Raw genomic sequence first — 112,568 nt, 5'->3', positions numbered from 1 at the left:
CGGACCGCGCGGGTGGTGAGCCGGCCGGCGTCGGAACCGGTGCCGGGCTCGGTCAGCCCGAAGCAGCCGACCAGCTCGCCGGAGGTCAGCCCCGGCAGCCAGCGGCGCTTCTGCTCCTCGTCGCCCCAGGCGGCGATCGTCTTGGCGACGAGGCCGAGGGAGACGGAGACGATGCCGCGCACCGACGAGTCGCCCCGGCCCAGTTCCTCGGTGACCAGGCAGTACGCGAGGTGGTCGCCGCCGCAGCCGCCGTACTCCTCGTCGATGGTGAGGCCGAGGAAGCCCACCTCGCCGAGCTTCCCGACCAGCGAGCGGTCGACCTCCTCGGCACGGTCCCAGGCGGCGGCGTGCGGGGTGACCTCGCGCGTCACGAAGTCCCGGGCCAGCCGCCGCAGGGCGGTCTGCTCCTCGCTTGGCTCCAGGTTCACGCCGAGTCACCCCACACCGGACGGTTCGCGGACCGGGCCCGCGAGACTTTAATTAGCGCTGCTAGTTTACGGTCGCGGCCCTACTATGTGCGCCATGGCCCGACCGCGCAAGCCCCTGCTCAGCACCGACCGGATCGTCGCGGCGGCCCGCGCGCTGGTGGACGCGGAGGGCCTCGCGGCCGTCTCCACCCGCCGGCTCGCCGCGGAACTGGGGGTCAGCGGGCCCTCCCTCTACAACCACTTCCGCACCAAGGACGAGATCCTGGAGGCGGTCGCCGACTCGGTGAGCGCCCAGGTCGACCTGTCGATGTTCGAGGGCGGCCGGGACTGGCGGACCGCGCTGCACGACTGGGCCGTCTCCTACCGGGCGGCGCTGCGCGACCATCCGCACATCGTCCCGGTCCTCGCGCACGGACCCGGCCGCCGCCCGGCCGCGCTGCGGCTGGCCGACGCGGTGTACGGGGCGATGGTGGGTGCGGGCTGGCCGCCGGCGCAGGCCACCTCCATCGGCGCGCTGATGCGGTACTTCATCATGGGTTCCGCGCTCGGCTCCTTCGCGCAGGGCTTCGTGGACGACGCGAGCGCCTACGACCCGGCGGACTATCCACACCTGGGCCAGGCCCACCTGCTCGCCGAGCAGCGCGAGAAGATCGACGAACGCGCCTTCGAGACCGGGCTGACGGCCCTGCTGGACGGACTGGCCCGGCAGTACGAGCGGCTGACGGCCGAGGAGGCGCGGACCACGGCGCGGCCGGCCGAGGAGGCGTAGACCGGCGTCCGGCCGGCCGAGGAGACGCGGACCGCGGTGCGGCCCGCCGAGGGACCGCCGCGCGCGGTACCGGGCCGGCGGAGCCGGTCCCCGGCCCGCTTACCGCCGCGACGACCGCCACGGCGTCCGCCGGAGGTCGACCGGATGTGCACTCGGATGTGCACCGGATGTCCGCGGAACCCCGGGGCCGTCCGCGCGAAACCCTGGATCTCCCCGGCACGGCCGCGAGAAGCTGACCCGTCACGGACCGCTCCACGACAGACGGAGGCCACAGGCTCATGACAGCACCGGGTACCCCTCCCACACCGCCACCGGGCACGTACGAGATCGACCAGGCGGCGTCGGAGATCCGCTTCGCCACCCGCGCGCTGTTCGGGCTGCTCCCGGTCGGCGGCACCTTCGGCATCGGGCGGGGCCGGATCACCGTGGCCGACCCGGTGGAGGAGTCGGCGGTGGACGTCGTCGTGGACGCCGGCAGCTTCGCGTCCGGCAACCGGCCCCGGGACGAGCACGTCAGGTCCGCCGACTACCTGGACGTGGCCCGGCACCCGGAGATCGGCTTCCGGAGCGGTCGGCTGGAACGCCATGGCGAGAACGCCACGCTGCACGGCGAGTTGACGGTGCGCGGGGTGACCCGGCCCCTCTCCGTCACGCTCGGCACGGTCGTCCGGGAGGGCGGGCGGATGACGGCGAGCGGCACCGCCACCGTCGACCGGTACGCCTTCGGCATCACCAAGGCCAAGGGCATGACCGGACGGCACCTCACGATCACGCTGGACGTCGTGGCGCACGGCTGAACGCGCGGCCCCGCCGCCCCGCGCCCCGGCGCCTCCCCGGCCCCCGCGTGCCCGGGGCGCGGCACGGGAATCGGCTGCCCGGGACTCGGGGCGCCGCGCCCCCCCCTCGGGCGCCCGGTGCCCGGCGCCCGCGCGGCGCGGCCGGGCCGCTCACCGAGCGGTACCGGGCGCCGAGCCGGTCGGCGCGGCGCCGACCGGCTCGGTGTCCGGCTCCGTGTCCGGAAACCGCCGGTGGCCCCACCGGCCCCGGACCTACAGTCGGAGCCCTGGAGCGGGCCCCGGGTCGACGGACCCGCCCCCTCTCCTCGCCCTCCCCCTGTTGAGTACCTGGAGCATGATGAGCACGCCGCGCCCCGCCCCGTCCCGCCGTCCCGGGCTGCTCGCGGCGGGCGCGGCCACGGTCACTGTCGTCCTGTGGGCCTCCGCCTTCGTCGCCATCCGCAGCGCGGGCGCGTCCTACTCGCCGGGCGCGCTGGCGCTCGGGCGGCTGCTCTCCGGCGCCCTCGCCCTCGGGGTGTTCTGCCTGCTGCGCCGGGAGGGGCTGCCGCCGCGGGCGGCCTGGCCGGGGATCGCCGTCTCGGGGCTGCTGTGGTTCGGCTTCTACATGGTGGCGCTGAACTGGGGCGAACAACTCGTCGACGCCGGGACCGCCGCCCTGGTGGTGAACGTCGGGCCCCTCCTGATCGCCCTGCTCGGCGCGCGGCTGCTCGGGGACCCGCTGCCGCCCCGGCTGCTGGCGGGGCTCGCGGTGTCCTTCGCCGGAGCGGTGACGGTGGGGCTGTCGATGTCCGGCGGGGGCGGCACCTCGCTCCTCGGGGTGGTGCTGTGCCTGTTGGCGGCCGTGGGCTACGCGGCCGGGGTCGTGGCCCAGAAGCCCGCCCTCGGCCGGGCGAGCGCCCTGCAGGTGACGACGTTCGGCTGCCTGATCGGCGCGGTGGTCTGCCTGCCGTTCGCGGGGCGACTGGTGCGGGAGGCGGCCGAGGCCCCCGTGTCGGCGACGGTGAACATGGTGTACCTGGGGCTCTTCCCCACCGCGCTGGCCTTCACCACGTGGGCGTACGCGCTGGCCCGCACGACGGCCGGCCGCATGGGCGCGACGACGTACGCCGTCCCGGCGCTGGTCGTGCTGATGTCCTGGCTGGCGCTCGGCGAGGTCCCGGGACCGCTCACCCTGGCGGGGGGCGCGCTCTGCCTGGCGGGTGTGGCGGTCTCCCGGTCCCGCCGCCGCACACCGGCGGTGCCCTCCGGGGAGACACCGCGGGCCCGGACGCGAAGCGCGCACCGGGTCTAGGGTCCGCCGTCCGGCGCGGGACGGTGGTCCTCGGCGTGTCAAGGGACGGCGCGGCGCCGGGGTGCGCGGTGCGGAGGCGTGGCGGCGAGTCGGGCGACACGCCCGTCACCTCACTCCGTACGCCCATACGCCCGCACTGTGCCGACACACCGTTCACCTCACTCCCGGCGTGTCGGCATTCTGCCGGGGGTCCGGCGTGTCGTGCCCTCCCCGGCGCCGCCGCCCGCCCGCTCCCGGTCCTCCTCCGGGCCGGTCGCCGACGCCCGGAGGGCGACCCCGGCGGAGAGGAGGAGCAGTCCGCCGAGCATCAGGAAGGGCGCGGCCACTCCCGCGACCCCGGCGATCAGGCCCGCGGCGGCGGGGGCGGCGACCTGGCCGAGGCGGTTGCCGGTCAGCCGCAGGGCGAGGGCCGTCGACCGGGCCCCGTCGGGAGCGGCCTGGACGACGGTCGTCATGGAGAGCGGCTGCCCGACCCCCAGACAGAAGCCGAGGAGGGCGAGCAGCAGCCCCAGCGCCCACACCGGCACCGGTACCGCGAGCCCCGCGCAGAGCAGGGCGGCCGACAGGCAGGTCACCGTGAGCAGCACCGTCCGGCCGAGCAGCCGCAGCAGCGGGGTCAGCACCAGCCGGCACGCGATGGTGGCCCCGGCCCGCAGGCTGAGCAGGAGGCCGATCACGGACGGGGCGATGCCCCGGTGCTCGCCGACCACGGGCAGGTAGGCGGTGAGGATGTCGGTGGCCGACAGCACGGAGAGGCTGATCAGGATGCCCGCGGGCACCCCCCGCGCCCGCAGGATGCCTCCGACGGGGACGCGGCCCCGGGGGTCCGGGGCGATGCGCGGCGCCACGGGGTGCTCGATGCGCCAGAGGGAGGTGAACGCCACCGACGCCCCCGCACCCGCGACGGCCAGGGCGAGGGCACTGCTGCCCGCCAGGTCCCGGCCGCCGATCAGGGCGCCCGCGGCGATGGGCCCGACGAGCTGGCCGAGCGAGGCGCCGATGGTGAAGTGGCCGAAGTCGCGGTCCTGCTCACGGGGCGCCGACTGGCGGGCCACCAAGGACTGGGCGCCGATGACGAAGCAGAGGTGGCCCATGCCGATCACGCCGCTCCACAGGGCCATCGCCCACAGCGAGCCGGCGACCCCGCTGAGCGCGCAGCCGCCGGCGATCAGCGCCACGCCGGCCGGCAGCAGCGGCGCGCAGCGGCCGTGGTCGGTGCGGCGGCCGAGGGGCACGGCCGCGAACAGCGGCAGCAGCGCGTAGACACCGGCGATCACCCCCACGGCCCGTTCGTCGGCGCCGAGCGCGAGGGCCCGGTAGGAGACGGCGGGCCGGGCCATCGACACCGCCCCCTGGGCGCAGCAGAAGGCGATGACGAGGCGGAGCAGCCAGCCGCGGTCCCCACCGGGCCTCATGGTCGTGTCCCTTCGGTCAGATGGTCCCGAACAGGATGCCCGCGCCCAGCACGACCAGGCTGGTGAGGACCGCCCACTTCACGACGAACCGCGTGTGGTCGCCGAACTCGACCCGGGCCATGCCGACCAGGACGTAGACGGCGGGGACGAGAGGGCTGGACATGTGCAGGGGCTGGCCGACGATGGAGGCGCGGGCGATCTCCAGCGTGGGCACGCCGTGCGCGGCGCCGGCCTCGGCGAGGACGGGCAGGACGCCGAAGTAGAAGCCGTCGTTCGACATGAAGTAGGTGAGCGGGAGGCTCAGCAGCCCGGTGACCAGTCCCATGTGCGGTCCCATGCCGCCGGGGATGGTGTCGACCAGCCAGCGGGCCATGTGGTCGACCATGCCGGTACCGGTGAGGACGCCGGTGAAGACGGCGGCGGCGAAGACCATGCCGGAGACGTTGAGGACGTTGTCGGCGTGGGCGGCGATGCGGGCCTTCTGGTCCGGTATGCGGGGGTAGTTGACGGTGAGGGCGAGCGCGGCGCCGATCAGGAACAGCACCGGGATCGGCAGCCACTCCATGATCATGGCGGTCAGCAGGACGACCGTGAGCAGCGCGTTGAACCAGTAGAGCCGGGGCCGCAGCGTCGGGCGGTTCGGGTCCAGTCCCTGGAGGCCGTCGTCGTCCCGGCCGCCGGAGCCGTCGCCGTGCCCGGGGCCGGCGGGAGTGGCGGGGTCCGCGGCGGCCTCGGCCCCGGGGCCGTCACCGCCGCCCGCCGCGTCGTCCCCGCCGGCGGCGGACCGCGCGCCGGAACCCGTACCCGCACCGGAGACCGTGCCGGCGCGGGCGCGGGCGCGGGAGGCCGTATCCGTCACCGGCCCCGCGCCGACCAGCACCGTCTCGCTCGCGGCGGCGCCCCCGGCACCCTGCTCGGTGTCCGGGACCCGGTCCAGGGTGAGCGTGCCGAGCCGGCGGCGCTCGCGCAGCCCGAGGACGTAGGACAGGCCGAGGACGGCGAGCAGGCCGACGGCGAGGGCCGGGATCATCGGCACGAAGATGTCGCTTGCGTCGACCTTCAGCGCGGTGGCGGCCCGTGCGGTGGGGCCGCCCCACGGGAGGGTGTTCATCACTCCGTTGGCCGTGGCGGCGACGCCGGTCATGACGACGAGGCTCATCTTGAGCCGCTTGTAGAGCGGGTACATCGCCGAGACGGTGATCATGAACGTGGTCGATCCGTCGCCGTCCAGGGAGACGATCGCGGCGAGCAGGGCCGTGCCGACGACGATGCGCAGGGGGTCGGCCTTGCAGAACCGCAGGATCGCCCGGACGATCGGGTCGAACAGCCCGACGTCGATCATCACCCCGAAGTAGACGATGGCGAACATGAGCATCGCCGCGGTGGGCGCGAGGCTGGAGACGCCGTCGATGACATAGTCACCGAGGTGGGCGCCCTTGCCGACGAAGACACAGAACAGCGCGGGGATCAGCACGAGCGCCGCGATCGGCGACATCTTTTTCATCATGATCAGGACAAGGAAAGTCGCGATCATGGCGAAGCCGAGGATGGTCAGCATGAGTGGATACCTAACGTTCGCCCTTGAACTCCCACCAGGGCCGGCGGTGCTGCGACGCTAGACGCCGAAGCGGAGCGCCAACAAGACGTCGGCACACGAGCAATAAGAGCGAAACTCCAGGTCACAGCGTTGCGGCGGAGAGGTGTGGGTCAGGCGAGGACGCGGTCGAGGTAGGCGCGCAACAGTTCCCTGGCCTCGCCGATGACGCCCTCGTCGCCCTCGGGATCGACACGGAAGGCGAGTTGCACGAGGGCGTCGGCGGTCTCCACCGCGACCAGGAGGGTGCGGCGCGGATCGGTGCCGGGGCGGTACACAAGGTGACCGGAGAGGAGTCCGGCGAGCCGGTCGGCGACGCGGTGGTTGGGCTCGGCGGGGCGTTCTCCGACGGGGATCTGGTGGCCGAAGTCGACCAGGGAGAAGCCGGGGGCGGAGCGCTTCATGGCGAGGTACTCGTCGAGCACCACGTCCAGCGCGCCGCGCCAGTCACCCTCCGGCGCCTCGGGCAGCCGTTCGGCGACGCGCTCGGCGTAGCGCTCCAGGTTGCGCTGGGCGAGGGCGTCGGCCATCTGCCGCTTGTCTGCGAAGAAGCGGTACACCGAGCCGATGGGCACGCCGGCGCGCTGGGCCACGGCCCGGGTGCTGAGCGCGTCGTATCCGGCCTCGTCGAGGAGGCCGGCGCAGGCGTCGAGGATCCTGGCCAGCCGTTCGGCACTGCGTCGTTGCACGGGGGTGCGGCGCAGCGGGGTCGCGTGGGACACGGCCCTCATGATGCTCGCACGCCCCCGGCGGGCGCACCGGGCCCCCCGCCTCCCACACGCCCGCCGGTCCGGCGTCCGCCGTACCGCTCGCGGTCCCCTCACCGCGCTTCCGGCCCGGGGGCGCCAGCCCCACCCGGCACGCGCCGCTCCCGCCGCGCCGCTCACGGCCGCCCCCTCACCACCCCCGGCCGCCCCTCTCACCCGGGGCACCCGCCCCGGCACCCGCCGCCGCGGCCCCGCCGGTCACCCGGGCCCCGCCGTCACTCGGCCCCCTCGACGACCTCCGCGGCCTCCGCGCCGCCGGCTCCCCCGTCGGCCCCCGCGCCGGCCGTCGCCTCCGCGTCCGAGGCGGTGACGTCGGCCGTGCTCTCCACCGGCTCGCCGCCCACGGTCCAGACGGTGCCGTCGTCGGCGTGGAGCCGGACGGTGACCTGGTGCGTGCCCCGGGAGATCCGGCCCGGCTCGAGGTGGTGGCGCGGGCCGCGCAGCACCGCCACGAGGTCGCCGTCGACGGAGAGGTGCGCGACACCCTGTCCGGCCACCGCCCGCTCCGGGGCGCCGGGCGCGGAGAAGCGGAAGTCGCGCACCGTCAGCCGTACGTCCCAGTCGCCGTCGGCACCCGGCTTGATCTCGATGCCGATCCGGGGCGGACGCCCCGGATCCGCCTCCCGGTAGCGCCGGCCCTCGTCGTCGGTGGCGGTCAGGAGCCGACCCGGCGCGGACGACTGTCCGGCCCCGGGTTCCGCCCGCTCACCGGAACCGCAGCCCGCGGTCAGCAACAGGCAGACCGCGAGCGCGACGCACACTCTCCGCGTACCCGTCATGACCGGAGCGTAGAACACCGGTCCGAGCGGCCGAATCCCCCCGAGGGCGGGTTCCGGTCATCCTCACGACGGAGGACGGGAAGAACGGGGCGCCCTCTTGCGCCCGCGAAAACGCAATCCTACGGTGCTCCATAGGATTCGGTGGCGAGGGAGCGAGCGATGAGCGGGGACACGCGCAAGGCGGCGGAGGGGCTTTCCTATCTGTCCGGTTTCGGCAACGAGCACAGCTCGGAGGCCGTACCGGGCGCCCTTCCGGAGGGCCGCAACTCACCCCAGCGGGCCCCGCTGGGGCTCTACGCAGAACAGCTCAGCGGCACGGCGTTCACCGAGCCGAGGGCGCACAACCGGCGCTCGTGGCTCTACCGCATCCACCCCTCGGCCGCACACCCCGCGTACACCCGCGTGGACAACGGCGCGCTGCGCACCGCCCCGTTCACCGAGTCCGTGCCGGACCCGAACCGGCTGCGCTGGAACCCGCTGCCCGCGCCCCCGGCCGGGACGGACTTCCTGGCGGGCCTGTGGACACTGGGCGGCAACGGCGACGCGACCCAGCGCACCGGCATGGCCGTGCACCTCTACCACGCCAACGCCTCCATGGAGCGGGTCTTCGGCGACTCCGACGGCGAACTGCTGATCGTCCCGGAGCGCGGCGGGCTGCTGCTTCGCACGGAGTTCGGCCTGCTGCGCGCCGTCCCGGGCCACGTCGCCCTGATCCCCCGCGGGGTGCGCTTCCGCGTCGAACTGCTGGACGAGGAGGCCCGCGGCTACGTCTGCGAGAACTACGGCACCCCCTTCCGCCTCCCCGACCTCGGCCCGATCGGCGCCAACGGCCTGGCCAACGCCCGCGACTTCCGGGCGCCGGTCGCCGCCTACGAGGACGTGGAGGGCGAGGTCGAGGTGGTGAACAAGTTCTGCGGCAACCTGTGGTCGGCCACCTGCGCCCACTCCCCGCTCGACGTGGTCGCCTGGCACGGCAACCACGTGCCGTACGTCTACGACCTGCGCCGTTTCAACGTCATCGGCACCATCTCGTACGACCACCCGGACCCGTCGATCTTCACGGTGCTCACCTCGCCGTCCGACACGCCGGGCCTGGCGGGCATCGACTTCGTGGTCTTCGCGCCGCGCTGGCTGGTGGGCGAGGACACCTTCCGTCCGCCGTACTTCCACCGGAACGTGATGAGCGAGTACATGGGGCTGATCGAGGGCGCGTACGACGCGAAGGCGGAGGGTTTCGTGCCCGGCGGCGGCTCGCTGCACAACATGATGTCGGCGCACGGTCCCGACCGGGAGACCTTCGACCGGGCGAGCGCGGCCGAACTGCGCCCGCAGAAGGTCGACGACGGGCTGGCGTTCATGTTCGAGACCCGCTGGCCGGTGACGCTCACGCCCCAGGCGGCCGGCGCGGAACACCTGCAACGGCGCTACGACGACGTGTGGCGGGGACTGGAGCGTCACTTCCGCCCGTTGCGCTGAGCACGGGTGACCGGTACGGATAATCCGTGACCTCCTTTGCCCCGGACTCCCTCGTCCTGAACCGCAAACTGCCACTCTGGTACCAGGTGTCGCAGTCGCTGCGCGCGTCGATACTGGGCCGTTCGCCCCGCGACCCGCTGCGCCTGCCGACGGAGGAGCAGTTGGCGGCCCACTACGGGGTGAGCGTGCTGACCATGCGGCAGGCGCTGAAGGAGTTGGAGGACGAGGGCCTGATCTCGCGCCACCGGCGGCGGGGCACCTTCATCGAGCCGCACGTGCGGCGGGGGGCGCCGGTGCGGCTGCTGGGCTCGGTGGACGCCATCGTGGCCCAGCAGTCCGGCATGGAGGCGACGCTGCTGGGCCACGGGGTGGGCCCGGTGCCGTCGGAACTCGCCGAGTACTTCCCGGACACGGCCGAGACGGCGACGTACCACAGGCTGCGCCGGGACGAGACGGGGGAACCGACCAACCACGCCCGCAACTACGTCCGTCCCGAACTGGCCGCCCGGATCGACCCGGACGATCTGGCGCGCTGGCCGATGACGAAGGTGCTGCGGGACGTGGTGGGCGTGGACATCAGCCGGATCACGGACACCGTCCAGGCGCGGCTCGCCGACCCGGAGACGGCGCGGCTGCTCGACGTGCCGCTGCTCAGCCCGATCCTGCACTACACGGGCGTCGCGTACGACACGGCCGGGCGGGTGGTGGACGTGGCCGTGATCCACTACCGGGGGGACCGCTTCTCCTTCACGGTGACCCTGGATGCCACCTGAGTCCGGCACCCGCCGTCGTACGATGCCCGGCGTGACGCACGACGACGCTCCGCCGCTGGCGGACCTCATGCCGTGGTCCGTCGCACCGCCGCGGCTCGGCCGGGGGTGGCCGGCGGGCCCCGACCCGCTCTCCCTCGCGCGCCGCTGGGAGGCCCTGCTCGCGGCGGAGGGCCCGGACCGCGCGGCCCTGTTCGAGCCCTCGCGCTCGCGCACGCTCGACACGCGGGTCGGGCGGCTGCCGGGCGGGGCGGGCGGCACGGGCCGGCTGGCGCGGGCCGCGGGCCGGTGCCCGGAGCCGGTACGGGTGCTGCGGGCGCCGTTCGACGAGCAGTGGCTGATCCCGGATCACCGGCTGATCGACGCGGCCCGGCCGGAGTTGTGGCGGGTGGCGGACGAACGGCAGGTCTTCCTGGTCGAGTTGCCGGACGGGCCGGGTCCCCGGATCCTCGCCACCCCGTTGCTGCCGCTGGCCGCGCCCGCCCGGGTCCGGCCGCTGTTCCGGCGTCCCGGCGGGTCCGAGCCGAACCTCGCGCCGGGACTGCTGGACCATCTGGGGGCCCGGCTCGGCCGGCGGCCCGACGCGCTGGACGTGCTGGCGTGGATCGTGGTGGCGGCCCGGCCGGACGGCGGGGTGCCGCTGACCCGCGATCCGGGGCTGTGGGAGCGCGGGGTGGCGCTGGGCCGCCGGGCGCTGTGGCTGATGTGCCGGGACGGGGAGCGGCCCAAGCTGCCGGGCGGGCGCCGCCCTTACGTCCGCGCCCCGCTGCCCGCGCGCCCCCCGGGCCTCGGGTACGACGCGGAGGCGGAGGCCCTGACGCTGGGCGAGGGCCGGGTCTCTCCGGTGCCGCGTGCGGCGTGGGAGTTCGAGGCGGGCGGCGGCCGGGTGCTGGAGCGCTGGTTCGCGGCCCGTACGGAGGCCGGGGAGCCGGGCACGCTGGCGGCGATCGGCCCGGCGTCCTGGCCGCAGGCGTGGACCTCGGAGCTGCTGGAGCTGATCACGGTCCTCGCGCTGCTCGCCGACGTGCGCGCGGCGTGGCCGGAGGTGACGGTGACGGAGCGGGTCACGGCGGGCGAACTGCGCGGGACGGGCGTGCTGCCGGTGCCCCCGGCTGCCCGACGGCCGTCCTCGGTGCTCGACGCACGGGAGGAAGGACCGGAGGGCCAGCTGACCCTGCTGTGAGGCGTGCTCCGTACGGACCGGGGGGGGCGCGCCTTGCCCGGGGGGGTGCGCGGGGTGTGCCGGGGGCCTGGGCGGAGGTGTCGGGCGTCGTGGGACGGACCGGCGCGGGGCCGGGCCGTCGGGTGTCGCTGGACGTGCCGGTCCCGGGTCGGCGTGGAGCCGACCGCCGTCACCGCGGTGACGCCGGAACCGTCGAGCCGTACGGGTCGTGCCGTGGGGCCGGATGTGCCGCCGGGCCGCGGGGCGGGGAGGCGGCGCGGTCGGGCCGCCCGCGCTGGGTGCGCCGGGATGGCCTGCCGCCGTGGGAGCGCCGGGACGGTGCGACCGCCGTGGCGCGGGCCTCAGTGGCTGCCGAACAGCGAGCGGCGCAGCCGTCGCAGGGGCGCGAAGAGCGAGACACGGCGCACCCTGGCCCGCCGTCCGCCGGGCTCGTGCACGGCGTCGCGGGCGATCAGCTCACGCATCAGGGACGTGGCCTCCACCGTCTCCCGCTGGGGGAGGGCGGGCCCTCCGAGCACCGCGAGGTGACGGTCGAGACGCGAACTGGTCGCCGCACCCCCGCAGGTGATGGCAGGGACCCTGGCCCTGCGTCGCACTGCTGTTATCTGTTCCATGTCACTCCCCACCCGTACACGTCCGCCCGGCCCCGGGCAGGGTAACCCTATCGCCCCGCCGGGGCGGACGTGTATCGCGCCCACAGGATTCACCTTCCCCGTAAGGGGGTTGACGATTACCCTCCGAATCCGACCGATTCCAGGGCGACTTGGACAAGCGGGGTGCCGGTGGGGCGAGCGGACCCCCCGCCGGGCTCGACGGTGACGGCAAGGGACGCGGGGCCTCGTTCCAGGCCCGATGCGAGCAGGGGCGTCCCGCCGTCGAGGAGCCCGAGGGAGCGTGGGGGTGCGCCGGGGCGCACGAGCCAGAGTTGGTGCACGCGGTCGCCCGTGGGGCGTCCGTAACCACCCAAGGTCACCACCGCGCGCCCCTCGGAGGCGGAGGCGACCACGCCGAGGACACCGCCCGCCTCGTCGGCTCCGCCGGCGGCCCGCGCGTCCGGGGCGGCGAGAACGTGGGCGATCTCACGTGCCCGGTCGCGGGCGGTGTCCAGTTCCTCCTGCGTCCGGTGGACCTGGACGGCGAAGAGGGCGGCGACGACGAGGGCCGCGGCGGCGGTGGTCGTGGCGAACGGCACGAGCGGGAACCGCGGCCCGGACGCCGGGCGCGGGCGGTCGCGCCGGTCCCGTGCGGCCCCCGCCCGGGACGGACGGCGTGCGCGCCGCCGCCGGGCGGCCCCTCCCCGTGAGCCCGCGGGCCCCCGGGGAGCGGCGGACTCCTGCGGGGTAGCGGGCTCCTGCGGGGTAGCGGGCTCCTGCGGGGTGGCGCGTACGGCGGTCAGCACCCGGGCGCGCAGCGCGGCCGGGGCGGGGACGGCCGTGGACCGGGCCAGCCGGACGGTGTCCTCGGCCAGCGTCCGCACCTCGGCGGAGCAGTCCGGGCAGGCGGCCAGGTGACGCTCGTACCGGTCGCGTTCGGCGTGGTCCAGGGCGTCGAGGGCGTAGGGGGCGGCGAGGGAGCACAGGTCGAGGTCGTCGCCGGGGCGGGGCGGACGGCGCGGGAGTCTCATACGGCGCCCACCAGGCAGGCGCGGAGCCGGCCGAGGCCGTCCCGCATCCGGGTCTTGACCGTGCCGAGCGGTACGCGGAGGCGTTCGGCGACCTCGCGGTAGGTGTAGCCGTCGTAGTAGGCGAGCGTGACGGACTGGTGTTGCAGCGCGGTGAGCCGGTCCAGGCAGCGGCGCACCTCCTCGCGTTCGAGGCCGGCCTCGACCTCCTCCACGACCTGGTCGAAGGCGGGGTGGTGGGAGCGGCGGGCCTCGCGGCGGTCGCGTTCGCCGGCGGCACGGGCGCTGCGGACCCGGTCGACGGCGCGGCGGTGGGCGAGGGTGAGGGTCCAGGCGAGCGCGCCGCCCCGGGCCGGGTCGAAGCGGGCGGCGAAGCTCCAGAGTTCGAGCAGGGCCTCCTGGGCGACCTCCTCGGCCTGGGCGGGATCGCGGACCACGCGCAGCGCGAGTCCGTACACCGGTCCGGAGACCAGTGCGTACAGCGCCTCGAAGGCGCCCCGGTCGCCCCGGGCCACGCGCGTCAGCAACGCGTCCGCGTCCACGCCACCCCTCCCACCCGTTCCGCCCGCTCGGCGGACCCGCTTCTCGGAGGGAGTACGGACGCGCGGGCCGAAAGCGTCAGCGGGACGGACCGGGAAACGATCCCGCCGTGGCGGAGCCGGACCGGAGGAGCGAGGGGGAGGTCCCAGCGCCGGCGGGACCTCCCCCTGTGTGCTCCGTGCCGCTCCTTCTCCTTCCGCTCGGCCGCGCCCGCGAGCGGGGCGGGACGCGGGGGCCGGTGTCCGGCCCGGGTCAGGCGCGGCTGTTGAGGACCGGCAGGTAGCCGCTGGACTGGCCGACCGCGGTCGGGTGGTACGACTCGCCGATGTTGAGCCAGTTCACGCTGTGCAGCCAGGCGCTGCCGGAGCAGATCTCGTGCCCGGTGAAGGGCGTGCGGACGTCGCCGAAGGCGAAGCCGTGGTTGGCGGCGCGCTTGGCGATCGTGTTGTTGAGGCGGTCGGAAGCGTCGTTGATCGCCTTCCGCTTGGTCTCGGAGAGGCCGATGCAGGAGGTGCCGAGCTGGTAGAAGCGCGGGTAGCCGATGACGACGACCCGGGCGTTCGGTGCCTTGGAGCGGATGGCGGAGTAGACGCCGTCGAGGTTGCCGGGCAGCGTCGAGTCGACGTACGAGGTGGCGGTGGCGATCCGGGACAGACAGACACTGTCGGACTGGAGCACACAGGTCGTCATGACATCGGCGAAACCGGCGTCGTTTCCGCCGATGCTGATCGAAACCAGTCCGGTGGAGGAGCTGAGGGGTCCGAGCTGACCCGCCAGGACATCACCCGTTCGGGCGCCCGAGCAGGCCGTGAAGTCGAAGGACGTGGGCGAGTTCGCCGCCGCCCACAGATACGGGTGGGCCTTCGTGCTGCGCTTGCAGTCGCCGCTGGAGGCGATGTACGAACCGGCTCCGACCCCCGAGGAGTAGGAGTCGCCCAGCGCCACATAGCCGCCGGATGCCGCGGTTCCGGCGGCGTTCGCGGCGGCGGCGCCGCCGAGGGCGGCGCCGGCCGCGAGGAGAAGGGAACTCAGGATGCCGACAAGTCGGTAACGTCTCATGGAACCTCCCTTTAGCAGGATCTCTGCGGTAACTGTGATAGCAGCTACGCGCGTTGACCGGAAGTGTCCATGCCAAAAGTGTGCCCGGCCAGGTTCGTTCAAACTCGGACCAGTTCCGGCCAGGGGCCCAGGGCCTTCTTGACGGCGCCTGCCGGACTGCGTCACATTTGGGCCCGGCATCCGGGGCTTCGGGGGGCAATTCGGCCATGCGCGCCGACGGAGTCCGGAGGGGATCGGGGGATCTTCGGCGCGAACTCGCCGTCCGCGGCAGGCGGATGACCGTCAAACCAGCCAAAGGGTGAGGCCCGTTCCAGGTCTTGTCATACGGCTTCCATCGTCAATACCGTCATACATCTCCCGCGTCGGAACGTCGGCACACGGCCCAGGGGAGGGCTCGGGGCCACGGCGGACCCGGCGCGGAGCGCGGCAGGGGGGTGCCGTGCTCGGCGACCGCACAGGTGGCCGGGCCGTGCCGCGCGGTCGGCTGCCGTTTCCTTCCGGCACCGGCGGGCTTTGCCAACTCGCCCGGCACGGGCGGAGAACCATCCCGCCGTGCCCTGGGCGAGAACCCCCCTTTCGAACCGGACACAGAGCCGGACCGCCCCTGGGGCGGGCGGTCCGCCGGACGAGAGGGACCACACTCATGAGCTCAGTTCTGCGGCCGGTGCCGCGTGCCGACGGCCCGTCACCGGCCGCTGCCTACCGGCCCGTCTCCTCGCACCTGGCCATCGCACCGCCCGTCAGCGTGGTCATCCCGGCCATGAACGAGGCGGAGAACCTTCCCTACGTCTTCAAGACGCTGCCCGACTGGATACACGAGGTCGTCCTCGTGGACGGCAACTCCACCGACGCCACCGTCGAGGTCGCCCGGGAGCTGTGGCCGCAGGTCAAGGTGGTCGAGCAGCGCGGCAAGGGCAAGGGTGACGCGCTGATCACCGGCTTCGGGGAGTGCACCGGGGACATCATCGTCATGGTCGACGCCGACGGTTCCGCCGACGGGCAGGAGATCGTCTCGTACGTCTCCGCCCTCGTCTCCGGCGCCGACTTCGCCAAGGGCTCCCGCTTCGCCAACGGCGGCGGCACCGACGACATGACCTTCATCCGCAAGCTGGGCAACCGCGCCCTGTGCGCGGTCGTCAACCGGAAGTTCGGCGCCCGCTACACCGACCTGTGCTACGGCTACAACGCGTTCTGGAGGCACTGCCTGGACAAGATCGACCTGGACTGCACCGGCTTCGAGGTCGAGACGCTGATGAACATCCGCGTCGTCAAGGCCGGACTGAAGGTGCAGGAGATCCCGAGCCACGAGTACCTGCGCATCCACGGCGTGAGCAATCTGCGGGCGGTGCGCGACGGGCTGCGGGTGCTCAGAGTGATCCTCGCCGAACGCTCCAACCGCCGTGCGCTGCGCAGCCGTGCCCACTCGCCGGTGCTCGGCACGGCCCGGGGGAAGGCGTCTTGAGCCGTCCCACCGTGTCCGTCGTGATCTGCGCCTACACCGAGGAGCGGTGGGAGGACGTCCTCGCCGCCGTCTCCTCGGTGCGGGCGCAGTCCCGGCCCCCGCGGGAGATCCTGCTGGTCGTCGACCACAACGAGGCCCTGCGGAGGCGGCTCGCCGCTCGGTACCCGGGGGGCGGGGCGGACGGCCCGGACGGGGGCGGGGAGGATGGCGGCCCGGTCGCGGGCGGCCGGGGCGGAGGCCCGGTCAGCGGCCCCGACGCGGGGGGCGGGCCGGGGCGCGCGCCGGTGCCGGTGCCGGTGCCACCGTCGTCGCCGTCGCCGTCGCCGCAAGGCCCGGTACCCGTACGGGTGTTGGCGAACGCCGGCCCGCGCGGGCTGTCCGCCGGCCGCAACACCGGGATCGCCGCCTCCCGCGCCGAGGTGATCGCCTTCCTCGACGACGACGCCGTGGCCGAACGCGACTGGCTGCACCACCTGACCGAGGCGTACGCCGACCCGCGGGTCATGGCCGTGGGCGGGCGCACCCTGCCCGTCTGGGCGTCGGGACGCCGGCCCGTCTGGTTCCCCGAGGAGTTCGACTGGGTGGTGGGCTGCACGTACCGCGGCCTGCCGCCCGGCCGGGTCCGGGTGCGCAACGTGCTCGGCGGCAACGCCTCCTTCCGGCGGGAGGCGTTCGACGCGGCGGGCGGCTTCGCCACCGGTATCGGACGCGACGGCGACCGGCGCCCGCTGGGCTGCGAGGAGACGGAACTGTGCATCCGGCTCAGCCGCGCCCGCCCCGACGCGGTGCTCCTCATCGACGACCGGGCGGTGATCCACCACCGGGTGCCCGGGGCACGGGAGCACTTCGGCTACTTCCGCTCCCGCACCTACGCCGAGGGCCTGTCCAAGGCCCTGGTCGCCCGCAGCGTCGGGGTGGCCAGGGGGCTGGAGTCGGAACGCCGGTACGCCACCCGCACCCTGCCGGCGGGGGTCGTCCGGGGGCTGCGGGACGCCGTGCTGGCCCGGCCGGGCGGCGCGGGCCGGGCGGGCGCGATCGTCGCCGGGGTGCTCACCGCGGCCGGCGGCTACCTGGTGGGCAGCGTCCGGGCCCGGCGGGGCGCCACCGCGTTCACCGTGGCGCCGCCGCGGGAGGGCGGCGCGCGTGACTGAGGCGACCGCGGCCGACCCCCGCGTACCGGTGCTCATGTACCACGCGGTGGCCACCGACCCGAACGACGCCACCCGGGCCCTGTCGGTGACGCCCGACGCGTTCGCCGCGCAGATGGCGCTGATCGCCGACCGGGGGCTGACCCCGGTCACCACGGCGGCGCTGGCCGCCGCCTGGCGCGGGGAGGGGCCCCTGCCACGGCGGCCGGTCCTGATCACCTTCGACGACGGCTACGAGGGCGTGCACCGGTACGCCCTTCCGGTGCTGGCCGCGCACGGCTTCCCGGCCACCGTCTTCGTCACGACCGGCTGGCTGCGCGGCCCGTACGACACCGGGGGCGCCCTCGACACCATGCTCGACTGGGACCAGGCACGGGAGCTGGCCGCCGCCGGCGTGGAGATCGGCGGCCACAGCCACACCCATCCGCAACTGGACCAACTCGGCGACGGGCGGCTGCGGTCCGAGCTGATCCACGGCAAGGAGATCATCGCGGACCAGGTGGGCACCGTACCCGTCTCGTTCGCCTACCCGTACGGCTACTCCGACCGGCGGGTGCGGCGGGCGGTGCGCGAGACGGGGTACGCGCAGGCGCTCGCCGTCGGCAACGCGCTGGCCCGCCGCCGCCAGGGACCGTACGCGCTGCGCCGGGTCACCGTGCGCCGCTCCACCGGGCCGGAGGCGTTCGCCCGGCTCGTCCAGGGGCACGCGGTCACCCGCGCGTACGCCCGGGACCGGGCCCTGACCAAGGGGTACGCCGTGGTCCGGGGGGCGCGCCGGCTGGGCGGCCGGCTCCGGCCCGCGCCGAGCGGGACGCGCGGAGCGGGGGTGGCGGACGACGGGCGGTGAGGGGGCCTCCGGCGGGGCGGATCACGCGGCCTCCGGCGCGCGGGGTACGGGGCCTCGGGCTGGGGCGGGTTACCGGGCCTCCGGCGGGGCGGGTCACGGGGCGAGGGCCCGCCGGAGCCGGGGCACGCCCGGGTGGCCGGGAAACCGGGTGCGTCCCGCCGCCCCCTGCCGGATCATGGGCCCCATGCCCGCGAACCCGCACGACGCCCTGCCGATCCGGCTCAACGTCGACGACAGCGATTCCCCCTCCGACGTGGTCGACGCGCTGTTCCTCGGCCGCTTCGCCACCGGCGAGCAGCCGTACGCCCACGCCACCACCGTCGACCGCGTCCGCTCCGGGGCGACCCTGCTGCCGCCCGGCGCGCGGGTGCTGCGCGCCGCCCGGGACGACGACCGCAGCGCCACGCTGGCCGAGGGCGACGGCTGGACGCTGCTGGTCTCCCGGTGGAGCCGGGGCGCCGACGTGACGGTGACCGCGACCAGCGCCGAACTGGCCCGCAGGGTGGTCGCCGAGGCCACCGACGGCGCCGCCGACGAGCCCGAACCGGCGCCGGAGAACGTCACCATGGGCTTCTGGTACGTCTCCCCCCGGCGCGGACCGCACCGCACCACCCGGCAGATCTCCGCGGGCACCTGGGAGGAGGTGCGGGGCAACTACACCGCGCCGGTGGCGGACGCGATGGACCGCCTGATGAAGACGACCCCGCAGGACATCGCGGGCCGCCTGCTGCTCCTGCACGGGCCGCCCGGCACCGGCAAGACGTCGGCGCTGCGGACGCTGGCCCGGTCCTGGCGCGACTGGTGCCAGGTGGACTGCGTGCTGGACCCGGAGCGACTCTTCTCCGACGTCGGCTACCTCATGGACATCGCCATCGGCGAGGAGGACGAGACGGGCCGGGACCGCTGGCGGCTGCTGCTCCTGGAGGACTGCGACGAGCTGATCCGCGGCGAGGCCAAGCACACCGCGGGACAGGCCCTGTCGCGGCTGCTGAACCTCACCGACGGACTGCTCGGCCAGGGCCGCAACGTCCTGGTCGGCGTCACCACCAACGAGGACCTGGAGCGGCTGCACCCCGCCGTGGTCCGCCCCGGCCGCTGTCTGGCCCGCATCGAGGTCGGCCGGCTCACCCGCCCGGAGGCGGTGAACTGGCTCGGCACCGAGGAGGGCGTCGGCCGCGAGGGGGCGACCCTGGCCGAGCTGTACGCCCTGCGCCGCGGCACCTCGCCGACGGCCCTGCCGGAACCGCGGGCGGGCGCGGAGGCCGGGCTCTACTTGTAACGCGGTGGGCGGGGCCGCGTGGATGGGGGGGGCGGGCCCGCGCAGCCGCGACGGGCCCACGTGACCGAGACGGGCCCCCGCGGCCGGGACGGGCGCCCATGACCGGGACGGGCCTCTGTCCGGGGCGGAGCACGGGCAGCCGGGTGGGACATCCGTGACCGCGGCAGACCGGCGCGGCCGGCGGCAGCCCCCGTGGCGGCGGCGACTCCGCGCGGCCGGGGACAACCGGCACAGGCCCCTGTAGCCGGGGCGGGCCCACGGTGTTTCGATGAGGGCATGACCGTGTTCGTCGGCACCTCGGGCTGGCAGTACCGGGACTGGAGGGACGCCCTCTACCCGCCCGGTCTGCCGGTCCGGCTGTGGCTGGAGCGGTACGCGGCCGGTTTCGCCACGGTCGAGGTCGACAACGCCTTCTACCGGCTGCCGGCCCGGGAGACCTTCGAGGGCTGGAGGGGACGGCTGCCGGAGGACTTCGTGGTCGCGGTCAAGGCGAGCCGCTTCCTCACCCACGTCAAGCGCCTGCGGGACCCGGCGGAACCGGTCGGGCGGCTGATGTCCCACGCGGCGGGGCTCGGCGACCGGCTCGGCCCGGTGCTGCTCCAGTTGCCGCCGACGCTGCGAGCCGACCCGGGGCTGCTCGACGCGTGCCTGGCCTGTTTCCCGGCGGGCACGCGGATCGCGGTGGAGCCCCGGCACGACTCCTGGTGGACGCCCGGGGTGCGCCGGGTACTGGAGGCCCGGGGCGCCGCCCTGTGCTGGGCCGACGTCCGGGCCCGCCCGGCCGCCCCGCTGTGGCGCACCGCCGACTGGGGGTACGTCCGCTTCCACGAGGGCCGCGCCGCCGCCTGGCCGCACTACGGCCGCCGCTCCCTGGCGACCTGGGCCGGCCGTATCGCCGAGACCTGGCCGGACGGCGACGTGTACGCCTACTTCAACAACGACCCGAACGCGGCGGCCGTGGCCGACGCGGAGGTCTTCGCCCGTGCCGCGCGCCGCACCGGCCTGCCCGTGACCCGTACCCCGGGCACGCCGGCCGGCCGAGCCGTCACGAGCCGTACACGGCCCGCAGCGCGTCCTCGACGGCAGCCAGGGCGTCGGCCCGGGTGAGGCCGAGGCGCCGGGCGCGCTCGGCGTAGGCCAGGGCGGCGGCGGCCCCCTCCCGTTCGGCGGCCGAGCCCGCCGCCGCGACGAAGGTGCCGTTGCGGCCGCGCGTCTCGATCACCCCGTCGGTCTCCAGGGCCCGGTACGCCTTGGCCACCGTGTTGGCGGCGAGGCCCAGGGAGTCGGCCAGTCCGCGCACGGTGGGCAGCCGGTACCCGGCCGGCAGCGCGCCCGACCGGGCCTGCTCGGAGATCTGTGCGCGCACCTGCTCGTAGGGCGGGGCACCGTCGGAGATGTGGATCTTCAGAGTCACATGGCGATTGTTCCGCATCCCCCGGAAAATGGGAGGCACCCCCGTGCCCCTCCGCCCTAGCGTGCGGTCTCGGCCACCACATCCGGGCAACGGAGGTACACCATGTCCACGAACTCGGCCGGCCCCGGCCCCGGCCCGGTGACGCACGTCGTCCTGGTCAAGGCCGGCCGGACGAAGATCCGCTACCCGGCGGTGCTGCTCGGTGACGACGGCACCCACCTCACCCTCCGCGCCCCCTGGGCGGGCGAGGGGGTGCGGGACTTCGGCTTCGTCCGCTTCGAGCCGGGCGACGTCTTCACCGAGCACTACTGGCGGGACCGCTGGTACGCCGTCAAGGAGGTCCGGACCGCGTCGGGCGCGCTGAAGGGCTGGTACTGCGACATCACCCGCCCCGCCGTGACCGACGGCGCCACCCTGACCGTCGAGGACCTCGACCTGGACCTGTGGCGCTCGGCCGACGGCACGGACGTCCGCGTCCTGGACGAGGACGAGTTCGAGGCGAGCGGCCTGACCACCCGGGACCCCGAAGCCGCCGCCCAGGCCCGCACAGCCCTGACCACCCTCACCACCCTCGCCCACACCCGGACTTTCGCCGACCTCGTCACCCGGCGGGCCGTCCCGCGACTGCCGGTCGAGGGCTGAGCGGGGAGCGTACGGCCCCTTGGGAGCGGTGTCGTGCCGGGCTCTCGCCAGGAGCCCGGCACGACACCGCTCAGGTGGCCTCGCCGGGTACCTCTGTCGGCAGGCCGGGCATCCCGACCGCCAGATGCCTGACCTGCACGGCCGTCAGGGCGCCCTGGAAGGCCCACAGGTCGGAGACCGAGCCGGGCCAGTAGTCACCCCAGGTGCCCGCCCCGGTGTGAGCACGACCGAGTTGCAGCGGCTGCTCCGATGTATAGGCGAGTACGTCGTCGGCCCAGGAGAGCCTGTCCGTACAGACGCTGCCGTCCGGCCTGCCGTCGCCGTCCGCGTCCGCGCAAGCCAGCTCTTCGAGTTCGCCGTTGACGTACAGCGCGAGGTGCTTGGCGAAGCCGTCGTAGACGAGGGCCAGGTGCGTCCATTCGGTGGGGCTGAAGAACTGCCCGTTGTCGACGTGGGTGACCGCGGCGGTACCGGTGTCGGCCGCCGCCATCACGATCCGCCAGCGGCCCGGGTCGGTTTCGGGGGTGGCGCTGGGTTCGTACCGCACGGTGAAGGCGCTTCGGGTGGTACCGGGGACGCCGAGCAGGGCCACACCGTGTTCCGGCACGGCTGCCGCCTGGGCCCAGACGCTGATGGTGAAGCTGTTGCCGGTGTCCACGGGAACGGCCGATGTCACACCGTAGTCGTCGACGCCGTCCAGGTGGACACCGCCGTCGACCCATCCGGAACCGATCTCGGCGCCGCCGTACAAGGTCATGGCGTTGCCCTCCGCGGAAACGTCCGGTGTGACGAGCGGGGAGCCGTGGGCGGTCTCGAAAGTCCACCGGCCCTTCACCTGGGGGCGCTCTTCGTGGAGCTGTCCCGCCCCTTCGCCGGCACCGGACCTGCCGAGGGTGCGCACCGTCGGCTTCTTCCAGGTGCCGCCGTACTCCATCGTCAGTTGCGACATCTTGATCTGGGCCGGCGGACGGTTGTACCGGACTCGGAGGTACGCCTTGTCCGAGAACCGCTTCCAGGCGTTCCCGTCGCTCTCACTGGCCGCCCGCAGCCCGAACGTCATCGACGCGTCCTTGCGGTCGGCGGCCGCCTGCACCGCGGACTTCACGTTGAACTCCGCGTCCTTGGCGGCGCAGCCCGAGTAGCCGTACGCGAAGGACTCCGACGCCAGCTTCTTCGGCCAGAATCCGCTGTTGTCCTGGTCGGCCCATGTCGTCGACGACGAGATGCCCTTGGTCTCGTACAGCTCCACCGTGCGGGCCGAGCACGAAGCCGACCAGGTGTTGCGCACCACGAACTCGGCCGACAGGATCGACGTGCCCGCGAACCTCGACGTCGGGATGCGGTAGAAGAGGCGCTTGGTGTCGTGAGGCCGGCAGTAGGACCAGTTGCAGTAGCCCATGCCGGCGTCGGACTCGCCGTTGAACTTCCACTGCGGTGAGTTGGCCCAGTACTTGGAGACCATCGTCCACGCCGACGCCCGCGGCGAGTACCACTGGGGGTCGATGTAGACGGGGTAGACGGTGTCCTCACCCTTGAGCACGTCGGCGTCCGGCGTCAGCACGAGCGCGTTCTGTCCGGCGGGCACCTCGACCTCGACCGGGGCGAGCTTGCCCGACTCCCCCGCCCCCGGCTGCTGTGCCGTCCCGCCGGTGCCGTCGGAGGCCGTGCCCCGGCCCGCCCCTCCGGCGGCCTGCGGGGCTCCCGTCGCGGTCTCACCCGGACTGGAGTCCCACATCATCGGCTTGGGAGCCTCGAAGACCGCGCCCCGGGCGCCCTGGTCGAGGGCCTGGAGACCTCCCTCGCCGGTCTTCGTCACCGACAGGCCCCGGGTGTCCATCTCCAGTCGCAGCCGGGCCAGTTCGGGGCCGGCTGCGGCCTCGGCAGTCTTGACCACGAGCAGTTGGGTGAACCCGTCCTCCTGTGCCGTCAGCCTCAGGTCGACGTCCGGCAGGACCGACCGGTAGGTGGCGACCGGTCCCGCGGTCTCGGGCCGCGGCAGCGGCGTGGGCCAGGACAGGCTCAGTTCCCGTCCGGCCCGTCGCATCCGTACCAGCGGACCGTCCCCTCCGCCGGAGAACTCCATGTCCATCGTCGACGCCTTGGGAGCGACGGCGCCGCCGGCGGTTGCCGTGAGGTCGGTGTCGATCCGCTTCCAGCCGCCGCCGGTGCGGGTCCAGACGGGACGCAGGTGCTCACGCGCCTCCAGTTCGCCCTCGGGAGTGGCGAAGACCTCTCTCGTCTCCCCGCGCAGCGACGCGATCTCCACCGCCTCGCCGGTCTTCTCCGCCTCGGCGAACGCCTCGGTCTCGGTCGCCGCGGTCGTCGCCGCCTCGGTGTCCGTCAGGCCACCGGCGTCCCCGGCCGTACGTGCCCCGGTCCGGGGAGAGGCGGCCCGGGTATCGGCGACCGCCTCGCCCGACAGCGCCGGTGGCGACCCGAGCGCCAACGCCACGCCCAGCAGGATCCGGACAGCTCTGCCGGCCCCCCGCGTTCGACTCCACATCCCCGACACACCCCACCCACACAGCGGTCACATAGTTGCCGTCAGTAACCAATCGCTCAGCGGAGTGTCGCGTCAACGGTCAGTAAACGGACATTGATGCGACAAGATCGACTTAGCGCCTGTGACGATCCTTACGTTTGGGACGGGGCGCGTGACCCTTCGGCGGGGTTCGAGGGGAATCGGGCGCTTGTCCGGCGGTGGGCCTGCGCTGCTCACGTGAAGGGGGAGCGGGGGCCGCGTGGGGTCCGCGGGGCGGGGGAGGCCACCTGACGTGGTGCTCTCGTTACTCGCGTGAGTCATGGGGGGCAGGGTGTCAGGCGGGTCTGACAACGTGATATGAGCCACTGACAACCGTGCATCGATCGGGAACTCTCGGGGAAAGGGTCTACCTCCGTGACAACGCGGAACCCGGTGGAACCGTAAGGAGGCAGCCATGCGCCGTCTGTCCGTGCAGAAGCCCCTGAAGAAGACCGATGCCCGCCGAGTCCGCGAGGAGTGCGAGGAGCGTCCGTCCGGCCGCCCCGAGATCCGCAAGGACATCGCCCGCACCTGGTGGCCCGACCCTTCCTGAGGACAGCCTCAGCTCTTCCTTAACGCGACCATAAGGATCTCCCCGAGCCGCCCCTCCAGGGCGGTTCCGCGGTTTTCCGGGGCTAGTTTGCTGGTCACCCCCACGGGCTCCGGCCCAGCCCCGACCGTTTCGAGGAGTCCCCATGCCCGCACCGTCCGCGCCCCGCCGGGTCGCCGCCGTGGCCGCCGCAGGCCTCGCCCCGCTCGCCCTGACCGCGCTGGCCGCGGCGCCCGCCGCCGCCCACGGTTCGATGGGCGACCCGGTCAGCCGGGTCTCGCAGTGCCACGCCGAGGGCCCCGAGAGCCCGCGATCACAGGCGTGCAAGGCCGTGGTGGCGGCCGGCGGCACCCAGGCGCTCTACGACTGGAACGGCGTCCGCATCGGTGACGCCGGCGGGCGCCACCAGGAGCTGATCCCGGACGGCAGGCTGTGCAGCGCGGGCGATCCGCAGTTCAAGGGCCTGGACCTGGCCCGCACCGACTGGCCGACGACCGGCGTGAGCAGCGGCGCGTACACCTTCAAGTACCGGGTGACGGCCCCGCACAAGGGCACCTTCACGGTGTACCTGACCAAGCCGGGCTACGATCCGTCCCGCCCGCCGGCCTGGAGCGACCTGGACCTGTCGGCGCCGGTGGCGACGTCCACCGACCCGGTCGCGGCGGACGGCTTCTACACCTTCTCGGGCACCCTGCCGGAGCGTTCCGGCACGCACGTGCTGTACGCGGTGTGGCAGCGTTCGGACAGCCCGGAGGCGTTCTACTCCTGCTCGGACGTGTCCTTCGGCGGCGGTTCGGGCGCCGTCGCCGCGGCCCCGGCGCCGAGGGCCGAGACACCTTCCGCTGCGCAGCTCGCCGAGGCGGCGGGCCTGTCGACGATCGAGAACCACGGCCACGGGGACCAGGACCACCGGACCACGGCGGACCCGGCCGCCCCGGCGTCGGCCGCCGCGACGGACGGCCCCAACGAGGTCAAGGCCGCCGCCGGCGACGCCGTGAACCTCGCCGAGACGGGCGGCGGTTCCCGCACCGCGTACCTCGCCGTCGGCGGTGCCGCGGCGCTGGCGCTGGGCGCGGCGGCGATGTTCGCCTCCGTGCGCCGGCGGGCCCTGGGCGGTCGTTGACCTGCCCGAGGGGGTGACGCGGGGCCGGTCCGGCGGCTCAGGCCGGGCCGGTCCCGCGTCGGTGCGCGCGGTCAGTCGAAGACCGAGGCGCAGGTGGTGGGCGTGGCCTTGCCCGGGTCGAGGGCGTTGGCCACCTCGTGGAAGGCGATCCGGTCGATGAGCCCGATCGCCAGGTGCTCGGAGAAGTCGAGCGGGCACAGGTCCTGGAGCAGGATGTTGCGGACGCCGGGGCCGTCCAGGAACTGGCTCCGGTAGGGGGTGACCACCTCGTCGTAGCGGGTGGCGATGACGGTGTAGGCGATGCCGGGCACGGTGTCGCCGCCCTGGTTGATGCGGTTGAGGACGTCGGAGCCGGCTATCTGGTCGGCGAGGGCGGGGGTCTTCTCGGAGAGCAGGTCCTTGACGCCGGGGAAGTACGGCAGCAGGTTGGTCAGCCCGGTCAGCGTGGTGCCGTGGTTGCTGGGCGCGATGCCGACGAGGGCGTTCACCTTGTCGGCGCCGCCGAGGAACTTGAGGTAGTAGCGGGGCATCATGCCGCCCTGCGAGTGGCCGACGATGTCGGTCTCGGCGGCGCCGGTCGCGGCGAGCACCCGGTCGACGTAGGCGGAGAGCTGCCCGGCGGACTGCTCGACCGGGCCGAGGCCGTGGAAGAAGGGGACGCCGGGCAGTTGCCCGTAGTCGAGGGAGAAGACGCAGTAGCCGCGGTCCTTGAGGTAGGGCGCGAGGCCCAGCCAGTTGTCGACGGAGTTCCCGAAGGTGCCGTGGACGAGGACGACGGGGCGGGGGTGGGCGGCGGAGGGCTTGCAGGTGAAGTCGTTCCAGCCGCGGCTGGGGGCCGGGGCGGCGTGGGCGGTGGCGGCGGTGGGGACCGTGACGGCGGCGGTCAGCAGGAGCGCGGCCAGGTATCCGCGCACTCGCTTCCAGGGCAGCATCGGGTGATCTCCTTGCGGCTCAGGGAGGTGCGACGACGGGACGCCCTGTGATCCGGATCACGAGGATGCTGTTCATCCGTCAAGTTACGGACGAGTAGTAGAAAAGTGAAGTTACGCGTCGGTAAAAACTGTGGGCGACAGCCGACACCGGGCGCACCGCGAGTGATGGCGACTCACACCGGCGGCCCGGAAGAACCCCAGGAACAGGAAGGGCCGGAAGAGCACGCGCCCGGCGGGGAGTTCACGCCGCCAGGGTGCCCGGCATCACCGCCCGCGGACCGAACTTCGCCCGCGCGCGGTCCGCGACCTCCTCCAGCCGGCGGACCTTCTCGTCCACGGGGTCGAAGGTGAGCTGGTGGGAGGCGCCCTCGGCGGGGGCGAGTCCCTCGGCGCGCAGCAACAGCGCGCGGACCCGGGCCCGTTGGAGCCCGAGCGCCTCGTACATGCCGTACGCGGTCCGCGTCAGCTCGGCCGAGTGCGCGGTCGGCTCCCGCAGCGTGCGGCGGCGGGTGGTGGCCGCGGGGCCGCCCCCGCCCCGCCGGGAGCGGGGCTGTTCGGCGTAGCGCACGGTGAGGGTGAGGGTGCGGCAGACCTGTCCCTGGGAGCGCAGCCGGGCGCCCAGTTCCCCGGCGGCCGAGAGCAGGGCGCGGCGGTGCAGGCCGGGGTCGAGTTCGTCGCGGGAGAAGGCGCGTTCGGCGGCCAGCGTGGAGGAGAGGCCGTCGGGGACGACCCGGCCGCGGTCGACGCCGCGGGCCTTCTCCTTCAGTTCGCGGCCGGTCCGCGCGCCGACCAGGCGCTGGAGCGTGGACAGGGGGGCCGCGGCGACCCGGCCGAGGGTGTCGAGCCCGTACTCGCCCAGGGTGCGGGCGGTGGCGGCGCCGACGCCCGGCAGCGCGGCGACGGGCTTGCCGGCGAGGAACTCCCCCGCCGTGGGCCCGGTCACCGCGGGGGTGGTCCCCGGGCGGGCGTCGCGCAGCGCCATGCGGGCCAGCATCGGGCCCGGTCCGGCGCCGATCGCGCAGTCGACGCCGTACCGCGCGAGGGCCCGGACCCGGATGACCGCGGCGAGTTCCACCGCGGCGCGGCCGAAGTACCGTTCGGCGCCGCGCAGGTCGGCCAGCGCCCCGTCCGGGGGGAGGGCCTCGACGACCGGGGTGAACTCCTCCAGCAGGGCGAGCAGCGGGGGCAGGGCCGCCTCGTCCGTGGGGGGCAGGTGGAAACGTACGCAGAGGACGGTCATCCCGCGCTCCCCGGGCTCTGGTGCCACAGCTTCCGCCCCACCGCGGGCCCTTCGCCCGCCGGGCGCAGATCGGCCCAGGGGTGCATCTCGTACCCCGTGGACATGCGAAGCCGGCGCTCCCCCGGGTCGGGGGCGGCGGAGCCGGCCGGCCTGGGCGGGCCCTTTCCGCCGGCGGCGGGGGCGGCGGGGACCGTGCCGGCGAGCCGGGCCGCGACGCCCTCCAGTCCCTCCTCGCGGCGCACGTCGAGCAGGTCGGCGAGGTTCCAGGCGGCGGCGCCGACCACGCTGAGGCTGCGCGGGCCGCGGCGCTGCACCACCCCGCGCACCAGCAGCAGCCAGGAGTGGAAGACGGTGTGGGCGCAGGCGTCGTGGGAGTCGTCGAAGAAGGCGAGGTCGACCAGGCCGGTGCCGTCGTCCAGGGTGGAGAAGATGACCCGCCGGCCGGAGCGGACCGGCGGCGTCTGGGTGGCCGCCTTGGCTCCCGCGACCAGCACCGTCTCCCCGTGCCGGGCCTCGCGCAGCCGCCGGGCCGGCACCACGCCCAGCTCGTCGAGGAAGACCCGGTGGTCGTCCATCAGATGGCGCGAGGCGTCCATGGAGAGCACGCCCAGTTCGGCGCTGAGCCGCTCCTGCGGGGAGAGGTCGGGCAGCCCGGCCCCCGCGGTCCGCCGCCCCCCGGCCAGGGGCAACTGGTCGCCGCGCCCGCCCCGGGCGCCCCGGTGCAGTTCGGTCAGGTGCAGTTGCAGGTCACGGCGGTTGGCGCCGAACACGTCCAGCGCGCCGACCTGGGCGAGCCGGCCGGCCAGCGGTCTGCTGGGCCGGGCCCGTTCCCAGAAGTCGAGCAGGGAGGTGTAGGGCCGGCCCCCGGCGATCCGGGCGGCCTCGGCCTCGGTGATGCCGTGCACGTCGGCGAGGGCGAGGCGCAGCCCCCAGACCCGGGAACCCCGCTGATCGGACACCAGTTCGATCGTGTGGGCGACGCCGGACCGGTTCACGTCCAGCGGCAGGATCGGCACGCCGCGCCGCCGCGCGTCCGCCAGCAGCAGCCGCTTGGGGTACATGCCGGGGTCGTGGGTGAGCAGCCCCGCGTAGAAGGCGGCCGGGTGGTGCGCCTTCAGCCAGGCCGACTGGTAGGTCGGGACGGCGAAGGCGACGGCGTGCGCCTTGCAGAAACCGTACGACCCGAACGCCTCGACGATCTCCCAGGTCCGCCCGATGGTCTCCGCGTCGTACCCCCGGCCCGCCGCGCGGCGGGCGAACCACGCCTTGATCCGCCCCTGCGACTCGGGGTCGGAGAGCCCGCGCCGCACCCGGTCCGCCTCGCCGCGCCCGCAGCCGGTCATGATGTCCACGATGTCGATGATCTGCTCGTGAAAGACGACGACCCCGTAGGTCCCCTCCAGGGGGCCCCTCAGGTCGGGGTGCGGGTAGCGGACCGGGGCCCGCCCGTGCCGGGCCTCGATGAACGGGCGCACCATGTCGGCCGCGACCGGGCCGGGCCGGAAGAGGGAGATGTCGACGACCAGGTCGTGGAAGGTGGCCGGCTGGAGGCGCCCCACCAGGTCCCGCTGGCCCGGCGACTCGATCTGGAAGCAGCCGAGCGTCTCGGTGGAGCGGATGAGACGGTACGTCTCCGGGTCGCCCTCCGGCACCGCGTCCAGGTCGATCCCGGTGCCCGTCGCCCGCTCCACCTCGGCGACCGCGTGCGCCATCGCCGACTGCATCCGCACGCCGAGCACGTCCAGCTTGAGCAGCCCGAGGTCCTCGACGTCCTCCTTGTCGAACTGCGCCATCGGGAAGCCCTCGCCGCTGGTCGGCACGACCGGGGTGCGGGAGAGCAGGGAGGCGTCGGAGAGGAGGACGCCGCAGGGGTGCATGGCGATGCCGCGCGGGAGGGCGTCGAGGGCCTCGACCAGCTCCCACAGCCTGCCGTACCGCTCCTTCTCCCCCGCCAGGTGCCGGAGTTCGGGCAGTTCCTCCAGGGCGGCGCGGGCGTCGCGGGCCCGGATGTGCGGGAAGGACTTGGCGATCCGGTCGATCTCGGCGGGGTCCATGGAGAGGGCGGCGCCGACGTCGCGGACCGCGTGGCGCACCCGGTACGTCTCCGGCATGGCGACCGTGGCGACCCGTTCGGTGCCGAACCGGGCGATGATCGCGCGGTAGACCTCCAGGCGGCGCGCGGACTCCACGTCGATGTCGATGTCGGGCAGCACGACCCGCTCCCGGGACAGGAAGCGCTCCATCAGCAGCCCGTGCTCGACCGGGTCGGCGTGGGCGATGCCGAGGAGGTGGTTGACCAGCGAGCCCGCGCCGGAGCCGCGCGCGGCGACCCGGATGCCCATCTCCCGGACGTCGTCCACGACGCGGGCGACGGTCAGGAAGTAGGAGGCGAAGCCGTGGTGGGCGATGATGTCCAGCTCGTGGTGCATCCGCTCCCAGTACCGCCGGGCGTCGGGGGACCGGTCGTGGCCGCGCAGTACCATGCCCGCCGCGGCCCGGGAGGCCAGTGCCCGCTGGGCGGTGCGCCGGCCCGCGCCGACGAGGTGCGGTTCGGGGAAGTGGACGGCGCCCATGCCGAGGTCGTCCTCGGGGTCGACCAGGCACGCGGCGGCCGTGGCCCCCGTCTGTTCCAGGAGGCGGTGGGCGGCCTCGCGGCGGAAGCCGGCCGCCTCCACGATCCGCTCGGCCGCGTGCAGCATGGCGTCCGCGCCTTTGAGCCACGCCTCGCCGGAGTCCTGCTCCCCGAGGGCGCCGACCGGGACCAGGCGGCGGGAGGCGTCCAGCACGTCGGCGACCGGACCCCGGCCGGGGTCGGCGTACCGGACGGCGTTGGCGAGCACGGGCCGCACGCCCTGTTCGGCGGCGAAGCCGAGGGTGCGGGCGGCCAGCCGCAGCGAGCCGGGCCCGGTCCCGGCCCGGCCGTGCCAGACGGCCTCCAGGCGCAGGGCGTCGCCGTACGCCTCCCGCCAGGGGGCGAGGAGCCGCACCGCGCGGTCGGGGCGGCCGGCGGCGAGGGCGCGGCCCACGTCGGAGCCGGGGCCGAGCAGGACGGTCAGACCGTCGGCGTGGTTGTCGGCCCAGGGCAGCAGCGGGGTGCCCGGGGCCGCGGCGCCGTCGGCGGGGACGGCGTGGGCGGCGGAGACCAGACGGCACAGGTCGGCCCAGCCGCGGGCGCCGTCCCGGGCGAGGAAGGTCACGCGGGGCGCCGACTCGTCGACGAAGGCGCCGCCGCGCACCGGGGTACGGCGCCGGTCGCGGCGTACGGAGCCGTCGGGCCGCCCGGGACCGGGGCCGGGCGGCGCCACCGCCAGCTCGGCGCCGAACAGCGGGCGGACGCCCGCCCGCGCGCACGCCTTGGCGAAACGGACGGTGCCCGCGAGGGTGTCGCGGTCGGTGAGGGCGAGGGCGTCCATGCCCCGTTCGGCGGCGCGCTCGGCCAGCCGCTCCGGGTGGGACGCCCCGTACCGCAGGGAGAACCCGGAGACGGTGTGCAGATGCGTGAAACCCGGCACACGCACCTCCCGCACTCGTGAGCTGACGCCTTTCGAACGTCTGTTCCAACTACCCTCCCCACCATAAACCACTTCCTCGAATACGCGTGCGACACTCGTTCGGCCCCGGCCCACCTGCGGGAACATGCCCCGCCACAGAGCGTGGGGGGCATGTCGCACACCATCGGTCCCGGGCACCGTTCCTTCCTCGGCGGGGTGAGGGACGCCGTCACCCCGCGCGCCACGCTGCTGGTCCTCGGCGTGGTCGCGCTCCAGCTCCTCTTCATCGCCTCCTACGTGGGGGCGCTGCACGACCCGAAACCGAAGGACGTGCCCTTCGGGGTGGTCGTGCCCGCTCCCGCCGCCGAACGGACGGTGGCCCGGCTGGACGGGCTGCCCGGCTCCCCGCTGGACGCGCGCGCGGTGGCCGACGAGGCGACCGCCCGGCGGCAGATCACCGACCGGAAGATCGACGGCGCCCTGATCACCGACCCGGCAGGCCGCACCGACACCCTGCTGGTGGCCTCCGGCGGCGGCACCGTCCTCGCCACCACCCTGAAGGGCATCGTCACCGACCTGGAGGCGTCCGAGGGCCGCACCGTGCGGACCGTCGACGTGGCCCCCGCCTCGCCCGACGACTTCAACGGGCTGTCGTCCTTCTACCTGGTCGTGGGCTGGTGCGTCGGCGGCTACCTGTGCGCCTCGATCCTGGCGATCAGCTCCGGCGCCCGGCCCTCCGACCCGGCCCGCGCCGCGATCCGGCTGATCGTGATGGCGCTGGTGTCGGCGCTCGGCGGGCTCGGCGGCACGCTGATCGTCGGACCGGTCCTGGGCGCCCTGCCCGGCGGCGTGGCGGCGCTGTGGGGGCTCGGCACGCTGATCACCTTCGCCGTCGGGGCCGCCACGCTCGCGCTCCAGGGTGTCTTCGGGATCGTCGGCATCGGGCTGGCGATCCTGCTCGTGGTGATCGCGGGCAACCCCAGCGCGGGCGGTGCCTTCCCGCTGCCGCTGCTGCCGCCCTTCTGGAAGGCGATCGGCCCGGCGCTGCCACCGGGCGCGGGCACGTGGTCGGCACGGTCGATCGCGTACTTCGACGGGCACGCCATGACCGCCCCGCTGCTGGTGCTGGGCGCCTGGGCGCTCGGGGGGATCGTCGTCACCATGGCGGCGTCGGCGCAGCGCGGCCGGCGCGGCCGGAAGGCGCCCCTCCCGGCGCTCTGACCGGCGGGCGGGCACCGGACGGACGCCTCGGCTCCCGCCCGGTCCCTCTCCCCCGGTACCGCCCGGTCCCTCTCCCCGGCCCCTCTCCCCTCTCCCCCGGCTCCGCTCACCCCCTCGGTCCCGGCACCGCCCGGCTCCTCGCGCCCGCCCCGTGATCCCGCCCCCGGACGGACGGAAGTCCCGCCCCTCGCGCGCGAGGCGGGACTTCCAGGGTGCCCGGGTGCCGCGGATCAGCCGATCTGCGTACCGGTGGCCGACAGGGCGTCCGTCACCGGCTGGAAGAAGGTCGTCCCGCCCGAGGTGCAGTCACCGCTGCCGCCGGAGGTCAGGCCGACCGCGCTGCTGCCCGAGAAGAGGGAGCCGCCGCTGTCGCCGGGCTCGGCGCAGACGTTGGTCTGGATGAGCCCGTTGACGATGTCGCCGTTGCCGTAGTTCACGGTGGCGTCCAGACCGGTGACCGTGCCCGAGTGGACCTGCGTGGTGGAACCGCTGCGGGTCACCGACATGCCGACGGTGGCCTCGGCCGCGCCCGTGATGTTCTGGGCGGAGCCGTTGTAGAGGTTCACCTCGCTCGGGTGGGCCACGTCGGCCGTGTACTTGACGAGGCCGTAGTCGTTGCCCGGGAAGCTGGAGTCGGCGTTGGTGCCGATCACGGTGCCGGACGAGTCCGACCAACTGGAGATCGACTCGGTGCAGTGACCGGCGGTGAGGAAGTACGGCTCCCCGCCCTTGGTCACGTTGAAGCCGAGCGAGCAGCGCCCGCCGCCTCCGGTGATGGCGTCGCCGCCCGCGATGAGGGGCTTGTACTCCCCCTTCGTGCGCTGGAGTTCGGCGGTGCCGCCGAGCCCGTCGACCACCTCGGTCAGCTTCGCCCAGTCGGCGTCGGAGACCGTGCGGTCGGCGGTGACGACGACCTTGTTGGTGGTCGGGTCGGTCACCCAGGAGGTGCCCGGGATGGTCGCGTCCCGCGTCAGGGCGGTGCGCGCGGTGCGCAGCTCGGCGAGGGAGTTCTCGACGATTCTGGCCTTGGCGCCCGCCGCCTCGACGGTCTGCGCGGCGGCCTCGTCGAGCACGTTGACCACGAGGGTCTTGGCCTGCGCGTCGTAGTACGTACCCGCCGCGTCGGCGCCGAGGTCGCCGGCCAGCGTGGAGGCGAGCTTTCCGGCCGCCGTGACCGACAGGGTCTCGGGTGCGGCGGTCGTCGCGGACTCGCTGGCGTTCGCAGTCTGGAAGGTGACTCCCGCCGCGATCAGTGCGGTGATGCCCGCACCCACCGTGGCGACCCGTCGCCTGGATATGCGTCGGTGCTTCAACTCACGTCCTCCTGTGGGGGGTCGGCCCTGGGGATTGTGGGGATCCCGCGGGCCGGAAGGCTGGTTGACGAGCCCAACTCTCCCGAACGGCGCAGGGGGCACACAAGACCGACTTCAGGACGTGCGCACGACAACTCCAGCGCGGGCACAGCTCCTTCACGATTCATGTCCTCTCCAGGAGGATTCGCGCAGCAAACACCACGGCAAAGGCAGCGGGCGGGTGACAGAGGGTCGGACAGTGCCGTTTCGGCTGTCTTGATCTCCCCTTGCGGACGGCCCGTCATCCGTGCGTCTACACGCGGTGCTGGGCCCCGAAGGCGGGCCCCGGGAGCGGAAGCGGAGCCGGAGGAGCCCGGCAGCGGAGCACGGGGCGGAACCGGGGGCGGACGGCGGGAAGCCCCCGCACGGTGGATGCGTGCGGGGGCTTCGCCGTGCGCGGCCGGCCGCGCTCGGGGTGACGGGCCGTCCGGACCGGCCCGGAACGTCCTGGCGGTCCTAGTAGACGTTGACCCCGTAGGCGCTGAGCGCCTCGGTGACCGGCTGGAAGAAGGTCGTGCCGCCGGAGGAGCAGTTGCCGCTGCCGCCGGAGGTCAGACCGTAGGCGACACCGTTGCTGCCGTAGAGCGGGCCGCCGGAGTCGCCGGGCTCGGCGCAGACGGTGGTCTGGATCAGACCCGAGACGATGTCGCCGCCGCCGTAGTTGACCGTGGCGTTCAGCGCGGTGACCCGGCCGCTGTGAGTGCCGGTGGTGGAACCGTCGCGGATGACCGTGGTGCCCACGCTCGGCGTGGCCGCCCTGGTGATGTCCACCCCGTTGGCGGTGCCCGGCTTGCTGATGGAGCTGTTGGTGTACCGGACGATGCCGTAGTCGTTGCCCGGGAAGCTGGAGCCGGCCGTCGTGCCGAGGACGGTGGACTTGGCGGAGTTGGCCCACCAGGTGCCGGCGCCGTCGGTGCAGTGACCGGCGGTCAGGAAGTACTCGGCGCCGCTGCTGCTGCGGACGTTGAAGCCGAGGGAACAGCGCCAGCTGCTCGCGTAGATGGCGTCGCCGCCCTCGATCAGCTTGCTGAACTTGCCCGGGGTGCGCTTGACCGTGAGCGCGCCGGCGTTCGCGCCGGCCTGCTTCTTGATCTGCGCGATCTGGGCCTCGGTGACCGTGCTGTCGGCGGTGACGACGACACGGCCGGTCTCGCTGTCGACGGCCCAGGCGGTGCCCGGGACGTCGGCCTTGAGCACCGAGGCGTCGACACTCTTGAGCTGGGAGGCGCTGAAGGTGGCGGGGGCGTCGGACGCGTTCGCGCTGGGGACCGCGAACGCTGCGGCGGCCGCGAGGCCGGCGGCGACGGCGATCAGCCGGGTCCGTCTCGCGACACCGCTGCGGGGGGTGGTGCGCTTGATCCTCACTTTACGTTCCTCCACGGGGGAAGTAGGGGGCCCCTGTTGTGGGGTGGGGCCCGTGAGGCGCAGCCAGGAGCCGAAGTGTCCGGATTCCGAACACGCCATGCTCCTGACAAGCGCTGAAGGGGAGTATTCGGCCGAACGGCCGGTCGGCGCAAGGGTGCCTTTCGGCCGTCACCCCGTGGACGTGATCCGCGCGGCCCCGCCGGCGGCGGTCCGGCCCCGGATCAGCGCGGCGTCCGCTCCCCCGCCTCGACCGCGGCGTCCAGGGTGTTCCCCGGCGGCGGGAAGGGGCACACGAAGTGATCGGCGAAGGCGCACGGCGGCAGCAGCGCGCGGTTGAAGTCGACCACCGTACGGCCCTGGGCGTCCGGCGCGGAGGGCCGCAGGAAGCGGAAGCGGTAACTACTGTTCCCGCTGGTGGCGTCGGCGAAGACCGCCCACAGCGAACCGTCCTCCTCCACGTCCGCCTGGAGGGCGCGCTCCCGCCCGTCCAGGGTGAAGGCCAGCTCTCCGGAGAGGCCGAGCCCGCGCTCGCGGCCGTCCGCGTTCGGCACCCGCACACTGCGCCGCCCGGCACCGTACGGCGTGAAGCGCCCGGGCACCGACCAGCGCGGGTCCCAGGGCGTGGCGACGATGCCGCCGAAGGCCCGCCGTGACTCGGCCGAGGGGTCGAAGTCCCTTACCCCCAGGGCGCCTTCGCGGTCCAGGACCACCAAGTGCCGGTCGCCGTAGGCCACCCGGGCCGCGCTCGCCGGACCGGGGTCGGGGGCGAGCCGGGCGGTGCCGTCGAGGGGCCGCCCGTCCACGGTCAGCCCCTCGTCCCGGGCGGCCGTCAGCAGCACGGCGCCGCCGTCTTCGGTCCAGTGCCCCGGGATGGCCGGAAGTCGCCCCTCCGGATGGTCCGCCAGCCAGTGCGTGGCCGTCAGCGCAAGCGGTCCGTAGGGCGCCGACACCGCCGCCACGCGCCGCTCGTGCCAGCGCCGCCACTCCTCCGCCGGGTCCGTCGTCATGGTTCCGCCCTTCCGCGCCGGGTCCGGCCGGTGATGATGCCACGGGGCGCCGGCCGGGACGCGCCCGCGCGAACGCGCCACGGCCCGTGTCCCCCGGGCCCACCCGCCCGGCGGACGCGCGGTCCCCGGGGTCCGCCCGCCCGGCGGCGAGGGCGGCGAGGACGGCGAGGGGGCAGGCGGTGAGGACGACCGCCCGGCCGGGCTTCAGCAGTCGCAGCCGCAGCCGTCACAGCAGCAGCCGTCGCCACACCCGTCCTCGCCGGAGCACTTCCCGCAGCAGTCGCAGCACTCACAACAGCCGGAGCAGTCGCAGTCGGCGCACTGCGCGTCCTTGCGCTGCCCGGTCCACGGGTCCTCGTAGGTGCCGCAGCACATCTGGCAGGTGCAGGCCAGCCCCACCCACACCGCGCACCCCGCGAGGAGCCCGCGCCGCCGCTCCGGCGGCTCGGGGGGCATCGGCGCACCGGGCCCGCCGGGCGGCGCGTACGGGTGGCCCCCGTGGGCGCAGGCCGAGGTGCCGAAGGCCCGGTCGACGGAGGTGCGCAACTCGTGGACGAGCAGCCGGTGCACCAGCCGCCCGTCGGTGAACTCGGCCTCGGCCAGGGCGAGCCGCACCCCGCGCACGGCGTCGTCGGCGAGCCGCCGGGCCTCGATGAGCGGGGTGCCCGTGGCGGTGAGCGGGTTCCAGGCGCCCGCGGCGGCGTCGGCCTCCCGGTCCTCGACGGCGTCCAGGAGATGGGCCAGCCGTCCGAACAGGCGCCCCGCCTCGGCGAGCGGTCCGGCGTTGCCGGGCCGGCCGGCGAGGACCGCGGTGTGCGCGAAGGCCGCCGCGGTGGCCGTCTCGGTCGGTTCGGTCACGGTGAGCAGGGGCGTGCCGGGCCCGGCGAGTGCCTCCAGTCCCGTCTGCCGGCCGACGGCGTCGAGCAGGACCGCGGTGTCGAACCCGACGGCCCCGCCGCCGCGGGCGCCGGCCGCGTCCCAGCCGGCGGCGACACGGCGGGCGGCGAGCGCCACCGGCCGGCGGGCGAGCAGCCCGTCCCCGTCGGCGACGTGGTCGCGCAGCTTGGCCGAGGCGAGCACCAGGGAGACGGCAGCGGCGAGCCGGGCCCCTTCCCCCCGGGCGACGGAGGCGGTACGCATCCCGCGCAGCGGGCAGGGCCCCGCCGTGCGCCGGCCGGTGCCCGCGCCGCCGGGCGCGGACTGAGCCTCCGTCAACACCGAGACCAGCAGGCCGTCATAATTGGTGACGATGCGGGCGAACTGCCCGTGGTCCTTGCGCAGGGCGAGGCAGAGCCCGCACAGATGGGCCGTCCACTGACGCGCGAGTCCCGCCCCGAGCCGGTGCCGGCAGGGTCTGACGATTCCGAACACGACTGTTCCCCCGTGGTGTTTTCGACGCCGCGTCGCGGGATCGTACCGCCGGGCGAGTCACCCGTACGTCCCACTCCTCACCCGTACGCCGGGAAGAATCATATTTCACTCACAGTCAGCGCCCGTTGGGGAAACGACCCTTGGGGCACCTGGGCTCTCGACGGATCCGCTGTGCACCAGTACCGTCACAAACCCCCCGCGCGGCGTCTGTCCACTTGGCGCGACGTCCGCATCATGGATGACCATAGGGATGCGGAACGCACGGAAGACCGCTGTGAGAGGAGGCGTCCATGGGATCGGTACGCAAGGCGAGTGCGTGGCTCGGCCTCGTCGACGACAACGAAGACGAGCGCTACTACGACGACGACTACTCCGAGGAAAACGACTCCGGCGACGCCTGGGTCACGGACCCCCGCGTGCGGGTGGCCGCGGACACGGCCGAGGAGCGCGGGCGCCGCATCGGCACGGTGACCCCGGACAGCTTCCGGGACGCGCGGGCCATCGGCGAGATGTTCCGCGACGGCGTCCCGGTCATCATCAACCTGACGGCGATGGAGGCCGGTGACGCCAAGCGGGTCGTCGACTTCGCGGCCGGGCTCATCTTCGGCCTGCGCGGTTCGATCGAGCGGGTCTCGACCCGGGTGTTCCTGCTCAGCCCGGCCGACACCGAGGTCATCAGCGGGGAGCCGGCCGCGCGCCGCTCGGACGGTTTCTTCAACCAGAGCTGAGCCCGGGGCCGCGCGTCGCCGGCCCCGCCACCGTCACGGCCCGGCCACGACGCCGCCCCGGCCCCCGGCCCCGGACCTCCCGCCTACCGGAAGGCGTCGAGTCCGGTGAGCGCCTTGCCCAGCACCAGTTGGTGCATCTCGACGGTGCCCTCGTAGGTCAGCACCGACTCCAGGTTGGTCGCGTGCCGCATCACGGGGTATTCGAGGGAGATCCCGTTGGCACCGAGGATCGTGCGCGACGTGCGGCAGATGTCGATGGCCTCGCGCACGTTGTTGAGCTTGCCGAAGCTGATCTGCTCCGGGCGGAGCCGGCCGGCGTCCATGCGCCGCCCGAGGTGGTGGGCGAGCAGCAGCCCCTTGTGCAGTTCGACCGCCATGTCGGCCAGCTTGGCCTGGGTGAGCTGGAAGCCTCCGATGGGCCGGCCGAACTGCTCGCGCGTGGTCGCGTACTCCACGGCGGTCTCGAAGCAGGAGCGGGCGGCGCCCATGGCGCCCCAGACGATGCCGTAGCGGGCGTGCCCGAGACAGCCCAGCGGCGCGCGCAGCCCCTCGGCCTCCGGCAGGACGGCGTCGGCGGGCAGCCGGACGCCGTCGAGGACCAGTTCGCTGGTGACGCTGGCGCGCAGCGACCACTTGTGCCGGATCTCGGGGGCGGAGAAGCCGGGCGTGCCCGCGGGGACGAGGAAACCGCGGATGCCCTCGTCGGTCCGGGCCCACACCACGGCGACCCCGGCGACGGACCCGTTGGTGATCCACATCTTGCGGCCGTCGAGGACCCAGTCCGCGCCGTCGCGCCGGGCGCGGGTGCGCATGGCCGCGGGGTCGGAGCCGTGGTCGGGCTCGGTCAGCCCGAAGCAGCCGATGACCTCGCCGGCGGCCATCCGCGGCAGCCACTCCCGCTTCTGCTCCTCGCTGCCGTAGCGGTGGACGGCGTACATGGCGAGGGAGCCCTGCACGGAGACGAGGGAGCGGATGCCCGAGTCGGCGGCCTCCAGTTCGGCGCAGGCCAGCCCGTACTGCACGGCGCTCGCACCGGCGCAACCGTAGCCCTCCAGGGACATGCCGAGGGCGCCCAGGGCCCCGAGCTCGCGGGCGAGTTCCCGGATGACGGGCAGTTCGCCGCGCTCGTACCAGCCGGCGATGTGCGGGAGCACGCGGTCGGCGGCCCAGCCACGCACGGTGTCGCGGACCGCCAGGTCCTCGGGGCCGAGCAGGTCGTCGAGGCCGAGCGGGTCGGCGGGGTCGAACGGGGGCCGCGGGGCGGACGGGGACGACGGGGTCGAGACCATGGGGCACCCTCCGGGGACGAGAAACTAGCACCGCTAGCCACGGCTCCGCGCCGACGTTACGTGGCAGTCTCCCGCACGTCCACCTCCCCCGGGGGTCCACCCCGCCGGGGCGTCACACCGGGACGCGGGGCGTCTCCCGCGCGTCGCGCGGGGCGGGCACGGCGACGGTCTCGCACTGCATGGCCCGCGGCAGCCGCAGCGCCATCAGCGCGCCGAGCAGCAGCAGGACCGCGCTGACCAGCAGGGTCACGTGCAGTCCGTGGACGAAGGCGTCGGCCGCGGCCCGCCGCAGGGCGCCCGCCGCCGGCTCCCGCAGCCTTCCGGCCTCCTGGTACGCCTCGCCCAGCGAGTGCCCGGCCGCGTCGGAGGCGGAGCGCGGCACCCCGGGCACGCCGCCGCGCAGACCGGGGGCGTAGGCCGCGTTCATCACGCTGCCCAGGAGCGCGATGCCGATGCCGGCGCCGAGCTGGTAGGAGGTCTCGCCGATGGCGGCGGCCCCGCCTGCCTGCGCGGGGGGCGCCTCGCTCAGCATCGACTCGTAGGCGCCGAACAGCGTGGTCTCCAGGCCGAAGCCGAGCAGGACGAAGCCGCACAGCAGCAGCACCACGTTGTCGGCCCGGCCCATCGCGGTCAGCAGCAGCACCGCGCCGGCGGTGAGGCAGAAGCCGGCGGAGACCATCCGGCGCGGGCCGAAGCGGCGCAGCATCCGCGCCCCGGCCAGTCCGGCGGCCATCGCGGCGAAGGTCAGCGGGAGCAGCCGCAGCCCGGTCTGCAGCGGGGAGAGACCGAGCACCAGTTGGAGGTACTGGGCCGCGATCAGCTCCAGGCCGACCAGGGCCAGCATGGCGAGCACGATGCAGCCGACCGAGGTGCTGAACGCCGCCCTGCGGAACATGCGCAGGTCGACCAGGGGGTGCCGGCGGCGCCGCTGGCGCCGGGCGAAGGCGGCCAGCAGGGCGGCGCCGGCCAGCGGGGGGACCAGGGTGAGCAGGCTCAGCGTCGGCTCCGTGCCGCCGAGCCGCTTCACGCCGAGGACGACGCCGAAGAGCCCGGCCGCCGCCATCAGGGCGCCGAGCACGTCCCAGGGACCGTCGCGGTCTCCGGTCGACTCGGGCAGCAGCAGCCATCCCACCGGCAGGCTGACCAGCATCAGCGGGATGTTGACCAGGAAGACCGAGCCCCACCAGAAGTGCTCCAGCAGGAACCCGCCGAGCAGCGGTCCGATGGCCGCGCCGACCGCGGCCACCGCGCTCCAGACGCCGATCGCCAGCGCCCGCTCCCGCCGGTCGGGGAAGACCTGGCGCAGGATCGACAGCGTCGCCGGCATGATCATGGCGCCGCCGACGCCGAGCAGCGCGCGGGCCGCGATCAGGACGTGTCCGTCGCCGGCCAGGGCCGCCAGGGCGGAGGCGACACCGAACAGGGCGTAGCCGAGCAGCAGAATCCGCCGGCGGCCCACCCGGTCGCCGAGCGTGCCGAAGAGGATCAGCAGCGAGGCGCAGACGAGCGGGTAGACGTCGACGATCCAGAGCAGTTCGATCGGACCGGGCCGGAGATCCTCGGTGACGGCGGGCACCGCCACGTGCAGGACGGTGGCGTCGAGGGCGACGAGCAGCAGGCTGGCGCAGAGGACGACGAGGACCACCCAGCGGTTGGCGCCGGCCCCGGCCGCCCGGCGGCGCAGCGCGGCGGCAGCCGTGGTCGTCCCGGACATGCGCGTACCTCCAAGGTGTTCCCTCGCGTCCGGCGGGCCGGGCGGGGCGGGGACTGCCCCGCGGCTCACCCGGCGAGGAGCGGTGGCCTGCCGGCCGGGCGGCGGAACGCGAGTGGTTCGCCAGCGTACGCGAGTCCGCATCCGGTCCGCGTGGCGGGCCTCACACATCCGGCGCGAGCGGCGTGACCTGCGTCACCGGTGTGGGGCCGGCGGGTGCCCGGCGGGCGGCGCGGTCCGGGCGGCGGCGGATAATCGCCCGGTGACCGATACCGCGACCCGGGGGGCCCCGGCCCGGCCCGGCGCCCTCGGCCGGGCCGCGCCGGCGCTCCTCGGCTACGCGGCCGTGCGCGCCTTGGGGCTGGCCGTGCTGGCCCTGTGGAGCGCCGCGAACGGCAAGAGCGCCCACACCCTGCTCACCGCCCGCTGGGACGCCCTGTGGTACGCCCGGATCGCCTCCGGCGGCTACGGGTACGAGGTCCGTCTGCCCTCCGGGGACGTCCACTCCGACCTGGCCTTCTTCCCGCTGCTGCCGTGGCTGGAGCGGATGGGGGCGGCCGTGTCGCCGCTGTCGCACGCGGACGTCGGCTTCCTCGTCTCGCTGTGCGGCTCCCTCGCCGCGGCCTGGGGGATCTTCGCGGTGACCGAGCACCTGTACGGCCGGCGGGCCGGGGTGTGCGCGGTGGTGCTGTGGGCGGCGCTGCCGGTGGGGATCGTGCAGTCGATGGCGTACAGCGAGTCGCTGTTCACGGCGCTGGCCGCCTGGTCGCTGTACGCGGTGCTGACCGGGCGGTGGCTGAGCGCGGGCACGCTGGCCGCGCTGGCCGGGCTGACCCGGCCGGTGGGGCTCGCGGTGGCGGCGGCGGTGTGGGCGGCGGCGTTCACGGCAGGCGGGCGAACCGGGAGCGGGGGCGGTCGCGGCGGCGTGCCCGGCCCGGAACGCGCCCCGGGTGACGGCGTGCGACGCGCACTGGCGGTGCTGCTCGCGCCCCTGGGCGCCGCCGGGTACGTGCTGTGGGTCGGCCACCGCACGGGGGCGGGCCCGCTGGGCTACCTCGACGTCCAGGCCGGCTGGCGCAACGGCTTCGACGGCGGGCTGGCCTTCGCCCGCTTCGTCGGCGGGCGGTTCGCGTCCTTCCCCTCGGCCCTGGCGGGCGCCGCCCTGGTGGCCGGGGTGGGCCTGGTCGGGTGGCTGTACGTGCTGTGCCTGCGGCGGCGCCAGCCGCTCCCGCTCCTGGTGTACGCGGGGATCGTCACCGCCCTGGCGCTGTGCGCGTCGGGCTACTTCGGGTCCAAGCCCCGGCTCCTGCTGCCCGCCTTCCCGCTGCTGCTGCCCCCGGCGGTGGCGCTGGCCGGCCTGCGGACCTCCAGGTCGGCGCTGGTGCTGGGCGGGCTGGCCGCGGTGGCGGCCGGGTACGGGGCGTTCTGGCTGAACGGCTCGGGCCCGCCCTGAGCCCGCCCGGGGGCCGCGGTGAGCGCCGGGGAAATTCCGTACCAGCATTCGGTGAACGAATTCGAAAGCACGATAAGACCGTCGGCCGGGCCGATCAAAGGAATTGAAGTCCATCACGGGCGGCGATTGTCAATTTCCTGGAAATGGCATGGCGCCTGAGAGGAATCCCACATCACATCGTCATCACAAAGCCGTTGATTCGTCGGGGTTCACTCCTCACTCGCTGTAACGTCGATTGGGTGCGTACCGAACGGAACCTCGCCCGTCTGGACCGGGTGTTCACGAGACTCGACCGGGAGCCGGAACGGCCGGCCCACCTGGTTGTGCCGGAGATGAGCCGGCACAGGATCGCGCTGTTCGCCGGGACCCTCGCGTTCTACGTGGCGATCGTCTGGGCGGTGCTCATCACTTCCTGGCTGGTCCGGCTCGACTGGCAGGTCATGTTCTTCCGGCCCTACCAGCAGTGGCCGGACATCCACGCGTTCGTCGACTACTACGTCGTGCTGGGCCAGCGCGGCCCCACCGCCGTGATGGTCGCGGCCTGGCTGGGCTGGCGCTCCTGGCGGCAGCACACCCTGCGTCCGCTGCTGGCGCTCGGCGTCTCCCTGCTGCTGCTCAACGTCACCGTGGGTGCCGCCAAGATCGGGATGGGCCGGCTGGGCCCGCACTACGCGACCACGATCGGCGCCAACGAGATGTGGCTCGGCGGCGATATATTTCCGAGCGGTCACACCGCGAACGCCGTCGTGACCTGGGGCATCCTGGCCTATCTGGCGTCCACGCCGCGCGCGAGGCGCTGGCTGTCGGCGCTGTCCGCGGTCACCTCGCTGGGCGTCGGGATGTCCACCGTCTACCTCGGGACGCACTGGCTCAGCGATGTGCTGCTGGGCTGGGCGGCGGGGCTGCTGATCCTGCTGGCGCTGCCGTGGTTCGAGCCGCTGATCGCCCGCGCGGAGACCTGGCTGCTCGGCCGCCGCGACCGCCTGCGGGACCGGCTGCGGGACCGCAGGGGCCGCAGGGCGCGGGCCCGGCGCCCGGCCACCACGCCGGTGCTGATCACGCCGGTGCCCGGGCGCGAGGAGCCGCCGGCACGGGAGCCGGTGGCCGCTCCGCGCACCCGCGCGCCGGCGTACCTGGCCCCGGGCCCGCACTCGGTCCGCGCGGACCGGACGCCGGTCACGCCGGCCGGGAGCCGGCGCCCGCCGCACGCCGACCGCGCCCCGCGCAGCACCGCACCGGCCGCCCGCCCCATCTCGGGCGGCTGAGCGGCCCGAGACGGGGCGGCACGCTAGGGGCCCGGTACGCACCACCGCTCCCCCGCGCCACGCCCCGCTCGTCGGGAGGGACCCTCGCGTGGGGCGGCGGCCCTGGTCCTCCCCTCGGAGGGCCGGGGCCGCCGTCGCGCGCGGTCACCGTCCGCCGGGCCGGCGTCAGCCCTTCCAGGCGCGGGTCACGCGGCCGGCCTCGACCTCGAAGTTGATCCGGCCCACGCGGTACTCCATGGTGATCATCGTGCCGGGCGCCAGCGACCGCACCGTGGACCAGCCCCGCTGCCGCGCGAGCCGTTCGGCCGCGCCGGATTCGAGGCCGACGTAGGCGTCGGTGCTGTCCCGGGGTTCCTCGGGGGGTGTCGGAATCGATGCCATGCCGCCACGCTATGCCCCGCTCCGCGGCCGGGGAAGCCCGGCCGGGTAACGGGGTCCCGGATGCCCCTCCGGTCACATTTCTGTCACAGCTCGACGACATGCGTTTTGGTGGAACTCCGTCACACGGACGGACGGTTCCGTGCCCCTTTAGCCGTCGGCCGGACGGAATTCCCCGCCGCGTCGGCAGACCCGCGAATAGGCGGCCGGAAAGGGACGTCGAGGGAACCTCGGTGATCTCGCCATTCCCCTTTCCCGCGGAACGGAACGAACACGGGAGATCAGATGTCGCCACAGGAAATACATCGTTCGATCACCCTGCCTCCGCGCCGGCCGCGGCGGTCCCGGAGCGGGCGAGGGAACGCGCCAGCCGGTCCCGGGCCGACCGGATCGCGTCGGTCAGGCCGGGCGGCTCCAGCACCTCGAACTCCACCCCCAGCGTCATCAGGTGCAGCACCATGACGTCCGGGTCGGCGGCACCGGTGCGCAGCAGGCAGTGGTCCGGGCCGTCCGCCGTGAGCACCCCGACGGCCGGGGAGATCCGCTCGGCGGCCCGCGCGAGCGGCATCGGCAGGCGCACCAGCGCGTGGGTGGCGTAGACGCGGGTGGAGACGCCCTCGGAGACGTACGCGGCGAGGTCCTCGGCGGGCGGCTCACGCGGGGTGAAGCGCGGCCCGTGCGGCGGCGTCGGCGTGAGCCGGTCCACCCGGAAGGTGCGCCAGTCCGCCCGGTCCACGTCGAAGGCGACCAGGTACCAGAGGCGCTCGGTGCACACCAGCCGGTACGGCTCGACGGTGCGGCGGCCGACGGTGCCGTCGTGGCCGCGGTAGGAGCAGCGCAGCCGCTCCCCGTCCCGGCACAGCCGCGCCAGTTCGGTGAGGACGGCCGGGTCCACGGCGCGGTCCCCGGGGGCGCGCAGCATCGGCACGGTGACCGCGTTCAGGGCGCCGACCCGGCGGCGCAGCCGGTCCGGCAGCACCTGCTCCAGCTTGGCGAGGGCCCGTACGCAGGTCTCGTCGATGCCCTCGATGCCCTGTCCGGCGGCGGTGCGCAGGCCGACGGCGACCGCGACGGCCTCCTCGTCGTCCAGCAGCAGCGGCGGCAGTGCGGCGCCGGCCCCGAGCCGGTAGCCGCCGCCGGTGCCGGGGGCGGAGCCGACCGGGTAGCCCAGCTCGCGCAGCCGGTCCACGTCCCGGCGGACGGTGCGCGGGGAGACGCCGAGACGGTGGGCGAGAGCGGTGCCGGACCACTCGCGGTGGGCCTGGAGCAGGGAGAGCAGGCGCAGCAGCCGTGCCGAGGTGGCGAGCATGCGTCCAGTGTGCCGAGGGCCTCGGACACCGGGCGCGGAGGTCAGTCCGGCAGGGCGGTGACCTCCAGGGAGAGGTCGTTGTCCCGGGTGAAGTACGGCCCCGCCGCCACGAGGCCGCCCGGGGTGCGCACCCGGGCCGTGGGGTAGGTGACCACCGGCTGTTTGTCGGCGATGTCGTCCAGGAGCCGGGCGACGCGCACGGCGGGGCCCTCCGGGCCGGCGGGGCGCAGCCACAGGTCCCAGACGCCGGGCTCCAGGGCGGTGTAGTCGACGGCGAGACGGAACTCCGCCCCCTCGCCCTCCAGCGCGGCCCGCAGTACGCCCCGCGCCCCCGAGCCGGGGCGGGGCCGCAGCTCGGCGTGGGCGCCGGCGTCCAGGCGGGTGCCGTACACGCGTCCCCGCAGGGTCAGCCCCTCCTGCGCGAGGTGCGGCTCGCCCGCCTCGGCGTGCGGGGCGCGCAGCCAGCTCCGGACGGTGAGGTTGCCCTGCCGGGTGGCGTACGGGATGCGCACGGCGACGTGGCCGAGGAGTCCGCTCGGGGTGCGCTCGGTCAGGGAGCGCAGGTCGGTGACGCCGGGCACCAGGCGCAGCGGCTCGCCGTCGGACACGCGGGCGTAGGCGTCCCAGCGGCCCTCGGGCAGCAGGACGCTGCTGGGCAGCGCGGCGCGCAGCCGCCCCTCGGCGGCGGGGGCGAGGGGCAGTCCGACCTCGTCGTCCGCGTCGCGGCGGCGCAGCACGAGGTGGGCCGTGGCGGACTCGCCGCGCGCGGCGACGTCGAAGGTCAGTCCGCCCGCGGAGTCGGCGATGCAGTCGGCCCGCAACGGAGCGGCCGACGGAGCCTGCGGCGTCATGCGGTGCGGTGCCTCCTCGGTCCTCTCGTCGTCCGTTGAGACCGGGAACCCGGGCTCCTGGTTGTCCCCGTCCGGTTGCGAACTGGTCACGGTCGGGGAACGGAGGGCACCGGGGCGCGGCCGGCGGAGGGCCGGACACCGCCGGTAACGGCCCTCGCGCCCTCCCGGCGCGCACGGTCCCCTCCCCCGCGACGGCGGTTTCCCGTCATCGTCCCGCGCCGCCCCGGCCACGGCTTTCCCGATATGTCGACCGAGGGCGCCCCAGGGGAGATGCCTCCCCGCCCCCGGGCAACCCCCTTGCGTGACGGAGAACTTGACGCGGAACGGAGTTTTCCGGCCACCGGGCGGGCGGACTCTTCGGATGATTCGATTCCGTTCGCCCCGGAGCGTGACCCCCGCCACGGATCGCCCGTTGTCTTCAGCATGAGCCGGGAACCACCCCGGACCACGGACCGGGAGCCACCCGGCCCGGTCACGCACCGCATCCCGAGGAGCCACCCGTGCCGCGCATGCTCGACGTCAGCGACGAGGTACGCGCCGAGATCGGCGACGAAGAAGCCGACCGCCTGCTCGCCGGGGGCCATGCCCCGGGCACTTACGACTGCACGTCCTGCCGGACCCCGGGCGACTGCGAGCAGGAGCGGACCAGCACCGTCCTCTTCATCGGCGACGAGACCGCCGTCCTCGCCTTCGCCCACTCCGGCTGCCTGCCCTCGCAGGTCGTCAAGGTCACCGAGGAGCAGCTCCAGGGCGCCGTCAGGTCCATCAGCTCCGGCGCCGTCCCGCAGGAGCCCGCGCCGGCCGCTCCGGAGCAGCCCTCCGCGCCCGCGCCCGAACAGGCGGTCCTCGGCGTGACCAGCGGACTGGTCCTGATCGCCGGGGAGCTGCACCCCGCGCTGGTCGTCGAGCCGACCGCGCCGATCGTGCGACCGGGCACCACCGGGACCGGGGACGACTTCCTGCCGCTCCTCATCGAGCAGGGCTTCCTGCCCGTCACCGAGCTGTCCACCGCGCCGTCCGTGCTGCACGGCTGGTCGGTGCTGCTGGCCATGGGCCAGCTCCACGCCGTCCTCCAGCCCGGCGGCACCGGCGGCCGTCCGGTGGCCTGGTGGCAGGCGCACCAGCCGCTCCAGGTCACCGACGGCTGGCGCACCGCCGCCAACAAGCACCAGCAGGTGCTGATGTTCGCCGCGCCGGTCGGTTCGATCGGCCGTCAGCCCCGCGAGGACCTGCTGCGGGACGCACTGGACAAGGCCGCCGCCAACGGCCGGCTGGTCGCCGCCGCCCTGCCGCTCGCCGGTACCTGAGCCCGCCGGCGGCGCGGGCGGGACGGCGTTTCCCCGCTCCCGCCGCCGGCGGGGCTCCCGCCGCCCGCATCCCTTCCGGCCCGGGGTCGTTTGGACATACGTGCACGCATACGACTCCTTCCGCCGATACGGTGGCCCCTCGGCCACGCCGATCTACGACGCGCTCTACGCCGAGTACGTCAAGACCTTCCGCTCGCTGCCGGGCGACCGCAGCGGCGAGGAGGAGCTGGGCTTCACCGGATTCGGGAACCTCTTCCGCGGCCGGGGCGGATACAGCGCCTACAGCGCGGGCGCCCAGAGCGCGCGGATCGGCCAGCCGTCGCCGTGGCAGCGCGTCGGCCCCCTCGTCCCGCCGGGCGCCGGGCCGCTGCGCCCCGCGCAGGCCGCACTGCCGCCGGCCCCGCGCCGAGGTCTGTGAGAAGGCGCCGCACGTGAGAGGGGCGGTCCCCGACGGGACCGCCCCTCTCACGTGCTCGGGCTACTTCTTCTTCGCGCCGCGCTTCTCGCGCACCCGCACCGAGATGTGGATCGGGGTGCCCTCGAAGCCGAACTCCTCGCGCAGCCGGCGCTCGATGAACCGCCGGTAGCCGGCCTCGATGAAGCCCGAGGCGAAGAGCACGAACCGCGGCGGCCGGGTGCCCGCCTGCGTGCCGAAGAGGATGCGCGGCTGCTTGCCGCCCCGCACGGGGTGCGGGTGGGCGGCCACCAGCTCGCCGAGGAAGGCGTTGAGCCGCCCGGTCGGCACCCGGGTCTCCCAGCCGGCGAGGGCGGTCTCGATCGCCGGGACCAGCTTCTCCATGTGCCGCCCGGTCTGCGCCGAGATGTTGACCCGCGGCGCCCAGTCCACCTGGCCCAGCTCGGTCTCGATCTCCCGCTCCAGGTAGTAGCGGCGCTCCTCGTCGAGGGTGTCCCACTTGTTGTACGCGAGGACCAGCGCGCGGCCCGCCTCGACGGCCATGGTGACGATCCGCTGGTCCTGCACCGAGATGGACTCGGAGGCGTCGATGAGGACGACGGCGACCTCCGCCTTCTCCACGGCGGCGGCGGTGCGCAGCGAGGCGTAGTAGTCGGCGCCCTGCTGGAGGTGGACCCGCTTGCGGATGCCGGCCGTGTCGACGAAGGTCCAGGTCTTGCCGCCCAGCTCGATCCGCTCGTCGACCGGGTCGCGGGTGGTGCCGGCCAGCGCGTCGACCACGACGCGCTCCTCGCCGGCCACCTTGTTCAGCAGCGAGGACTTGCCGACGTTGGGACGGCCGATCAGGGCGATGCGGCGCGGGCCGCCGACGGCGGTCCCGAAGGTCTGCTCGGGCGCCTCGGGCAGCGCCTCCAGGACCTGGTCCAGCATGTCGCCGGTGCCGCGGCCGTGCAGGGCGGAGACGGGGTGCGGCTCGCCCAGGCCCAGGGACCACAGGTAGGACGCGTCGGCCTCGCCGCTGGGTCCGTCGACCTTGTTGGCGCAGAGCACGACCGGCTTGCCCGCCTTGCGCAGCAGCCGTACGACGGCCTCGTCGGTGTCGGTGGCGCCGACCTTGGCGTCGACGACGAAGACGACCGCGTCGGACGCCTCGATCGCGTACTCGGCCTGCGCGGCGACGGAGGCGTCGATGCCGAGGACGTCCTGCTCCCAGCCGCCGGTGTCGACGACCTTGAAGCGGCGGCCGGCCCACTCGGCCTCGTAGGTGACGCGGTCGCGGGTGACGCCGGGCCGGTCCTCGACGACCGCCTCGCGGCGGCCGATGATCCGGTTGACCAGGGTCGACTTGCCGACGTTGGGCCGGCCGACGACGGCGAGGACGGGCAGCGGCCCGTGCCCGGCCGCCTCGATCGCGCCCTCGACGTCCTCGACGTCGAAGCCCTCCTCCGCGGCGAGCTCCATGAACGCCGCGTATTCGGCGTCGCCAAGCGCCCCGTGGTCGTGCTCCTCGCCCGAGACCTCGGAGTGGATGTGGTCGTTCATGAAGTCCGTACCTCGTTCATCGTGGTGATCGGTGGGCACCCGGTTCCGGGTGCGCCACTACTCGGGTGCCGCCGTGCGGCCGGTGAGCCGTCCGGCGTGGTCCAGATGCGCGGTGAGCCGCTCGCGGATGCGCTCGGTCGCCTCGTCCAGCGCCTTGCGGGTCCGCCGTCCGCTGCCGTCGCCCGCCTCGAAAGGGTCGCCGAAGACGACGTCGACCCGGGAGCGCAGGGGAGGCAGCCCCTTTATCAACCGGCCGGACCGCCCGGAACTTCCCAGGACGGCGACCGGCACGATCGGGGCGCCGCTGCGCACGGCGAAGTAGGCCAGTCCGGCGCGCAGCGAGGCGAAGTCGCCGTCGCCGCGGGTGCCCTCGGGGAAGATGCCGAGCACGCCGCCGGCGTCCAGCACCCCGAGGGCGCGGGCTATCGCCGTGCGGTCGGTGGAGTGGCGGTCGACCTCGACCTGGCCGATGCCGGTCAGGAAGGTGCCGAGCGGGCCGACGAACGCCTCCCTCTTGATGAGGAAGTGCGTCGGCCGGGGCGCGACCCCCATGACCATGGGGCCGTCGATGTTGTGCGAGTGGTTCACGGCGAAGATCAGGGGGCCGCTCGCGGGCACCCGCCAGGCGCCGAGGACCCGCGGTCTCCACAGTCCGTACATGAGGCCGACGCCGATGCGCCGTCCGACCTCGGCGCCCCGCTCGGACGCCACGGTGGCAGCGGTCACTTCCCCGCCCGCTTCTCCTCGACGAGGGTGACGACGCACTCGATGACCTGCGTGAGGGTGAGGTCGGTGGTGTCCACCTCGACGGCGTCGTCCGCCTTGGCCAGCGGGGAGGTCGCGCGGGTGGAGTCGGCGGCGTCCCGCTTGATCAGGGCCTCGCGGGTGGCGTGCACGTCGGCGCCCTTCAGCTCGCCGTTGCGGCGGGCGGCGCGGGCCTCCGCCGAGGCGGTGAGGAAGATCTTGAGGTCGGCGTCGGGCAGCACGGTGGTGCCGATGTCGCGGCCCTCGACGACGATGCCCCGCTCGGCGCCGGCGGCGATGGCGCGCTGCAGCTCGGTGATGCGGGTGCGCACCTCCGGGACGGCGCTGACCGCGCTGACCCTGGAGGTGACCTCCTGGGTGCGGATCGGGCCGGCCACGTCGACGCCGTCGACGGTGATGGTCGGGCCGGCCGGGTCGGTGCCGGAGAGGATGTCGGGCTTGCCGGAGGCGGCGGCGACGGCGTGCGGGTCGTCGGTGTCGATGCCGTTGCTCACCATCCACCAGGTGATGGCCCGGTACTGGGCGCCGGTGTCCAGGTAGCTCAGGCCGAGCTGCGCCGCGACGGCCTTCGACGTGCTCGACTTGCCCGTGCCGGAGGGGCCGTCGATGGCGACAATCACGGCCGGCTCGGTCGGGGCGGCGCCGTTTTCCACGAGGGGACACCTTCCTGGTGCGGTGCGGTGGGTGGGGTGGGGGGCGAGGGGGCGCCCCGGACAAGGTTACTTGCTCCGCGCGGGCCCCCGGACCGGCCCGGTGCGGCACCGCGGACGGCCCCGGGCCGCCACCGCCGGGGCGCGCGCGGCCGGCCCCGGACGGGCCGGTCACTGGCGGATGGCCCAGCCCCGTTCGCGCAGGGCCGCCGTCAGCACCACGGCGGCCTTCGGTTCGACCATGAGCTGGACCAGTCCGGCCTGCTGCCCGGAGGCGTGCTCGATGCGTACGTCCTCGATGTTGACCCCGGCCCGCCCGGCGTCGGCGAAGATGCGCGCGAGCTGGCCGGGCTGGTCGTCGATGAGGACGACCACGGTCTCGTAGGAGCGCGGGGCCGAGCCGTGCTTGCCCGGCACCCGGACCTGCCCGGCGTTGCCGCGCCGCAGGACGGCCTCGATCCCGGCGCCGCCCTCGCGGCGCTTGTCGTCGTCGGCGGACTGCAGGGCGCGCAGGGCCCGCACCGTCTCCTCCAGGTCGGCGGCGACGTCCCCGAGCAGGTCGGCGACGGGCCCCGGGTTGGCGGAGAGGATGTCGATCCACATACGGGGGTCGGAGGCGGCGATCCGGGTCACGTCCCGGATGCCCTGGCCGCACAGCCGCACGGCGGACTCGTCGGCGTGCTCCAGGCGGGCGGCGACCATGCTGGAGACCAGGTGGGGCATGTGGGAGACGAGGGCGACGGCGCGGTCGTGGGCGTCGGCGTCCATGACGACCGGCACGGCCCGGCAGTGGGAGACCAGCTCCAGGGCGAGGTTCAGCACCTCGGTGTCGGTGTCCCGGGTGGGGGTGAGCACCCAGGGGCGGCCCTCGAAGAGGTCGGCGGTGGCGGCCAGCGGTCCGGACTTCTCCCGGCCGGACATGGGGTGGGTGCCGAGGTAGGCGGTCAGGTCGAGGCCGTGGGCCTCCAGCGCGCGCCGGGGGCCGCCCTTGACGCTGGCCACGTCCAGGTAGGCGCGTGCGGCGCCGCGGCGCAGGGCGTCGGCGAGCACGTCGGGCACGAGGGCGGGCGGGGCGGCGACGATGGCGAGGTCGACGGGGCCGTCGGGGGCCTCGTCGGTGCCGGCGCCGAGCGCGGCGGCGGTACGGGCCTGCTCGGGGTCCCGGTCGGCGAGGTGCACGGTGACGCCGCGCCGGGTCAGGGCGAGGGCGGCGGAGGTGCCGATCAGGCCGGTGCCGATGACGAGGGCGCTTCTCACTGGGCGATGTCCTTGCGCAGGGCCGCGGCGGCGCCGAGGTAGACGTGGGCGATCTCGGCGCGGGGCCGGTCGGACTCGATGTGGGCGAGGATCCGTACGACCCGGGGCATGGCTCCCTCGACGTCGAGTTCCTGGGCGCAGATCAGCGGGACGTCGACGATGCCGAGGCCCCGCGCGGCGGCGGCCGGGAAGTCGCTGTGCAGGTCGGGGGTGGCCGTGAACCAGATGCTGATCAGGTCGTCGGCGGTGAGCCCGTTGCGTTCCAGGACGGCGGTGAGCAGGGCCGTGACCTGCTCGCCCATGTGGTCTGCGTCGTCCCGTTCGAGTTGGACGGCGCCCCGGACCGCTCGTACCGCCACGGCGATGCTCCTTGCTGACGTGCGTATCGGCTCCTGGCCCGTCCAGCCTAGTCAGCCCGTCGCGCACCGGCCCGGTCGCCCGCTCCCTGAGACGCCCGCCCCGCCCCGGGGAGCGGACCGCGGTGGCGGGGTGCCGGGACATCCGGTCGGCCCGGCCCGGGGTGCCCACGTACGCTCCCGGCTTGCGCCCCGGATCTCAGGCGTCCCAGAGGGCGCCGAGGGCGAGCAGTTCCCCGCGGTGCTCGATGTGGTCGGTCCAGCTGGCGGGCCAGGCGTCGGCGCCGAGGTGGGCGCCCGCGAAGGCGCCGGCGAGGCAGGCGATGGAGTCGGAGTCGCCGGCCGTGCAGGCGGCCCGGCGCAGGGCGGTCAGCGGCTCGTCGGGGAAGAGCAGGAAGCAGAGCAGCCCGGCGGCCAGCGCCTCCTCGGCGATCCAGCCCTCGCCGACGGCGAGGCAGGGGTCGGTCTCGGGCGAGACGGTGCGCACCGCGGCTTGCAGCCGGTCGAGCATGGCCAGGCACTCGTCCCAGCCGCGGGTGACGAAGTGTCCGGGGCCGGGGTCCTCTGAGCGGGTCCACAGGTCGCCGAGCCAGCGCTCGTGGTAGAGGGTGCGGTTCTCCAGGGCGTGGGAGCGGAGCAGTCCGACCAGTCCGGTGGGCTCGGCGCCCTCGGCGAGCAGGCGGACGGCGTGCGCGGTGAGGTCGGAGGCGGCCAGCGCGGTGGGGTGGCCGTGGGTGAGGGCGGCCTGCAGTTGGGCGGCGCCCGAGCGTTCCTCGTCGTTCAGCCCGGGGACGAGGCCGACCGGGGCGACGCGCATGTTGGCGCCGCAGCCCTTGGAGTGGAGCTGGGAGGCGTCCTGCCAGGGGCGGTCCGGGCTCTCCAGGAGGTGGCAGGCCCGCAGGCAGGTGTGGCCCGGGGCGCGGTTGTTCTCGGGCGACCGGTACCAGTCGGTGAACTCCTCGCGCAGCGGACGCTCCAGCCGCCCGGGGCCGAGCGGGCCCCGCTCCGTCGCCGTGCGCAGGGCGCGGCCGAGGGCGAGGGTCATCTGGGTGTCGTCGGTGACGAACGCCGGCCGGGGCAGGTCCCTCTCCCGCCAGGGGCCGTGCGCGGCGAGGATCGAGGGGACGTCCTTGAACTCGGTGGGGAAGCCGAGCGCGTCCCCGAGGGCGAGTCCGGTGAGGGCTCCGGTGGCGGCGCGCTTGGCGGCGGTCCTGGTCATGCGGGGCGTCCTTCCCTGGGGGCGCGCGGCAGCGGCGGGTGGAGGGCGGTGGCGGGGCCCGCCCGGTAGAGGGCGGCCGGTTTGCCGCGTCCGCCGGTGAGGCGGGCACCGCCGGGGACCGGTTCGACGAAGCCGGGGGTGGCGAGGACCTTGCGGCGGAAGTTGGGCCGGTCCAGCACGGTGCCCCAGACGCTCTCGTAGACCTGCTGCAGCTCGCCGAGGGTGAACTCGGGCGGGCAGAAGGCGGTGGCCAGGCAGGTGGACTCCAGCCGGGCGCCGACGCGGTCGCGGGCGTCGGCCAGGATGCGGTCGTGGTCGAAGGCGAGTCCCGTCGCCCGCGCGTACGGCGTCCAGCGGGCCTCGGCGGCGTCGGTGCCGGCGCGGGGCTCGGGCGGGTCGGGCAGCAGGGCGGCGAAGGCGACGGAGACGACCCGCATCCGGGGGTCGCGGCCGGGTTCGCTGTAGGTGCGCACCTGCTCCAGGTGGAGCCCGCTCACGTCCGCCAGGCCGGTCTCCTCGGCCAGTTCGCGCCGGGCGGCCTCCTCGGCGGACTCCTCGGGCCGCAGGAAGCCGCCGGGCAGCGCCCAGCGGCCGGCCCAGGGCTCCTGCCCCCGCCGGATCAGCAGGACGTGCAGCGCGCCCGCGCGGAGCGTGAGCACGGCGAGGTCGACGGTGACGGCGAAGGGCTCGTAGGCGTGTTTGTCGTAGCCGTGCAGGACGGCCACCCCCTTAATAGTCAGGGCGACTATAAACGGGGGTGGCCGGTCGCGGCAAGCGCTTAGAGCTCGACCTCCCGCATCAGCATCCCGACCTCCGTGTTGGAGAGCCGGCGCAGCCAGCCGGACTTCTGGTCGCCCAGCGTGATCGGGCCGAAGGCGGTGCGCACCAGCCGGTCGACGGGGAAACCCGCCTCGGCGAGCATGCGCCGCACGATGTGCTTGCGGCCCTCGTGGAGGGTCACCTCGACCAGGTAGTTCCGCCCGGTCTGCTCGACCACGCGGAAGTGGTCGGCGCGCGCGTACCCGTCGTCGAGCTGGATGCCGTCCTTGAGGCGCTTGCCCAGGTCGCGCGGGATCGGGCCGACGATGTGCGCGAGGTAGGTCTTCTGCACCCCGTAGCGCGGGTGGGTCAGCCGGTGGGCCAGCTCACCGTGGTTGGTGAGCAGGATGACGCCCTCGGTCTCGGTGTCGAGCCGGCCGACGTGGAAGAGGCGGGTCTCCCGGTTGGTGACGTAGTCGCCGAGGCACTGGCGGCCCTCCGGGTCCTCCATGGTGGAGACGACGCCGGCCGGCTTGTTGAGCGAGAAGAACTGGTACGACTGGGTCGCCACGGTCAGGCCGTCGACCTTGACCTCGTCCTTCTCCGGGTCGACGCGGCGGCCCTGTTCGAGGACGATCTCGCCGTTGACCTCGACCCGGGCCTGTTCGATCAGTTCCTCGCAGGCCCGCCGCGATCCGTACCCGGCGCGGGCCAGCACCTTCTGCAGCCGCTCGCCCTCCTGCTCGGCGCCCGGGAAGGTCTTGGGAAGCCTGACCTCCTTCTTGCCGGCGTACCGCTCGCGGTTGCGCTCCTCGGTCCGCGTCTCGTACTCGCGGGAGCGGGCCGGGGCCGAGCGCCCGCGCTCCTGGGGCTTGCGCGGGCCGCCCTTGGCACCGCCGCGGGCCGTGGGGCCGCGCCCCGGTGCGGAGCCGCGGGGGGAGGCGTCGGGGCCGTCCTCGTAGCGGCGCTCCTCCGGGCGGGGCTTGCGGGGACGGCCCTGCCCCTGCTTCTGGTCCCTGTTGTTGCCGGCGCCGCGGTAGTTCCCGCGCCCGCCGCTCTTGCCGCTGCTTCGCATCACAGTTCCGTCGTCGTCGTGTTCGTCGTATGGGTCGTGCTCGCCGTGGGAGCGTCGTCCGCGTCGGGCGCGTCCGGGTCGAACGACGGAACGCCCTCCTGAGTCTCGGCCTCGATCGCGTCCGCCTCCGGGAGGAAGGGCGCGAGGTCCGGAAGTTCGTCCAGGCCGCGCAGGCCCATCCGCTCCAGGAAGTGGTTCGTCGTCACGTACAGGATCGCACCTGTTTCGGGTTCCGTGCCCGCCTCGGCCACCAGGCCCCGCTGGAGGAGGGTGCGCATCACGCCGTCGCAGTTCACGCCGCGCACGGCGGAGACCCGGGCGCGGCCGACCGGCTGGCGGTAGGCGACCACGGCGAGGGTCTCCAGCGCGGCCTGGGTGAGGCGGGCGTGCCGGCCGTCCAGGGCGAAGCCCTCGACGGCCGGGGCGTACGCGGGCCGGGTGGAGTAGCGCCAGCCGCCGGCGACGGCCCGCAGCTCGAAACCGCGCCCCTGGGCGGTGTACTCGGCGGCCAGTTCGCGCAGGGCGCGGGCGATGTCCCGCCGGGGCCGGCGCAGGACCCTGGCGAGGTGCTCCTCGGTGGCGGGTTCGTCGGCGACCATGAGGACGGCCTCGAGGGCGGGCCTGAGGTCCAGCGCGGCGACGGCGTCCGCGTCGTCGGGGCCGCCCGCCGTGCCCGGCGGGGCCGGGCGCCGTCGCTCCGGCTCCCCGGCCGCCCCTGCCGTCGCCCGGTCCGTCGCTCCCGCCATGCCGTCTCCTCTCCCGTGGTCTTCCCACGGCCCTCGGCCTTCCCACGGCCTTCCTCGGCCGCACCGCGGCTTCCCGTGGTCTCCTGTCGTCCCGCCGCCGCGGCGGCCCTAGACCGGCCGCGGCTCCCGCGCCGCCGCCCGTTCCCCCGCCGGCCGGTCGAACTCGTCGGTCACCGCCGGTCCGGCGTCCCCGGGCCCGCCGGTCCAGCGCACCCGCAGCTCGCCGAGGGCGCTCTCCTGCTCCAGTTCGACCGCCTTCTCCCGGTACAGCTCCAGCAGCGCCAGGAAGCGCGCCACGACGGTCAGGGTGTCCCCCGCGTCCGCCACCAGTTCCCGGAACCCGGCCTCGCCCAGCTCCCGCAGCCGCGCGACCACGACCCCGGCCTGCTCCCGCACGCTCACCAGCGGCGTGTGGAGGTGGTCGACGTGGACCCGCGGCTCGGGCCTCGGCCGCATCGCCCGGACCGCGAGCCGCGCGAAGCCCTCCGCGCCGAGGCCGATGACCACCTCGGGCAGCAGCTCGGCGTGGTGCGGCTCCAGCCCGACGGTGCGCGGGTGGCGCCGGGACTCGGCGTCCAGGCGCTCCCCGAAGATCTCCGCGATCCGCTTGTACGCGCGGTACTGGAGCAGCCGGGCGAAGAGCAGGTCACGGGCCTCCAGCAGCGCGAGGTCGGCCTCGTCCTCGACCTCGGCGGCGGGCAGCAGCCGGGCCGCCTTGAGGTCGAGCAGGGTGGCCGCGACGACCAGGAACTCGGTCGTCTCGTCGAGGTCCCGGTCCGGCCCCCTCGCCCGGATGTACGCCATGAACTCGTCGGTCACCTGGGAGAGGGCGACCTCGGTGACGTCCATCTTGTGCTTGGCGATGAGCTGGAGCAGCAGGTCGAAGGGGCCCTCGAAGTTGTCCAGCCGGACGGTGAAGCCCGCCTCGCCGTCCCCGGCCCCGGGTGACCCTGCCGGGCCCTCGGGCCCGGTCCGGTCCGGCGCACCGGTGGCCGCCGGGTGCGCCCCGGGGAGCCCGGGTGCCTCGCGCGGTCCGGGCTCGGGCGCCTCGGGTGCGCCGGGCGCCTCCTCCGGGGCCCCGGCCGGCCCCGCCCGTCCCGGTTCCGTGCCCGCGGGGGCGGGCGGGGGCGGGCCCCCGGGGCCCCCGCCCAGGGCGCGTCGGCGGCGGGCCGGGGCCCCGGGGCGGTGAGCGTCGTTCGAGGTCATGGCCTCCGCAGGCTACCGCTACCGCCCGCGCAGCCGGCGTACGAGGATGCTGGCGTCCCCGCGGGTCTCCAGGTCGGCGAGGACCACGGCGACGGCCTCGCGGACGATCCGGCCGCGGTCGACGGCCAGCCCGTGCTCGCCCCGGAGCACCAGGCGGGCGTGCTCCAGGTCCATCAGCTCCTCGGCGGAGACGTAGACGGTGATCTTCTCGTCGTGCCGTTCCCGGCCGCTCGGCCGGCGGGCGGCCGGGCGGGTGCGCTTGCGGGGCGCGGCGGGAGAACCTTCCTGCATCGCCGGTCCGGGGACCGACCGCCGGGCGGGGCGCTCGCCGGTGCGGCTGCGCGACTCGCCGGCCGCGTCCGGTTCCGCGTCGGCCGCGGCGTGTTCCGTGCCCTCGCCGTCCCCGGCCTGGGCGGGCACCGACTGGGGTGCGTCCTCGGCGGCCGACGGGTCGCTCTCCCCGGCCGGCCCGGGTACCCGGGCGTCGCCGCCGGCCGGCCGTCGCGGGGTGGACGCCTGGAGCGCCGTTCCCCCTGTCGTGCGGAAGAGTTCGTCGGCACCGGGCAGACTCACTCGGCGTGACACCGGGCGAGCACCTCCCTGGCGAGCTGGCGGTAGGCGGCGGCACCGACGGAGTTGGACGCGTAGGTGGTGATCGGCTCACCGGCGACCGTGGTCTCCGGGAAGCGGACCGTGCGGCCGATGACCGTGTGGTAGACGTGGTCGTCGAACGCCTCGACGACCCGCGCGAGCACCTCGCGGCTGTGCACGGTGCGCGAGTCGTACATGGTGGCGAGGATGCCGTCGAGCTCCAGGTCGGGGTTGAGCCGCTCCTGGACCTTCTCGATGGTCTCGGTGAGCAGGGCCACGCCGCGCAGCGCGAAGAACTCGCACTCCAGCGGCACGATCACCTTGTGCGCGGCGGTCAGGGCGTTGACCGTGAGCAGGCCGAGCGAGGGCTGGCAGTCGATGACGATGTAGTCGTAGTCGTCCAGCAGCGGCTTCAGCGCGCGCTGGAGCGTGGACTCGCGGGCGACCTCGCTGACGAGCTGCACCTCGGCCGCCGACAGGTCGATGTTGCTGGGCAGCAGGTCCATGTTGGGGACCGCGGTCTTCAGCAGCACCTCGTCGGCCGCCATGCCCCGCTCCATGAGCAGGTTGTAGACGGTGAGGTCGAGTTCCATGGGGTTGACGCCGAGGCCGACCGAGAGGGCGCCCTGCGGGTCGAAGTCGACGAGCAGCACCCGGCGGCCGTACTCGGCCAGCGCGGCGCCCAGGTTGATGGTCGACGTGGTCTTGCCGACGCCGCCCTTCTGGTTGCACATCGCGATGATCTTCGCCGGGCCGTGGTCGGGCAGCGGGCCCGGGATCGGGAAGTAGGGCAGCGGACGTCCGGTCGGGCCGATGCGCTCACGGCGCTGGCGGGCCGCGTCGGGCGCCAGCGTGGCCGCGTACTCGGGGTCGGGCTCGTACTCCGCGTCCGGGTCGTAGAAGTGACCTTCGGGCAGTTCGTCGTAATCGGCGAAGTGGTTGCGGGGCGTGCCACTTCCGTTGCCGGCCATGGCGTTCACGTGTTGGCCATCCATGCTCTGGTGTGCTGTCTGAGGTGCCTGCGGGCTCTGGTGGGCTGCGAAGGTGCGTACAGCGACGGAGCCGACAGCCTCCAGACGCCCGGGGCCGTGGGACCGTACGGACATTCCTGGTTGACCACCCCCGGGAGTAAATGTCGACTCATTCACAAGTCGTCTTACCTCCTTGGGGACCAGGGAACTTCTAGACAGGTCAGCGTGGCACCATGCCGACGGTTGGCGACTCTATGGCGTGTCGGCCGTCCGCAGCAACACAATCCGCCGGACCCGGCCGGATGTGTCGGCAATGAAACATCCCCCTGTCAAGGGCGTACGGCCGTCGCACCGCAGGTTTCACCGGGAGGCGAAAGGTACGAAGGGTGACCTTCGAGGCGAGTTGACCGAGAACCGCAAAGTGACCATACACACACCCGGCCGGACCTTGTCGACAAGGTCCGGCCGGGTGAACGAGGTTGACGCGCGTGGTTGACGTATCGCCTTGGTCACCGGGTGACTTGGGGACACGGCGCCGGGAACCGGCGGCCCGGGGCTCAGACCGGGAGCGTGTCCGGGTCGGCGCACTCCAGGCCGTGGGCCTGCGCAACCTGCGGATGAACCACCTTGCCGGCGTGGACGTTGAGGCCCTTGGCGAGCGCCGGGTCGCGGCGCGTCGCCTCGGCCCAGCCGAGGTCGGCGAGTTGCACGAGGTAGGGCAGCGTGGCGTTGGTGAGCGCGTAGGTGGAGGTGTTCGGCACCGCGCCGGGCATGTTGGCGACGCAGTAGAAGACCGACTCGTGGACGCGGAAGGTCGGTTCGGCGTGCGTGGTCGGCCGGGAGTCCTCGAAGCAGCCGCCCTGGTCGATGGCGATGTCGACAAGGACACTTCCGGGCTTCATACGGGACACCAGTTCGTTGGTGACCAGCGTGGGCGCCTTGGCCCCCGGGATGAGCACGGCGCCGATCACGAGGTCGGCCTCCAGGCACGCCCTCTCCAGCTCGAAGGCGTTGGAGACGACGGTCTGGACGGCCGGGCCGAAGATCCGGTCGGCCTCCCTGAGCTTGTCGATGTCGGTGTCGAGCAGGGTCACGTGGAAACCGAGCCCGATGGCGACCGTCGCCGCGTTCCAGCCGGAGACCCCCGCGCCGACGACCACGGCGCGGCCGGCGCGCACCCCGGGCACCCCGCCGGGGAGCACGCCGCGCCCGCCGTTGGCGCGCAGCAGCTGGTAGGCGCCGACCTGCGGGGCGAGCCGGCCCGCGACCTCGGACATCGGGGCGAGCAACGGCAGCGTGCGGCGGGCCAGTTCGACCGTCTCGTAGGCGATGGCGGTGGTGCCGGCGGCCAGCAGCGCGTCCGTGCACTCGCGGGAGGCGGCGAGGTGGAGGTAGGTGAAGAGGGTCTGGCCCCGGCGCAGGTGGCGGTACTCCCCGGGGACGGGTTCCTTGACCTTCAGCACCAGGTCGGCGGCCCACACCTCGTCGGGGGTGTCGAGTATCCGCGCGCCGGCCGCGAGGTACTCCGCGTCCGGGATGGAGGAGCCGACGCCCGCCTCGCGCTCGACGACGACCTCGTGACCACGGCGTGCCAGTTCGTGGACTCCGGCAGGGGTGATGGCCACCCGGAACTCGTTGTTCTTGACCTCGCGGGGAATGCCGACCTTCACGGGGATCACGGTCCTTGGCTCAGGGAATGGGATGATCAAGGCCATACCCGTTCAGGAACGGGCACGCCCGGAACGCCGCCGAACAGGAAGCGACAGAACCAGTCTAATGAAGGCGTTCCCACGATCGAGCCTTTCAAAGCATCAATTTTTACTCGGAAGACCGATAGATTCGCAGGAATCCAATGCGTCTTCCCTCAGCATGCGCTCGGCGGTGGCGCGGTGCAGCCCCGCCGCGGCGGGGTCCCCGAGCCGGTCCAGGGTGTCGGCGAGCCTGAGGTGCAGCGCCGCCTGCAAGCGGGCGTCCCCGGCCCGGCGGGCCCACTCGACGGCCTCCTGGCAGGTGCGCAGCGACTCCTCGGGGCGGCCCGCGTACTCCTGGACCCGGGCCAGTTCGCTCAGCGCCCGCGCGTGCGCGGGGACGTCGCCCGCCCTGCGGTGCCCGGCGACCGCCGCGCGCCAGTTGCGCAGCGCCTCGCCGTAGCGGCCGGCGTAGGTGTGGGCGGTGGCGGTCCGGCCGTAGAGGCGGGCGGCATCGGCGCCCTCGTCGCGGGCCAGCCGCTGGGCCAGGGCCCGGCCGAACCAGTCGGCGGCCCGGTCGTAGTCCCCCAGCTCCAGGTGGGCGCCGCCCACCGACTCCATCGCCCGCGCCACCGCGTACGGGTCCTCCGCCTCGCGTCCGGCGTCCAGCGCGGCCCGGTAGCGCACCAGGGCCTCGGCGGTGCGGCCGGTGCGGGCGTCCAGGTCGGCGAGGTTCAGCAGGGCCGCCGCCTTCTCGCGGGGCAGGTGCTGCCGCTCGGCCACGTCGAGGACGAGGCGGTGGATGCCGTAGAGGTCGGGGGCGGCGGCCTGGGTGCCGAAGTGGGCGACCATCGCCCGCACCAACTGGGACATCAGCCGGCGGGCGAGGGTGTCCAGCTCCCCGTCGGCGACGGCGAGCCGGGCGGCGGCCAGCAGGGCGGGCCGGCGGGCGCGCAGCCAGTCGGCGGCGGCACGCGGCCCGGGGAAGCGCAGGGCGCGGGGCGTGCCGAGGAGCCGTTCGCGGGCCTGCGGGCAGTCGGTCTCGGTGATGGTCCGGCAGGACTGGAGCAGCCGCACCGTCCGTTCCAGCATGCGCGCGCGGGCGAGCTGGAGTTCGGCGGGCCGCTCCTGGTCGTCGGCGCAGGCCCGCAGCAGGGGGTGCAGGCAGCCGGGGACCTCGTACTGGGGCAGCGGGGAGCCGGCCGCGCGCAGCAGGCCGAGGGTGACGAAGTCGTCCAGGGTGGTGCGGGCGACGGTGACCGAGCAGCCGGCCAGGGCGGACGCGGTGTGCGGGTCGACCAGCCCGGCCGGGGCCAGCGAGAGCAGGCGCAGCAGCCGGGCGGCGGGGGCGGGCAGGGAGGTGTGCACGAGGCGGAAGACGCGGGCGAGGGGGTCCGCGGCGGCGTCCTCGGCCTGGAGCTGCTGGGCGAGGTCGGCGACGGTGGCCTGCGGACGGGCGGCGAGCCAGCCGCCGGCCAGGGTCAGCGCGGCGGGCTGGGCCTGGCAGATCTCGACCAGGTGCTCGGCGGCCCGGGGGTCGACGGTGACGCGGACCGAGCCGGTGTGCCGGGAGAGCAGTTCCACCGCCGACGGGGTGTCCAGTCCCCCGAGGGTGCAGGGGCGGACGTCGGCGATACCGGTCAGGGGTCCCTCGGCCACGGCGACGACCAGGCAGTCGGGGGTGTCCGGCAGGAGCGCGTCCACCTGCTCGGCGTCGGCCGCGTCGTCGAGCAGGAGCAGGGCCTTGCGGCCGGCGAGGGCGGTGCGCAGTTCCTCGGTGAGGTCGTCCTCCCCGGCGCCGGGCGGGGCGGGCAGGTCCAGTTCGGTGAGCAGGTCGCGGGCGAGCCGGGCGACGGGTACGCGCGTGCCGTCCGGTTCGCCGAGCCGGGCGCGCAGCACACCGTCGGGGTAGCGGGCGGCGACCCGGGCGACGAGTTCGTCGGCGAGCGCGGAGCGTCCCGAGCCGGGCCGGCCCGCGACGAGCAGCACGCGCGCGCGGGGGGCCTTGCGGCCGGAGAGGGTGTCGAGTCCGGCGCGCTCGATGTCGGCGCGCAGCTCCTTCAACTCCCTGACCCGGCCGAGGAATCGACGCTTGTCCAGCGTGTCGTCCGCCAGCCGCACGCCGTCCGTGTCCACCGCCTGATCCGTCACGGGCACTCCCGATCCCACCGCACGCCGGCGCCCGCCGGAACTCCGGTTCGGGCGTTTCCCGAGCCTAGTTCACGCTCCGCCACCTCCCGGGCGGAGCGCGACGGCCACATCCCTCGATCGGATCAACATATGGTCACACCGCAGGACGTGGTGAACGGGCGGGAGGCGTCCGCCCGGCGGACCGTCGGGTTCAGGCCACGAAGGGACGCGCCGGCCAGGGCGCGAGCGCCGGGCGCAGCGCGTCCAGCCCCTCGCCCGACTCGGCGGCGACCAGCGCGAGCACGCCCACGACGAGGCAGTTGTTGTGCAGGTCGCCCGCGAGGACGCCCCGGACGAGGTCCGCGACGGGCACCCGGGCCACCTCCATGTCGGCCTCCTCGTGCTCGACCGCGAACCGCTCGCCCCCGGCCTCCCGCAGGTCGCGGGCGAGGAAGATCCGCACGGCCTCGTCGCAGCCGCCGGGGGTGGTGTACACGTCGGTGAGGACCCGCCAGTCCCCCGCCTCGACGTGCGCCTCCTCGTACAGCTCGCGCCGGGCGGCGTGCAGCGGGTTCTCGCCGGGCACGTCGAGCAGGCCGGCCGGGATCTCCCACAGCCGCGCGCGCACGGGGTGGCGGTACTGCCGCACGACCAGCACCCGGCCCTCCCCGTCGAGGGCGAGCACGGCCACCGAACCGGGGTGGACCTGGTAGTCGCGGGTGGCCTCGGAACCGTCGGGCATGACCACCCGGTCCGTGCGCACGGAGGTCTTGGCGCCCTCGAAGGGGGTCGTCGTCGCCCGGATCTCCCACTCCTCGGGAGTGTCCTCGATGGTCATGCCCTGTCCTTCCAGCCGTGCCGGCGTGCGCGAAGAGGCCGGGCCGCACGTCTTCCGGACGCGCGCCCCGGCCACCGTACAACCGTCGTGCTACTTCGCCGTCTTCCGCTCGACGGCGGCCTTGACCAGCCCGGCGAAGAGCGGGTGCGGGCGGGTCGGGCGCGAACGCAGCTCCGGGTGGGCCTGCGTGGCGACCAGGTAGGGGTGGACGTCGCGGGGGTACTCGACGTACTCGACGAGCTTGCCGTCCGGGGAGGTGCCCGAGAAGACGATGCCCGCCTTCTTCTCCAGCTCCGCGCGGTAGGCGTTGTTCACCTCGTAGCGGTGGCGGTGGCGCTCCTCGACGTACTCCTTGCCGTCGTGGACCTCGCGCACGATCGAGCCCTCGGCCAGCTTGGCCGGATACATGCCGAGCCGCATCGTGCCGCCCAGGTCGCCCTCACCGGCCACGATGTCCAGTTGCTCGGCCATGGTGGAGACCACGGGGTGGGCGGTGGCCGGGTCGAACTCGGTGGAGTTGGCGTCCTGGATGCCGGCCAGGTTGCGCGCGGCCTCGACCACGATGCACTGCAGGCCCAGGCAGAGCCCGAGCAGCGGGATCCGGTTCTCGCGGGCGTAGCGGATCGCGCCGACCTTGCCGAGCACGCCGCGGTCGCCGAAACCGCCCGGGATGCAGACCGCGTCGACATCGCCGAGCTGGGCCTCGGCACCGGCCGGGGTCTTGCAGTCGTCCGAGGTGACCCACTTGATCTTCACGCGGGCCCGGTTGGCGAAACCGCCGGCGCGCAGCGCCTCGGTGACCGACAGGTAGGCGTCGGGCAGGTCGACGTACTTGCCGACCAGGGCGAGGGTGACCTCGTGGTCGGGGTTGTGGACGCGGTCCAGCAGGTCGTCCCAGGTCCGCCAGTCCACGTCGCGGAAGGGCAGGTCCAGCTTGCGCACCACGTAGGCGTCGAGGCCCTCGGTGTGGATGACCTTGGGGATGTCGTAGATCGAGCGGGCGTCGGGGCAGGCCACCACGGCGTCCTCGTCGACGTCGCACATCAGGGAGATCTTGCGCTTGATCGCGGTCGGCACCTCGCGGTCGCAGCGCAGCACGATCGCGTCCGGCTGGATGCCGATGTTGCGCAGCGCGGCCACCGAGTGCTGGGTGGGCTTGGTCTTCAGCTCGCCCGAGGGGCCGATGTAGGGCAGCAGGGAGATGTGGACCACGAAGACGTTGTCGCGGCCGACCTCGTGGCGGACCTGGCGGACGGTCTCCAGGAAGGGCAGCGACTCGATGTCGCCGACGGTGCCGCCGACCTCGGTGATCACGACGTCCACCTCGTCCGTCGCCATGCGGCGGATGCGGTGCTTGATCTCGTTGGTGATGTGCGGGATGACCTGGACCGTGTCGCCCAGGTACTCGCCGCGCCGCTCCTTGGCGATCACGGTGGAGTAGACCTGGCCGGTGGTGACGTTGGCGGAGCCGTCGAGGTCGCGGTCGAGGAAGCGCTCGTAGTGGCCGATGTCCAGGTCCGTCTCGGCGCCGTCGTTGGTGACGAACACCTCACCGTGCTGGAAGGGGTTCATCGTGCCCGGGTCCACGTTGAGGTACGGGTCGAGCTTCTGCATCACGACGCGCAGACCCCGGGCCTTGAGCAGCATGCCCAGGCTGGAGGCCGTGAGCCCCTTGCCGAGGGAGGAGGCCACACCCCCGGTGACGAAGATGTGCTTGGTCGTCGTGGCGGTGCTGTTCCGGAAAACAGAGGGCGGCATGGCCAAGAGGGGGCTCCCGTGGTCGCGGTCTGGGGTGCGCTGTGGACGTCCTGCCCGGTCGTCCGGGTGACGCCGGCGGCGCCGTCGCTGCGGTTCCGGGGTTTGTCTCCCACCGGTCCACGGGCTACCAGCGTATCAGCGCCCGGAGGGCCCGGCTCCCGGGCTCACTCCGCGTACGCTCCGCGCATGCGCCGCCACGGACCCGCGCGGGCTTCGCGGCGTCCAACCGGCGATCACTCGTTCGGTGGACCCGGGTTGCCGAGACCGGGCCACAGATCATCTAAGTGCGTCGTATCCTGCTCGGACGTTCGCTGCCGAGCAGGCCGGAGACACGGCACCACCCCCCGCCCCCGTCCCCACCGGAACAACAAGAGCTCGTCGGCTCGTTGAGCAACAATTGTCGTTTGGGCAACAGCGTTTGGCTTTCGGGCCGGACGACTGCTTTGCTTCGCCTTTCAACGACGCATGACATACCCCCTTGACCGCACCAGCGACCGCCCCCTCGTGGGGTGACGTGGCCGTTCGACTGGAGTTGCACGTGGCCGGGCGCATCGAAGACTACGCACTCATCGGAGACATGCAGACCGCAGCCCTGGTCTGCCGGGACGGCACAGTCGACTGGCTGTGCCTGCCCCGCTTCGACTCACATGCCATCTTCGCCGGCCTGCTGGGCACCGAGGAGCACGGCTTCTGGCGGCTGGGCCCCGCCTTCGCCGCCGGCGCGCAACCACCGGCCGCGACCAGGCGCGGGTACCGCGGCGACTCCCTGATCCTGGAGTCCGAGTGGGACACCCCCGACGGCACGGTCCGCGTGACCGATTTCATGCCGCCCCGGGACGGCGCCCCCCAGCTCATCCGGATCGTGGAGGGCGTCTCCGGCCGGGTCCCGATGTGCTCGGAGCTGCGGATGCGCTTCAGCTACGGCCGGATCGTGCCCTGGGTGCGCAAGCACGAGGGCCGCACCGTCGCCGTCGCCGGCCCCGACTCCGTGTGGTTCGACACGTCCGCCGAGACCTACGGCAAGGACCTCACCACCTACGCGGACTTCACCGTGGCGGCCGGCGAGCGCCTCTCCTTCACCATCTCCTGGGAGCCCTCGCACAAGGAGCCGCCCGCGCTGCCCGAGCCGGAGCAGTCGCTGGAGGCCACCGAGGAGTTCTGGCGCGAGTGGGTCGAGCACTGTACGTACCACGGCCCCTACCGGGAGGCCGTGATCCGCTCGCTGATCACGCTCAAGGCCCTCACCTACGCCCCCACCGGCGGCATCGTCGCCGCGCCGACCACCTCCCTGCCGGAGGACGTCGGCGGCGTCCGCAACTGGGACTACCGCTACACCTGGCTCCGCGACGCGGCCATCACCCTGTCCTCGCTGCTGCGCACCGGCTACCGCGAGGAGGCCCGCGCCTGGCGCGAGTGGCTGCTGCGCGCGGTGGCCGGCGACCCGGAGAACCTCCAGATCATGTACGGCATCGCCGGTGAGCGCGAGCTGGGCGAGGCCGAGCTGGACTGGCTGCCCGGCTACGAGGGCTCCGTCCCCGTCCGGGTCGGCAACGGCGCCGCCCACCAGCTTCAGCTCGACGTCTACGGCGAGGTCACCGAGGCCCTCCACCTGGCCCACATGACCGGCCTCGCCCGCAACGACTACGCCTCGGTGCTCCAGATCAAGCTGATCCGCTACCTGGAGGACCACTGGCAGGAGCCCGACGAGGGCATCTGGGAGGTGCGCGGCCCGCGCCGCCACTTCGTGCACTCCAAGGTGATGGCCTGGGTCGCCGTCGACCGCACCATCAAGCTCATCGAGTCCGGGGACGCCGAGGGCCCGCTGGAGCGCTGGAAGCGGCTGCGCGACGACATCCACCGGGACGTGTGCGAGAAGGGGTACGACAAGGAGCGCAACACCTTCACCCAGTCCTACGGCTCCAAGGAACTGGACGCCTCGCTGCTGCTCATCCCCCAGATGGGCTTCCTGCCGCCGGACGACAAGCGCGTCATCGGCACCATCGAGGCGATCCAGCGCGAGCTGTCCACCTCGGACGGCTTCATCCTGCGCTACCCGACCGACGGGGACGGCGAGGACGTCGGCCTGGACGGCCTCCCCGGCGACGAGGGCGCCTTCCTGGCCTGCTCGTTCTGGATGGCCGACGACCTGGCGATGATCGGCCGCGTCGACGAGGCCCGCAAGCTCTTCGAGCGGCTGCTCGCCCTCCGCAACGACCTCGGCCTGCTCGCCGAGGAGTGGGACCCGCGCCTGCAGCGCCAGGTCGGGAACTTCCCGCAGGCCTTCAGCCACGTCCCGCTGATCGACACCGCCCTGCGCCTCACCGCCAGCGGCGCCTACGCCGGCTGACCCGGGGAAACGCCGGGGGGAGGGCATCCGTGCCCGCCCCGGCGTCCCCGGCCGCCGGTGGGTGTGGCCGGGGCGGGCTCCGAGGTAGCGTCCGGACATGGACACCCTCCGCGCACCCCGGCCCACGGGGATCACCCTCCGGCGCGCCCTGGAACTCCCGGGGCTGCGCGGCGGCCTGCCCGAGATCCTCGCCGGGGCCGACCGGCTGGACCGCGTCGTGCGCTGGGTCCACGCCGGCGAGGTGCCGAACATCGCCTCGCTGCTCAAGGGCGGCGAACTGCTGCTGACCACGGGCTACGGGCTCGGCACCCGCCCCGCCGAGCAGCGGGCCTTCGTGCGCACCCTGGCCGAGCGGGACATCACGGCGCTCGTGGTGGAACTCGGCCCGCGCTTCGCCCGGCTCCCGGCGGCGCTCGTCGACACCGCCCGCTCGGCCGGGCTGCCGCTGGTCCAGCTCCACCGCGAGGTCCCCTTCGTGACCGTCACCGAGGAGATCCACACCGAGATCGTCAACGGCCACTACGCGCTGCTCCAGCGGGCCGAGGAGGTGCACCGGCGCTGCACCGAGGCGCTGCTCGGCGGCGGCGGGGTGCCGCAGGTGCTGACCATCCTGGCCGCCTTCGCCGACAACCCGGTCTTCCTGGAGACCACCGACGGACGGCTCCTCTACGCCGCCGGTGCCGGGCCCGAGGGCGCCGATCCGCTCCAGGTCTGGGAGGGGCTGCGCGGCCAGCACAAGGAGGCGGGGCCCCCGGCGGGCTCGGTCCTGGTCGACGTGCCCGGCGGCGGGCAGGGCACCGGGTCGGTGCGCGCCCGGCTCGTGCTGCTTCCGGTGCGGTCCCCGCTGGAGCCGGTGCACAGGATGGCGGCGGAGCGGACGGCGGGCATCCTCGCGGTGGTGCTGATGCAGGCCCGCCAGGAGGAGGAACTGGCGGCGCGGGGACGGGGCGACTTCCTCACGGACCTGGCGGAGGGCCGGGTCACCGCCGAGGACGCCCCGGCGCAGGCGCGGGTGCTCGGCTTCAAGCCGGGCTCGGGCCCGCTGCTGCCGGTGGTGATGCGGCTCGGCGACCCGCTCTCCCCGTCCGGGGGCGGCTGGGCGGTGCTGGCCCGGGCGGTCACCGAGGAACTGGCGTCGGTCGGCGTCCCGGCGCTGCTCGGGGTGCGGCCGGTGGAGGGGCGGGTGCCGCTGCTGCTGGGCCTGCGCGCGGAGGCGGAACGCGCGACGGTGGCCGACCGGGTGGCGGCGGCGCTGCGGGCGGGCGTGGAGCGGGCCGGGATGCGGCGGCCGGAGTCGCGGCCGCCGGTCGTGGTCGTCGGGGTGCCCGGCGGCTGGGCGGCGGCGTCGGCCGGGCTGCGGCACGCGGCGGAGACGGCGACCGCGGCCCAGGGGCTGGACGACCGGCCCTGGTACGACGCCCGGCGGCTCGACATCGACCTGCTGCTGTGGCGGCTGCGCGACCACCCGGACCTGGCCGCGTTCGTGGAGCGCGCGATCGGTCCGCTCCAGGAGCACGACCGCCGGTCCCGGCCGCCGCTGCTGCCGACGCTCCAGTCCTACCTGGCGCACGCGGGCCGCAAGGCGGAGACCGCCCGCGAACTCCACCTCAACCGGCAGACGCTCTACAACCGGCTGGCCCGCATCGGCGACCTGCTCGGCACCGACCTGGACGATCCGCAGACGGTACTGGCGCTCAGCCTCGCGCTGCGGGCCCGGCGCCACGTGCCCTGACCCTGCGGCGGCCGGGCGTCACAGGAACGGCTGGGGCAGGGTCAGCTCGTCGTAGACGCTGAGGACCTGGGCGACCGTCTCATCCTCGGTCGGCCAGGTGGCCGCCTGCCGCACGCCCCGGTCCACGAGCCGGCGGCGCCGGTCCGGGTCCGCCAGCAGCCCGGCGACGGCGTCGGCGAGCGCGTCCCCGTCCCCCCGCGGGACGAGGGCGGCGGCGTCGCCGACGAGTTCCGGGATGGCCCCGGCGTCGCTGGCGACCAGCGGCACGCGCGCGTGCAGGGCCTCCTGGGCGAGCGGGGCGCGGCCCGGCTCCCGGTGGCTGGGCAGCAGGGCGAGGTCGGCGGCGGCCAGCAGGTCCGGGACGTCGTCGCGCGGGCCGACGAGGGTGACCGGCAGTTCCTCGTCCTCGATCCGCCCCTGCAACGCGGCGCGCAGCGGCCCCTCCCCGGCCACGACGACCAGCGGTTCCGGGTCGAGGCGGCGCCAGTGGCGGGCGGCGTCGAGCAGGACGTCGTAGCCCCGGTGCTCCTCCAGGGGGCCCGCCGCGAGGAGCAAGGGGCGTCCGGTGGCGCCGAGTTCGGCACGGATCTTGGCCCGCGCCTGGTCGGGGTCGGCCGCATCGGCGGTGGGCCGGGGCCGGGCGGGCAGGGCGACCGGGCCGAGCCGGGCGTCCCGGGCGCCGGTGCGCCGGGCGCGGTCGACCAGCGCGGAGGTGGCGCCGAGCACCACGGAGGCCGTCCGCGTCACCCGGCGCTCCAGCAGCCGCAGCAGGTGCGCGCGGGCACCCTCGGCGTGGGCGCGGTCGTGCCAGGTGACGACGAGCGGGGTGCTCCGCCCGCCGAGGGCCAGCACGGTACGGAAGGAGGCGTGCAGTCCGTGGGCGTGCACCAGGTCGGCGCCCGCGCTGACCGCCCGCAGCACGGCCAGGGCGCCGGGGTCGGTGCTGCGCGGCACGGCGGCGTGGACGGCGCCCACCCCGGTGAAGTCGTGGGTGCACTCGGCCTCGGCGGGGGCGCACACCGTGACTTTCACGCCCCGTGCGACGAGCCCCGCGGCCAGGGACCGCACGTGCCCGGCGCCGCCGGCGTTGCCGGCGCCCAGCACCTGCACGACGTGCAGCGGCGACCGGCCGTGCGGTGAGAGGCTGCTGACGGGGGTCACCTGACCGGGGCTCCTGGTTCACTGTCGAACGGCTTCGAAGGGCGCCCAGGGGGCGGGGGCGGAGCGGAAACGCGCACCGTCGCCTGGCCGTCACTCCGTCAAGGATGCCAGCACGTACGGGTGTTCCGGGAACGACGAATGCTTTCGGCATGCCACCGGCGGGGCAACACGACAGCACGGATTCACTCACGCGAGTGAACGCGCCCAGGTGCTCACCCGCTCCCCGCACACCGCGGCGGCCACCACGGCCGCGGCGTGGGCGGCCAGACCCGCCCGGCCGCTCCCGGCGGCGACCGCGACACCCAGGGCCGCGCCCAGCGCGTGCGCCCCGGTGTCGCCGAGCATCGTCCGCCCGGCGGCGTCGCCGGGGAGGACGGCCAGGGCGGCCCCAGCCGCGGCGGAGGCGGCCCGCTCGCCGGGTCCCCCGCGCCACACTCCCGGCGCGGCGAGCACGAGGACGGTCCCGGCGGCCCGCCCGGGGCGCACGTCGACGAGGTTGACGAAGTGCGCCGCCCCCGCGATGACGACACCCGCCAGTACCCGGTCCACCGGCCGCTCCCGCAGCGCCGCCCCGGCGGCGAGCCCCGCCGCGGAGATCCCGAACAGCTTCACCGCCCCGCTGGTCACCTCGCCCGCGCCCAGCGCCGACAGATGGGCGCGGAAGCCGCGCCGCGGGTCCCCGGCCCCGGCGACGTCGTCGTAGGCGCCCAGGGCTCCGGCGGCCAGCACCACGAGCCCCGCGGCGGGACCCGCCCCTGCGGCGACCAGGGCCGCCGCGCCGGCCGCGGCGGGCCCGGTGTGGAGGCCGACGGTCCGCCCGGCGAAGTTGGTCCGCTCCCAGAGCCGGCGCCCGCCCGGCCGCGTGACGCGCAGCGCGGCCGCCCCGGCCCGGGTGAGCGCGGCGGCCACGAGCACTCCGGCGCCGGCCCGCCCCATCCGCCGGGCCCGTCCGGTCCGCCCGTACGGCACCGCTACGCGTCCGCCCGCGCGGCGGCGAGCAGTTCCTCGGCGTGGGCCCGCGCCGTCTCGGAGTCCTCCTGTCCGGCGAGCATCCGCGACAGCTCCCGGACGCGCTCCTCGCCCTCCAGGACCTTGACCCCGGACCGCGTCACCGAGCCGTCGTCCGTCTTCTCCACGAGCAACTGCCGGTCGGCGAAGGCCGCCACCTGCGGCAGGTGCGTGACCACCACGACCTGCGCGGTCCGCGCCAGCCGCGCCAGCCGGCGCCCGATCTCCACCGCGGCCTTGCCGCCGACCCCCGCGTCGACCTCGTCGAACAGGTACGTCGGCACCGGGTCCGTGCCCGCGAAGACCACCTCGACGGCGAGCATCACCCGCGACAGCTCACCGCCGGAGGCGCCCTTGGCGATGGGCCGGGGCGGCGCCCCCGGGTGGGGGGCGAGCAGCAGTTCGACCTCGTCGGCACCCGAGGGGCCGTAGGCGACGGCGCGCCCGCCGACCTCGACGCCCTCCGGGTCCTCGGTCTGCCGGATGGCGAAGGACACGCGGGCGTGCGGCATGGCCAGCGAGGCCAGTTCGGCGGTGACCGCCCCGGCGAACCGCTCGGCGGCCTCCGTGCGCGCGTCGGTCAGCGCCTGCGCCAGCCCGCCCAGCTCGGCCCGCAGCGCGTCCCGCTCGGCGGTCAGCTCGCCGGTCCGCTCGTCGTCGCCGTCCAGCTCGGTCAGCCGCGCGGCGCCCGTCTCGGCCCACTCCAGCACCGCGGCGACGTCCTCGCCGTACTTGCGGGTGAGCGCGGTGAGCGCGGCCCGGCGTTCCTCGACCGCCGCCAGCCGCAGCGGGTCGGCGTCCAGGTCGTCGGCGTACCCCGCGAGTTCCCCGGCCACGTCGCCGAGCAGGATGCCGATCTCGCCGATCCGCTCGGCGAGGGCGGACAGCGCGGGGTCGTGGGACCGCACCGCGTCCAGGGCGCGCCGGGCGCCCGCCACGAGGGTCGAGGCGTCGACGCCCTCCGGGTCCTCCGGGTCGGCGGCGAGCGCCGCGTGGGCGACGGTGGCGGCGGAGGCCAGCGCCTCGGCGTGCCCGAGCCGCTCCGCCTCCTCCGCCAGCTCCCGGTCCTCGCCGGGGCGCGGTGCGACGGCGGCGATCTCGTCGAGGCCGTAGCGCAGCAGATCGGCCTCCTGGGCCCGTTCCCGGGCCCGGGTGGTGATCTCCTCCAGCTCGCCGGCGACGGCCCGCAGCCGGCGGTACGCCTCGGTGTACCGGGCCAGGGGACCGGCCACGGCCTCGCCCGCGTACCGGTCGAGGGCCTGCCGCTGCCGGGCCGGTTTGAGCAGCCCCTGCTGGTCGGTCTGCCCGTGCACGGCCACCAGTTCGTCGGCCAGCTCGGCGAGCACCCCGACCGGCACCGACCGGCCGCCCAGGTGGGCCCGGGACCGGCCCTCGGCGGAGACGGTACGGCTGATCAGCAGCGCCCCGTCGTCCAGCTCGGCACCGGCCTCCTCGGCCCGCGCCGCCGCCGAGGCCGCCTCGGGCACGGCGATCCGCCCCTCGACGACCGCGTTCCTCGCGCCGATCCGCACCAGCGCCGGGTCCGCGCGTCCACCGAGCAGCAGCCCCAGGCTGGTGACCACCATGGTCTTGCCCGCGCCCGTCTCACCCGTGACGGCGGTGAACCCCGGCGACAGCTCCACGACGGCGTCGTCGATGACTCCCAGTGACCGTATCCGCATCTCCTCCAGCACGTCCCAGACCATACGAGGTTTTCCCCGTGCCGTGCGACGCGGCCCGCCCCCGCGGGGGAGCGCCGGGCCGTCACACCGCGTCGTGGTCCGCGCCGGGGCCGCCTACTGCGGCGCGCCGCGCCACCCGGAGACCGGCAGCGCGAACTTGGCCACCAGCCGGTCCGTGAAGGAGGCGTGGTGCAGCCGGGCCAGCCGTACCGGCACCGCGCCGCGCCGCACCTCGACCCGCGCGCCCGGCGGCAGTTCGACCGTGCGCCGCCCGTCGCACCAGAGCACGCCCGGCGGCACGTGGGGCAGCACCTCCACGGCCAGCACCGAGTCGGGCGAGGTCACCAGCGGCTTGGCGAACAGGGCGTGCGCGCTGATCGGCACCATCAGCAGCGCCTCCACCTCGGGCCACACCACCGGCCCGCCCGCGGAGAACGCGTACGCCGTGGAGCCGGTGGGCGTGGACAGGACGATGCCGTCGCAGCCGAACCCGGTCACCGGCCGCCCGTCGATCTCCAGCACGACCTCCAGCATCCGCTCGGCGGACACCTTCTGCACGGCCGCCTCGTTGAGCGCCCAGTCGGTGTGCACGATGTCGCCGTTGCGGTGCACGACGACGTCGACGGTCATCCGCTCCTCGACGTCGTAGGCCCGTTTCACCACCCGGTCGACGACCTTGTCGAGGTCGTCGCGTTCGGCCTCGGCGAGGAAGCCGACCCGGCCGAGGTTGACGCCGAGCATCGGCACCCCGGAGGCGCGGGCGAACTCGGCGCCGCGCAGCAGCGTGCCGTCACCGCCCAGCACGATCAGCAGTTCGCAGCCGTCCAGGCACTGGGGCGTGGCCTCCCGGACCAGCTCCACCTCCTCGGGCAGCGGCAGGTCGCGGGCCTCGGCCTCCAGGACGCGCACGCCGAGCCCGGCGAGCAGCAGCCCTTTGACGACGAGTTCCGCGCTGCGCACGGCGGCCGGGCGCCCGGTGTGGGCGAGCAGGAAAACAGTACGAGCTGGATTCGGTCTCAACGCGGCCCCTCCGCCACTGCACGGTCGACGTCGGCCGGGTCCAGCGGGTCTGCCCCGGCCCGCAGCCACAGGAAGTACTCGACGTTCCCGGAGGGCCCCGGCAGCGGACTGGCGGTGACCCCCTTCACCCCGAGCCCCAGTTCCCCGGCCCGGCGGGCGACCCCGCACACGGCCTCGGCCCGCAACTGCGCACTGCGCACCACTCCCCCGCTGCCGAGGCGTTCCCTGCCCACCTCGAACTGCGGTTTCACCATCATCACCAGGTCGGCGTCCGGTCGCGTGCACCGCACCAGGGCGGGCAGCACCAGTCCGAGCGGGATGAAGGACAGATCCCCCACCACCAGGTCCACGGGCTCCCCATCGATCGCCTCGGTCGTCAACTCACGTACGTTTGTACGGTCCTTGACGGTGACGCGTTCATCCTGCCGCAGAGACCAGGCGAGTTGTCCGTACCCGACGTCCACGGCGACGACGTGGGCGGCCCCGGCGCGCAGCAGGACGTCGGTGAAGCCGCCGGTGGAGGCACCCGCGTCGAGCGCGCGCCGGCCCTCGACGACCAGCCCGCGCGGCCGGAAGGCGGCGAGGGCGCCGGCCAGCTTGTGGCCGCCGCGCGAGACGTAGTCGGGATCGCCGTCGTCGGCGGTGACGACGATGGCCGCGGCGGTCTCCACCTGGGTGGCGGGCTTGGTCGCGACGGTCTTGCCGACGGCGACCCGGCCGGCGGCGATCAACTGGCTCGCGTGCTCGCGCGAGCGCGCGAGTCCGCGGCGGACCAGTTCCGCGTCGAGACGGCGGCGTGCGACTCCTGCCACGTTCGGTTCAGCTCCCTTGTGCGTACGGCGGTCCCGGGGCGGGCCCGGCGGGGCCCGGCCGGGGGGTGGTGGTCGGTCGGGGCGCGGGAGACGGCGGGCCCGGACGGGTGTCGAGCGCGGCGAGCGCCTCGCGCAGGCCCCGGTGCACATCCTCGTACACCTCGACGTGTCCCTCGGTGGCGAGGTGGTCGGCGTCGGCCAGCCGCCGCAGCCGGTCGTCCACCGCGGCGTGGCCGGTGGGGGTGCGCGGCACGCCCAGCGGGGCGGGTGCGGCGGGCTCCCGCCCGTCCGCCCCGCCGTCTGTCCCGGGTGGCCGGCCGGGCGGGTCTGCGGGGCCCTCCGGCACGGCGGCTGCGTCGCTCATGCCCCGACGCTACCGCGAACCCCTGGGGTACCGTCGTGCGCGATGGCCACGATCGAGGAGTGCCGCGCCGCGCTGGAACGGCTCGCCGGGAACATGGGCGGCGCCGACGGCGACGTGCGGGCCGCCGCCGGGCCGGCCCGCACGGTGAGCTGCCACGTCACCGACCTGGACGTCACCTTCGCGGGCCGGATGGCCGACGGCCGGATCGAGGTGCGCGAGACCCTGCCGGGACCGCCGCGCGAGCGGGCGCGGATCCGGCTGGCGATGACCGGAGACGATCTGGTCGCCCTGGTCGACGGCGAGCTGGAGTTCGCCCGCGCCTGGGGCTCGGGCCGGGTCAAGCTGGAGGCGGGCCTGCGCGATCTGCTCCGGCTCAGGAAGCTCCTGTAGCGGCGGCTCCCCCGGCCGCTCCGGCAGCGGCGGCTCCCCCGGCGAGGCGGGCCCCGCGTGCCGCCGGGACCACCAGCGGCGTCCCCGTCTCCGGGTCGTCGATCACCTGGCAGCGCAGCCCGAAGACCTCCTCGACCAGCGCGGCCGTGACGATGTCGCGGGGCGCGCCCCGGGCGACGACCCGCCCGTCCCTGAGCGCGATCAGGTGGGTCGCGTAGCGCGCGGCGTGGTTGAGGTCGTGCAGGACGGCGACGAGGGTGCGGCCCCGCTCCTCGTGGAGTTCGGCGCACAGGTCGAGCACGTCGATCTGGTGCTGGATGTCCAGGTAGGTCGTCGGCTCGTCGAGCAGGAGCAGCGGGGTCTGCTGGGCGAGCGCCATGGCGATCCACACCCGCTGACGCTGGCCGCCGGAGAGTTCGTCGACGTGCCGGTCGGCGAGTTCGCCGACGCGGGTGCGGTCCATCGCCTCCCGGACGACCCGCTCGTCCTCGGCGGACCACTGGCGCAGCAGGCCCTGGTGCGGGTACCGGCCGCGGGCGACGAGGTCGGCGACGGTGATGCCGTCGGGCGCGAGGGAGGACTGGGGCAGCAGGCCGAGGGTGCGGGCGACCTGCCGGGCCGGCAGCGACTGAATGACCTGCCCGTCGAGCAGCACCCGGCCCTCGCTGGGCCGCAGCATCCTCGCCAGCGCCCGCAGCAGGGTCGACTTGCCGCACGCGTTCGGGCCGACGATCACCGTGAAGGAGTGGTCGGGTATCGCCACCGACAGCCGCTCGGCGATGACGCGCTGGTCGTAGGCGAGGGTGACGCCCTCGGCGGAAAGTCGGTCCACGGTGCTCCTCGGGTTGTGCGGTCCGCCCGCGCCGGCGCTCATATCCGGCCCGCCCGGCGCTCGGTGACCAGCAGCCACAGCAGGTAGGCGCCGCCGAGGACGCCGGTGACGACGCCGACCGGCAACCGCTCGGCGCCGAAGGCGCGCTGCGCGATCCAGTCGGCGGTGACGAGCAGCGCCGCGCCCATGCACAGGGACGGCAGCAGGTGGGGCCCGGTGGCGCGGGTCAGGCGCCGGGCGAGCCGCGGGGCGGTGAGCGCGACGAAGGCGACCGGCCCCGCGGCGGCGGTGGCGGAAGCGGTGAGCAGGACGGCGGCCACCAGCAGCAGCGTCCGTGCCCGCTCCACCCGTACCCCGAGGGCGTGCGCGGCGTCCTCGCCCATCTCCATCGCCCTGAGCGCCCGTCCGCCGGCGAGCACCGGCGGCACGAGGACGGCGCACAGCGCGAACAGCGGCCCGACCTGCGCCCAGTCACGGCCGTCGAGGGACCCGGTCATCCAGACCACCGCGCGGGCCGCGTCGACGATGTCGGACCGGGTCAGGAGGTAGCCGTTGACGGCGGTGACGATCGCCGAGACGCCGATGCCGACCAGGACCAGCCGGTACCCGTGCACGCCCCGCTTCCAGGCGAGCAGGTGGATGGCGAGCCCGGTGACCAGTCCCCCGGCCAGCGCCCCGAAGGCGACCTGGGCGGCGCCGCCGGAGAAGAACACGATCACGACGAGCGCGCCGGCCGCCGCGCCCTGTCCGAGCCCGAGCACGTCGGGGCTGCCCAGCGGGTTGCGGGAGACGGCCTGGAAGACGGCACCGGCGATACCGAGCGCCGCGCCGGCCAGCAGCGCGACCAGGACCCGCGGCAGCCGCAGTTCCCACACGACGAACCGCCGGCCGGCCCCGCCCTCGCCGGCCAGCGTCCGCAGCACGTCGGCGGCCGGCAGGGGGAAGTCCCCGGTGCCGACGAGCAGGACGCTCACGGCGAGCGCGGCGGCCGCCAGCAAGGCGACGACGACGGCGGTACGGACGTCGAGGCACAGGGAGAGTCCACCGGGGCCGCGCACGACGCGCCGGGCCCTCACAGCGTCACCGTCCTGCGGCGCCGGACGAGGTGGAGGAAGACCGGGCCGCCGAGGACGGCGGTGACGATGCCGACCTGGAGTTCCGAGGGCCGGACGACGATCCGGCCCAGCACGTCCGCGCCGAGCAGCAGCACCGGCGCGAGGAGCGCCGCGTACGGCAGGATCCAGCGCAGGTCCGGCCCGGTGAAGGAGCGGACGGCGTGCGGCACCATCAGCCCGACGAACACGATCGGCCCGCAGGCCGCGGTCGCCGCCCCGCACAGCACGGTCGCGGCCAGCATGGCCAGGCCCCGGGTGCGGTTCGGGTGGGCACCGAGGGCGCGGGCGGTGTCGTCGCCCATCTCCAGGGCGTTGAGCGGCCGGGCCAGGGCCAGCGCGAGGACCGTGCCCACCACGAAGAACGGCAGCACCTCCACGATCGTCCGCCCGGTCGCCGCCGAGAGCGAGCCGACCGTCCAGAACCGCATCCGGGCCAGCGCCGCCTCGTCCATGATCATGACGGCCTGGAGGTAGCCGAAGAGCACCGCCCCGATCGCGGTGCCGGCCAGCACCAGCCGCACCGGAGTGACGCCCCGCCCGCCGCCCAGGAACCAGACCAGCGCGCCGACCGCCGCCGCGCCGAGGAAGGCGAACCAGACATAGCCGCCCGGCGAGGTGACGCCGAGGAAGGTGATGGCCGTGACGACCGCGGCGCAGGCACCGGCGTTGATGCCGAGCAGGCCGGGATCGGCCAGCGGGTTGCGGGTGAGCGCCTGGAGGACGCCGCCGGCCAGGCCGAGCGCGGAACCGGCGAGCAGCCCGAGCACGGTCCGCGACAGCCGCTCGCCCACCACGGCGTCGCCGTAGGTGCCCGTGTCCTGGAACAGTCCGTGCCACACCTGCGCCGGCGACAGGTCCTTGGCACCGACCATGACGCTCGCCACGGCGAGGAGCGCCAGCAGCACGACGCAGACGGGGAGCCCGGCGGCACGCACGGCCCGCCGCCCGGACGGAGCGGGAGCGGCCGGCGCACGCTCGGCGGAGGAGAGATCGACCAACACCAGGTTAGGTTAACCTAACCTATCTTCCGGCTCGGTCGCCGCCCCCGGTCCCGCCACGCCCCGCTCCTCACCACCCCAGCCGGGCCAGCGCCTTCCCGGAATCGAGCGCACACCCCCGCGCGCCGCCCGCCGTCCACGCCGCGGCGCACAGCGCCCGCAGTCCGTCCTCCGCGGCCCCGTCGCCGTCCAGGTCCAGCCGCCCGTCACCGGCCCGCGCCGTCCAGCCGCCGCAGCGGAAACCGTCCTCCGCGTCCCCGGCGACCTCCGGCTGCCCGGTGAGCAGCCCCCGCAGGTCCGCGTCGACGTAGGTCGGCCGGTGCTCGGGCGGCGCCGCCAGGAGCCGCGCCCCGTCGGTGACGCCGGTGAGCACCAGCAGCGAGTCGACATCGCCGTTGAAGGCGCCCTCGATGTCCGTGTCCAGCCGGTCCCCGACCACCAGGGGCCGCCGGGCACCGGTACGCAGGATCGTCTCCCGGTGCATCGGCGGCAGCGGCTTGCCCGCCACCTTCGGGTCCGCGCCGGTGGCGATCCGCACGACCTCGACCGCGGCGCCGTTGCCGGGGGCGATGCCCCGGGCCCCGGGAATCGTCAGGTCGGTGTTGGAGGCGTACCAGGGCACACCGCGGGCGATCGCGTAACACGCCTCGGCGAAGCGCCCCCACGGCAGCTCCGGGCCGCCGTAGCCCTGGACGACCGCGGCCGGGTCCTCGTCGGCCGACTCGACCGGGAGGAGCCCCCGCTCGCGCAGCGCGACCCGCAGCCCCTCGCCGCCGATCACCAGCACCCGGGCGCCCTCGGGCAGTTCGTCGGCGATCAGCCGGGCCACCGCCTGCGCCGAGGTGATCACCTCGTCCGCGCCGGTCGGTATGCCCAGCTCCGTCAGATGCCCGGCCACCGTGTCCGGGGTCCGCAGCGCGTTGTTGGTGACGTACGCGAGCCGCATGCCGCCCGCGCGGGCCGCGGCGAGCGAGTCCACCGCGTGCGCGATGGCGTGCCCCCCGGCGTACACCACACCGTCCAGGTCGAGCAGAGCCGTGTCGTACGCCTCGCTCAGGGCCCGTCCGCTGCCCCGGGGACTCGTCCTGACACTGCGGCCCATGATGCATCGCTCCTCGTTCGACGGCTTTCCCCCGATCATCCCCCATGCCCCGGGACACGTACGATGCCGGGATGGACATCGCAGGTCACCCGGAAGCAACGACGCCCCGGGGCCTGGAACTCACCCCGTTCCGTGGCCTCCGCTATGACCCCGACCGGGTCGGCAGCCTGGCCGCCGTGACCTCCCCGCCGTACGACGTCGTGGTCCGCCCCGACGGTCTGCTGCACCTGGAGTCGGCCGACCCGCACAACATCGTCCGCCTGATCCTGCCCCAGGCCGCCACGCCCGAGGCCCGCAACGCGCAGGCCGCCGAGACCCTCGCCCGCTGGCGCTCCGAGGGCGTCCTGCGCCCGGACCCGGAACCGGCCCTCTACGTCTACGAACAGCGCGACGGCGAGGGCCTGCTGCAACGCGGCCTCATCGGCGCGCTGCGCGTGTCGGACCCGTCCGAGCGGGTCGTCCTGCCCCACGAGGACGTCATGCCCCACGTCGTCGCCGACCGCGCCGCCCTGATGCGGGCCACCTCGGCGAACCTGGAGCCGCTCCTGCTCACCTACCGGGGCGACGCCACCACGGCGGGCACGACCGGCGTCGTCGAACGCGCCGCCGCCCGGCCACCGCTGCTGTCCACGGTCACCGAGGACGGCTACGCCCACCGCCTGTGGTCGGTCACCGACCCGGCCGAAACGACCCTCGTACGACGGGAACTGGCCGGGCACCAGGCCCTCATCGCCGACGGTCACCACCGTTGGGCGACCTACCGCACGCTGCGTGCCGAGCACCCCTCGCCCGGCCCCTGGGACGACGGACTGGTGCTCCTCGTCGACACCACCCGGCATCCGCTGCGGGTGCGGGCCATCCACCGGCTGCTGCACGGACTGGCGGTGCCGGACGCGCTGACCGCCGTGAAGGGCCGGTTCCGGGTCCGCCGCCTCGACGTCCCGCTCCCCCGGGCCATGGCCGCCCTCGGGGAGGCGGCGGAGGCCGGCAACGCCTTTCTCCTCGCCGGGGACGGCGCCTTCCACCTCGTGGACCGGCCGGAACCGGAACTGCTGGAGCGCACGGTGCCGGCCGACCGGCCCGCGGCCTGGCGCACCCTGGACGCCACGGTGCTGCACGCCACGCTCCTGGCCCACGTGTGGCACGTCCCGGACGACTCCGCCGCCCACGTCTCCTACATCCACGACACGGCGGCCACGGTGGAGAAGGCGGAGCGCGACGGCGGCACGGCCGTGCTCATGCACCCCGTCCGCGAGGAGGTCGTCCGCGCACTGGCCCGGCAGGGCGTCACGATGCCCCGCAAGTCCACGTCGTTCGGCCCGAAACCGGCCTCCGGTCTGGTGCTGCGCGCACTGGACCTGTGACCTCGGCGACGACGGAAGGACGGAGGGGGCGGAGCCTCGTCGGCTCCGCCCCCTCCGTCCGCTGCCGCGGATCTCCGCCCCCGTGGGGAGGTGACCCGGGTCAGTCCCGCTCGCCGTCGCCCTCGGCGCGCTCTTCCCTCACAGGCTGCCCGGCGTCCGCGTCGTCGGCGTCGTCGGCCTGCTCGTCGAGGTCCGCCTGCTCGTCGAGCGCGTCCACGAAGTCGACGCCGTCCAGCTCGGCGAGCCGGTCGGAGGCGTCGGTGCTGCCGTCCCGGTCGGACTCGACGGCCTTGGCGAACCACTCGCGGGCCTCGTCCTCCCGGCCGGCGGCCAGCAGCGCGTCGGCGTAGGCGTACCGCAGCCGCGCGGTCCAGGGCTGCGCGGACTGGGAGGCCAGCTCGGGGCTCTGGAGGGTCACGATGGCCGCGTCGAGCTGGCCCATGTCGCGCCGGGCGCCGGCCGCGACGAGCCGCATCTCGACCTGCCCGGCCTTGTCCATCTTCTGCACCTCGGGGGCGCCGGCCATGTCCAGTGCCTTCTCCGGCCGGCCGAGGCCGCGCTCGCAGTCGGCCATGACCGGCCAGAGGTCCACGGACCCGGTCATCCGCCGGGCGGCCCGGAACTCCGCCAGGGCCTCGCCGTACTTCTCGGTGGCATACGCGGCGAAACCGGCCGCCTCGCGCACGGCGGCGACACGGGAGGCCAGGCGCAGGGCCACCTTGGAGTAGGCGTAGGCGCCCTCGGGGTCCTCGTCGAGGAGCCGCGCGACCATCACCAGGTTGCGGGCGACGTCGTCCGCGAGCGTCTTGGGCAGGCTCTGGAGCTCCTGCCGCACGTCCTTGTCGATCTCCTCGCCGGTGACGTCCTCGGGGATCGGCAGCCGCTTGATCGGCTCCCGGTCGCGCTCGCGCTCCTCACGGAAGCGTCCGCCGCCCTGACGGTCGTCGCGGCCGTGGAAACCGCCCGGTCGCCCACCGCGGTCGTCCCGGCGTGGCCCCCGCGCGCCACGGTCGTCACGTCCACGGAAGCCGCCCCGGTCGCCCCGGTGGTCGTCACGCCGGTCGAAGCCGCCGCGCTCGTCCCGCCGGCCGTCGCGCCGGTCGTCACGGCGGTCGTCGCGCCGGTCGAAACCACCCCGGTCGTCACGGCGGTCGCCACGGTGGTCGTCGCGGCCACGGAAGCCACCCCGGTCGTCCCGCCGGTCGTCACGGCGGAAGGGCGGACGGTCATCGCGACGGAACGCGGGACGGTCACCCCGGTCGCCCCGGTCGCCCCGGTCGCCCCGGTCGTCCCGCCGGAAGGGCGGACGGTCATCACGCCGGTCGTCCCGGCGCTCATCACGGCGGTCGTCACGGCGGAAGGCGGGACGGTCACCCCGGTCACGGTCACGGTCGCGGTCCCGGTCGTCACGACGGAAAGGCGCACGGTCGTCACGGCGCGGACCCCGGTCGCGGTCCCGGTCCCGGTCGTCACGGCGGAAAGGCGCACGGTCGTCACGGCGCGGACCCCGGTCGCGGTCGTCCCGCCGTCCGTACCCACCACCACGGTTGTCGTCACGGCGGTACGAGGGACGGTCCCCGCGATCGCCCCGGTCGTCACGGTGGTCGCCACGGTGGTCGTCGCGGCCACGGAAGCCACCCCGGTCGTCCCGCCGGTCGTCACGGCGGAAGGGCGGACGGTCATCGCGACGGAACGCGGGACGGTCACCCCGGTCGCCCCGGTCGTCCCGCCGGAAGGGCGGACGGTCATCACGCCGGTCGTCCCGGCGCTCATCACGACGGTCGTCACGGCGGAAGGCGGGACGGTCACCCCGGTCACGGTCACGGTCGCGGTCCCGGTCGTCACGACGGAAAGGCGCACGGTCGTCACGGCGCGGACCCCGGTCGCGGTCGTCCCGCCGTCCGTACCCACCACCACGGTTGTCGCCACCACGGTTGTCGCCGCCGCGGGTGTCGTCGCGGCGGAAGCCGGCCCGCTCACCCCGGTTGTCGTCACGCCGGCCGTAGCCACGACGGTCGTTGTCGCGGCGGAAGCCGCCACGGTCACCGCGGTCACCACTGTCCCGTCGGCGCTGATCGCGCTCCGGTCGGTCGTCGGGAGAGTTGGTGGACATCGGTGACTCCTGTCTTCGGTACTGCATGCATTCTCGCGCATCGGGTGCCCGATGTGCCCTGAAAAAACGAAAGGACCCCTGGTCCCCAGCTGAACGCTGGGGACCAGGGGTCCTTCCCAAAGATTGTTCGGCGGCGTCCTACTCTCCCACAGGGTCCCCCCTGCAGTACCATCGGCGCAGTAGAGCTTAGCTTCCGGGTTCGGAATGTAACCGGGCGTTTCCCCTACGCTATAACCACCGAAACCCTAATGGTTTCGAGCGAACAAGCACACTTTTCACTTGGGTGTTCTACTCAAAGCCGGCAACGGTCGTTGCCTCAGAACTAACACAGTGGACGCGAGCAACTGAGGACAAGCCCTCGGCCTATTAGTACCAGTCAACTCCACACTTTACAGTGCTTCCATATCTGGCCTATCAACCCAGTCGTCTACTGGGAGCCTTACCCCATCAAGTGGGTGGGAGCCCTCATCTCGAAGCAGGCTTCCCGCTTAGATGCTTTCAGCGGTTATCCCTCCCGAACGTAGCCAACCAGCCATGCCCTTGGCAGAACAACTGGCACACCAGAGGTTCGTCCGTCCCGGTCCTCTCGTACTAGGGACAGCCCTTCTCAAGACTCCTACGCGCACAGCGGATAGGGACCGAACTGTCTCACGACGTTCTAAACCCAGCTCGCGTACCGCTTTAATGGGCGAACAGCCCAACCCTTGGGACCGACTCCAGCCCCAGGATGCGACGAGCCGACATCGAGGTGCCAAACCATCCCGTCGATATGGACTCTTGGGGAAGATCAGCCTGTTATCCCCGGGGTACCTTTTATCCGTTGAGCGACGGCGCTTCCACAAGCCACCGCCGGATCACTAGTCCCGACTTTCGTCCCTGCTCGACCCGTCGGTCTCACAGTCAAGCTCCCTTGTGCACTTACACTCAACACCTGATTACCAACCAGGCTGAGGGAACCTTTGGGCGCCTCCGTTACCCTTTAGGAGGCAACCGCCCCAGTTAAACTACCCATCAGACACTGTCCCTGATCCGGATCACGGACCCAGGTTAGACATCCAGCACGACCAGACTGGTATTTCAACGACGACTCCACACACACTGGCGTGCATGCATCAAAGTCTCCCAGCTATCCTACACAAGCCGAACCGAACACCAATATCAAACTGTAGTAAAGGTCCCGGGGTCTTTCCGTCCTGCTGCGCGAAACGAGCATCTTTACTCGTAGTGCAATTTCACCGGGCCTATGGTTGAGACAGCCGAGAAGTCGTTACGCCATTCGTGCAGGTCGGAACTTACCCGACAAGGAATTTCGCTACCTTAGGATGGTTATAGTTACCACCGCCGTTTACTGGCGCTTAAGTTCTCAGCTTCGCCTGGACGAATCCAAGCTAACCGGTCCCCTTAACGTTCCAGCACCGGGCAGGCGTCAGTCCGTATACATCGCCTTACGGCTTCGCACGGACCTGTGTTTTTAGTAAACAGTCGCTTCTCGCTGGTCTCTGCGGCCACCCCCAGCTCAGACCGAAAAGATCATCACCAGGAATGGCCCCCCTTCTCCCGAAGTTACGGGGGCATTTTGCCGAGTTCCTTAACCATAGTTCACCCGAACGCCTCGGTATTCTCTACCTGACTACCTGAGTCGGTTTAGGGTACGGGCCGCCATGAAACTCGCTAGAGGCTTTTCTCGACAGCATAGGATCATCCACTTCACCACAATCGGCTCGGCATCAGGTCTCAGCCTATTGCGAGGCGGATTTACCTACCTCACGGCCTACACCCTTACCCCGGGACAACCACCGCCCGGGATGGACTACCTTCCTGCGTCACCCCATCACTCACCTACTAACCGCTTGGTTCAGCGGCTCCACCACTCCCCTTCACCCGAAGGATCCAGGACGGCTTCACGGCCTTAGCATCACGATGCTCGATGTTTGACGCTCCACAGCGGGTACCGGAATATCAACCGGTTATCCATCGACTACGCCTGTCGGCCTCGCCTTAGGTCCCGACTTACCCTGGGCAGATCAACTTGACCCAGGAACCCTTAGTCAATCGGCGCAAACGTTTCTCACGTTTGTATCGCTACTCATGCCTGCATTCTCACTCGTCAACCGTCCACAACTACCTTCCGGTGCTGCTTCACCCGGCAGACGACGCTCCCCTACCCATCACGATCCCCGTTAGAGGTACATATCGCAATGACACGACTTCGGCGGTACGCTTGAGCCCCGCTACATTGTCGGCGCAGAATCACTAGACCAGTGAGCTATTACGCACTCTTTCAAGGATGGCTGCTTCTAAGCCAACCTCCTGGTTGTCTCTGCGACTCCACATCCTTTCCCACTTAGCGTACGCTTAGGGGCCTTAGTCGATGCTCTGGGCTGTTTCCCTCTCGACCATGGAGCTTATCCCCCACAGTCTCACTGCCGCGCTCTCACTTACCGGCATTCGGAGTTTGGCTAAGGTCAGTAACCCGGTAGGGCCCATCGCCTATCCAGTGCTCTACCTCCGGTAAGAAACACACGACGCTGCACCTAAATGCATTTCGGGGAGAACCAGCTATCACGGAGTTTGATTGGCCTTTCACCCCTAACCACAGGTCATCCCCCAGGTTTTCAACCCTGGTGGGTTCGGTCCTCCACGAAGTCTTACCTCCGCTTCAACCTGCCCATGGCTAGATCACTCCGCTTCGGGTCTTGAGCGTGCTACTCCACCGCCCTATTAGGACTCGCTTTCGCTACGGCTTCCCCACTCGGGTTAACCTCGCAACACACCGCAAACTCGCAGGCTCATTCTTCAAAAGGCACGCAGTCACGAGAGCAAGGCAAGCCTTGCTCCGACGCTCCCACGGCTTGTAGGCACACGGTTTCAGGTACTATTTCACTCCGCTCCCGCGGTACTTTTCACCATTCCCTCACGGTACTATCCGCTATCGGTCACCAGGGAATATTTAGGCTTAGCGGGTGGTCCCGCCAGATTCACACGGGATTTCTCGGGCCCCGTGCTACTTGGGTGTCTCTCAAACGAGCCGCTGACGTTTCGACTACGGGGGTCTTACCCTCTACGCCGGACCTTTCGCATGTCCTTCGCCTACATCAACGGTTTCTGACTCGCCTCACAGCCGGCAGACTGTGAACAAGAGATCCCACAACCCCCACGACGCAACCCCTGCCGGGTCTCACACGTCGTAGGTTTGGCCTCATCCGGTTTCGCTCGCCACTACTCCCGGAATCACGGTTGTTTTCTCTTCCTGCGGGTACTGAGATGTTTCACTTCCCCGCGTTCCCTCCACACTGCCTATGTGTTCAGCAGCGGGTGACAGCCCATGACGACTGCCGGGTTTCCCCATTCGGACACCCCCGGATCAAAGCCTGGTTGACGACTCCCCGGGGCCTATCGTGGCCTCCCACGTCCTTCATCGGTTCCTGGTGCCAAGGCATCCACCGTGCGCCCTTAAAAACTTGGCCACAGATGCTCGCGTCCACTGTGCAGTTCTCAAACAACGACCAGCCACCCGTCACAACCCGCCGAAGCAGATCTATACCGGGGCCGGCAACCGAAGACACAGCCATCACGGCCGCACCCTCAGACACCCAACAGCGTGCCCGACACCCCCACCGCTTCCCTCACCGTTCCACGCCCCGCAAAGGGCAGTACTAGAAGGAGAAGACGACCAAGAATGCCGAGTAGTCAACGTTCCACCCATGAGCAACCAGCACCGGACATTCGCCGATGTACTGGCCTCTGGACTGCCGAAGCAGCCTAGAAGTGCTCCTTAGAAAGGAGGTGATCCAGCCGCACCTTCCGGTACGGCTACCTTGTTACGACTTCGTCCCAATCGCCAGTCCCACCTTCGACAGCTCCCTCCCCGAGGGGTTGGGCCACCGGCTTCGGGTGTTACCGACTTTCGTGACGTGACGGGCGGTGTGTACAAGGCCCGGGAACGTATTCACCGCAGCAATGCTGATCTGCGATTACTAGCGACTCCGACTTCATGGGGTCGAGTTGCAGACCCCAATCCGAACTGAGACCGGCTTTTTGAGATTCGCTCCACCTCACGGTATCGCAGCTCATTGTACCGGCCATTGTAGCACGTGTGCAGCCCAAGACATAAGGGGCATGATGACTTGACGTCGTCCCCACCTTCCTCCGAGTTGACCCCGGCGGTCTCCCGTGAGTCCCCAGCACCACAAGGGCCTGCTGGCAACACGGGACAAGGGTTGCGCTCGTTGCGGGACTTAACCCAACATCTCACGACACGAGCTGACGACAGCCATGCACCACCTGTACACCGACCACAAGGGGGGCACTATCTCTAATGCTTTCCGGTGTATGTCAAGCCTTGGTAAGGTTCTTCGCGTTGCGTCGAATTAAGCCACATGCTCCGCCGCTTGTGCGGGCCCCCGTCAATTCCTTTGAGTTTTAGCCTTGCGGCCGTACTCCCCAGGCGGGGCACTTAATGCGTTAGCTGCGGCACGGACAACGTGGAATGTTGCCCACACCTAGTGCCCACCGTTTACGGCGTGGACTACCAGGGTATCTAATCCTGTTCGCTCCCCACGCTTTCGCTCCTCAGCGTCAGTATCGGCCCAGAGATCCGCCTTCGCCACCGGTGTTCCTCCTGATATCTGCGCATTTCACCGCTACACCAGGAATTCCGATCTCCCCTACCGAACTCTAGCCTGCCCGTATCGACTGCAGACCCGGGGTTAAGCCCCGGGCTTTCACAACCGACGCGACAAGCCGCCTACGAGCTCTTTACGCCCAATAATTCCGGACAACGCTTGCGCCCTACGTATTACCGCGGCTGCTGGCACGTAGTTAGCCGGCGCTTCTTCTGCAGGTACCGTCACTCTCGCTTCTTCCCTGCTGAAAGAGGTTTACAACCCGAAGGCCGTCATCCCTCACGCGGCGTCGCTGCATCAGGCTTGCGCCCATTGTGCAATATTCCCCACTGCTGCCTCCCGTAGGAGTCTGGGCCGTGTCTCAGTCCCAGTGTGGCCGGTCGCCCTCTCAGGCCGGCTACCCGTCGTCGCCTTGGTGAGCCATTACCTCACCAACAAGCTGATAGGCCGCGGGCTCATCCTGCACCGCCGGAGCTTTCGAACCCTCTGGATGCCCAGAAGGATCAGTATCCGGTATTAGACCCCGTTTCCAGGGCTTGTCCCAGAGTGCAGGGCAGATTGCCCACGTGTTACTCACCCGTTCGCCACTAATCCCCACCGAAGTGGTTCATCGTTCGACTTGCATGTGTTAAGCACGCCGCCAGCGTTCGTCCTGAGCCAGGATCAAACTCTCCGTGAATGCTTTTCACGGGAGCGGAACAGTCGGAGGAATAGTCCGACCGTTCACAGCGTCCTCGCTGTGTATTTCAAAGGAACCACAACATCAGGAACAGAGTCCCGACGTCGGGGTATCAACATATCTGGCGTTGACTTTTGGCACGCTGTTGAGTTCTCAAGGAACGGACGCTTCCTTTGTACTCACCCGAGACACTGTCTCCGGCTTTCCTCCGGGCGCTTTCCCTTCGGTCTTGCGTTTCCGACTCTATCAGACCCTTTCCGGTCCGATTCCCTGTCGGTGGGATTGCCGTCGGCTTCTGGCTTTCGCCTGTCGGCCTTTCGACATTCACTACGTTAGCCCATTCCCGCACCGGCTCATAATCGAGTCGTGCGGTTCGAATTCCGGGCATGCGAGCACACCGGAAATCGCCCCGCTGTGGGGAAATCGTCGTAGTGGGTTGACCGCTCTTCCGTTGGCAGGTGAACACCTTGCCCGGGTCAGGCGGCTTGGAAGACATTACTCCCCGGCGGGCAGCGAGTCAACTTCGGCGCCTGCGCGGCACATGGGCCCGGTACGGGCTCACCGTCGGGTCGTCGGCGACCCAGAAGCGCCAGGGGTGGACGCCACCCTCGCCGGACACGCCGGTGCGCGGACCGTTGCGCACCTGGTCACGGGGTACGGCGGTGCCGGTCAGGATGCGCAGCGGGGTGTCCCCGGCGGTGCACGCGTCCGTGCCGTTGAGGGCGCGGTCGACGCCGAGGGCGGTGGCCAGGCGGGCCGGCCCCTTGGCGAGTTCCTTGTCGTTGCGGGCCGAGACCCGGCGGGTGCGAGCCAGCTCGGCGCCCTCGACGATCTCGCCGGCACGGAGCAGGACCGCGCTCGCCCGGCCTTCGGGACCGCAGACGAGGTTCATGCAGAACCACATGCCATAGGTGAAGTAGACGTACACGTGGCCGGGTGGGCCGAACATGACCTCGTTGCGGGGGGTGCGTCCCCGGTACGCGTGGGAGCCCGGGTCGTTCTGACCGTCGTATGCCTCGACCTCGGTCAGGCGCAGGGTGATCGGGCCGTCCGGCGTGGTGCGCACGAGGAGGCGGCCCAGCAGGTCGGGGGCGACGTCGAGGATGGGCCGGTCGAAGAAGTCCCTGGGCAGCGGCGTACGGTCGGGGCTCGTGATCATGCCGTACGAGCGTAACGCAGGCGGGCGGTGGACGCGGGGGACCGGCGGCCCCCGGCCGGGGTGCGGCGGGTGGAACCGGCCACCGGGGGATCGCGTTTGTAGGGATCGAGGGTTCACTCGAAAGCCTGGAGAGGGAAACACATGGCGTTCAAGAAGCTGCTCGCGAGCCTCGGGGCGGGCGGAGCGTCCGTCGAGACGGTGCTGAGCGAGGACAACGTCGTGCCGGGTGGTGTCGTCCAGGGCGAGGTGCACATCCAGGGGGGCTCCGTCGACCAGCAGATCGAGGGGCTGTCGGTCGGACTGCAGGCCAAGGTCGAGGTGGAGAGCGGCGACCAGGAGTACAAGCAGGACATCGAGTTCACGAAGGTGCGGCTCGGTGGCGCCTTCGAGCTGCGGGCGGGGGCGGTGCACACGGTGCCGTTCGGGCTGGAGGTCCCCTGGGAGACGCCGGTCACGATGATCGACGGGCAGGCGCTGCGCGGGATGCACATCGGGGTCACCACCGAGCTGGCGATCGCGCGGGCGGTGGACTCCGGGGACCTGGACCCGGTCAACGTGCATCCGCTGCCGGCGCAGAAGGCGATCCTGGACGCGTTCATCCAGCTCGGCTTCCGGTTCAAGGACGCCGACATGGAGCGCGGTCACATCCGCGGTACCCGGCAGCGGCTGCCGTTCTACCAGGAGATCGAGTTCTACCCGCCGTCGCAGTACCGGGGGCTGAACCAGGTCGAGCTGAGTTTCGTGGCCGACGGGCAGGCGATGGACGTCGTCCTGGAGATGGACAAGAAGGGCGGTCTGTTCAGCGAGGGCAGCGACACCTTCCGTTCCTTCGTGGTGGGGCTGCACGACTTCCACGGCACCGACTGGGCCGGTTACCTCAACCAGTGGCTGTCCGAGGTCGGCAGCAGGCGCAACTGGTTCTAGACGATCTAGGCTCGGGTCCGTACCGCGCCCAGTGCTGCACCGACGATCAGGAGGTACCGAGGTGGCCGAGCTCAAGCGGCGCCCGCTCCCCCACGACTTCCACCCGCCCGTGCCGTCGTTCACGGTGACGAGCGAGGACGTCCGGGAGGGGGCGCCCCTCAAGGACGCCCAGGTCTACGCGGCCGGGAACACCTCGCCGCACCTGCGGTGGGAGGGTTTCCCCGCGGAGACCAAGAGTTTCGCCGTGACCTGCTACGACCCGGACGCCCCGACGGGCAGCGGATTCTGGCACTGGGTGGTGTTCGACATCCCCGCCTCGGTGACCGAGTTGCCGGCGGGCGCGGGCACCGGTGCCTTCACGGGGCTGCCCGAGGGTGCCGTCCAGGCGCGCAACGACTACGGCAGCCGGGACTTCGGCGGGGCCGCCCCGCCCGCCGGGGACGGCCCGCACCGGTACGTGTTCACGGTGTACGCCGTGGACCGGGAGAAGCTCGGTCCGGACGCGGAGGCGACGCCCGCCTTCGTCGGTTTCAATCTGCGGTTCCACGCGATCGCGCGGGCGCAGCTCATCGGTGAGTACGAGGTGCCGGCGGACGGCTGAGCAAGAGGGCGTTCACGCAACGTTTGCCCGCCCCTGGTCTTGGAAGTGATCAGGGGCGGGCATTTTTGTCTCCGGGGGGCATGGGGGCGCCCCTTGTGGGAGCACGGATATTGCGTTGTCCATCGCGGCGTGCCCGGCCAGAGTTGATCCAGCCCGCCACGGGGTGGGCCGGTGCACACGGAAGGTGGGCTGGTATGCGGGACACGCTGGTACTCAACGCGAGCTTCGAGCCGCTGTCGACGGTGACGCTGAATCGTGCCGTCGTCCTGGTGCTCCAGGACAAGGCCGTCGTGGAGCAGGCCCACCCCGTGCTGCGGATGCGCGGAGCCGCGGTCGACATACCGGCGCCCCGGGTGATCAGGCTCTGCCACTACGTGCGGGTGCCGTTCCGAAGACGTGCCCCGTGGTCCAGGCGGGGCGTGCTGGTGCGGGACAGGCACCGGTGCGCGTACTGCGGGCGGCGGGCGACGACCGTGGACCACGTGGTGCCGCGCTCGCACGGTGGGCAGGACACCTGGCTGAACACGGTGGCCTCCTGTGCGGAGGACAATCACCGCAAGGCCAACCGGACGCCGGAGCAGGCGGGGATGCCGCTGTTGCGGACGCCGTTCGAGCCGACGCCGGCGGACGCGATGCTGCTGGCACTGGGGCAGGACGACTTCGACGCGCTGCCGGGGTGGCTGGCGCGGTCGGCCGCGTAGGTCTCCCGCTCTCGCCGCCCGTGCGGACGGGGGCGTACCTCCCGTCGAGGAGGTGCGCCCCCGTTCGTGCGTCGTACGGAGCGTGCCGGGCCGGTGGTGTCCTGGTGTCCGGCCGGGTCAGTCGATGGAGGGCTTCTCGCGGCGCTCCTGGGCCGGTACGCCGTTGCCCGCGGTGCTCGCCGCGCCGCCGCCACCGCCGCCCATGGGGCCGAAGTTGCCGATGGCTCCGGAGAGGCCCTTGAGGGCGTCGCCGATCTCGCTGGGGACGATCCAGAGCTTGTTGGCGTCGCCTTCGGCGATCTTCGGGAGCATCTGGAGGTACTGGTAGGAGAGCAGCTTCTGGTCCGGGTCACCGGCGTGGATGGACTCGAAGACGGTGCGGATGGCCTGGGCCTCGCCCTCGGCGCGCAGGGCCGCGGCCTTGGCCTCGCCCTCGGCGCGCAGGATCTGGGACTGCTTCTCGCCCTCGGCGCGCAGGATCTCGGACTGCCGGACGCCCTCGGCCTGGAGGATCGCGGCGCGCTTGTCGCGGTCGGCGCGCATCTGCTTCTCCATCGAGTCCTGGATCGAGGTGGGCGGCTCGATGGCCTTCAGTTCGACGCGGTTGACGCGGATGCCCCACTTGCCGGTGGCCTCGTCGAGGACGCCGCGCAGGGCCGCGTTGATCTCCTCGCGGGAGGTGAGGGTCCGCTCCAGGTCCATGCCGCCGATGATGTTGCGCAGGGTGGTGACGGTGAGCTGCTCGATGGCCTGGATGTAGCTGGCGACCTCGTAGGTCGCGGCGCGCGCGTCGGTCACCTGGTAGTAGATGACGGTGTCGATGTTGACGACCAGGTTGTCCTGGGTGATGACGGGCTGCGGCGGGAAGGGGACGACCTGCTCGCGCAGGTCGATGCGGTTGCGGATGGTGTCGATGAACGGGACGACGATGTTGAGTCCCGCGTTGAGGGTGCGCGTGTAGCGGCCGAAGCGTTCGACGATCGCCGCGCTGGCCTGCGGGATGACCTGGATGGTCTTGATCAGGGCGATGAAGACCAACACCACCAGGATGATCAGGACGATGATGACCGGTTGCATCGGTTCCCCGTACCCTTCTCCGCCTCGGAGCCGTCGGGAGGCCGCCTGTCGGGGGGCCTCCGGTTTTCAGGATCTTGCTGGTCGAGTCTGACAGACCGTCGGGTGCCCTGGGGGCCGTTTTCGGCCTGCTTGTGCCGGGCACGGGGTCACATGACGATCGCCGTGGCTCCTTCGATCTCGACGACGTCCACTTCCTGGCCGGCCTCGTAGGTGCGTCCGTTGTCGAGGGCGCGCGCCGACCAGATCTCCCCGGCGAGCTTGATGCGTCCGCCGGAGCCGTCGACCCGTTCCAGCACGACGGCCTGTCGTCCCTTCAGGGCGTCGATTCCCGAGGCCAGTTGTGGGCGTTGGGAGCGGTGCCGGTGGGCGATGGGCCGCACGACGGCGATGAGGGCGACGGACACGACGACGAAGACGAGGACCTGGACGACGAGGCCGGCGCCGAACCCGGAGGCGAGGGCGGCGGCGACGGCGCCGACGGCGAACATCCCGAATTCCGGCATCGCGGTCACGACGAGCGGGATTCCGAGCGCTGCCGCGACGACGAGCCACCACACCCATGCGTCGATGTCGTTCACACGGGTCATGGTAGGTGCGGACGGGTGCCGGGGACAGGGCGCGGCGAGGCGCGGGGCGGGATCAGGACAGCGGGAGTCCCTGGGCCGTCCAGCGGTCGCCGACCTGTTCGACGACGAGGGGCAGGCCGAAGCAGAGGGAGAGGTTGCGGGAGGTGAGTTCGAGTTCGAGCGGTCCGGAGGCGAGCACCTTGCCCTGGCGGATCATCAGGACGTGGGTGAAGCCGGGGGCGATCTCCTCGACGTGGTGGGTGACCACGATCATCGACGGGGCGATGGGGTCGCGGGCGAGGCGGCCGAGGCGGCGGACCAGGTCCTCGCGGCCCCCGAGGTCGAGGCCGGCGGCCGGCTCGTCGAGGAGGAGCAGTTCGGGGTCGGTCATCAGGGCGCGGGCGATGAGGGTGCGCTTGCGCTCGCCCTCGGAGAGGGTGCCGAACTTCCGGTCGAGGTACTCGGTCATGCCGAGGCGGTCGAGGAAGGCGCGGGCGCGCTGTTCGTCGATGTCCTCGTACTCCTCCTGCCAGCCCGCGGTCATGCCGTAGGCGGCGGTGAGCACGGTCTGCAGGACCGTCTGCTTCTTGGGCAGCTTGTCGGCCATGGCGATGCCGGCCATGCCGATGCGGGGGCGCAGCTCGAAGACGTCGGTGCCGGGCTTGCCGAGGGTCTCGCCGAGGATGGTGGCGGTGCCCCGGCTCGGGTAGAGGTAGCTCGACGCGAGGTTGAGCAGGGTGGTCTTGCCGGCGCCGTTCGGTCCGAGGATGACCCAGCGCTCGCCCTCCTTCACCGACCAGGAGACCTGGTCCACCAGAGCCCGGCCCTCCCGGACCACGGATACGTCCTGAAGCTCCAGAACATCGCTCATGAGCGCAGTGTCTCCCCTTAGCAGTGTGGCCGGTCTCGGCTGTCGCTTACGCCTGTGGCTCGGGCGCCACGCCGATGGGCGCAGCCCACTAGAAATCTACGCCACCGGCCGGGGCCGCCGTTGCCTCGGTCCGCTCCTAGGGTGGGGACATGCTCTCGGAACCACGCTCAGGCCGGTTGACCGCCTGGGGAAATGCCCTTCTTGCCGGATTTGCCGCCCCGGATGACGCCGCGATGGCCGTGGTCGGGGAGGACGCGGGGCACAGGGTGGCGGGGTTGCCGGGTGAACCGGCGCCCGTCGGGCTGACGCTGGCGCTCGGGCGGCTGCGGGCGCTGGGGGTGGCCGGGCTGCGGCTGGCGCTGCCGGCGCCGGGGCATCCGCTGGGGCTGAGCGGCCCGCCGGAGTTCAACGCGCGGGCCGTGGAGGCGGGCGAGGCGGTGGTCTGCCACGGGGCGGCGCTGGGTCTGGTGCCGGAGGTGTGGGAGGCCGGTCCGGAGGGGGACGTGCACGCCGAGGTGGTCTGGCACTGCCTGCCGGTACGGGAGGCTCCGCCGGCGGACGTGCCGTCGCTCGGGGAGGCCGAGCGTGAACTGGCGGAGGCGCTCCGGGAGGCGACGGAGGTGCTGACGCGGCTGGACGTGGCCGGGTCGGGTCCGGTGGCCGCGGCGGCAGTGGAGGCGTACCGGGCGCGGGCGGAGCGCGGGGGCGAGGTGCTGGCGCCGGGGTATCCGCCGCGGGCGGTACGGGTGCTGGAGTTGGCGCGGCGGGTGGGTGCGCTGGTGGCGCTGGCGTCGGAGAACGGGCACGGGGGCGCGGTGAGCGCGTCCGCGATGGCGGCGCGGGGCGAGGCGCTGCGGCCGGTGGAGCGGACGGCGCGGCGGGCGCAGGTCGCGGCGTACAACGCGTTCGTGGAGGAGCGGGAGCGGGGGTCGCGGTAACGGCCTCGTGCTGGGTCTGGCTCGGGTCGGGTCTCGGGCCCAGGGCTCGTGCTCGAGTCCTCCCGGGGCTCGGCACTCGGGTCTCGGGTCCGGTGCCGGCCTGGGCGCGGGGGCCGGGGGCTCCCTGGCGGCGGGGGCTGCGGGCTGTGGGGAGGGGCGTGGGCTCGCCGGTGCGTTGCCGGGGGTGGCGGGGTGTGGGGCTGACGCGGGGCGCGCGGTCGCCTGTGCGTCGTGGGGCCGCGAGGCCGGGGACCGGCGGGTGGCCGTGGGAGCGGGGCGGTGTGTTCCGCCAGGCCCCGGGATGTCCGGGCCGGGCGCTGGGCCCGGGTGTCCACGGCCGGGCGCTGGGCCGGGGGGCGTGGGCGGGTGCTGGGCCCGGAGGCGCGCGGGCGGGTGCCGGCGCCGGGGCCCGCGACTGCCGCGCCCCGGTCTCCCGGACGGGCCGGGAGGACCGGGGCGCGGCGGGCCGGTGACCGGGGTCAGCCGTTGAGGCCCAGGTTGCCGAAGGCCGGGTTCAGCACGCCGATGACGTTGACGCTGTCGCCCACGACGTTGACCGGGACGTGCACGGGCGCCTGGACGGCGTTGCCCGAGACCACGCCCGGCGAGCCGACGGCCTTGCCCTGCGCGGCGGCACCGTCGGTGGCGGAGGCCATGCCGGCACCGGCGGCGATCAGCCCGCCGGCCACCATCGTCACGGCCGCGGCCTTCTTCAGGTTCTTCACTTGCAGATCCTCCTAGCGATCACCGCGGCAGTCGCCGCGGCACGCACTGGTCAACGGCGGGGCCCGTCAGGGGGTGCGCCATCCGGGTGACATTCCCACGACGGTATGAATCTCAGTCCGTAGGGGAACTCCGCGGAGCGCTCCGGCGTACGCCCCCGGCTCGCCCCGCCGTGCCGTCTCACCCCGCCATGCCGTGCCGTACGGCCCACAGGGCGGCCTGGGTGCGGTCCGCGAGGTCGAGCTTCATGAGGATGTTCGAGACGTGCGTCTTCACCGTCTTCTCCGAGAGCACCAGGGAGCGGGCGATCTCCCGGTTGGACCGGCCGTCCGCGATCAGGCCCAGTACCTCGCGCTCCCGGTCCGTGAGGGAGCCCGCCCGGCCCTGGCCGGAACCGGACTCCTCCTGGGAGAGCAGCGCCCCGGCGACCTCGGGCTGGAGCAGGACGTGCCCCGCGTGGACGGAGCGGATGGCGCCGGCCAGCGCCTCGGGGTCGACGTCCTTGTACACGTAGCCGGCCGCGCCCGCGCGCAGGGCCGGGACGACCGTGCGCCGCTCGGTGAAGCTCGTGACGATCAGTACGCGCGCGGGGTGGTCCAGCTCACGGAGCCGGCGCAGCGCCTCGATGCCGTCCATGCCGGGCATCCGGATGTCCATGAGGATCACGTCGGGCCGCAGCTCGCGGGCGCGCTCGACGCCCTCCGCACCGTCGGCGGCCTCGCCGACCACCGCGATGTCGCCCTGGACCTCCAGGAAGGTGCGCAGGCCCCGGCGGACGACCTGGTGGTCGTCGACGAGCAGCACCTTGATTGCGTCAGCCACCGGGGACCTCCATCTCGATCACGGTGCCCTCGCCGGGCCCGGACTCCACGGTGAGGGCGCCGCCGACGCCGCTCGCCCGGTCCCGCATCGACACCAGGCCCAGGTGGCGGCCTGCGTGGCGCACCGCGTGCGGGTCGAAGCCGCGCCCGTCGTCGGCGACCCGCAGGACGGCTCCCGGACCGCGCCTGCGCAGGGTCACGTCGACGTGGTCGGCGGCGGCGTGCCGCAGGGCGTTGTGCAGGGCCTCCTGGGTGACGCGGAGAAGCGCCTCCTCCTGGGCCGCCGGCAGCGCCCGGACGCCGTGGGCCTCGAAGGTCACGCGCGCGGTGTGAGCGCGGTCGAGCACCTGGATCTGGGTGCGCAGGGTCGCGACGAGCCCGTCCTCGTCCAGGGCCGCGGGGCGCAGCTCGACGACGGCGGCGCGCAGCTCGTCGACGGCCTCGGCGGCGAGGGCGGCGATCTGCTGGAGTTCGCCCTTGGCGCGGGCGGGGTCGCGGTCGACGAGGGTGGCGGCGGCCTGGGCGGTCAGGCGCAGCGAGAAGAGCTTCTGGCTGACGGCGTCGTGCAGCTCGTGGGCGAGGCGGGAGCGTTCCTCGGCGATGGTCAGCTCGCGGCTGCGCTCGTAGAGGCGGGCGTTGGTGAGGGCGATCGCGGCGTGCTGGGCGAGGATGCCGAGCAGTTCCTCGTCCTCCTCGGTGAAGCCGCAGCCGCCGCCGGGCCGGGGGTGGTTCTTGTTGGCGAGGAAGAGGGCGCCGATGACCTCGTCGCCGTCGCGGATGGGCAGGCCGAGGAAGTCGACGAGGTCGGGGTGGGCGTCGGGCCAGCCCTCGAAGCGGGGGTCCTCGCGGACGTCGGCGAGGCGCTGCGGCCGGGCCTCGCTGAGCATGGCGGCGAGGATGCCGTGCTGGCGGGGCAGCGGGCCGATGGCCTTCCACTGGGCCTCGGTGACCCCGTCGACGACGAACTGGGCGAAGCCGCCGTGGTCGTCGGGGACGCCGAGGGCGGCGTACTGGGCGTCGAGCAGTTCGCGGGCCGAGGCGACGATCGTCCCGAGGACGTCGCGCACCTCCAGGTGTCTGCTCATGGCCAGCAGCGCGGAACTCACCGCGGCGAGGCCGGACCGGGGGCCGTGACTCATGACCTCACGGTACCGGCGGGGGGCGGGCCGGGGATCGGGCCGACGGGGGCCCCAGGGCCGGGCCGCGGACCTAGGCCGTTGGTCCCGTGCCCCGGGCGGCAGGGCACCCCGGCCGGGGTGCGGGACCGGGCGGCAGGCGCCCCGTCCGCCCTGGGAGGGGGCTTCCTGGGAAAAGGCTCCCGCGCGCGAGGGCTTCCCCGAGAAGGCTCCCGCGCGCGAGGGGGTGCTCCTCGGGCGGGCCCCGCTCCCCTCACCCACCGCATTGCTCTCGCAACGCGGAGTGAGGCCCACCCGGGCGGGATGTGAGCCCGCGCATAGGGTGCACGTCACGTACGAAGGGGAGTAGGAGGACGACTCGTCCGTTTTGAGCGGGGCGGATGGTCCAATCTGTCCTGATTCACCCTTCCCTGATCCACTACCCGGGATCGTACGTCACACCTTTGCCACCGGATTTTGCTGCCGCTAAGAATGGCTCTCGTCGCTCAGCGCCGCGGGTTCTCCCTCGCGGCGTTTGCACCGGAAACAACCCCCTGTCCCCGCCGGACGAGAGCGACCTCCGCGCCAACGAAGAGGTCTATCCCGCCATGTCGAAGAACATCCTCAACCGTGTCCGCAGTCGTGCCGAGCAGGTTCGCGATCGCGCCGCGACGGTGCGCAACCGCGCCGAGACGGTCGTCCGCCACCGGGCCGAGAGCCTGAACCTCAACCTGAACCGCACCCAGAAGATCGCGATCGCCGGTGTGGGTACGCTCAGCGCCGCCGCCGTCGCGTTCGCCGCGGTTCCGGCGAGCGGGCAGGCGAGCACGAGCGAGGCCGCTCCCACGGCGAAGGTGGCGTACAGCAAGGAGCAGATCAAGGACGTCGAGGCCGGCGTCACCGGTCAGCTCGCCGGCGCGAGCCAGAAGGCCGCCTCCATCGAGGCGAAGAAGGAGGCCGCGAAGAAGTCCGCCGCGGCCGAGAAGAAGGCGTCCGCCGAGTCCGCCGCGAAGAAGCGCGCGGCCAAGAAGAGCACGACGCGCTCCGCGCCGCGCTCGCAGGTCAAGCAGGTCGCCGGCAAGAGCTACACCAACAACCTCGACGGCTGGATCCGTGAGTCCCTGGACATCATGAAGGCCAAGGGCATACCGGGCAGCTACCACGGCCTGCACAAGAACATCATCCGCGAGTCCTCCGGCAACCCGAAGGCCATCAACGACTGGGACATCAACGCCATCAACGGCGTCCCGTCCAAGGGCCTGCTGCAGGTGATCCCGCCGACGTTCGCCGCGTACCACGTCAAGGGCACCTCCTGGGACATCTACGACCCGGTCGCCAACATCACCGCCGCCGCCAACTACGCGGCCGACAAGTACGGCACGATCGACAACGTCAACAGCGCGTACTGAGGACGGCGCGGACCTCTCCCCGCTGACGCACGCGACCGTGCACCGAACGCCGAAGGGCGGCACCCTCCTGACGGGGTGCCGCCCTTCGGGGCCGTCCGGGCACGGGTCACTTGCGCATGACCTCGGGTTCGTGGCGGCGCAGGAAGCGGGCCACGAAGAACCCGCAGATCACCCCGAGGGCGATCAGCGCGGCCATGTCCAGGCTCCAGGCGCCCACCGAGTGGTCCCACAGCGGGTCGGTGCCGGCGCCCGGCTCGGGCGGGCTGATCTTGTTGAAGTCCAGCGTGGCCCCGGCCGCGGCCACCGCCCAGCGCGAGGGCATCAGGTACGAGAACTCGTTGACGCCGACCGTGCCGTGCAGCGTGAAAAGGCACCCGGTGAACACGACCTGGATGATCGCGAACATCACCAGCAGCGGCATGGTCTTCTCGGCCGTCTTCACCAGCGACGAGATGACCAGGCCGAACATCATCGAGGTGAAGCCCAGCGCCATGATCGGCAGGCACATCTCGACCAGCGTGGCGCCGCCGAGGAGCAGTCCCTCGGAGGGCAGCTCCCGGCTGGAGAAGCCGATGACGCCGACCATCAGGCCCTGGAACATGGTGATCATGCCGAGCACGAACACCTTCGACATCAGGTACGCGGAGCGTGACAGGCCGGTCGCGCGCTCCCGCTCGTAGATGACCCGTTCCTTGATCAGCTCGCGGACGGAGTTCGCCGCGCCCGCGAAGCAGGCGCCGACCGCGAGGATCAGCAGGACCGTGGTGGCGGTCCCGTTGGGCACGAGGCGACCGCTCTGCGGGTTGACCGGGTTGGGCAGCAGTCCCCGGTCGGAGTTGATCAGCAGGCTCACCGCGCCGAGCACGGCGGGCAGGATCACCATCAGGCCGAGGAAGCCCTTGTCGGAGGCGATCACCGACACGTAGCGGCGCACCAGCGTGGCGAACTGCGACATCCAGCCCTGCGGCTTCGGCGGCTTCATCGCCTGCATCGGCGCCACCGTGACCGGCTGCGGGGCGACGGCGTCGACCTCCGCGGCGTACATCTGGTAGTGCTGCGAGCCCTTCCAGCGGCCCGCCCAGTCGTAGTCGCGGTAGCTCTCGAAGGCCGAGAAGACGTCGGCCCAGGTCTCGTAGCCGAAGAAGTTCAGGGCCTCCTCGGGCGGGCCGAAGTAGGCGACCGCACCGCCCGGTGCCATGACCAGCAGCTTGTTGCAGAGCGCCAGCTCGGCCACCGAGTGCGTGACGACGAGGACCGTGCGGCCGTCGTCGGCGAGTTCCCGCAGCAGCTTCATGACGTCGCGGTCCATGCCCGGGTCGAGGCCGGAGGTCGGCTCGTCCAGGAAGATCAGCGACGGCTTGGTCAGCAGCTCCAGGGCGACCGAGACGCGCTTGCGCTGGCCGCCGGAGAGGGACGTGACCTTCTTGTCCTTGTGGACGTCCAGCTTCAGCTCGCGCAGCACCTCGTCGATGCGGGCGTCGCGCTCGGCGGCCGTGGTGTCGGCCGGGAAGCGCAGCTTGGCCGCGTACTTCAGGGCCTTCTTGACCGTGAGTTCCTTGTGCAGGATGTCTTCCTGCGGGACCAGGCCGATGCGCTGGCGCAGCTCGGCGAACTGCTTGTACAGGTTCCGGTTGTCGTACAGGACCTCGCCGCGGTCGGCGGGCCGGTAGCCGGTGAGCGCCTTGAGCAGGGTCGACTTGCCGGAACCGGACGGGCCGATGACGCCGATCAGCGACTTCTCGGGGGCGCCGAAGGAGACGTCCCGGAGGATCTGCTTGCCGCCGTCGACGGTGACCGTCAGGTGGCGCGCGGAGAAGGACACCTCGCCGGTGTCGACGAACTCCTCCAGCCGGTCGCCGACGATGCGGAACGTCGAGTGGCCGACGCCCACGATGTCGGCCGGGCCCAGCGTCTGGGCGCCGCCCTTGGGGATCGGCTGGCCGTTGACGTAGGTGCCGTTGTGCGAGCCGAGGTCCCGGATCTCCATGCGGCCGTCGGGCGTCGCGTGGAACTCGGCGTGGTTCCGGGAGACCTGCAGGTCGGAGACGACCAGGTCGTTCTCCAGGGCGCGGCCGATGCGCATGACCCGGCCCAGCGAGAACTGGTGGAACGTGGTCGGGCTGCGGTCGCCGTAGGCCGGCGCCCCCTTCCCCGCTCCCTCGTACCCCTGCTGGTGCGGGACGTGCGGCGCGGCCTGCTGCCGCGGCGGTTCGTACCGCGGCTGCTGCTGCGCCGGGGCCGCCGTCCCCGGTGGCCGGCCGTCGGCGCCCTGACCGGCGTACGGCTGCCGCGCCGGCCCGCCCTGCGAGGTGCCGACCGGGGACTGCGCGCCGGTCAGCGTGACCCGCGGACCGTCGGTCGCGTTGCCCAGGTTCACCACCGAGCCGTCGCCCAGCTCCGTCCGCTGGACGCGCTGTCCGTGCACGAAGGTGCCGTTGGTGCTGCCGTGGTCCTCGACGACCCAGGTCCGGCCGTCGAAGCGGACCGTGGCGTGCCGCCAGGAGACCCTTGCGTCGTCGAAGACGACCTCCCCCTGCGGATCGCGTCCGAGCGCGTAAGACCGGGACGGATCGAGCGTCCAGGTCCGTCCATCAGATTCCAGTACGAGTTCCGGCACTCCATGCCCCACTGAGTTGTCCCCCGAATTTGCCCCCGTCGCGGGGAGTCTAGGGATGTCGAACATCGGTGGGCACTATTTCAGGCTCGGGCCCCTGACCGAAAGCCGGGCCTTGTGAAAACCGTGCGCATGCTGCTCGCGCGGCCACCGACCGGGCGGAACCGGCCCGGACGGACAGGGGTGCGCGAGGCGGACACCGCAAGCGGTGTTCGACGGCCGGCCGCGGCTCGCCGGGCCCCGGGCGGACCCCGGCGGGCAGGGGACGGACCGGGCGTCACGGGTGTCCGCGCGACCCCGGGCGGACCCGGCCGCTCCGTGTCCGTCAGGCGGACCTCGCAGGCGGGAGGCACCAGGTGCCGGATACGGTGGGAACACCATGAGCGCTTCGCAGACCTCTGACGTTCCCACGCTTCTCGTCAAGATCTTCGGCAAGGACCGGCCCGGCATCACGGCCGGCCTGTTCGACACCCTCGCCGCCTACTCCGTCGACGTGGTCGACATCGAGCAGGTCGTCACCCGTGGCCGTATCGTGCTGTGCGCGCTCGTGACCGAGCCGCCCCGGGGGCTGGAAGGCGACCTCCGGGCGACCGTCCACAGCTGGGCGGAGTCGCTGAAGCTCCAGGCCGAGATCATCTCCGGCCTCGGCGACAACCGGCCCCGCGGCCTGGGACGCTCCCTGGTCACCGTCCTCGGACACCCGCTCACCGCCGAGGCGACGGCCGCCATAGCGGCCCGGATCACCGGGGCCTCCGGCAACATCGACCGCATCTTCCGCCTGGCCAAGTACCCCGTCACCGCCGTCGAGTTCGCCGTCTCCGGCGTGGAGACCGAGGTGCTGCGCACCGCGCTGGCCACCGAGGCGGCGGCGCTCGGCGTGGACGTCGCGGTCGTCGGCGCCGGGCTCCAGCGACGGGCCCAGCGCCTGGTCGTGATGGACGTCGACTCCACGCTGATCCAGGACGAGGTGATCGAGCTCTTCGCCGCGCACGCCGGCTGCGAGGACAAGGTCGCCGAGGTGACGGCGGCGGCGATGCGCGGCGAGCTGGACTTCGAGCAGTCCCTGCACGCGCGCGTGGCGCTCCTCGAAGGGCTGGACGCCTCGGTGGTCGAGAAGGTGCGCGGAGAGGTACGGCTGACGCCGGGCGCCCGCACCCTGATCCGTACGCTGAAACGGCTCGGCTACCAGGTCGGCGTCGTCTCCGGCGGGTTCACGCAGGTCACCGACGATCTGAAGGACCGGCTCGGGCTGGACTTCGCGCAGGCCAACACCCTGGAGATCGTCGACGGCCGGCTGACCGGCCGGGTCACCGGCGAGATCGTCGACCGCGCGGGCAAGGCCCGGCTGCTGCGCCGCTTCGCCGCCGAGGCGGGGGTGCCGCTGTCGCAGACGGTGGCGATCGGTGACGGCGCCAACGACCTGGACATGCTGAACGCGGCAGGGCTCGGCGTCGCCTTCAACGCCAAGCCGGTGGTGCGTCAGGCCGCCTACACCGCGGTGAACGTGCCCTTCCTGGACACCGTGCTCTACCTGCTGGGCATCACCCGCGAGGAGGTCGAGGCGGCGGACACCGTCGACCAGGGCTAGGCGTTTCGGCGGGCCGGTCCCCCATGCGCGGCATCGCTTCCGCGTCGCCGGTCACCTGCGGGTGGAGGAGACCTTCCTCTGGCCGATGCCTTCCAAGCGGTCCGGTCACCAGCGTGACGGGTCAGGCACCGAGCTGGTCGGCACCTACCAGAACCGGGCCAGCGTGCCGCGGGACGTATGGCTCTCGCTGCTGCGGGAGGCCCGGCAGGAGATCGGCGTCCTCGTCTTCTCCGGCACGTTCTTCGCCCAGTCCAACCCGCACGTCGCCAAGATGCTCTCCGAACGCGCCGCCGAGGGCGTCCGAGTTCGCCTGTGCTTCGGCAACCCTGACGGGCAGGCGGTCGCCGTCCGGGGCCGTGAGGAGGGAATCGGCGACACACTCGCCGCCAAGATCCGCGCCTCGCTGACGTACTACCGTCCGCTGCTGGGCGAGGCCGGGTGTGCGGTGCGTCTGCACGACACCACGCTTTACACGTCCATGTTCCGCTACGACGACGACCTCCTCGTCAACCCCCACGTCTGGGGGCAGCCGGCCAGCGCCAACCCGCTCCTCCACCTCAGGAGAGCCGACGGCACGGGGTGGTTCGACAACTGCGCTCGGAGCTTCGACGCCGTCTGGGCCGCCGCACGGCCGTGGGCACCCGACCAGGAGAGGACCGCCGACCATGGGCAGGACTGAGTACTACAACGACCCGGCCGCGCCGAAGGCGAACACCCTCATCCCGGCCAGCAATCTGCTCGTCGTCGACGAGACGGGTGCCATCCTCCTCCAGCGCCGCCGCGACACCGGACAGTGGGCGCTTCCCGGCGGAGCCCAGGACATCGGCGAGACCGCGGCCCAGTGCGCGGTCCGCGAGTGTCTGGAGGAGACCGGCATCATCGCGGAGATCACCGGCTTCCTCGGCGTCTACACCAACCCGAACCACATCGTCGCCTACACCGACGGCGAGATCCGCCAGCAGTACGAGAACACCTACATCGGGCGCCCCGTCGGCGGGGCGCCCACGGTCAACGACGAGGCCGACGGAGTCCGCTTCGTCCAGCCGGCCGACCTCGACCAGTACGACATCCACCCCAGCATGCGCCAGCAGATCGGCGACTACCTCGCCGGCACGTATCCCCACCTCGGCTGAGCTGCCACAGCGGCCTCGATCCGCTCGATGGAGGAGAAGATCTCCGGCGCCGCCCGCCGGATGAACCGACCGACCACGCTGTCCGCGCCATAACGGCCGACGATCTCCGCGACCCGCTCTCGCGCCATCGTCCGGCCGCCGTCTGGCGTCGTCGTCATGTCGCAATACACGAGGGCGTCCACCAACAGCGGATCGTCCAGCAACGGGAACTCCCTCGCCAACTCCTCGCGCAGCCCCCGTTCTTCCGCCTCCAGCAGCGCGAACGAGTGGTTCGGCACCAGACGGGTCAGCCTCTCACCGGCACCGTGCGCGTCCCGTAGGAAGCGCGCGCCATCGAGCGGATGGAACCCGGTGGTCGCCAAGCGAGGCGCGTATCCCACGTCGTGCAGGAGCGCGGCCGAGATCAGCAGGTCAGCGTCCTTCCCCAGGATCAGCCCGATCTCGGCCGCCCGGTCTGCGACTCCACGGCTGTGCGCCCAGCGTCGTGGGAGCACCTTCCCGGGTTCGGCCGCCGCGATCCGCCTGGCCCAGCCCACCCTCTCCTCGTTCATGGCCCTCTGCATGCCCCGCCGAGTGGCTGCCAGTCGTATCGGTCACCGTCCCGCCTCAGTGGGCCCGTCGCTCGGCAGTGAGGTGATCCACCGGACGACGGGGGCGGCCCAAGAGGGCGTATCTCTGCTCGGAGCCCGACGGGAGCCGGCCGGAGTGCCGCCGGCCCGGTGGGCCGTGTGTACGTCGGGGCCCGGTGCCGTGGGGGTGTTCCCCGGCACCGGGTGCCCTCGGCGTGGTGTGGGCGGCCGGGCTCAGTCGGCCGGCGTCCAGTAGTCGGCCAGCGTGGCCACCCCGGGCTCGACGGACTTCCAGGACCCGGTGAAGGTCAGGACCGCGAACGCGGCGGTCGGGAAGCCGCGCCTGCCCATGTGCTCGCGGGGCTCGTCCTCGGCGTCGCCGGCCAGGATCTCGGCGAGCCCCTGCATTCCCGGGTTGTGCCCGATGACCAGCACGTTCCGCAGGTCGTCGGGGGTCTCGTTGAGCACGGCGATCAGCTCGCCGGGCGACGCCTCGTAGAGGCGCTCCTCGTAGACGGTTTTCGGCCGCTGTGGGAACTCCTGGACGGCGAGCTTCCAGGTCTCGCGCGTGCGCTGCGCGGTGGAACACAGTGCCTGGTCGAAGGGGATGCCGGTGTCCGCGAGCCGGCGCCCGGCCTCCGCGGCCTCCTTGCGGCCCCGTTCGGCGAGCGGCCGCTCGTGGTCGCTCACCTGGGGCCAGTCGGCTTTCGCATGCCGGAAGAGTGTGATCCTGCGGGGTTCTGCGACGCTCATGCACCCCAGCTTCGCATGAAACAGGCCACGGGGCGCAGGGAGTTGACATGGGGATTCACCAGACCGGGGCAGGTCGGAGCCTCCGGCCCGCCCGCGGTGCGGCCAAGGTCAGCGCAGGGTGAGGTGCCGGGCCCAGTGCAGGAAGTGCGCGAGGACCGGTTCGCCGGCGGCGGCACGGGCCTGCGAGGGGTTGAGCACCATCAGCAGCAGGACGAGGAAGGTCAGCACGGGAAGGGCCAGCGCCCACCAGGGCAGCCGGGTCCCGGCCCCGCCCCGGGTCGCCGGCCGGGGCCGGGGGTACAGAGGGGCCGACATGAGTGCCTCCGGTGTCTTCGGGCGTCCCTGGCGCGTGCCGCGTACCGCCTCTCGCGGTCACGTCACGACGCTACGGAAGGCGCGGGCCCCGGCCCATCCGGTGATCCACCCACTCGCCCCTGAGCCTGACCCCCTAGGGGATGGGGGGCCAGCCCTACCCCCGGCCCCACCCCGCCCCGGCTTCGGCTTCGGCTTCGGCTTCGGCTTCGGCTTCGGCTTCGGCTTCGGCTTCGGCTTCGGAGGGAACGACGCACCAGGGACGTTCGCCCGCGCGGCGCGGCGCCCGGAGGGCTTGCCCCCGTACCGGGCCCGGCCGGTGGCGGAGGCTCCCCGGCCGGACGGAGGCGGGCTTCGGGGGCGGTACGGACGGCGGACGAGGGTGCCGGGGCTGACGGCGGGGCCGGGTGCGAACGGGGGCCGGGGACGTACGGTCCCCGGGGCGTCGTGGCCCCGGAAGTGCCGTCGTACGGCCCGGGAGGGTACGGCTCCGGGACGTCAGGGGGCGACGAGCGTGGCGATGATGCCGATGACCACGAAGATCGCAAGGAAGCCGCCGAAGACGAGCAGCATCTTCTTCTGGCCGTTCGGGGGGTTGGGATCGAGCATGCCGCCAGTGTCCCATCTCCCCCCGCGCGACCGGTTCGCGGGTCCGGTCCGCGGGGCCCGGTCACGCGGGGCCGCCTCACCCGCGCTCCGGCCGGGCGGCCGGGTCAGCGGGCCGCCTCGTCCTCCACCGTGCGGTTGCGGCCGGCCAGGACGCCGAAGATCATCTGCGGCACCATCAGCCCGGCCATCAGCGCGATCGGCAGGCCCCAGCCGCCGCTGTGCTGGTAGAGGACGCCGACCAGGAGCGGGCCGGGGATGGAGATCAGGTAGCCGGTGCTCTGCGCGAACGCCGAGAGCTGGGCGACGCCCGCGCCGGTCCGGGCCCGCAGGCCGACCATGGTCAGGGCCAGCGGGAAGGCACAGTTGGCGACGCCGAGGAACAGCGCCCAGACCCAGGCGCCGGCCGCCGGGGCCAGGTACATCCCGGTGTAGCCGACGAGCCCGAAGACGCCCAGCAGCACCACGATGGGGCCCTGATGGGGCAGACGCGAGGCCACCCTCGGGATGACGAAGGCCAGCGGCACGCCCATCACCATGATCACGGCGAGGAGCAGTCCGGCGGTCCCGGCGGGCACGCCCGCGTCCCGGTAGACCTGCGCCATCCAGCCCATGGTGATGTACGCGGCGGTGGCCTGGAGGCCGAAGAAGACGGCGAGCGCCCAGGCCGTGCCGCTGCGGGCCATACGCAGCACCGGCACCTCGGCGGAGGACCCGGGGGCCGGGCGCGTGGCGGAGGGCTCGGCGGCGGTCTCCGGCCGGGCCGACGTGCCGCGTTCGCGGACGAAGGGCAGCCAGGGCAGGACGGCGGCCACCCCGAGGAGCGCCCACACCGCGAGGCCCGGACGCCAGCCGCCGCCCATGAGGCCGGTCAGCGGCACGGTGACCGCGGCGGCGGCCGAGGTGCCGCAGGCCAGGGCCATCGAGTACAGGCCGGTCATGGTGCCGACGCGGTCGGGGAAGTAGCGCTTGACGATGACCGGCATCAGGACGTTGCTGACCGCGATGCCCATCAGGGCCAGGGCGGTGGCCGCCAGGAAACCGGCCGTGCCGCCGGCGTAGGGCCGGATCGCCAGACCGGCGCCGATGGCGACCATGCCGAGGCAGACCACCGCACCGAGGCCGAAGCGGCGGGCCAGGCGGGGGGCGGCGACACCGAAGACGGCGAAGCACAGCGGGGGCACGGAGGTGAGCAGTCCGGCGACGCTGCCGCTCATGCCGAGTCCGTCGCGGACCTCCTCCAGGAGGGCGCCGAGGCTTGTGATGGCCGGGCGCAGGTTGAGCGCGGCCAGGACGATGCCGGCGATGAGCAGCCGGGTCGTCCAGCGCGTCCACGCGGGTGCGGCGCTCCCCGCCGGGCCGCCGGGCCCGTCGGGTACCCGGGCACCGGGCTCGGCCGCGGTACCGGCGGTGGTGGAGTGCAGCGTCCGGGTTTCCTCACTAGCCATGGGGTCCATCATAGAATCATGGGATGATTGGTTGTCCACTGCGCGAAGCGCCGTACGGACCCGTTGCGCAGACCCCTTGCGAAGGTGAGTCATGACTCTCGCCCATCCCCGTCGTGCCGCCCTGTCCGAGCAGGTCATCGCGGTGTTGCGGCAGCAGATCGCCTCCGGCGAGTGGCCCGTCGGCTCCCGCATCCCGACGGAGCCGGAGCTGGTCGAGCAGCTCGGTGTGGCACGGAACACGGTCCGGGAAGCGGTCCGGGCGCTCGCCCACAACGGCCTCCTGGACATCCGGCAGGGCTCCGGCACGTACGTCGCGGCCACGAGCGAGCTGGCGGGCGTGATGCACCGGCGCTTCGCGGACGCCGATCCCCGGCACGTCGCCGAACTGCGCTCGACACTGGAGTCGGCCGCCGCCCGGCTCGCCGCCCGCCGGCGCACCGACAAGGACCTCAAGCAGCTCGACGCGCTGATGGTGGGCCGCGAGGAGGCCTGGCGGTCGGGTGACACGGAGGCGTTCGTGACGGCGGACGCGACCTTCCACCTGGCCGTGGTGGCCGCGTCCCACAACGACGTGCTGACCGCGCTGTACGCGGACCTCGGCGAGGTGATGCGGCAGTGGCTGCGGGACGACATCGGCGCGGAGATGACGCCGGAGACGCACATGGACCACGCGCGGCTGGTCGAGGCGATCCGGGCGGGGGACGCCGGGACGGCCGGGACGGAGGCGGCGGGGTACCCGTTCGTGTGCCGGCCGGGGCGGGTCAGCGTGCCGGTTCGTGAGTGACCCAGGCGGAGTCGACGTCCTTCCAGCAGCGTCCGGTGAGTTCGACGGTGCGGGTGGGGGCGGCCTCCGCCGGGGTTCCGTCGGTGTCGATGTCCCACCAGCGGGCGCACTCGATGTGCAGCGCGACGCGGTCCGGTTCGGGGGACGGGTTGTGGCAGTGGGCGGTGACCCGGGACCCGTCGACGCGGACCCGGCACTCGGCGCCGGACGGTCCGGCCGGGGCCGTGGACGCGCGGGAGCCGTCGTGCACGGGGCGTGCGGGGGTCGCGCGGTGTACGGGGGCGGCGTACGCGGGGGCGGCGTGCACGGGGTGCGACAGGACCGCGAGGCAGGCGACGGCGAGGGCCGCTGAGGCCGGGCGGTGGGGAAAGCCGCACAAGGGGACCTCCTCGGCCAGGCTGGGGAGGGAAGCGCGGGGGGAATCCGGTCTCCAGCCTGCGCCGGACGCGCCCCGCCCGCCCGGCCGGCTGGGCCGGCCGGGTGAACGGCCGGCGCCCCACGCCCCTTCGGATGGCCGCGCACGCCCTCCGCCGGGCCGCGGGCAGGCTCCGGGCGTTGGTCTCCGGACGGCCGCGGGCACTCTCCGGACGGCCTCAGGCGGTCTCCGGACGGCCGCGGGGGGAGGCCGAGGCGACCCGGCCGCCCCCGCCGGTCGGCCGGGTGAACGCCGAGGGCCCGCGTCCGGTCGGACGCGGGCCCCGTGAGGCGGAGCGGTGAGGGCGCCGACGGCGCCGGACCGGTCAGGCGCCGATGGCGTGCAGACCGCCGTCGACGTGGACGATCTCGCCCGTCGTCTTCGGGAACCAGTCGCTCAGCAGGGCGACGACACCGCGGCCGGCCGGCTCCGGGTCCTTCAGGTCCCACTCCAGGGGGGAGCGGGTGTCCCACACCGAGGCCAGCTCGCCGAAGCCCGGGATGGACTTGGCGGCCATCGAGCCGAGCGGGCCGGCGGAGACGAGGTTGCAGCGGATGTTCTGCTTGCCGAGGTCGCGGGCCATGTAGCGGCTGGTGGCCTCCAGGGCGGCCTTGGCCGGGCCCATCCAGTCGTACTGCGGCCAGGCGAACTGGGCGTCGAAGGTCAGGCCGACGACCGAGCCGCCGTTCTGCATCAGCGGCAGGCAGGCCATGGTCAGCGACTTCAGGGAGTACGCCGAGACGTGCATGGCCGTGGCGACCGACTCGAACGGCGTGTTGAGGAAGTTGCCGCCGAGCGCGTCCTGCGGCGCGAAGCCGATGGAGTGCACGACGCCGTCGAGACCGCCCAGCTCCTCGCCGACGACGTCGGCCAGGCGCGCGAGGTGCTCGTCGTTGGTGACGTCCAGCTCGATGACCTTGGCGGGCTTGGGCAGCTTCTTGGCGATGCGCTCGGTCAGCGTGGGCCGCGGGAAGGCGGTGAGGATGATCTCGGCGCCCTGCTCCTGGGCCAGCTTGGCCGTGTGGAAGGCGATGGAGGACTCCGTCAGCACACCGGTGATCAGGATGCGCTTGCCTTCGAGAATTCCGCTCATGGTGATCAGTGACCCATTCCCAGTCCGCCGTCAACGGGAATGACGGCTCCAGTGATGTACGAGGCGTCGTCCGAGGCGAGGAATCGCACCGCCGCGGCGATCTCCTCCGGCTGCGCGTACCGGCCGAGCGGCACCTGCGAGACGATGCCCGCGCGCTGCTCGTCGGTGAGGACCTTGGTCATGTCGGTGTCGACGAAACCGGGCGCGACGACGTTGAAGGTGATGTTGCGCGAGCCCAGCTCACGGGCGAGGGAGCGCGCGAAGCCGACCAGGGCGGCCTTGGAGGCGGCGTAGTTCGCCTGTCCCGCGGAGCCGAGCAGCCCGACGACGGAGGAGATGAGGACGACACGGCCCTTCTTGGCGCGCAGCATGGCGCGGTTGGCGCGCTTGACGACGCGGAAGGTGCCGGTGAGGTTGGTGTCGACGACGGAGGTGAAGTCCTCCTCGGACATGCGCATCAGGAGCTGGTCCTTGGTGACGCCGGCGTTGGCGACCAGGACCTCGACGGGACCGTGGGTCTCCTCGATCTCCTTGTAGGCCTGCTCCACCTGTTCGCTGTCGGTGATGTCGCACTTGACGGCCAGGAAGCCCTCCGGCGGCTCGCCCGAGCGGTACGTGACCGCGACCTTGTCGCCCGCGTCGGCGAACGCGCGGGCGATGGCGAGGCCGATGCCCCGGTTGCCTCCGGTGACGAGAACCGAGCGGCTCATCGGATCACCCTTTCCCTAGCTGGTACTCCGCCCGAGCACCCGGATGACCAGTGGCGACGACAGGCGGCTTCCCCGAAAACCTATCGGTCCGCGTCCCGTCCCGGAGAATCGGGCACCCACAGTCGCTCACCGGACTCACTGTCGGGTCCCTACAGAAAACACCCGGCCCCGTCCCGCACACCGGGCGTGTCGGGAGCCGCCCCGGTGGACGCCCACATCCCCGGCCCCCGTCGAGCCCCGCCCACCGAAGGGTCCCGGTCAGGCGTCCGGGGCGCCGGACCGCGCACTCGGTCCACACGGTCTTGCCCGGCCCCGTCCGCCCGGTCACCCCCCAGCGGTCGGCGACGGCCTCGACGAGGAGGAGGCCCCTGCCGCCGTCGGCGCTGGCGGAGGGCCGCCCCGGCGGTGCGGGCGGCCGTGGGTGGGTGTCAGACACCTCGACGCGGAGGAGCCCCGCCGTCCGGTCGTACGCGAGCCGCAGTGCGAAGTCGCGTCCGGGGACGCGGCCGTGGAGGACCGCGTCGGCGGCGAGTTCGGCCACGACGAGGGCGACGGTGTCGGACACGGGGCTGCCGTGGGGCAG

100 protein-coding genes, 3 rRNA genes and 1 pseudogene (2 of these 104 only partly in view) are annotated in these 112,568 nt (G+C 73.3%); 34 read left to right on the top strand and 70 right to left on the bottom strand.

The features are described 5' to 3' along the window. Window positions 1-428: the 5' portion of an acyl-CoA dehydrogenase family protein gene (locus VM636_RS24175; protein WP_030418027.1), read on the bottom strand. Its footprint begins 724 nt before the window's first position; the window shows 428 of its 1,152 coding nt (coding positions 1-428); it begins with the start codon at window positions 426-428; its stop codon lies beyond the left edge, outside the window. A gap of 94 nt (window positions 429-522) precedes the next feature. Here VM636_RS24175 and VM636_RS24170 point away from each other — a divergent pair, with 94 nt between their 5' ends. From VM636_RS24170 to VM636_RS24160, 3 genes are all read left to right on the top strand, one after another. Further along, window positions 523-1,197 (top strand): TetR/AcrR family transcriptional regulator, encoded by a 675-nt coding sequence (locus tag VM636_RS24170; protein ID WP_338485691.1) that lies wholly within the window; start codon window positions 523-525, stop codon window positions 1,195-1,197. Between the two features lie 278 nt (window positions 1,198-1,475). Continuing rightward, on the top strand, window positions 1,476-1,994 hold the full coding sequence (locus tag VM636_RS24165) for a YceI family protein (RefSeq protein ID WP_030418025.1): 519 nt from the start codon (window positions 1,476-1,478) through the stop codon (window positions 1,992-1,994). Between the two features lie 334 nt (window positions 1,995-2,328). Next, window positions 2,329-3,285 (top strand): DMT family transporter, encoded by a 957-nt coding sequence (locus tag VM636_RS24160; RefSeq protein WP_338486445.1) that lies wholly within the window; start codon window positions 2,329-2,331, stop codon window positions 3,283-3,285. A 158-nt stretch (window positions 3,286-3,443) separates the two neighbouring features. Here the strand turns inward: VM636_RS24160 and VM636_RS24155 are convergent, their stop codons facing one another. The 4 genes from VM636_RS24155 to VM636_RS24140 all read right to left on the bottom strand — a co-directional run bounded on the left by VM636_RS24155 (window position 3,444) and on the right by VM636_RS24140 (window position 7,840). After that, a complete protein-coding gene (locus VM636_RS24155; RefSeq protein ID WP_338485689.1) occupies window positions 3,444-4,700 on the bottom strand; it encodes an MFS transporter in 1,257 nt (418 codons plus the stop codon). A gap of 16 nt (window positions 4,701-4,716) precedes the next feature. Beyond that, a complete protein-coding gene (locus VM636_RS24150) occupies window positions 4,717-6,258 on the bottom strand; it encodes a citrate:proton symporter (RefSeq protein WP_338485687.1) in 1,542 nt (513 codons plus the stop codon). A gap of 149 nt (window positions 6,259-6,407) precedes the next feature. Beyond that, window positions 6,408-7,025, bottom strand: a complete 618-nt coding sequence (locus VM636_RS24145) for a TetR/AcrR family transcriptional regulator (protein WP_338485685.1) — start codon at window positions 7,023-7,025, stop codon at window positions 6,408-6,410. A gap of 251 nt (window positions 7,026-7,276) precedes the next feature. Beyond that, window positions 7,277-7,840, bottom strand: a complete 564-nt coding sequence (locus tag VM636_RS24140) for a hypothetical protein (protein ID WP_234312495.1) — start codon at window positions 7,838-7,840, stop codon at window positions 7,277-7,279. A 159-nt stretch (window positions 7,841-7,999) separates the two neighbouring features. On the opposite strand from VM636_RS24140, the gene hmgA reads away from it, so the two are divergent. Genes hmgA through VM636_RS24125 form a run of 3 tightly spaced genes read left to right on the top strand, consistent with a single transcriptional unit; the run spans window position 8,000 to window position 11,269 of the window. After that, complete coding sequence (gene hmgA / locus VM636_RS24135; RefSeq protein WP_338485683.1) at window positions 8,000-9,316, top strand: homogentisate 1,2-dioxygenase; 1,317 nt, start codon at window positions 8,000-8,002, stop codon at window positions 9,314-9,316. A 26-nt stretch (window positions 9,317-9,342) separates the two neighbouring features. Continuing rightward, window positions 9,343-10,089, top strand: coding sequence for a GntR family transcriptional regulator (locus tag VM636_RS24130; RefSeq protein ID WP_338485681.1), 747 nt, complete (start codon window positions 9,343-9,345; stop codon window positions 10,087-10,089). Between the two features lie 22 nt (window positions 10,090-10,111). Then, window positions 10,112-11,269 carry a type ISP restriction/modification enzyme gene (locus tag VM636_RS24125; RefSeq protein ID WP_338486443.1) on the top strand — a complete coding sequence of 386 codons (1,158 nt, stop codon included), beginning with the start codon at window positions 10,112-10,114 and terminating at the stop codon, window positions 11,267-11,269. A gap of 341 nt (window positions 11,270-11,610) precedes the next feature. Here the strand turns inward: VM636_RS24125 and VM636_RS24120 are convergent, their stop codons facing one another. The 4 genes from VM636_RS24120 to VM636_RS24105 form a co-directional block, all read right to left on the bottom strand. Further along, entirely contained in the window at window positions 11,611-11,883 is a 273-nt protein-coding gene (locus VM636_RS24120) for a hypothetical protein (protein WP_030418016.1), read from the bottom strand. A 116-nt stretch (window positions 11,884-11,999) separates the two neighbouring features. Continuing rightward, on the bottom strand, window positions 12,000-12,893 hold the full coding sequence (locus tag VM636_RS24115; RefSeq protein WP_338485679.1) for an anti-sigma factor: 894 nt from the start codon (window positions 12,891-12,893) through the stop codon (window positions 12,000-12,002). Next, window positions 12,890-13,432, bottom strand: coding sequence for an ECF RNA polymerase sigma factor SigK (gene sigK, locus VM636_RS24110; protein WP_053913552.1), 543 nt, complete (start codon window positions 13,430-13,432; stop codon window positions 12,890-12,892). Before sigK ends, VM636_RS24115 begins: the two co-directional genes overlap by 4 nt. A 250-nt stretch (window positions 13,433-13,682) precedes the next feature. Continuing rightward, complete coding sequence (locus VM636_RS24105; RefSeq protein WP_030418013.1) at window positions 13,683-14,489, bottom strand: SGNH/GDSL hydrolase family protein; 807 nt, start codon at window positions 14,487-14,489, stop codon at window positions 13,683-13,685. Between the two features lie 643 nt (window positions 14,490-15,132). Here VM636_RS24105 and VM636_RS24100 point away from each other — a divergent pair. The 5 genes from VM636_RS24100 (at window position 15,133) to VM636_RS24080 (ending at window position 20,332) form a co-directional block, all read left to right on the top strand. Continuing rightward, the gene (locus VM636_RS24100; RefSeq protein ID WP_338485676.1) at window positions 15,133-15,951 is read left to right on the top strand and encodes a glycosyltransferase family 2 protein; all 819 of its coding nucleotides are present in this window, start codon (window positions 15,133-15,135) and stop codon (window positions 15,949-15,951) included. Next, window positions 15,948-17,102, top strand: coding sequence for a glycosyltransferase family 2 protein (locus tag VM636_RS24095; protein ID WP_338485674.1), 1,155 nt, complete (start codon window positions 15,948-15,950; stop codon window positions 17,100-17,102). Before VM636_RS24100 ends, VM636_RS24095 begins: the two co-directional genes overlap by 4 nt. 34 nt (window positions 17,103-17,136) lie before the next feature. Beyond that, window positions 17,137-17,946: a polysaccharide deacetylase family protein gene (locus tag VM636_RS24090; protein WP_051821154.1), complete on the top strand. Its 810-nt coding sequence runs from the start codon at window positions 17,137-17,139 to the stop codon at window positions 17,944-17,946. 184 nt (window positions 17,947-18,130) lie between these two features. Beyond that, the gene (locus tag VM636_RS24085; RefSeq protein ID WP_030418009.1) at window positions 18,131-19,225 is read left to right on the top strand and encodes a DUF5925 domain-containing protein; all 1,095 of its coding nucleotides are present in this window, start codon (window positions 18,131-18,133) and stop codon (window positions 19,223-19,225) included. A gap of 276 nt (window positions 19,226-19,501) precedes the next feature. Then, window positions 19,502-20,332, top strand: a complete 831-nt coding sequence (locus VM636_RS24080) for a DUF72 domain-containing protein (protein WP_078855657.1) — start codon at window positions 19,502-19,504, stop codon at window positions 20,330-20,332. Here VM636_RS24080 and VM636_RS24075 read toward each other — a convergent pair. Then, a complete protein-coding gene (locus VM636_RS24075) occupies window positions 20,271-20,639 on the bottom strand; it encodes a GntR family transcriptional regulator (protein WP_030418007.1) in 369 nt (122 codons plus the stop codon). The two genes, VM636_RS24080 and VM636_RS24075, sit on opposite strands and share 62 nt — an antisense overlap. Before the next feature lie 102 nt (window positions 20,640-20,741). Here VM636_RS24075 and VM636_RS24070 point away from each other — a divergent pair, with 102 nt between their 5' ends. Next, the gene (locus tag VM636_RS24070) at window positions 20,742-21,281 is read left to right on the top strand and encodes a DUF402 domain-containing protein (RefSeq protein WP_338485671.1); all 540 of its coding nucleotides are present in this window, start codon (window positions 20,742-20,744) and stop codon (window positions 21,279-21,281) included. Between the two features lie 70 nt (window positions 21,282-21,351). Here VM636_RS24070 and VM636_RS24065 read toward each other — a convergent pair whose 3' ends face one another. Further along, window positions 21,352-23,733 carry a LamG-like jellyroll fold domain-containing protein gene (locus VM636_RS24065; RefSeq protein WP_338485669.1) on the bottom strand — a complete coding sequence of 794 codons (2,382 nt, stop codon included), beginning with the start codon at window positions 23,731-23,733 and terminating at the stop codon, window positions 21,352-21,354. A gap of 484 nt (window positions 23,734-24,217) precedes the next feature. Between VM636_RS24065 and VM636_RS24060 the strand changes: the two genes are divergently transcribed. Together VM636_RS24060 and VM636_RS24055 are read left to right on the top strand one after the other, a co-directional pair. Continuing rightward, entirely contained in the window at window positions 24,218-24,355 is a 138-nt protein-coding gene (locus VM636_RS24060; RefSeq protein WP_078855654.1) for a hypothetical protein, read from the top strand. 142 nt (window positions 24,356-24,497) lie between these two features. Continuing rightward, entirely contained in the window at window positions 24,498-25,475 is a 978-nt protein-coding gene (locus VM636_RS24055; protein ID WP_338485667.1) for a lytic polysaccharide monooxygenase, read from the top strand. Between the two features lie 71 nt (window positions 25,476-25,546). Here the strand turns inward: VM636_RS24055 and VM636_RS24050 are convergent, their stop codons facing one another. The 3 genes from VM636_RS24050 to VM636_RS24040 form a co-directional block, all read right to left on the bottom strand. After that, the gene (locus VM636_RS24050) at window positions 25,547-26,407 is read right to left on the bottom strand and encodes an alpha/beta fold hydrolase (protein WP_338485665.1); all 861 of its coding nucleotides are present in this window, start codon (window positions 26,405-26,407) and stop codon (window positions 25,547-25,549) included. A gap of 241 nt (window positions 26,408-26,648) precedes the next feature. Beyond that, complete coding sequence (locus tag VM636_RS24045; RefSeq protein ID WP_338485663.1) at window positions 26,649-27,647, bottom strand: hypothetical protein; 999 nt, start codon at window positions 27,645-27,647, stop codon at window positions 26,649-26,651. Then, a complete protein-coding gene (locus tag VM636_RS24040; RefSeq protein ID WP_338485661.1) occupies window positions 27,644-31,159 on the bottom strand; it encodes a DNA polymerase III subunit alpha in 3,516 nt (1,171 codons plus the stop codon). The genes VM636_RS24045 and VM636_RS24040 overlap by 4 nt, the downstream gene beginning before the upstream one ends. 150 nt (window positions 31,160-31,309) lie before the next feature. On the opposite strand from VM636_RS24040, the gene VM636_RS24035 reads away from it, so the two are divergent. Continuing rightward, entirely contained in the window at window positions 31,310-32,359 is a 1,050-nt protein-coding gene (locus VM636_RS24035; RefSeq protein ID WP_030418000.1) for a membrane protein, read from the top strand. Between the two features lie 230 nt (window positions 32,360-32,589). On the opposite strand, the gene VM636_RS24030 is transcribed toward VM636_RS24035, so the two are convergent. The 4 genes from VM636_RS24030 to VM636_RS24015 form a co-directional block, all read right to left on the bottom strand. Further along, complete coding sequence (locus tag VM636_RS24030) at window positions 32,590-33,672, bottom strand: S1 family peptidase (protein WP_030417999.1); 1,083 nt, start codon at window positions 33,670-33,672, stop codon at window positions 32,590-32,592. A gap of 495 nt (window positions 33,673-34,167) precedes the next feature. Then, window positions 34,168-35,076 (bottom strand): S1 family peptidase, encoded by a 909-nt coding sequence (locus tag VM636_RS24025; protein ID WP_030417998.1) that lies wholly within the window; start codon window positions 35,074-35,076, stop codon window positions 34,168-34,170. Window positions 35,077-35,297: 221 nt separating this feature from the next. Then, on the bottom strand, window positions 35,298-36,083 hold the full coding sequence (locus VM636_RS24020; protein ID WP_338485658.1) for a DUF1684 domain-containing protein: 786 nt from the start codon (window positions 36,081-36,083) through the stop codon (window positions 35,298-35,300). A 204-nt stretch (window positions 36,084-36,287) separates the two neighbouring features. Then, window positions 36,288-37,454, bottom strand: a complete 1,167-nt coding sequence (locus VM636_RS24015) for a DUF5685 family protein (protein WP_338485656.1) — start codon at window positions 37,452-37,454, stop codon at window positions 36,288-36,290. A 290-nt stretch (window positions 37,455-37,744) separates the two neighbouring features. On the opposite strand from VM636_RS24015, the gene VM636_RS24010 reads away from it, so the two are divergent. Then, entirely contained in the window at window positions 37,745-38,182 is a 438-nt protein-coding gene (locus tag VM636_RS24010) for a cell division protein SepF (RefSeq protein ID WP_030417995.1), read from the top strand. 83 nt (window positions 38,183-38,265) lie between these two features. On the opposite strand, the gene VM636_RS24005 is transcribed toward VM636_RS24010, so the two are convergent. Then, window positions 38,266-39,471: an acyl-CoA dehydrogenase family protein gene (locus VM636_RS24005; RefSeq protein WP_030417994.1), complete on the bottom strand. Its 1,206-nt coding sequence runs from the start codon at window positions 39,469-39,471 to the stop codon at window positions 38,266-38,268. A 112-nt stretch (window positions 39,472-39,583) separates the two neighbouring features. Then, a complete protein-coding gene (locus VM636_RS24000) occupies window positions 39,584-41,185 on the bottom strand; it encodes an MFS transporter (protein ID WP_030417993.1) in 1,602 nt (533 codons plus the stop codon). Between the two features lie 259 nt (window positions 41,186-41,444). On the opposite strand from VM636_RS24000, the gene VM636_RS23995 reads away from it, so the two are divergent. Together VM636_RS23995 and VM636_RS23990 are read left to right on the top strand one after the other, a co-directional pair. Then, complete coding sequence (locus VM636_RS23995) at window positions 41,445-42,635, top strand: hypothetical protein (protein ID WP_338485654.1); 1,191 nt, start codon at window positions 41,445-41,447, stop codon at window positions 42,633-42,635. A 239-nt stretch (window positions 42,636-42,874) separates the two neighbouring features. Then, a complete protein-coding gene (locus VM636_RS23990; RefSeq protein WP_338485652.1) occupies window positions 42,875-43,900 on the top strand; it encodes a phosphatase PAP2 family protein in 1,026 nt (341 codons plus the stop codon). A gap of 165 nt (window positions 43,901-44,065) precedes the next feature. On the opposite strand, the gene VM636_RS23985 is transcribed toward VM636_RS23990, so the two are convergent. The 3 genes from VM636_RS23985 to VM636_RS23975 all read right to left on the bottom strand — a co-directional run bounded on the left by VM636_RS23985 (window position 44,066) and on the right by VM636_RS23975 (window position 46,438). Beyond that, window positions 44,066-44,281, bottom strand: coding sequence for an I78 family peptidase inhibitor (locus tag VM636_RS23985; protein WP_030417990.1), 216 nt, complete (start codon window positions 44,279-44,281; stop codon window positions 44,066-44,068). Between the two features lie 310 nt (window positions 44,282-44,591). Beyond that, window positions 44,592-45,587, bottom strand: a complete 996-nt coding sequence (locus VM636_RS23980; RefSeq protein WP_053913562.1) for a YafY family protein — start codon at window positions 45,585-45,587, stop codon at window positions 44,592-44,594. 41 nt (window positions 45,588-45,628) lie between these two features. Continuing rightward, entirely contained in the window at window positions 45,629-46,438 is an 810-nt protein-coding gene (locus VM636_RS23975) for a hypothetical protein (RefSeq protein ID WP_030417988.1), read from the bottom strand. A 500-nt stretch (window positions 46,439-46,938) separates the two neighbouring features. On the opposite strand from VM636_RS23975, the gene VM636_RS23970 reads away from it, so the two are divergent. After that, window positions 46,939-47,745, top strand: a complete 807-nt coding sequence (locus tag VM636_RS23970; RefSeq protein ID WP_053913563.1) for a hypothetical protein — start codon at window positions 46,939-46,941, stop codon at window positions 47,743-47,745. A gap of 100 nt (window positions 47,746-47,845) precedes the next feature. Continuing rightward, a complete protein-coding gene (locus VM636_RS23965; RefSeq protein WP_030417986.1) occupies window positions 47,846-48,163 on the top strand; it encodes a hypothetical protein in 318 nt (105 codons plus the stop codon). A 60-nt stretch (window positions 48,164-48,223) separates the two neighbouring features. Here the strand turns inward: VM636_RS23965 and der are convergent, their stop codons facing one another. The 16 genes from der to VM636_RS23885 all read right to left on the bottom strand — a co-directional run bounded on the left by der (window position 48,224) and on the right by VM636_RS23885 (window position 65,711). Next, a complete protein-coding gene (der, locus tag VM636_RS23960) occupies window positions 48,224-49,702 on the bottom strand; it encodes a ribosome biogenesis GTPase Der (protein ID WP_030417985.1) in 1,479 nt (492 codons plus the stop codon). A gap of 57 nt (window positions 49,703-49,759) precedes the next feature. Next, window positions 49,760-50,428, bottom strand: a complete 669-nt coding sequence (locus VM636_RS23955) for a lysophospholipid acyltransferase family protein (protein WP_030417984.1) — start codon at window positions 50,426-50,428, stop codon at window positions 49,760-49,762. Next, entirely contained in the window at window positions 50,425-51,120 is a 696-nt protein-coding gene (gene cmk, locus VM636_RS23950; protein WP_030417983.1) for a (d)CMP kinase, read from the bottom strand. Before cmk ends, VM636_RS23955 begins: the two co-directional genes overlap by 4 nt. 168 nt (window positions 51,121-51,288) lie before the next feature. Continuing rightward, window positions 51,289-52,374: a prephenate dehydrogenase gene (locus VM636_RS23945; RefSeq protein ID WP_030417982.1), complete on the bottom strand. Its 1,086-nt coding sequence runs from the start codon at window positions 52,372-52,374 to the stop codon at window positions 51,289-51,291. Then, a complete protein-coding gene (gene aroH, locus VM636_RS23940) occupies window positions 52,371-52,733 on the bottom strand; it encodes a chorismate mutase (RefSeq protein WP_030417981.1) in 363 nt (120 codons plus the stop codon). The genes VM636_RS23945 and aroH overlap by 4 nt, the downstream gene beginning before the upstream one ends. A gap of 196 nt (window positions 52,734-52,929) precedes the next feature. Continuing rightward, window positions 52,930-53,949: an ADP-ribosylglycohydrolase family protein gene (locus VM636_RS23935; RefSeq protein ID WP_030417980.1), complete on the bottom strand. Its 1,020-nt coding sequence runs from the start codon at window positions 53,947-53,949 to the stop codon at window positions 52,930-52,932. Continuing rightward, window positions 53,946-54,665: an NUDIX domain-containing protein gene (locus tag VM636_RS23930; RefSeq protein ID WP_053913579.1), complete on the bottom strand. Its 720-nt coding sequence runs from the start codon at window positions 54,663-54,665 to the stop codon at window positions 53,946-53,948. The genes VM636_RS23935 and VM636_RS23930 overlap by 4 nt, the downstream gene beginning before the upstream one ends. 62 nt (window positions 54,666-54,727) lie before the next feature. Then, a complete protein-coding gene (locus VM636_RS23925; protein ID WP_030417978.1) occupies window positions 54,728-55,783 on the bottom strand; it encodes a pseudouridine synthase in 1,056 nt (351 codons plus the stop codon). Then, the gene (scpB, locus tag VM636_RS23920; RefSeq protein WP_078855652.1) at window positions 55,783-56,529 is read right to left on the bottom strand and encodes an SMC-Scp complex subunit ScpB; all 747 of its coding nucleotides are present in this window, start codon (window positions 56,527-56,529) and stop codon (window positions 55,783-55,785) included. The genes VM636_RS23925 and scpB overlap by 1 nt, the downstream gene beginning before the upstream one ends. Window positions 56,530-56,637: 108 nt before the next feature. Continuing rightward, window positions 56,638-57,735, bottom strand: a complete 1,098-nt coding sequence (locus tag VM636_RS23915) for a segregation/condensation protein A (protein WP_338485643.1) — start codon at window positions 57,733-57,735, stop codon at window positions 56,638-56,640. A gap of 18 nt (window positions 57,736-57,753) precedes the next feature. Further along, window positions 57,754-58,320, bottom strand: a complete 567-nt coding sequence (locus VM636_RS23910) for a hypothetical protein (protein WP_234312494.1) — start codon at window positions 58,318-58,320, stop codon at window positions 57,754-57,756. Beyond that, complete coding sequence (locus VM636_RS23905; RefSeq protein WP_078855651.1) at window positions 58,305-59,432, bottom strand: ParA family protein; 1,128 nt, start codon at window positions 59,430-59,432, stop codon at window positions 58,305-58,307. Before VM636_RS23905 ends, VM636_RS23910 begins: the two co-directional genes overlap by 16 nt. A gap of 422 nt (window positions 59,433-59,854) precedes the next feature. Next, a complete protein-coding gene (gene ald / locus VM636_RS23900) occupies window positions 59,855-60,976 on the bottom strand; it encodes an alanine dehydrogenase (protein WP_030417973.1) in 1,122 nt (373 codons plus the stop codon). A gap of 132 nt (window positions 60,977-61,108) precedes the next feature. Continuing rightward, window positions 61,109-63,136 carry a tetratricopeptide repeat protein gene (locus VM636_RS23895; RefSeq protein WP_338485640.1) on the bottom strand — a complete coding sequence of 676 codons (2,028 nt, stop codon included), beginning with the start codon at window positions 63,134-63,136 and terminating at the stop codon, window positions 61,109-61,111. Window positions 63,137-63,326: 190 nt separating this feature from the next. Further along, window positions 63,327-63,953 (bottom strand): NUDIX hydrolase, encoded by a 627-nt coding sequence (locus VM636_RS23890; protein ID WP_030417971.1) that lies wholly within the window; start codon window positions 63,951-63,953, stop codon window positions 63,327-63,329. 90 nt (window positions 63,954-64,043) lie between these two features. Further along, window positions 64,044-65,711 carry a CTP synthase gene (locus VM636_RS23885; RefSeq protein ID WP_030417970.1) on the bottom strand — a complete coding sequence of 556 codons (1,668 nt, stop codon included), beginning with the start codon at window positions 65,709-65,711 and terminating at the stop codon, window positions 64,044-64,046. 538 nt (window positions 65,712-66,249) lie between these two features. On the opposite strand from VM636_RS23885, the gene VM636_RS23880 reads away from it, so the two are divergent. Both VM636_RS23880 and VM636_RS23875 read left to right on the top strand, forming a co-directional pair. After that, window positions 66,250-68,058 (top strand): glycoside hydrolase family 15 protein, encoded by a 1,809-nt coding sequence (locus VM636_RS23880; RefSeq protein WP_030417969.1) that lies wholly within the window; start codon window positions 66,250-66,252, stop codon window positions 68,056-68,058. 97 nt (window positions 68,059-68,155) lie between these two features. After that, window positions 68,156-69,790, top strand: coding sequence for a PucR family transcriptional regulator (locus VM636_RS23875; protein ID WP_338485637.1), 1,635 nt, complete (start codon window positions 68,156-68,158; stop codon window positions 69,788-69,790). An 18-nt stretch (window positions 69,791-69,808) separates the two neighbouring features. Here VM636_RS23875 and VM636_RS23870 read toward each other — a convergent pair whose 3' ends face one another. From VM636_RS23870 to VM636_RS23845, 6 genes are all read right to left on the bottom strand, one after another. After that, window positions 69,809-70,951, bottom strand: coding sequence for a glycosyltransferase family 4 protein (locus VM636_RS23870; RefSeq protein ID WP_030417967.1), 1,143 nt, complete (start codon window positions 70,949-70,951; stop codon window positions 69,809-69,811). A gap of 186 nt (window positions 70,952-71,137) precedes the next feature. Continuing rightward, window positions 71,138-71,887 carry a hypothetical protein gene (locus VM636_RS23865; RefSeq protein ID WP_338486439.1) on the bottom strand — a complete coding sequence of 250 codons (750 nt, stop codon included), beginning with the start codon at window positions 71,885-71,887 and terminating at the stop codon, window positions 71,138-71,140. Window positions 71,888-71,922: 35 nt separating this feature from the next. Continuing rightward, window positions 71,923-73,665 carry a DNA repair protein RecN gene (gene recN / locus VM636_RS23860; RefSeq protein ID WP_338485635.1) on the bottom strand — a complete coding sequence of 581 codons (1,743 nt, stop codon included), beginning with the start codon at window positions 73,663-73,665 and terminating at the stop codon, window positions 71,923-71,925. A 90-nt stretch (window positions 73,666-73,755) separates the two neighbouring features. Beyond that, complete coding sequence (locus VM636_RS23855; RefSeq protein ID WP_030417964.1) at window positions 73,756-74,661, bottom strand: NAD kinase; 906 nt, start codon at window positions 74,659-74,661, stop codon at window positions 73,756-73,758. Then, window positions 74,658-75,473, bottom strand: a complete 816-nt coding sequence (locus VM636_RS23850; RefSeq protein ID WP_030417963.1) for a hemolysin — start codon at window positions 75,471-75,473, stop codon at window positions 74,658-74,660. Before VM636_RS23850 ends, VM636_RS23855 begins: the two co-directional genes overlap by 4 nt. A gap of 7 nt (window positions 75,474-75,480) precedes the next feature. Then, window positions 75,481-75,837, bottom strand: coding sequence for a hypothetical protein (locus VM636_RS23845; RefSeq protein ID WP_338485632.1), 357 nt, complete (start codon window positions 75,835-75,837; stop codon window positions 75,481-75,483). Between the two features lie 42 nt (window positions 75,838-75,879). On the opposite strand from VM636_RS23845, the gene VM636_RS23840 reads away from it, so the two are divergent. Beyond that, on the top strand, window positions 75,880-76,227 hold the full coding sequence (locus VM636_RS23840; protein ID WP_030417961.1) for a sterol-binding protein: 348 nt from the start codon (window positions 75,880-75,882) through the stop codon (window positions 76,225-76,227). On the opposite strand, the gene VM636_RS23835 is transcribed toward VM636_RS23840, so the two are convergent. The 4 genes from VM636_RS23835 to VM636_RS23820 all read right to left on the bottom strand — a co-directional run bounded on the left by VM636_RS23835 (window position 76,211) and on the right by VM636_RS23820 (window position 80,274). Then, entirely contained in the window at window positions 76,211-77,101 is an 891-nt protein-coding gene (locus VM636_RS23835) for an ABC transporter ATP-binding protein (protein ID WP_030417960.1), read from the bottom strand. The two genes, VM636_RS23840 and VM636_RS23835, sit on opposite strands and share 17 nt — an antisense overlap. Further along, window positions 77,098-78,135, bottom strand: a complete 1,038-nt coding sequence (locus tag VM636_RS23830; RefSeq protein WP_030417959.1) for an iron chelate uptake ABC transporter family permease subunit — start codon at window positions 78,133-78,135, stop codon at window positions 77,098-77,100. Before VM636_RS23830 ends, VM636_RS23835 begins: the two co-directional genes overlap by 4 nt. Then, complete coding sequence (locus tag VM636_RS23825; protein WP_030417958.1) at window positions 78,132-79,175, bottom strand: iron chelate uptake ABC transporter family permease subunit; 1,044 nt, start codon at window positions 79,173-79,175, stop codon at window positions 78,132-78,134. The genes VM636_RS23830 and VM636_RS23825 overlap by 4 nt, the downstream gene beginning before the upstream one ends. Before the next feature lie 67 nt (window positions 79,176-79,242). Next, window positions 79,243-80,274: an HAD hydrolase-like protein gene (locus VM636_RS23820; RefSeq protein ID WP_030417957.1), complete on the bottom strand. Its 1,032-nt coding sequence runs from the start codon at window positions 80,272-80,274 to the stop codon at window positions 79,243-79,245. A 71-nt stretch (window positions 80,275-80,345) separates the two neighbouring features. Between VM636_RS23820 and VM636_RS23815 the strand changes: the two genes are divergently transcribed. Next, entirely contained in the window at window positions 80,346-81,638 is a 1,293-nt protein-coding gene (locus VM636_RS23815; RefSeq protein WP_030417956.1) for a DUF1015 domain-containing protein, read from the top strand. 100 nt (window positions 81,639-81,738) lie between these two features. On the opposite strand, the gene VM636_RS23810 is transcribed toward VM636_RS23815, so the two are convergent. Continuing rightward, window positions 81,739-82,518, bottom strand: a complete 780-nt coding sequence (locus tag VM636_RS23810) for a tetratricopeptide repeat protein (protein WP_338486437.1) — start codon at window positions 82,516-82,518, stop codon at window positions 81,739-81,741. Window positions 82,519-82,590: 72 nt separating this feature from the next. On the opposite strand from VM636_RS23810, the gene VM636_RS23805 reads away from it, so the two are divergent. After that, window positions 82,591-83,757 carry a hypothetical protein gene (locus VM636_RS23805; RefSeq protein ID WP_338486491.1) on the top strand — a complete coding sequence of 389 codons (1,167 nt, stop codon included), beginning with the start codon at window positions 82,591-82,593 and terminating at the stop codon, window positions 83,755-83,757. Window positions 83,758-83,876: 119 nt separating this feature from the next. Here VM636_RS23805 and rrf read toward each other — a convergent pair. From rrf to VM636_RS23785, 4 genes are all read right to left on the bottom strand, one after another. Further along, window positions 83,877-83,993: ribosomal RNA gene (rrf, locus tag VM636_RS23800) — 5S ribosomal RNA — on the bottom strand. Window positions 83,994-84,097: 104 nt separating this feature from the next. Beyond that, window positions 84,098-87,218: ribosomal RNA gene (locus VM636_RS23795) — 23S ribosomal RNA — on the bottom strand. Window positions 87,219-87,530: 312 nt separating this feature from the next. After that, window positions 87,531-89,055 (bottom strand): 16S ribosomal RNA (locus tag VM636_RS23790). The 16S, 23S and 5S rRNA genes sit together here, the layout of an rRNA operon. 517 nt (window positions 89,056-89,572) lie before the next feature. Then, window positions 89,573-90,214 (bottom strand): DNA-3-methyladenine glycosylase, encoded by a 642-nt coding sequence (locus tag VM636_RS23785; RefSeq protein WP_030419919.1) that lies wholly within the window; start codon window positions 90,212-90,214, stop codon window positions 89,573-89,575. Window positions 90,215-90,355: 141 nt separating this feature from the next. Between VM636_RS23785 and VM636_RS23780 the strand changes: the two genes are divergently transcribed. The 3 genes from VM636_RS23780 (at window position 90,356) to VM636_RS23770 (ending at window position 92,440) form a co-directional block, all read left to right on the top strand. After that, window positions 90,356-91,138, top strand: a complete 783-nt coding sequence (locus VM636_RS23780) for a sporulation protein (protein WP_030419920.1) — start codon at window positions 90,356-90,358, stop codon at window positions 91,136-91,138. 61 nt (window positions 91,139-91,199) lie between these two features. Beyond that, window positions 91,200-91,739: a YbhB/YbcL family Raf kinase inhibitor-like protein gene (locus VM636_RS23775; RefSeq protein ID WP_030419921.1), complete on the top strand. Its 540-nt coding sequence runs from the start codon at window positions 91,200-91,202 to the stop codon at window positions 91,737-91,739. A 194-nt stretch (window positions 91,740-91,933) separates the two neighbouring features. Beyond that, window positions 91,934-92,440: an HNH endonuclease gene (locus VM636_RS23770; protein WP_030419922.1), complete on the top strand. Its 507-nt coding sequence runs from the start codon at window positions 91,934-91,936 to the stop codon at window positions 92,438-92,440. Between the two features lie 117 nt (window positions 92,441-92,557). Here VM636_RS23770 and VM636_RS23765 read toward each other — a convergent pair whose 3' ends face one another. From VM636_RS23765 to VM636_RS23755, 3 genes are all read right to left on the bottom strand, one after another. Beyond that, a complete protein-coding gene (locus VM636_RS23765) occupies window positions 92,558-93,517 on the bottom strand; it encodes an SPFH domain-containing protein (protein WP_030419923.1) in 960 nt (319 codons plus the stop codon). A 146-nt stretch (window positions 93,518-93,663) separates the two neighbouring features. Continuing rightward, entirely contained in the window at window positions 93,664-94,095 is a 432-nt protein-coding gene (locus VM636_RS23760) for an NfeD family protein (RefSeq protein WP_053912677.1), read from the bottom strand. A 61-nt stretch (window positions 94,096-94,156) separates the two neighbouring features. Then, complete coding sequence (locus tag VM636_RS23755; RefSeq protein WP_030419925.1) at window positions 94,157-94,954, bottom strand: ABC transporter ATP-binding protein; 798 nt, start codon at window positions 94,952-94,954, stop codon at window positions 94,157-94,159. A gap of 149 nt (window positions 94,955-95,103) precedes the next feature. Between VM636_RS23755 and VM636_RS23750 the strand changes: the two genes are divergently transcribed. Next, window positions 95,104-95,892, top strand: coding sequence for a hypothetical protein (locus tag VM636_RS23750; protein WP_053912676.1), 789 nt, complete (start codon window positions 95,104-95,106; stop codon window positions 95,890-95,892). A gap of 479 nt (window positions 95,893-96,371) precedes the next feature. Here the strand turns inward: VM636_RS23750 and chpE are convergent, their stop codons facing one another. The 3 genes from chpE to VM636_RS23735 form a co-directional block, all read right to left on the bottom strand. Beyond that, window positions 96,372-96,617: a chaplin ChpE gene (gene chpE / locus VM636_RS23745; RefSeq protein ID WP_030419927.1), complete on the bottom strand. Its 246-nt coding sequence runs from the start codon at window positions 96,615-96,617 to the stop codon at window positions 96,372-96,374. 178 nt (window positions 96,618-96,795) lie between these two features. After that, window positions 96,796-97,437, bottom strand: a complete 642-nt coding sequence (locus VM636_RS23740) for a response regulator transcription factor (RefSeq protein ID WP_030419928.1) — start codon at window positions 97,435-97,437, stop codon at window positions 96,796-96,798. After that, the gene (locus tag VM636_RS23735; protein ID WP_030419929.1) at window positions 97,430-98,575 is read right to left on the bottom strand and encodes a GAF domain-containing sensor histidine kinase; all 1,146 of its coding nucleotides are present in this window, start codon (window positions 98,573-98,575) and stop codon (window positions 97,430-97,432) included. The genes VM636_RS23740 and VM636_RS23735 overlap by 8 nt, the downstream gene beginning before the upstream one ends. A 584-nt stretch (window positions 98,576-99,159) precedes the next feature. Here VM636_RS23735 and VM636_RS23730 point away from each other — a divergent pair. Further along, complete coding sequence (locus VM636_RS23730) at window positions 99,160-99,960, top strand: transglycosylase SLT domain-containing protein (RefSeq protein WP_078855875.1); 801 nt, start codon at window positions 99,160-99,162, stop codon at window positions 99,958-99,960. 106 nt (window positions 99,961-100,066) lie between these two features. Here the strand turns inward: VM636_RS23730 and VM636_RS23725 are convergent, their stop codons facing one another. Further along, window positions 100,067-102,577 (bottom strand): FHA domain-containing protein, encoded by a 2,511-nt coding sequence (locus VM636_RS23725; RefSeq protein WP_338485625.1) that lies wholly within the window; start codon window positions 102,575-102,577, stop codon window positions 100,067-100,069. A 376-nt stretch (window positions 102,578-102,953) separates the two neighbouring features. On the opposite strand from VM636_RS23725, the gene serB reads away from it, so the two are divergent. The 3 genes from serB to VM636_RS23710 all read left to right on the top strand — a co-directional run bounded on the left by serB (window position 102,954) and on the right by VM636_RS23710 (window position 105,295). Beyond that, window positions 102,954-104,162 (top strand): phosphoserine phosphatase SerB, encoded by a 1,209-nt coding sequence (serB, locus tag VM636_RS23720; RefSeq protein ID WP_030419932.1) that lies wholly within the window; start codon window positions 102,954-102,956, stop codon window positions 104,160-104,162. A gap of 85 nt (window positions 104,163-104,247) precedes the next feature. Then, a complete protein-coding gene (locus tag VM636_RS23715; RefSeq protein WP_338485622.1) occupies window positions 104,248-104,841 on the top strand; it encodes an XRE family transcriptional regulator in 594 nt (197 codons plus the stop codon). Then, entirely contained in the window at window positions 104,828-105,295 is a 468-nt protein-coding gene (locus tag VM636_RS23710; RefSeq protein WP_338485620.1) for an NUDIX domain-containing protein, read from the top strand. Before VM636_RS23715 ends, VM636_RS23710 begins: the two co-directional genes overlap by 14 nt. On the opposite strand, the gene VM636_RS23705 is transcribed toward VM636_RS23710, so the two are convergent. From VM636_RS23705 to VM636_RS23685, 5 genes are all read right to left on the bottom strand, one after another. Beyond that, entirely contained in the window at window positions 105,262-105,846 is a 585-nt protein-coding gene (locus VM636_RS23705) for an HD domain-containing protein (protein ID WP_338485618.1), read from the bottom strand. The genes VM636_RS23710 and VM636_RS23705 overlap by 34 nt on opposite strands. A 252-nt stretch (window positions 105,847-106,098) precedes the next feature. After that, complete coding sequence (locus VM636_RS23700; RefSeq protein WP_053912673.1) at window positions 106,099-106,617, bottom strand: histidine phosphatase family protein; 519 nt, start codon at window positions 106,615-106,617, stop codon at window positions 106,099-106,101. A gap of 108 nt (window positions 106,618-106,725) precedes the next feature. Then, window positions 106,726-106,932 (bottom strand): hypothetical protein, encoded by a 207-nt coding sequence (locus tag VM636_RS23695; protein ID WP_030419936.1) that lies wholly within the window; start codon window positions 106,930-106,932, stop codon window positions 106,726-106,728. 495 nt (window positions 106,933-107,427) lie between these two features. After that, complete coding sequence (locus VM636_RS23690) at window positions 107,428-107,538, bottom strand: SGM_5486 family transporter-associated protein (protein WP_078855876.1); 111 nt, start codon at window positions 107,536-107,538, stop codon at window positions 107,428-107,430. Between the two features lie 104 nt (window positions 107,539-107,642). Next, on the bottom strand, window positions 107,643-108,995 hold the full coding sequence (locus VM636_RS23685) for a CynX/NimT family MFS transporter (protein ID WP_199825436.1): 1,353 nt from the start codon (window positions 108,993-108,995) through the stop codon (window positions 107,643-107,645). Window positions 108,996-109,074: 79 nt separating this feature from the next. On the opposite strand from VM636_RS23685, the gene VM636_RS23680 reads away from it, so the two are divergent. After that, the gene (locus tag VM636_RS23680) at window positions 109,075-109,767 is read left to right on the top strand and encodes a FadR/GntR family transcriptional regulator (protein ID WP_030419938.1); all 693 of its coding nucleotides are present in this window, start codon (window positions 109,075-109,077) and stop codon (window positions 109,765-109,767) included. Here the strand turns inward: VM636_RS23680 and VM636_RS23675 are convergent. The 4 genes and pseudogenes from VM636_RS23675 to VM636_RS23660 all read right to left on the bottom strand — a co-directional run. Beyond that, window positions 109,745-110,017, bottom strand: coding sequence for a hypothetical protein (locus VM636_RS23675; protein ID WP_338486435.1), 273 nt, complete (start codon window positions 110,015-110,017; stop codon window positions 109,745-109,747). The two genes, VM636_RS23680 and VM636_RS23675, sit on opposite strands and share 23 nt — an antisense overlap. Window positions 110,018-110,507: 490 nt before the next feature. Further along, window positions 110,508-111,275: an enoyl-ACP reductase FabI gene (fabI, locus tag VM636_RS23670; RefSeq protein ID WP_030419940.1), complete on the bottom strand. Its 768-nt coding sequence runs from the start codon at window positions 111,273-111,275 to the stop codon at window positions 110,508-110,510. Window positions 111,276-111,280: 5 nt separating this feature from the next. Continuing rightward, entirely contained in the window at window positions 111,281-111,985 is a 705-nt protein-coding gene (gene fabG, locus VM636_RS23665; RefSeq protein ID WP_030419941.1) for a 3-oxoacyl-[acyl-carrier-protein] reductase, read from the bottom strand. Between the two features lie 280 nt (window positions 111,986-112,265). Continuing rightward, window positions 112,266-112,568: pseudogene (locus VM636_RS23660) on the bottom strand (ATP-binding protein) (its annotated part continues 84 nt past the right edge of the window); the annotation flags it as partial.

Origin of the sequence: Streptomyces sp. SCSIO 75703, assembly GCF_036607905.1 — a bacterium.
Taxonomy (GTDB): domain Bacteria; phylum Actinomycetota; class Actinomycetes; order Streptomycetales; family Streptomycetaceae; genus Streptomyces.
The sequence above is the reverse complement of the archived record's forward strand: the minus strand, read 5'-3'. Positions and strand labels throughout refer to the sequence as shown.

What these genes read in the sequence shown, in the direction of transcription:
- VM636_RS24170 (WP_338485691.1), top strand. Translation starts at nt 523, where the DNA reads ATGGCCCGACCGCGCAAGCCCCTGCTCAGCACCGACCGGATCGTCGCG.
- VM636_RS24165 (WP_030418025.1), top strand. Translation starts at nt 1,476, where the DNA reads ATGACAGCACCGGGTACCCCTCCCACACCGCCACCGGGCACGTACGAG.
- VM636_RS24160 (WP_338486445.1), top strand. Translation starts at nt 2,329, where the DNA reads ATGATGAGCACGCCGCGCCCCGCCCCGTCCCGCCGTCCCGGGCTGCTC.
- VM636_RS24155 (WP_338485689.1), bottom strand. Translation starts at nt 4,700, where the DNA reads ATGAGGCCCGGTGGGGACCGCGGCTGGCTGCTCCGCCTCGTCATCGCC.
- VM636_RS24150 (WP_338485687.1), bottom strand. Translation starts at nt 6,258, where the DNA reads ATGCTGACCATCCTCGGCTTCGCCATGATCGCGACTTTCCTTGTCCTG.
- VM636_RS24145 (WP_338485685.1), bottom strand. Translation starts at nt 7,025, where the DNA reads ATGAGGGCCGTGTCCCACGCGACCCCGCTGCGCCGCACCCCCGTGCAA.
- VM636_RS24140 (WP_234312495.1), bottom strand. Translation starts at nt 7,840, where the DNA reads ATGACGGGTACGCGGAGAGTGTGCGTCGCGCTCGCGGTCTGCCTGTTG.
- hmgA (WP_338485683.1), top strand. Translation starts at nt 8,000, where the DNA reads ATGAGCGGGGACACGCGCAAGGCGGCGGAGGGGCTTTCCTATCTGTCC.
- VM636_RS24125 (WP_338486443.1), top strand. Translation starts at nt 10,112, where the DNA reads ATGCCCGGCGTGACGCACGACGACGCTCCGCCGCTGGCGGACCTCATG.
- VM636_RS24120 (WP_030418016.1), bottom strand. Translation starts at nt 11,883, where the DNA reads ATGGAACAGATAACAGCAGTGCGACGCAGGGCCAGGGTCCCTGCCATC.
- VM636_RS24115 (WP_338485679.1), bottom strand. Translation starts at nt 12,893, where the DNA reads ATGAGACTCCCGCGCCGTCCGCCCCGCCCCGGCGACGACCTCGACCTG.
- VM636_RS24105 (WP_030418013.1), bottom strand. Translation starts at nt 14,489, where the DNA reads ATGAGACGTTACCGACTTGTCGGCATCCTGAGTTCCCTTCTCCTCGCG.
- VM636_RS24100 (WP_338485676.1), top strand. Translation starts at nt 15,133, where the DNA reads ATGAGCTCAGTTCTGCGGCCGGTGCCGCGTGCCGACGGCCCGTCACCG.
- VM636_RS24090 (WP_051821154.1), top strand. Translation starts at nt 17,137, where the DNA reads ATGTACCACGCGGTGGCCACCGACCCGAACGACGCCACCCGGGCCCTG.
- VM636_RS24085 (WP_030418009.1), top strand. Translation starts at nt 18,131, where the DNA reads ATGCCCGCGAACCCGCACGACGCCCTGCCGATCCGGCTCAACGTCGAC.
- VM636_RS24080 (WP_078855657.1), top strand. Translation starts at nt 19,502, where the DNA reads ATGACCGTGTTCGTCGGCACCTCGGGCTGGCAGTACCGGGACTGGAGG.
- VM636_RS24070 (WP_338485671.1), top strand. Translation starts at nt 20,742, where the DNA reads ATGTCCACGAACTCGGCCGGCCCCGGCCCCGGCCCGGTGACGCACGTC.
- VM636_RS24060 (WP_078855654.1), top strand. Translation starts at nt 24,218, where the DNA reads ATGCGCCGTCTGTCCGTGCAGAAGCCCCTGAAGAAGACCGATGCCCGC.
- VM636_RS24055 (WP_338485667.1), top strand. Translation starts at nt 24,498, where the DNA reads ATGCCCGCACCGTCCGCGCCCCGCCGGGTCGCCGCCGTGGCCGCCGCA.
- VM636_RS24050 (WP_338485665.1), bottom strand. Translation starts at nt 26,407, where the DNA reads ATGCTGCCCTGGAAGCGAGTGCGCGGATACCTGGCCGCGCTCCTGCTG.
- VM636_RS24045 (WP_338485663.1), bottom strand. Translation starts at nt 27,647, where the DNA reads ATGACCGTCCTCTGCGTACGTTTCCACCTGCCCCCCACGGACGAGGCG.
- VM636_RS24035 (WP_030418000.1), top strand. Translation starts at nt 31,310, where the DNA reads ATGTCGCACACCATCGGTCCCGGGCACCGTTCCTTCCTCGGCGGGGTG.
- VM636_RS24020 (WP_338485658.1), bottom strand. Translation starts at nt 36,083, where the DNA reads ATGACGACGGACCCGGCGGAGGAGTGGCGGCGCTGGCACGAGCGGCGC.
- VM636_RS24010 (WP_030417995.1), top strand. Translation starts at nt 37,745, where the DNA reads ATGGGATCGGTACGCAAGGCGAGTGCGTGGCTCGGCCTCGTCGACGAC.
- VM636_RS24005 (WP_030417994.1), bottom strand. Translation starts at nt 39,471, where the DNA reads ATGGTCTCGACCCCGTCGTCCCCGTCCGCCCCGCGGCCCCCGTTCGAC.
- VM636_RS24000 (WP_030417993.1), bottom strand. Translation starts at nt 41,185, where the DNA reads ATGTCCGGGACGACCACGGCTGCCGCCGCGCTGCGCCGCCGGGCGGCC.
- VM636_RS23985 (WP_030417990.1), bottom strand. Translation starts at nt 44,281, where the DNA reads ATGGCATCGATTCCGACACCCCCCGAGGAACCCCGGGACAGCACCGAC.
- VM636_RS23980 (WP_053913562.1), bottom strand. Translation starts at nt 45,587, where the DNA reads ATGCTCGCCACCTCGGCACGGCTGCTGCGCCTGCTCTCCCTGCTCCAG.
- VM636_RS23975 (WP_030417988.1), bottom strand. Translation starts at nt 46,438, where the DNA reads ATGACGCCGCAGGCTCCGTCGGCCGCTCCGTTGCGGGCCGACTGCATC.
- der (WP_030417985.1), bottom strand. Translation starts at nt 49,702, where the DNA reads ATGAACGACCACATCCACTCCGAGGTCTCGGGCGAGGAGCACGACCAC.
- VM636_RS23935 (WP_030417980.1), bottom strand. Translation starts at nt 53,949, where the DNA reads ATGACCAGGACCGCCGCCAAGCGCGCCGCCACCGGAGCCCTCACCGGA.
- VM636_RS23925 (WP_030417978.1), bottom strand. Translation starts at nt 55,783, where the DNA reads ATGCGAAGCAGCGGCAAGAGCGGCGGGCGCGGGAACTACCGCGGCGCC.
- scpB (WP_078855652.1), bottom strand. Translation starts at nt 56,529, where the DNA reads ATGGCGGGAGCGACGGACCGGGCGACGGCAGGGGCGGCCGGGGAGCCG.
- VM636_RS23915 (WP_338485643.1), bottom strand. Translation starts at nt 57,735, where the DNA reads ATGACCTCGAACGACGCTCACCGCCCCGGGGCCCCGGCCCGCCGCCGA.
- VM636_RS23905 (WP_078855651.1), bottom strand. Translation starts at nt 59,432, where the DNA reads ATGTCCGTACGGTCCCACGGCCCCGGGCGTCTGGAGGCTGTCGGCTCC.
- VM636_RS23890 (WP_030417971.1), bottom strand. Translation starts at nt 63,953, where the DNA reads ATGACCATCGAGGACACTCCCGAGGAGTGGGAGATCCGGGCGACGACG.
- VM636_RS23885 (WP_030417970.1), bottom strand. Translation starts at nt 65,711, where the DNA reads ATGCCGCCCTCTGTTTTCCGGAACAGCACCGCCACGACGACCAAGCAC.
- VM636_RS23875 (WP_338485637.1), top strand. Translation starts at nt 68,156, where the DNA reads ATGGACACCCTCCGCGCACCCCGGCCCACGGGGATCACCCTCCGGCGC.
- VM636_RS23865 (WP_338486439.1), bottom strand. Translation starts at nt 71,887, where the DNA reads ATGGGGCGGGCCGGCGCCGGAGTGCTCGTGGCCGCCGCGCTCACCCGG.
- recN (WP_338485635.1), bottom strand. Translation starts at nt 73,665, where the DNA reads ATGGTCTGGGACGTGCTGGAGGAGATGCGGATACGGTCACTGGGAGTC.
- VM636_RS23845 (WP_338485632.1), bottom strand. Translation starts at nt 75,837, where the DNA reads ATGAGCGACGCAGCCGCCGTGCCGGAGGGCCCCGCAGACCCGCCCGGC.
- VM636_RS23840 (WP_030417961.1), top strand. Translation starts at nt 75,880, where the DNA reads ATGGCCACGATCGAGGAGTGCCGCGCCGCGCTGGAACGGCTCGCCGGG.
- VM636_RS23835 (WP_030417960.1), bottom strand. Translation starts at nt 77,101, where the DNA reads ATGAGCGCCGGCGCGGGCGGACCGCACAACCCGAGGAGCACCGTGGAC.
- VM636_RS23820 (WP_030417957.1), bottom strand. Translation starts at nt 80,274, where the DNA reads ATGGGCCGCAGTGTCAGGACGAGTCCCCGGGGCAGCGGACGGGCCCTG.
- VM636_RS23815 (WP_030417956.1), top strand. Translation starts at nt 80,346, where the DNA reads ATGGACATCGCAGGTCACCCGGAAGCAACGACGCCCCGGGGCCTGGAA.
- VM636_RS23785 (WP_030419919.1), bottom strand. Translation starts at nt 90,214, where the DNA reads ATGATCACGAGCCCCGACCGTACGCCGCTGCCCAGGGACTTCTTCGAC.
- VM636_RS23780 (WP_030419920.1), top strand. Translation starts at nt 90,356, where the DNA reads ATGGCGTTCAAGAAGCTGCTCGCGAGCCTCGGGGCGGGCGGAGCGTCC.
- VM636_RS23770 (WP_030419922.1), top strand. Translation starts at nt 91,934, where the DNA reads ATGCGGGACACGCTGGTACTCAACGCGAGCTTCGAGCCGCTGTCGACG.
- VM636_RS23765 (WP_030419923.1), bottom strand. Translation starts at nt 93,517, where the DNA reads ATGCAACCGGTCATCATCGTCCTGATCATCCTGGTGGTGTTGGTCTTC.
- VM636_RS23755 (WP_030419925.1), bottom strand. Translation starts at nt 94,954, where the DNA reads ATGAGCGATGTTCTGGAGCTTCAGGACGTATCCGTGGTCCGGGAGGGC.
- VM636_RS23750 (WP_053912676.1), top strand. Translation starts at nt 95,104, where the DNA reads ATGCTCTCGGAACCACGCTCAGGCCGGTTGACCGCCTGGGGAAATGCC.
- VM636_RS23735 (WP_030419929.1), bottom strand. Translation starts at nt 98,575, where the DNA reads ATGAGTCACGGCCCCCGGTCCGGCCTCGCCGCGGTGAGTTCCGCGCTG.
- VM636_RS23730 (WP_078855875.1), top strand. Translation starts at nt 99,160, where the DNA reads ATGTCGAAGAACATCCTCAACCGTGTCCGCAGTCGTGCCGAGCAGGTT.
- serB (WP_030419932.1), top strand. Translation starts at nt 102,954, where the DNA reads ATGAGCGCTTCGCAGACCTCTGACGTTCCCACGCTTCTCGTCAAGATC.
- VM636_RS23715 (WP_338485622.1), top strand. Translation starts at nt 104,248, where the DNA reads ATGCCTTCCAAGCGGTCCGGTCACCAGCGTGACGGGTCAGGCACCGAG.
- VM636_RS23710 (WP_338485620.1), top strand. Translation starts at nt 104,828, where the DNA reads ATGGGCAGGACTGAGTACTACAACGACCCGGCCGCGCCGAAGGCGAAC.
- VM636_RS23705 (WP_338485618.1), bottom strand. Translation starts at nt 105,846, where the DNA reads ATGAACGAGGAGAGGGTGGGCTGGGCCAGGCGGATCGCGGCGGCCGAA.
- VM636_RS23700 (WP_053912673.1), bottom strand. Translation starts at nt 106,617, where the DNA reads ATGAGCGTCGCAGAACCCCGCAGGATCACACTCTTCCGGCATGCGAAA.
- VM636_RS23695 (WP_030419936.1), bottom strand. Translation starts at nt 106,932, where the DNA reads ATGTCGGCCCCTCTGTACCCCCGGCCCCGGCCGGCGACCCGGGGCGGG.
- VM636_RS23690 (WP_078855876.1), bottom strand. Translation starts at nt 107,538, where the DNA reads ATGCTCGATCCCAACCCCCCGAACGGCCAGAAGAAGATGCTGCTCGTC.
- VM636_RS23685 (WP_199825436.1), bottom strand. Translation starts at nt 108,995, where the DNA reads ATGATGGACCCCATGGCTAGTGAGGAAACCCGGACGCTGCACTCCACC.
- VM636_RS23680 (WP_030419938.1), top strand. Translation starts at nt 109,075, where the DNA reads ATGACTCTCGCCCATCCCCGTCGTGCCGCCCTGTCCGAGCAGGTCATC.
- fabI (WP_030419940.1), bottom strand. Translation starts at nt 111,275, where the DNA reads ATGAGCGGAATTCTCGAAGGCAAGCGCATCCTGATCACCGGTGTGCTG.
- fabG (WP_030419941.1), bottom strand. Translation starts at nt 111,985, where the DNA reads ATGAGCCGCTCGGTTCTCGTCACCGGAGGCAACCGGGGCATCGGCCTC.